This window comes from Pseudomonas sp. FG36 (assembly GCF_057809275.1).
Genome location: NZ_JBMDJQ010000007.1, coordinates 56095 through 169457, shown reverse-complemented (window position 1 = coordinate 169457; position 113363 = coordinate 56095). Strand labels below are relative to the sequence as shown.

The 113363-nt window shown below is 62.8% G+C and carries 104 protein-coding genes (2 of these 104 only partly in view); 72 read left to right on the top strand and 32 right to left on the bottom strand.

Annotated features, from left to right (window positions below; genetic code table 11):
• The 4 genes in view from ACODS9_RS08415 to ACODS9_RS08400 are tightly spaced (at most 10 nt apart) and all read left to right on the top strand, a layout consistent with a single transcriptional unit that may run on beyond the window.
• Nucleotides 1-1022, top strand: the 3' portion of a protein-coding gene (locus tag ACODS9_RS08415) for an MFS transporter (RefSeq protein ID WP_038705611.1). Its footprint begins 265 nt before the window's first position; only the last 1022 of its 1287 coding nucleotides appear in the window; its start codon lies beyond the left edge, outside the window; its stop codon occupies nucleotides 1020-1022.
• A gap of 10 nt (nucleotides 1023-1032) precedes the next feature.
• Nucleotides 1033-1812 carry a 5-oxoprolinase subunit PxpA gene (locus tag ACODS9_RS08410; protein ID WP_401104144.1) on the top strand — a complete coding sequence of 260 codons (780 nt, stop codon included), beginning with the start codon at nucleotides 1033-1035 and terminating at the stop codon, nucleotides 1810-1812.
• Complete coding sequence (gene pxpB, locus ACODS9_RS08405; protein WP_046856675.1) at nucleotides 1809-2504, top strand: 5-oxoprolinase subunit PxpB; 696 nt, start codon at nucleotides 1809-1811, stop codon at nucleotides 2502-2504. Before ACODS9_RS08410 ends, pxpB begins: the two co-directional genes overlap by 4 nt.
• Nucleotides 2501-3439, top strand: coding sequence for a 5-oxoprolinase subunit C family protein (locus tag ACODS9_RS08400; RefSeq protein WP_489093687.1), 939 nt, complete (start codon nucleotides 2501-2503; stop codon nucleotides 3437-3439). The genes pxpB and ACODS9_RS08400 overlap by 4 nt, the downstream gene beginning before the upstream one ends.
• Nucleotides 3440-3491: 52 nt before the next feature.
• On the opposite strand, the gene ACODS9_RS08395 is transcribed toward ACODS9_RS08400, so the two are convergent.
• The 5 genes from ACODS9_RS08395 to ACODS9_RS08375 all read right to left on the bottom strand — a co-directional run bounded on the left by ACODS9_RS08395 (nucleotide 3492) and on the right by ACODS9_RS08375 (nucleotide 8997).
• Complete coding sequence (locus tag ACODS9_RS08395; protein WP_110697957.1) at nucleotides 3492-4670, bottom strand: vWA domain-containing protein; 1179 nt, start codon at nucleotides 4668-4670, stop codon at nucleotides 3492-3494.
• 13 nt (nucleotides 4671-4683) lie between these two features.
• A complete protein-coding gene (locus ACODS9_RS08390; RefSeq protein WP_023629931.1) occupies nucleotides 4684-5529 on the bottom strand; it encodes an AAA family ATPase in 846 nt (281 codons plus the stop codon).
• A 323-nt stretch (nucleotides 5530-5852) separates the two neighbouring features.
• Nucleotides 5853-6542, bottom strand: a complete 690-nt coding sequence (locus tag ACODS9_RS08385) for a tetratricopeptide repeat protein (protein ID WP_489093686.1) — start codon at nucleotides 6540-6542, stop codon at nucleotides 5853-5855.
• On the bottom strand, nucleotides 6539-7660 hold the full coding sequence (locus tag ACODS9_RS08380) for a hypothetical protein (RefSeq protein WP_489093685.1): 1122 nt from the start codon (nucleotides 7658-7660) through the stop codon (nucleotides 6539-6541). Before ACODS9_RS08380 ends, ACODS9_RS08385 begins: the two co-directional genes overlap by 4 nt.
• A 263-nt stretch (nucleotides 7661-7923) precedes the next feature.
• Nucleotides 7924-8997, bottom strand: coding sequence for a DUF748 domain-containing protein (locus tag ACODS9_RS08375; protein WP_489093684.1), 1074 nt, complete (start codon nucleotides 8995-8997; stop codon nucleotides 7924-7926).
• Nucleotides 8998-9132: 135 nt separating this feature from the next.
• On the opposite strand from ACODS9_RS08375, the gene cysK reads away from it, so the two are divergent.
• The 3 genes from cysK (at nucleotide 9133) to ACODS9_RS08360 (ending at nucleotide 12463) form a co-directional block, all read left to right on the top strand.
• Nucleotides 9133-10107, top strand: a complete 975-nt coding sequence (gene cysK, locus ACODS9_RS08370; protein ID WP_046856671.1) for a cysteine synthase A — start codon at nucleotides 9133-9135, stop codon at nucleotides 10105-10107.
• A 156-nt stretch (nucleotides 10108-10263) separates the two neighbouring features.
• Nucleotides 10264-11199, top strand: a complete 936-nt coding sequence (locus tag ACODS9_RS08365; protein WP_046856670.1) for an aspartyl/asparaginyl beta-hydroxylase domain-containing protein — start codon at nucleotides 10264-10266, stop codon at nucleotides 11197-11199.
• Nucleotides 11200-11581: 382 nt separating this feature from the next.
• The gene (locus ACODS9_RS08360) at nucleotides 11582-12463 is read left to right on the top strand and encodes a DMT family transporter (protein WP_489093683.1); all 882 of its coding nucleotides are present in this window, start codon (nucleotides 11582-11584) and stop codon (nucleotides 12461-12463) included.
• Nucleotides 12464-12505: 42 nt separating this feature from the next.
• On the opposite strand, the gene ACODS9_RS08355 is transcribed toward ACODS9_RS08360, so the two are convergent.
• Nucleotides 12506-13381 (bottom strand): DMT family transporter, encoded by an 876-nt coding sequence (locus ACODS9_RS08355; protein WP_367856823.1) that lies wholly within the window; start codon nucleotides 13379-13381, stop codon nucleotides 12506-12508.
• A gap of 178 nt (nucleotides 13382-13559) precedes the next feature.
• Between ACODS9_RS08355 and aceK the strand changes: the two genes are divergently transcribed.
• Nucleotides 13560-15275: a bifunctional isocitrate dehydrogenase kinase/phosphatase gene (gene aceK, locus ACODS9_RS08350; protein WP_046856668.1), complete on the top strand. Its 1716-nt coding sequence runs from the start codon at nucleotides 13560-13562 to the stop codon at nucleotides 15273-15275.
• An 11-nt stretch (nucleotides 15276-15286) separates the two neighbouring features.
• On the opposite strand, the gene ACODS9_RS08345 is transcribed toward aceK, so the two are convergent.
• Nucleotides 15287-16147: a DUF6279 family lipoprotein gene (locus ACODS9_RS08345; protein ID WP_489093682.1), complete on the bottom strand. Its 861-nt coding sequence runs from the start codon at nucleotides 16145-16147 to the stop codon at nucleotides 15287-15289.
• Between the two features lie 129 nt (nucleotides 16148-16276).
• Here ACODS9_RS08345 and ACODS9_RS08340 point away from each other — a divergent pair, with 129 nt between their 5' ends.
• The gene (locus ACODS9_RS08340) at nucleotides 16277-17113 is read left to right on the top strand and encodes a CvfB family protein (protein ID WP_023629535.1); all 837 of its coding nucleotides are present in this window, start codon (nucleotides 16277-16279) and stop codon (nucleotides 17111-17113) included.
• On the opposite strand, the gene ACODS9_RS08335 is transcribed toward ACODS9_RS08340, so the two are convergent.
• Nucleotides 17114-17494 (bottom strand): hypothetical protein, encoded by a 381-nt coding sequence (locus ACODS9_RS08335; protein WP_023629534.1) that lies wholly within the window; start codon nucleotides 17492-17494, stop codon nucleotides 17114-17116.
• Between the two features lie 230 nt (nucleotides 17495-17724).
• Here ACODS9_RS08335 and ACODS9_RS08330 point away from each other — a divergent pair, with 230 nt between their 5' ends.
• From ACODS9_RS08330 to def, 3 genes are all read left to right on the top strand, one after another.
• The gene (locus ACODS9_RS08330) at nucleotides 17725-17904 is read left to right on the top strand and encodes a CsbD family protein (protein WP_023629533.1); all 180 of its coding nucleotides are present in this window, start codon (nucleotides 17725-17727) and stop codon (nucleotides 17902-17904) included.
• 166 nt (nucleotides 17905-18070) lie between these two features.
• A complete protein-coding gene (locus ACODS9_RS08325) occupies nucleotides 18071-19027 on the top strand; it encodes a YihY/virulence factor BrkB family protein (protein ID WP_046856666.1) in 957 nt (318 codons plus the stop codon).
• Nucleotides 19027-19563 carry a peptide deformylase gene (def, locus tag ACODS9_RS08320; protein WP_031314713.1) on the top strand — a complete coding sequence of 179 codons (537 nt, stop codon included), beginning with the start codon at nucleotides 19027-19029 and terminating at the stop codon, nucleotides 19561-19563. Before ACODS9_RS08325 ends, def begins: the two co-directional genes overlap by 1 nt.
• Here def and ACODS9_RS08315 read toward each other — a convergent pair.
• On the bottom strand, nucleotides 19518-19967 hold the full coding sequence (locus tag ACODS9_RS08315; protein WP_489093681.1) for a GNAT family N-acetyltransferase: 450 nt from the start codon (nucleotides 19965-19967) through the stop codon (nucleotides 19518-19520). The genes def and ACODS9_RS08315 overlap by 46 nt on opposite strands.
• A gap of 263 nt (nucleotides 19968-20230) precedes the next feature.
• Between ACODS9_RS08315 and ACODS9_RS08310 the strand changes: the two genes are divergently transcribed.
• Nucleotides 20231-20488, top strand: a complete 258-nt coding sequence (locus ACODS9_RS08310; protein WP_023629531.1) for a DUF2790 domain-containing protein — start codon at nucleotides 20231-20233, stop codon at nucleotides 20486-20488.
• Nucleotides 20489-20533: 45 nt separating this feature from the next.
• On the opposite strand, the gene ACODS9_RS08305 is transcribed toward ACODS9_RS08310, so the two are convergent.
• The gene (locus ACODS9_RS08305) at nucleotides 20534-21901 is read right to left on the bottom strand and encodes an aminotransferase-like domain-containing protein (protein WP_489093680.1); all 1368 of its coding nucleotides are present in this window, start codon (nucleotides 21899-21901) and stop codon (nucleotides 20534-20536) included.
• 76 nt (nucleotides 21902-21977) lie between these two features.
• Here ACODS9_RS08305 and ACODS9_RS08300 point away from each other — a divergent pair, with 76 nt between their 5' ends.
• The 5 genes from ACODS9_RS08300 to ACODS9_RS08280 all read left to right on the top strand — a co-directional run bounded on the left by ACODS9_RS08300 (nucleotide 21978) and on the right by ACODS9_RS08280 (nucleotide 25917).
• Nucleotides 21978-22946 carry a threonine dehydratase gene (locus ACODS9_RS08300; RefSeq protein ID WP_489093679.1) on the top strand — a complete coding sequence of 323 codons (969 nt, stop codon included), beginning with the start codon at nucleotides 21978-21980 and terminating at the stop codon, nucleotides 22944-22946.
• Nucleotides 22947-23038: 92 nt separating this feature from the next.
• Nucleotides 23039-23680 (top strand): LysE family translocator, encoded by a 642-nt coding sequence (locus tag ACODS9_RS08295; RefSeq protein ID WP_046856663.1) that lies wholly within the window; start codon nucleotides 23039-23041, stop codon nucleotides 23678-23680.
• A gap of 135 nt (nucleotides 23681-23815) precedes the next feature.
• On the top strand, nucleotides 23816-24241 hold the full coding sequence (locus ACODS9_RS08290) for a YybH family protein (RefSeq protein ID WP_023631071.1): 426 nt from the start codon (nucleotides 23816-23818) through the stop codon (nucleotides 24239-24241).
• A gap of 46 nt (nucleotides 24242-24287) precedes the next feature.
• Nucleotides 24288-24632, top strand: a complete 345-nt coding sequence (locus ACODS9_RS08285; protein WP_023631072.1) for a YciI family protein — start codon at nucleotides 24288-24290, stop codon at nucleotides 24630-24632.
• 46 nt (nucleotides 24633-24678) lie between these two features.
• Nucleotides 24679-25917, top strand: coding sequence for an RNA polymerase sigma factor (locus ACODS9_RS08280; RefSeq protein ID WP_489093678.1), 1239 nt, complete (start codon nucleotides 24679-24681; stop codon nucleotides 25915-25917).
• Nucleotides 25918-25955: 38 nt separating this feature from the next.
• Here the strand turns inward: ACODS9_RS08280 and ACODS9_RS08275 are convergent, their stop codons facing one another.
• Together ACODS9_RS08275 and ACODS9_RS08270 are read right to left on the bottom strand one after the other, a co-directional pair.
• Nucleotides 25956-26426, bottom strand: a complete 471-nt coding sequence (locus ACODS9_RS08275; RefSeq protein ID WP_023631542.1) for a MaoC family dehydratase — start codon at nucleotides 26424-26426, stop codon at nucleotides 25956-25958.
• Between the two features lie 34 nt (nucleotides 26427-26460).
• Entirely contained in the window at nucleotides 26461-27405 is a 945-nt protein-coding gene (locus tag ACODS9_RS08270) for an alpha/beta hydrolase (protein WP_489093677.1), read from the bottom strand.
• 201 nt (nucleotides 27406-27606) lie between these two features.
• On the opposite strand from ACODS9_RS08270, the gene fadD2 reads away from it, so the two are divergent.
• Nucleotides 27607-29295 carry a long-chain-fatty-acid--CoA ligase FadD2 gene (fadD2, locus tag ACODS9_RS08265; protein WP_489093676.1) on the top strand — a complete coding sequence of 563 codons (1689 nt, stop codon included), beginning with the start codon at nucleotides 27607-27609 and terminating at the stop codon, nucleotides 29293-29295.
• A gap of 363 nt (nucleotides 29296-29658) precedes the next feature.
• Nucleotides 29659-31356 (top strand): long-chain-fatty-acid--CoA ligase FadD1, encoded by a 1698-nt coding sequence (gene fadD1, locus ACODS9_RS08260; RefSeq protein WP_401104100.1) that lies wholly within the window; start codon nucleotides 29659-29661, stop codon nucleotides 31354-31356.
• Nucleotides 31357-31514: 158 nt separating this feature from the next.
• Here fadD1 and ACODS9_RS08255 read toward each other — a convergent pair whose 3' ends face one another.
• A complete protein-coding gene (locus ACODS9_RS08255; protein WP_489093675.1) occupies nucleotides 31515-32822 on the bottom strand; it encodes an NAD(P)/FAD-dependent oxidoreductase in 1308 nt (435 codons plus the stop codon).
• A 26-nt stretch (nucleotides 32823-32848) separates the two neighbouring features.
• On the bottom strand, nucleotides 32849-34213 hold the full coding sequence (locus ACODS9_RS08250) for a glutamine synthetase family protein (RefSeq protein ID WP_489093674.1): 1365 nt from the start codon (nucleotides 34211-34213) through the stop codon (nucleotides 32849-32851).
• An 856-nt stretch (nucleotides 34214-35069) separates the two neighbouring features.
• Here ACODS9_RS08250 and ACODS9_RS08245 point away from each other — a divergent pair.
• The 3 genes from ACODS9_RS08245 (at nucleotide 35070) to ACODS9_RS08235 (ending at nucleotide 40672) form a co-directional block, all read left to right on the top strand.
• A complete protein-coding gene (locus ACODS9_RS08245; protein WP_401104093.1) occupies nucleotides 35070-35321 on the top strand; it encodes a hypothetical protein in 252 nt (83 codons plus the stop codon).
• A 105-nt stretch (nucleotides 35322-35426) separates the two neighbouring features.
• Nucleotides 35427-39332, top strand: a complete 3906-nt coding sequence (gene hrpA, locus ACODS9_RS08240; RefSeq protein ID WP_489093673.1) for an ATP-dependent RNA helicase HrpA — start codon at nucleotides 35427-35429, stop codon at nucleotides 39330-39332.
• A 218-nt stretch (nucleotides 39333-39550) separates the two neighbouring features.
• On the top strand, nucleotides 39551-40672 hold the full coding sequence (locus ACODS9_RS08235) for a beta-ketoacyl-ACP synthase III (RefSeq protein ID WP_046856652.1): 1122 nt from the start codon (nucleotides 39551-39553) through the stop codon (nucleotides 40670-40672).
• Between the two features lie 186 nt (nucleotides 40673-40858).
• On the opposite strand, the gene ACODS9_RS08230 is transcribed toward ACODS9_RS08235, so the two are convergent.
• Nucleotides 40859-42103 carry a putative porin gene (locus ACODS9_RS08230; RefSeq protein WP_046856651.1) on the bottom strand — a complete coding sequence of 415 codons (1245 nt, stop codon included), beginning with the start codon at nucleotides 42101-42103 and terminating at the stop codon, nucleotides 40859-40861.
• 239 nt (nucleotides 42104-42342) lie between these two features.
• Here ACODS9_RS08230 and ACODS9_RS08225 point away from each other — a divergent pair, with 239 nt between their 5' ends.
• Nucleotides 42343-43470, top strand: coding sequence for a GNAT family N-acetyltransferase (locus tag ACODS9_RS08225; RefSeq protein ID WP_489093672.1), 1128 nt, complete (start codon nucleotides 42343-42345; stop codon nucleotides 43468-43470).
• A gap of 66 nt (nucleotides 43471-43536) precedes the next feature.
• Here ACODS9_RS08225 and ACODS9_RS08220 read toward each other — a convergent pair whose 3' ends face one another.
• From ACODS9_RS08220 to ACODS9_RS08205, 4 genes are read right to left on the bottom strand one after another with little or no spacing between them, the layout of a single operon-like run.
• Complete coding sequence (locus tag ACODS9_RS08220) at nucleotides 43537-45369, bottom strand: ABC transporter ATP-binding protein (protein WP_489093671.1); 1833 nt, start codon at nucleotides 45367-45369, stop codon at nucleotides 43537-43539.
• A 51-nt stretch (nucleotides 45370-45420) separates the two neighbouring features.
• A complete protein-coding gene (locus tag ACODS9_RS08215) occupies nucleotides 45421-45978 on the bottom strand; it encodes a peptidylprolyl isomerase (protein WP_050706800.1) in 558 nt (185 codons plus the stop codon).
• Complete coding sequence (locus ACODS9_RS08210) at nucleotides 45972-46784, bottom strand: alpha/beta fold hydrolase (RefSeq protein ID WP_489093670.1); 813 nt, start codon at nucleotides 46782-46784, stop codon at nucleotides 45972-45974. Before ACODS9_RS08210 ends, ACODS9_RS08215 begins: the two co-directional genes overlap by 7 nt.
• A gap of 13 nt (nucleotides 46785-46797) precedes the next feature.
• Nucleotides 46798-47721, bottom strand: coding sequence for a LysR family transcriptional regulator (locus tag ACODS9_RS08205; protein ID WP_028693074.1), 924 nt, complete (start codon nucleotides 47719-47721; stop codon nucleotides 46798-46800).
• Nucleotides 47722-47771: 50 nt separating this feature from the next.
• On the opposite strand from ACODS9_RS08205, the gene ACODS9_RS08200 reads away from it, so the two are divergent.
• The 3 genes from ACODS9_RS08200 (at nucleotide 47772) to ACODS9_RS08190 (ending at nucleotide 49872) form a co-directional block, all read left to right on the top strand.
• Nucleotides 47772-48086: a hypothetical protein gene (locus ACODS9_RS08200; RefSeq protein ID WP_023629501.1), complete on the top strand. Its 315-nt coding sequence runs from the start codon at nucleotides 47772-47774 to the stop codon at nucleotides 48084-48086.
• Nucleotides 48087-48196: 110 nt separating this feature from the next.
• Entirely contained in the window at nucleotides 48197-48796 is a 600-nt protein-coding gene (locus ACODS9_RS08195; RefSeq protein ID WP_023629502.1) for an FMN-dependent NADH-azoreductase, read from the top strand.
• A gap of 203 nt (nucleotides 48797-48999) precedes the next feature.
• Complete coding sequence (locus ACODS9_RS08190; RefSeq protein WP_367856804.1) at nucleotides 49000-49872, top strand: carboxylate/amino acid/amine transporter; 873 nt, start codon at nucleotides 49000-49002, stop codon at nucleotides 49870-49872.
• Between the two features lie 3 nt (nucleotides 49873-49875).
• Here ACODS9_RS08190 and ACODS9_RS08185 read toward each other — a convergent pair whose 3' ends face one another.
• Together ACODS9_RS08185 and ACODS9_RS08180 are read right to left on the bottom strand one after the other, a co-directional pair.
• Nucleotides 49876-51078: an MFS transporter gene (locus ACODS9_RS08185; RefSeq protein WP_489093669.1), complete on the bottom strand. Its 1203-nt coding sequence runs from the start codon at nucleotides 51076-51078 to the stop codon at nucleotides 49876-49878.
• A gap of 164 nt (nucleotides 51079-51242) precedes the next feature.
• Nucleotides 51243-52544 (bottom strand): mechanosensitive ion channel family protein, encoded by a 1302-nt coding sequence (locus ACODS9_RS08180; protein ID WP_046856644.1) that lies wholly within the window; start codon nucleotides 52542-52544, stop codon nucleotides 51243-51245.
• 142 nt (nucleotides 52545-52686) lie between these two features.
• Here ACODS9_RS08180 and ACODS9_RS08175 point away from each other — a divergent pair, with 142 nt between their 5' ends.
• From ACODS9_RS08175 to ACODS9_RS08165, 3 genes are all read left to right on the top strand, one after another.
• The gene (locus tag ACODS9_RS08175; RefSeq protein WP_401104071.1) at nucleotides 52687-54012 is read left to right on the top strand and encodes a DEAD/DEAH box helicase; all 1326 of its coding nucleotides are present in this window, start codon (nucleotides 52687-52689) and stop codon (nucleotides 54010-54012) included.
• A gap of 185 nt (nucleotides 54013-54197) precedes the next feature.
• A complete protein-coding gene (locus ACODS9_RS08170; protein WP_031315381.1) occupies nucleotides 54198-54479 on the top strand; it encodes a BrnT family toxin in 282 nt (93 codons plus the stop codon).
• Nucleotides 54454-54690 (top strand): BrnA antitoxin family protein, encoded by a 237-nt coding sequence (locus ACODS9_RS08165; RefSeq protein ID WP_094010018.1) that lies wholly within the window; start codon nucleotides 54454-54456, stop codon nucleotides 54688-54690. Before ACODS9_RS08170 ends, ACODS9_RS08165 begins: the two co-directional genes overlap by 26 nt.
• 11 nt (nucleotides 54691-54701) lie before the next feature.
• On the opposite strand, the gene ACODS9_RS08160 is transcribed toward ACODS9_RS08165, so the two are convergent.
• A complete protein-coding gene (locus ACODS9_RS08160) occupies nucleotides 54702-54971 on the bottom strand; it encodes a hypothetical protein (RefSeq protein ID WP_094010017.1) in 270 nt (89 codons plus the stop codon).
• A gap of 256 nt (nucleotides 54972-55227) precedes the next feature.
• Between ACODS9_RS08160 and ACODS9_RS08155 the strand changes: the two genes are divergently transcribed.
• Together ACODS9_RS08155 and ACODS9_RS08150 are read left to right on the top strand one after the other, a co-directional pair.
• Complete coding sequence (locus ACODS9_RS08155) at nucleotides 55228-55632, top strand: transcriptional regulator (protein ID WP_102684355.1); 405 nt, start codon at nucleotides 55228-55230, stop codon at nucleotides 55630-55632.
• Between the two features lie 91 nt (nucleotides 55633-55723).
• Nucleotides 55724-56650, top strand: coding sequence for a DMT family transporter (locus ACODS9_RS08150; RefSeq protein ID WP_110698017.1), 927 nt, complete (start codon nucleotides 55724-55726; stop codon nucleotides 56648-56650).
• 64 nt (nucleotides 56651-56714) lie between these two features.
• Here the strand turns inward: ACODS9_RS08150 and ACODS9_RS08145 are convergent, their stop codons facing one another.
• From ACODS9_RS08145 to ACODS9_RS08135, 3 genes are all read right to left on the bottom strand, one after another.
• Nucleotides 56715-57020, bottom strand: a complete 306-nt coding sequence (locus ACODS9_RS08145) for an addiction module antidote protein (RefSeq protein WP_110698019.1) — start codon at nucleotides 57018-57020, stop codon at nucleotides 56715-56717.
• Nucleotides 57013-57315 carry a type II toxin-antitoxin system RelE/ParE family toxin gene (locus ACODS9_RS08140; protein ID WP_489093668.1) on the bottom strand — a complete coding sequence of 101 codons (303 nt, stop codon included), beginning with the start codon at nucleotides 57313-57315 and terminating at the stop codon, nucleotides 57013-57015. Before ACODS9_RS08140 ends, ACODS9_RS08145 begins: the two co-directional genes overlap by 8 nt.
• Nucleotides 57316-57391: 76 nt before the next feature.
• A complete protein-coding gene (locus ACODS9_RS08135) occupies nucleotides 57392-58555 on the bottom strand; it encodes an MFS transporter (RefSeq protein WP_489093667.1) in 1164 nt (387 codons plus the stop codon).
• 105 nt (nucleotides 58556-58660) lie between these two features.
• Here ACODS9_RS08135 and ptrR point away from each other — a divergent pair, with 105 nt between their 5' ends.
• Both ptrR and ACODS9_RS08125 read left to right on the top strand, forming a co-directional pair.
• Entirely contained in the window at nucleotides 58661-59554 is an 894-nt protein-coding gene (gene ptrR / locus ACODS9_RS08130) for a putrescine utilization regulator PtrR (RefSeq protein WP_046856637.1), read from the top strand.
• A 124-nt stretch (nucleotides 59555-59678) separates the two neighbouring features.
• Complete coding sequence (locus tag ACODS9_RS08125) at nucleotides 59679-59807, top strand: PA1414 family protein (RefSeq protein WP_256206021.1); 129 nt, start codon at nucleotides 59679-59681, stop codon at nucleotides 59805-59807.
• 92 nt (nucleotides 59808-59899) lie between these two features.
• On the opposite strand, the gene mnmC is transcribed toward ACODS9_RS08125, so the two are convergent.
• Nucleotides 59900-61870: a bifunctional tRNA (5-methylaminomethyl-2-thiouridine)(34)-methyltransferase MnmC2/FAD-dependent 5-carboxymethylaminomethyl-2-thiouridine(34) oxidoreductase MnmC1 gene (gene mnmC / locus ACODS9_RS08120; RefSeq protein ID WP_489093666.1), complete on the bottom strand. Its 1971-nt coding sequence runs from the start codon at nucleotides 61868-61870 to the stop codon at nucleotides 59900-59902.
• A gap of 153 nt (nucleotides 61871-62023) precedes the next feature.
• Here mnmC and pap point away from each other — a divergent pair, with 153 nt between their 5' ends.
• Complete coding sequence (pap, locus tag ACODS9_RS08115) at nucleotides 62024-63517, top strand: polyphosphate:AMP phosphotransferase (RefSeq protein WP_401104054.1); 1494 nt, start codon at nucleotides 62024-62026, stop codon at nucleotides 63515-63517.
• Between the two features lie 195 nt (nucleotides 63518-63712).
• The gene (locus tag ACODS9_RS08110) at nucleotides 63713-64666 is read left to right on the top strand and encodes a DMT family transporter (protein WP_489093665.1); all 954 of its coding nucleotides are present in this window, start codon (nucleotides 63713-63715) and stop codon (nucleotides 64664-64666) included.
• A gap of 44 nt (nucleotides 64667-64710) precedes the next feature.
• Here the strand turns inward: ACODS9_RS08110 and ACODS9_RS08105 are convergent, their stop codons facing one another.
• The gene (locus tag ACODS9_RS08105; RefSeq protein ID WP_401104048.1) at nucleotides 64711-66105 is read right to left on the bottom strand and encodes a class II fumarate hydratase; all 1395 of its coding nucleotides are present in this window, start codon (nucleotides 66103-66105) and stop codon (nucleotides 64711-64713) included.
• 153 nt (nucleotides 66106-66258) lie between these two features.
• On the opposite strand from ACODS9_RS08105, the gene ACODS9_RS08100 reads away from it, so the two are divergent.
• The 7 genes from ACODS9_RS08100 to ACODS9_RS08070 all read left to right on the top strand — a co-directional run bounded on the left by ACODS9_RS08100 (nucleotide 66259) and on the right by ACODS9_RS08070 (nucleotide 74113).
• On the top strand, nucleotides 66259-66777 hold the full coding sequence (locus ACODS9_RS08100; RefSeq protein ID WP_023631438.1) for a DUF2059 domain-containing protein: 519 nt from the start codon (nucleotides 66259-66261) through the stop codon (nucleotides 66775-66777).
• 10 nt (nucleotides 66778-66787) lie between these two features.
• Nucleotides 66788-67087 carry a BolA family protein gene (locus ACODS9_RS08095; RefSeq protein ID WP_046856632.1) on the top strand — a complete coding sequence of 100 codons (300 nt, stop codon included), beginning with the start codon at nucleotides 66788-66790 and terminating at the stop codon, nucleotides 67085-67087.
• 192 nt (nucleotides 67088-67279) lie between these two features.
• Entirely contained in the window at nucleotides 67280-68212 is a 933-nt protein-coding gene (gene trhO / locus ACODS9_RS08090; RefSeq protein WP_046856631.1) for an oxygen-dependent tRNA uridine(34) hydroxylase TrhO, read from the top strand.
• 3 nt (nucleotides 68213-68215) lie between these two features.
• Nucleotides 68216-68848, top strand: a complete 633-nt coding sequence (locus ACODS9_RS08085) for a DsbA family protein (protein WP_489093664.1) — start codon at nucleotides 68216-68218, stop codon at nucleotides 68846-68848.
• A complete protein-coding gene (locus tag ACODS9_RS08080) occupies nucleotides 68841-70673 on the top strand; it encodes an ABC transporter ATP-binding protein (RefSeq protein ID WP_367856782.1) in 1833 nt (610 codons plus the stop codon). The genes ACODS9_RS08085 and ACODS9_RS08080 overlap by 8 nt, the downstream gene beginning before the upstream one ends.
• A 159-nt stretch (nucleotides 70674-70832) precedes the next feature.
• A complete protein-coding gene (locus ACODS9_RS08075; RefSeq protein ID WP_489093663.1) occupies nucleotides 70833-73289 on the top strand; it encodes an EAL domain-containing protein in 2457 nt (818 codons plus the stop codon).
• Nucleotides 73290-73327: 38 nt separating this feature from the next.
• Entirely contained in the window at nucleotides 73328-74113 is a 786-nt protein-coding gene (locus ACODS9_RS08070) for an iron-containing redox enzyme family protein (RefSeq protein ID WP_046856627.1), read from the top strand.
• 59 nt (nucleotides 74114-74172) lie between these two features.
• On the opposite strand, the gene ACODS9_RS08065 is transcribed toward ACODS9_RS08070, so the two are convergent.
• The 4 genes from ACODS9_RS08065 to ACODS9_RS08050 form a co-directional block, all read right to left on the bottom strand.
• Nucleotides 74173-74913 carry a YciK family oxidoreductase gene (locus ACODS9_RS08065; protein WP_489093662.1) on the bottom strand — a complete coding sequence of 247 codons (741 nt, stop codon included), beginning with the start codon at nucleotides 74911-74913 and terminating at the stop codon, nucleotides 74173-74175.
• 115 nt (nucleotides 74914-75028) lie between these two features.
• On the bottom strand, nucleotides 75029-75700 hold the full coding sequence (mupP, locus tag ACODS9_RS08060) for an N-acetylmuramic acid 6-phosphate phosphatase MupP (RefSeq protein WP_102684341.1): 672 nt from the start codon (nucleotides 75698-75700) through the stop codon (nucleotides 75029-75031).
• A 2-nt stretch (nucleotides 75701-75702) separates the two neighbouring features.
• The gene (ubiG, locus tag ACODS9_RS08055) at nucleotides 75703-76401 is read right to left on the bottom strand and encodes a bifunctional 2-polyprenyl-6-hydroxyphenol methylase/3-demethylubiquinol 3-O-methyltransferase UbiG (RefSeq protein WP_023630595.1); all 699 of its coding nucleotides are present in this window, start codon (nucleotides 76399-76401) and stop codon (nucleotides 75703-75705) included.
• A 64-nt stretch (nucleotides 76402-76465) separates the two neighbouring features.
• The gene (locus ACODS9_RS08050) at nucleotides 76466-77791 is read right to left on the bottom strand and encodes a TRZ/ATZ family hydrolase (protein ID WP_489093661.1); all 1326 of its coding nucleotides are present in this window, start codon (nucleotides 77789-77791) and stop codon (nucleotides 76466-76468) included.
• A 111-nt stretch (nucleotides 77792-77902) separates the two neighbouring features.
• On the opposite strand from ACODS9_RS08050, the gene mtnA reads away from it, so the two are divergent.
• The 28 genes from mtnA to ACODS9_RS07910 all read left to right on the top strand — a co-directional run bounded on the left by mtnA (nucleotide 77903) and on the right by ACODS9_RS07910 (nucleotide 111517).
• Nucleotides 77903-78979: an S-methyl-5-thioribose-1-phosphate isomerase gene (gene mtnA, locus ACODS9_RS08045; protein ID WP_489093660.1), complete on the top strand. Its 1077-nt coding sequence runs from the start codon at nucleotides 77903-77905 to the stop codon at nucleotides 78977-78979.
• Between the two features lie 248 nt (nucleotides 78980-79227).
• The gene (gene gyrA, locus ACODS9_RS08040; RefSeq protein ID WP_046856622.1) at nucleotides 79228-81990 is read left to right on the top strand and encodes a DNA gyrase subunit A; all 2763 of its coding nucleotides are present in this window, start codon (nucleotides 79228-79230) and stop codon (nucleotides 81988-81990) included.
• A gap of 157 nt (nucleotides 81991-82147) precedes the next feature.
• Nucleotides 82148-83233, top strand: a complete 1086-nt coding sequence (gene serC / locus ACODS9_RS08035; RefSeq protein WP_094010761.1) for a 3-phosphoserine/phosphohydroxythreonine transaminase — start codon at nucleotides 82148-82150, stop codon at nucleotides 83231-83233.
• On the top strand, nucleotides 83233-84327 hold the full coding sequence (pheA, locus tag ACODS9_RS08030; protein ID WP_046856621.1) for a prephenate dehydratase: 1095 nt from the start codon (nucleotides 83233-83235) through the stop codon (nucleotides 84325-84327). Before serC ends, pheA begins: the two co-directional genes overlap by 1 nt.
• Nucleotides 84328-84523: 196 nt before the next feature.
• Nucleotides 84524-86731 carry a bifunctional prephenate dehydrogenase/3-phosphoshikimate 1-carboxyvinyltransferase gene (locus tag ACODS9_RS08025; protein ID WP_489093695.1) on the top strand — a complete coding sequence of 736 codons (2208 nt, stop codon included), beginning with the start codon at nucleotides 84524-84526 and terminating at the stop codon, nucleotides 86729-86731.
• A complete protein-coding gene (cmk, locus tag ACODS9_RS08020; protein ID WP_046856620.1) occupies nucleotides 86728-87414 on the top strand; it encodes a (d)CMP kinase in 687 nt (228 codons plus the stop codon). The genes ACODS9_RS08025 and cmk overlap by 4 nt, the downstream gene beginning before the upstream one ends.
• Before the next feature lie 123 nt (nucleotides 87415-87537).
• Entirely contained in the window at nucleotides 87538-89214 is a 1677-nt protein-coding gene (rpsA, locus tag ACODS9_RS08015; RefSeq protein WP_046856619.1) for a 30S ribosomal protein S1, read from the top strand.
• A gap of 239 nt (nucleotides 89215-89453) precedes the next feature.
• On the top strand, nucleotides 89454-89750 hold the full coding sequence (ihfB, locus tag ACODS9_RS08010; protein ID WP_023629327.1) for an integration host factor subunit beta: 297 nt from the start codon (nucleotides 89454-89456) through the stop codon (nucleotides 89748-89750).
• A gap of 16 nt (nucleotides 89751-89766) precedes the next feature.
• Complete coding sequence (locus tag ACODS9_RS08005) at nucleotides 89767-90030, top strand: lipopolysaccharide assembly protein LapA domain-containing protein (RefSeq protein WP_111531825.1); 264 nt, start codon at nucleotides 89767-89769, stop codon at nucleotides 90028-90030.
• Nucleotides 90031-90510: 480 nt separating this feature from the next.
• On the top strand, nucleotides 90511-91203 hold the full coding sequence (locus ACODS9_RS08000) for an acylneuraminate cytidylyltransferase family protein (RefSeq protein ID WP_111531826.1): 693 nt from the start codon (nucleotides 90511-90513) through the stop codon (nucleotides 91201-91203).
• Between the two features lie 144 nt (nucleotides 91204-91347).
• Complete coding sequence (locus ACODS9_RS07995; protein ID WP_111531827.1) at nucleotides 91348-92328, top strand: NAD-dependent 4,6-dehydratase LegB; 981 nt, start codon at nucleotides 91348-91350, stop codon at nucleotides 92326-92328.
• A gap of 8 nt (nucleotides 92329-92336) precedes the next feature.
• Nucleotides 92337-93488, top strand: a complete 1152-nt coding sequence (locus tag ACODS9_RS07990) for a LegC family aminotransferase (protein ID WP_401110228.1) — start codon at nucleotides 92337-92339, stop codon at nucleotides 93486-93488.
• Between the two features lie 14 nt (nucleotides 93489-93502).
• Nucleotides 93503-94639, top strand: coding sequence for a UDP-N-acetylglucosamine 2-epimerase (gene neuC, locus ACODS9_RS07985; protein WP_489093659.1), 1137 nt, complete (start codon nucleotides 93503-93505; stop codon nucleotides 94637-94639).
• Nucleotides 94640-94644: 5 nt separating this feature from the next.
• Nucleotides 94645-95733 (top strand): N-acetylneuraminate synthase, encoded by a 1089-nt coding sequence (gene neuB, locus ACODS9_RS07980; RefSeq protein ID WP_489093658.1) that lies wholly within the window; start codon nucleotides 94645-94647, stop codon nucleotides 95731-95733.
• Complete coding sequence (locus ACODS9_RS07975) at nucleotides 95726-96412, top strand: acetyltransferase (protein WP_489093657.1); 687 nt, start codon at nucleotides 95726-95728, stop codon at nucleotides 96410-96412. The genes neuB and ACODS9_RS07975 overlap by 8 nt, the downstream gene beginning before the upstream one ends.
• A complete protein-coding gene (locus tag ACODS9_RS07970; protein WP_401110217.1) occupies nucleotides 96409-97455 on the top strand; it encodes a nucleotidyltransferase family protein in 1047 nt (348 codons plus the stop codon). Before ACODS9_RS07975 ends, ACODS9_RS07970 begins: the two co-directional genes overlap by 4 nt.
• A gap of 111 nt (nucleotides 97456-97566) precedes the next feature.
• Nucleotides 97567-98859, top strand: coding sequence for a lipopolysaccharide biosynthesis protein (locus tag ACODS9_RS07965; protein WP_489093656.1), 1293 nt, complete (start codon nucleotides 97567-97569; stop codon nucleotides 98857-98859).
• A gap of 133 nt (nucleotides 98860-98992) precedes the next feature.
• Nucleotides 98993-100285, top strand: coding sequence for a hypothetical protein (locus ACODS9_RS07960; protein WP_489093655.1), 1293 nt, complete (start codon nucleotides 98993-98995; stop codon nucleotides 100283-100285).
• 29 nt (nucleotides 100286-100314) lie between these two features.
• Nucleotides 100315-101457, top strand: a complete 1143-nt coding sequence (locus tag ACODS9_RS07955) for an N-acetyl sugar amidotransferase (protein ID WP_489093654.1) — start codon at nucleotides 100315-100317, stop codon at nucleotides 101455-101457.
• Nucleotides 101454-102068 (top strand): imidazole glycerol phosphate synthase subunit HisH, encoded by a 615-nt coding sequence (hisH, locus tag ACODS9_RS07950; protein WP_489093653.1) that lies wholly within the window; start codon nucleotides 101454-101456, stop codon nucleotides 102066-102068. The genes ACODS9_RS07955 and hisH overlap by 4 nt, the downstream gene beginning before the upstream one ends.
• Before the next feature lies 1 nt (nucleotide 102069).
• Nucleotides 102070-102858 (top strand): AglZ/HisF2 family acetamidino modification protein, encoded by a 789-nt coding sequence (locus ACODS9_RS07945; protein ID WP_330104112.1) that lies wholly within the window; start codon nucleotides 102070-102072, stop codon nucleotides 102856-102858.
• Between the two features lie 20 nt (nucleotides 102859-102878).
• Nucleotides 102879-103913: a polysaccharide biosynthesis protein gene (locus ACODS9_RS07940; RefSeq protein WP_489093652.1), complete on the top strand. Its 1035-nt coding sequence runs from the start codon at nucleotides 102879-102881 to the stop codon at nucleotides 103911-103913.
• A 3-nt stretch (nucleotides 103914-103916) separates the two neighbouring features.
• A complete protein-coding gene (gene wbjC / locus ACODS9_RS07935) occupies nucleotides 103917-105035 on the top strand; it encodes a UDP-2-acetamido-2,6-beta-L-arabino-hexul-4-ose reductase (RefSeq protein WP_489093651.1) in 1119 nt (372 codons plus the stop codon).
• Between the two features lie 24 nt (nucleotides 105036-105059).
• Entirely contained in the window at nucleotides 105060-106190 is a 1131-nt protein-coding gene (gene wecB, locus ACODS9_RS07930) for a non-hydrolyzing UDP-N-acetylglucosamine 2-epimerase (protein WP_489093650.1), read from the top strand.
• A gap of 20 nt (nucleotides 106191-106210) precedes the next feature.
• Entirely contained in the window at nucleotides 106211-107464 is a 1254-nt protein-coding gene (locus tag ACODS9_RS07925) for a glycosyltransferase family 4 protein (protein ID WP_401110196.1), read from the top strand.
• Nucleotides 107464-108426: a UDP-glucose 4-epimerase family protein gene (locus tag ACODS9_RS07920; protein WP_401110194.1), complete on the top strand. Its 963-nt coding sequence runs from the start codon at nucleotides 107464-107466 to the stop codon at nucleotides 108424-108426. Before ACODS9_RS07925 ends, ACODS9_RS07920 begins: the two co-directional genes overlap by 1 nt.
• Nucleotides 108423-109436: an MraY family glycosyltransferase gene (locus ACODS9_RS07915; protein ID WP_489093649.1), complete on the top strand. Its 1014-nt coding sequence runs from the start codon at nucleotides 108423-108425 to the stop codon at nucleotides 109434-109436. The genes ACODS9_RS07920 and ACODS9_RS07915 overlap by 4 nt, the downstream gene beginning before the upstream one ends.
• A 95-nt stretch (nucleotides 109437-109531) precedes the next feature.
• Entirely contained in the window at nucleotides 109532-111517 is a 1986-nt protein-coding gene (locus ACODS9_RS07910; RefSeq protein ID WP_111531844.1) for a polysaccharide biosynthesis protein, read from the top strand.
• A 3-nt stretch (nucleotides 111518-111520) separates the two neighbouring features.
• Here the strand turns inward: ACODS9_RS07910 and ACODS9_RS07905 are convergent, their stop codons facing one another.
• Nucleotides 111521-112192, bottom strand: coding sequence for a metallophosphoesterase (locus ACODS9_RS07905; protein WP_489093648.1), 672 nt, complete (start codon nucleotides 112190-112192; stop codon nucleotides 111521-111523).
• Nucleotides 112193-112690: 498 nt separating this feature from the next.
• Here ACODS9_RS07905 and ACODS9_RS07900 point away from each other — a divergent pair, with 498 nt between their 5' ends.
• On the top strand, nucleotides 112691-113363 hold the start of the coding sequence (locus ACODS9_RS07900) for a mannose-1-phosphate guanylyltransferase/mannose-6-phosphate isomerase (RefSeq protein WP_489093647.1). 773 nt of this gene lie beyond the right edge of the window; the window shows 673 of its 1446 coding nt (coding positions 1-673); its start codon is at nucleotides 112691-112693; its stop codon lies beyond the right edge, outside the window.

Genomic DNA, 113363 nt, shown 5'->3' with positions numbered 1-113363 from the left:
TCTCCGACCGTATCGGGCGGGTGCGTACCCTGCAACTGACGGTGCTGTGGTTCGCATTTTTCACCTTCCTCTGCGGTTTCGCCCAGAGCTATGAGCAGCTGTTGATCGCCCGTACCCTGATGGGCTTCGGTTTCGGTGGCGAATGGACCGCCGGCGCGGTGCTGATCGGCGAGGTGATCCGTGCCCAGGACCGCGGCAAGGCGGTGGGCATGGTGCAGTCGGGCTGGGCCATCGGCTGGGGCCTGACCGCCATCCTCTACGCGCTGCTGTTCTCCTGGCTGCCGGCCGAGCAGGCCTGGCGCGCGCTGTTCCTGCTCGGGTTGCTGCCGGCGATCTTCGTGATCTTCGTGCGGCGCCTGGTCAAGGATCCGGAGGTCTACCGCGAGGCCAAGGCCGCCGAGACGGTCGCGGCGCCTTCGCACTTCTACGAGATCTTCGCCCCCGGCATGCTGTGGACCACGATCCGCGCCTCACTGCTGACTACTGGTGCCCTGGGCGGCTACTACGCCATCACCTCGTGGCTGCCGACCTTCCTCAAGAACGAGCGCGGGCTGAGCGTGCTGGGCACCGGCGGCTACCTGGCGATGGTCATCGTCGGCTCCTATATCGGCTATGTGGTCAGTGCCTACCTCTGCGACCTGCTGGGGCGCCGGAAGAACTTCATCCTGTTCGCCGTAGGCTCGTTCGTCATCGTCCTGCTCTACACACAGCTGCCGGTCAGCGACAATGTGATGCTGTGGCTGGGCTTCCCGTTGGGCTTCTTCGCCTCGGGCATCTTCAGCGGCATGGGTTCGTTCCTCACCGAGCTGTTCCCCACCCGCATCCGTGGCTCGGGGCAGGGCTTCTGCTACAACATCGGCAAGGTCATCGCGGCCATGTTCCCGCTGCTGATCGGCCTGCTCGGCGAGAAAGTGCCGTTGGGCCTGGGGATTGGCGCCTTCGCCGCGGTGTCCTACGGTGTGGTGATCCTGGCCGCGCTGAGCCTGCCGGAAACCCGCGGCAAAGCGCTCCAGGCGCGCTAAGGTAGGCACCATGAACATTGATACGGAGGTCCGCCAGGTGAAACGCCTGCTACTCAATTGCGACATGGGCGAGAGCTTCGGCAACTGGCGCATGGGCCAGGATGCCAAGGTCATGCCGTTCATCGACTGCGCCAACATCGCCTGCGGCTACCATGCCGGCGACCCTGGCACCATGCGCCGCACCGTGGCTCTGGCGCTGGAGCACCGGGTGGCCATCGGCGCGCACCCGGCCTACCCGGACCTGGCAGGCTTCGGCCGCCGCTCCATGGCCTGCAGCAGCGACGAGATCCGCGACCTGCTGCACTACCAGATCGGTGCCCTGGACGGCATCTGCAAAGTGCTCGGTGGCCGGGTGGCCTACGTCAAGCCCCATGGCGCGCTGTACAACGACATGATGGCCAACCCGGCCATCCTGCGCACCGTGCTCGAGGCCGTGGCGGCATTCGACAGCGGCCTGCCGCTGATGCTCATGGCCACCGCCGACGACAGCGCCGCCCAGGCGCTGGGCGATGAGATCGGCGTGCCGTTGTGGTTCGAAGCCTTCGCCGACCGTGGCTACACCGCCAGCGGGCACCTGATGTCGCGGCGCCTGCCGGACGCAGTGCACCATGACCCGGCGCTGGTGGTCGAGCAGGCCTTGCGCCTGGCCAAGGGCGAGGCCCTGGTGGCCGACGATGGCAGCGAGGTACGGTTGAACGCCAGCACCCTGTGCGTGCATGGCGACAACGATGGTTCCGTGGCCGCGGTACGCCAGATCCGCCAGGCACTCGACGCGCTGGAGCAGGCATGACCCCACGTATCGAAGTGGTGGCCGTCGACAGCCTGATGGTGCGGCTGTTCGATGCCATCGATGAAGGCAACATGCCGTGGATCCTCGCCGCCAGCCAGCGCTTGCGGGACGTCTTTGGCCAACAGTTGATCGACCTGGTGCCGTCCTACACCACGCTGATGGTGCAGTTCGACCTGGCGCCGGGCGAAGCGCGCCGGCGCATCCTGCACGCACTGGAGGGCCTGCGGCCGGATGACGGAAAGGCCGGGCGCAGGCACGAGATCCCGGTTTGGTACCACGCCAGCGTCGGCCCCGAGTTGCCGGTACTGGCTGCGCGAAGCGGGCTGAGCGAAGCGGAAGTGATCGACGTGCACTGTGGCCGTGATTACCCGGTGTTCGCGCTGGGGTTCGCCCCGGGTTTCGGCTTCATGGGGCTGGTCGACGAGCGCCTGGCCACACCGCGCCTGAGCACCCCGCGCAAGCGTGTGGCAGCGGGCAGTGTCGGCATTGCCGAACGCCAGACTGCCGCGTATCCGGCGGTGTCGCCGGGCGGCTGGAACCTGATCGGACGGACGCCGGTGCACCTGTTCGACCGCGAGCGCGAGGGCTATAGCCTGCTGCAACCGGGCGACCGGGTACGTTTCGTGGCCGTCGGGCACGCCGAGTTCATCAACCTGGGCGGTGATGACAGCCCGCTGGAGGCCCAGGCATGAGCCAGTTGAGGATCGAGGCCAGCACCGCGCTGTGCCAATTGCAGGATGGTGGGCGCTTCGGCGTGCGGCATCTGGGGGTGACCCAGGGCGGCGCGCTGGATTGGGTGGCGATGCGCTGGGCCAACTGGTTGCTGGGCAATACCCTGGACAGCGCCGTGGTGGAAATCGCCCTCGGCGGGTTCAGTGTGGTTGCCGAGGAAGATTGCATGCTGGCGTTGGCCGGGGCCGACCTGGATGCGCAGGTCGACGGGCAGGCCGTGGCGCCCTGGACCAGCTTCAACCTCGGCAAGGGCCAGCAGCTGACGCTGCGTCAGCCTCGCCAAGGGGTACGTGCTTATCTGGCGGTGCCTGGCGGGTTCGTGGGCGAGTCGGTGCTGGGGAGTTGTGCCACGGTGGTTCGGGAAGAGCTGGGCGGGGTTGACGGCCAGGGCCGGGCGTTGGTGAAAGGGGAGGTACTGCATGCTGCCGGAGCCATCGCGGGGCAAGTCGGGGCGCCGAACCGCCGCTCCCACGTTCCCGAAACGTTGCGGCCGGTATATGCGGACAAGCCTGTGCTGGACCTGGTGATGGGGGCGCAGATAGGCAATTTCAGCGGCACCAGCCTGTTCGAGGCGTTCAACCGTGACTGGACGCTGGACAGCCGTGCCGACCGCATGGGCATTCGCCTGCTCGGGCCGCAACTGGTCTACCAGGGCGCGCCGATGATCTCCGAGGGAATTCCGCTAGGCGCCGTGCAGGTGCCGCCGGACGGGCAGCCGATCGTACTGCTCAATGACCGGCAGACCATCGGAGGGTATCCACGGTTGGGGGCGTTGACGCCGCTGGCGCTGGCGCAACTGGCGCAGTGCATGCCGGGGGCGGCGGTACGCTTCAGTGCGGTGGTGCAGGACGAGGCGTGGCGCGAGCAGCAGGCTTACCTGAGCCGTTGGGTATGAATGGAGCAGCCCTATCGCGGGCTTGCCCCGCGATAGGTGGGTTTGAAAAGCACTACTTGGACAGGTAACGCATCCCGTCTTCCAACCCCTGCAACGTCAACGGATACATCTTGTCCTCGATCAGGTCCCGCACCAGATGGGTCGAGGCGGTGTAGTCCCAGGCCTGCTTCGGATAAGGGTTGATCCAGATGATCTTCCTGAACTTCTCCATGAAGCGCTGCATCCACACGTACCCGGCCTCTTCGTTCCAGTGCTCGACGCTGCCGCCGGGCTGGGTGATCTCGTAGGGTGCCATGGCCGCGTCGCCGACGAAGATCACTTTGTAGTCGTCGCCGTACTTGTGCAGCAGGTCGAAGGTGGAGAAGCGCTCCGAGGTGCGGCGCAGGTTGTTCTTCCACACCGACTCGTAGACGAAGTTGTGGAAGTAGTAGTACTCCAGGTGCTTGAACTCGGTCTTGCAGGCCGAGAACAGTTCCTCGCAGACCTTGACGTGAGCGTCCATCGAGCCGCCGATGTCGAACAGCAACAGCAGCTTCACCGTGTTGCGCCGTTCGGGGCGCATCTGGATGTTCAGCAGGCCGGCGTCACGGGCGGTGTGATCGATGGTGCCGTCGATGTCCAGCTCCTCGGCGGCGCCTTCGCGTGCGAACTTGCGCAGCCGGCGCAGGGCCAGCTTGATGTTGCGCGTGCCCAGCTCGACCTGGTCGTCGAGATTCTTGTACTCGCGTTGGTCCCAGACCTTCACCGCCTTGCCCTGGCGCTTGCCGGCCTCGCCGACGCGGATGCCCTCGGGGTTGAATCCGCCCGAACCGAACGGGCTGGTGCCACCGGTGCCGATCCATTTGTTGCCGCCGGCATGGCGTTCCTTCTGTTCCTCGAGTCGCTTCTTGAACTCTTCGATTAGCTTGTCCAGCCCGCCCAGGGACTGGATCTGCGCGCGTTCCTCGTCGGTGAGCGAGCGCTCGAACTCCTTGCGCAGCCACTCGTCGGGGATCAACGCCTCGATATGCCGGTCGAGGTTTTCCAGGCCCTTGAAGTAGGCGGCGAAGGCACGGTCGAATTTGTCGAAGTGCCGTTCGTCCTTTACCAGGATGGCGCGGGCCAGATAGTAGAAGGCGTCCATGTCGGCGAACACCACACCTTTTTGCAAGGCATGGTGCAGGTCGAGCAACTCGCGCACCGACACCGGCACCTTGGCCGCGCGCATTTCATTGAACAGGTTGAGCAGCATGGCCCGGCTCCCGTCAGCGGTTGCCGCGCCGGCTCATGAAGGCCAGGCGCTCGAGCAGCGTCACGTCCTGTTCGTTCTTCACCAGGGCCCCGGCCAACGGCGGGATGGCCTTGGTCGGGTCGCGCTCGCGCAGTACCGCCTCGCCAATGTTGTCGGCCATCAGCAGCTTGAGCCAGTCGACCAACTCGGAAGTGGAGGGCTTTTTCTTCAGGCCCGGCACCTTGCGCACGTCGAAGAACACGTCCAGTGCCTCGCTGACCAGCGACTGGCTGATGTTGGGGTAGTGCACATCGACGATCTGCTGCAGGGTGGCGCGGTCGGGGAAGGCAATGTAGTGGAAGAAGCAGCGGCGCAGGAAGGCGTCAGGCAGCTCTTTTTCGTTGTTGGAGGTGATGATGATGATCGGGCGCTGCTTGGCCTTGATGGTCTCGTCGATTTCGTAGACGTAGAACTCCATCTTGTCGAGTTCCTGCAACAGGTCGTTGGGGAACTCGATATCTGCCTTGTCGATTTCGTCGATCAGCAGGATTACCCGTTCGTCGGCCTCGAAGGCCTCCCACAGCTTGCCTTTTTTCAGGTAGTTGCGCACATCGTGGACCTTGTCCACGCCCAGCTGCGAATCGCGCAGGCGGCTGACCGCGTCGTATTCATACAGGCCCTGGTGGGCCTTGGTGGTCGACTTGATGTGCCAGGTGATCAGGCGTGCGCCGAAGGAGGCGGCCAGCTGTTCGGCGAGCATGGTCTTGCCGGTGCCCGGTTCGCCCTTGACCAGCAACGGGCGCTCCAGGGTGATGGCCGCGTTGACCGCCAGCTTGAGGTCATCTGTGGCGACGTAGTCGCGGGTGCCTTCGAACTTCATTAACCGATCCTCTGGGGTGGCTGGCTGGCGTCATTGCGGGCAGACCCGCTCCCTGTGGGAGCCGGCTTGCCGGCGATAGGGCCGGCCCAGGCAATACATGTTTATTGATGTGCCAACGACTATAACGCCACGCCCGACGCGTGAAAACGCAGACCGGGTATTCAGTCCCTGAATGGCGCGTCACCACGCCCGGCTGGATTTGGCGCAGGTACGATCACAACGCGATAGGCATCGTTGAACGGGCTGCGTTGGCCCGGCTACTTGCGCGCATCGATTCGAGCGGCTTGCCCCAGAAGTACACCTTCGGTCGGCTGGGGCATGAGCTACTTTCCAGCGTCCTTTTTTTGCAGTTCAAGGTTTTTATATTTTTCAACGATCTCACTGATTTTCTTGCTGTCCGTGGTAGAGGATATTTCCACGTAGTAATCCCAATGCTGCAGTATCTCGAAGCTTTCAGCATGGCCGAGATGGGCGGCATACTCGGCGTACATCCTGGCTTTTTTGAAATCCTGCGGTACCACTTCACCGACGGCATACAACGTGCTCAGGTTGTTGTAGGCCACCGCTGACCCGGACTCGCCCGCTCTTTCATACAGCGCCACTGCTTTTTTGATGTCTACAGGTGTGCCTAGGCCAGCACGGTACAGGAACGCCAGGCGCGCAAGCGCCGGCGCGTGGCGGCTGTATAGGTTTATGGCTTTTTCGTAATAGGCCACGCTCGCCTTATAGTTTCTCTCGGTATCCGGCAGCCTTTGGTCGCTGTAAATCAGGCCGAGTACGTAGTTGGCGTGCGCGTTGCCGTTTTTGGCGAGCTCGATCAGATGTTCAAACTCCTCACTGTCGCGGGGGTAGGTAGTGGTTTGAGGCTCCGGCGGCGCCGCCAGTTTCATGGCAATCGCTGGGGGTAATGCTGTGCGCGTGTTCATATGATCACTCGACAGGGCTGGCATTGACAGAAGCATTAGCGAAACGGCCAGGCAGCAGCCCAGCCGCTTTCGTCCAGATGTTTTCATGCAATAACCTCTTCAATCATGTCTTTTGAACCGATGGGCTCGGTCGGGAAATAGCCAGCTGTTGGGTTGAAGAAATCATTGCTGATCTTGTGATCGGCTGTTTTGAACAGCACGTCCACTATGTCGCTGACTTGGCCATCCTGCCACATGACAAATGAATGGAGGGCATGGATATTGCCGTTTACATCGGTGATCGGGTTTTTCACGAATGACAAATCGATACTTTTCAAGCCGATATCGATCACTGAATGCAGTTCGGCCGCTTCAGACGCTCCATTACTGTTGATGTCTTGCCAGATTTTCAGGTCGCCCCAGACTGGGTCGTTCATGTCGATAAGCCCATCCAGGTTGCTGTCCAGAGCGGCGAGCGCAACGGCACCGTCCTCAGCTAGGCCTCCGGCGGGTAGCGGGGTGCGATCACCAAAGAGCTCTGAAGCATCATTTATCACGCCATCGTTGTTTCTATCGAGCACCAGAAATCCGCTGCTTTTTCCAGCCCATCCGGTAAGGATTGGATCGGCGTCTCCATCGTAGTCAAATTCAATACCCTGCTCGAGTGGCAGGGTGGTGATGCCGTGCCCCTCAAGGTCAATGAGCAAGGGGGTTTTGAACTGCTCGGCAACTACTTTAATATCCTTTGCGACCTCGTTTGGCGTCTTGGCAAGTTTTATTTCTTTGCCGGCTTTGGCAAACATTTTTGTAACAAAAGTAATGCAGTTGTTGAAGAGGAGGTCGTAGTTTTCGGGCTGTGTTGTTCCGTTCTTGTACCCCTCGACTTGCAGGACCAAGTTGTCCAGCATGTTTACGAATCTGGGGTCGTGGGATTCTACCCGGTGCGAGGACGTGTCTTTATAGATGAGGTGATCATTGAATGAAATGTTGTCGGCTGAGGTGCCCAGATCGCTCCCAGGGCTGAAGCCGATCGAGCCTTTGTATCTTGGCGTGTTTAGCTCAAGGAATACGTGCCCAGTGCTGGACTCATTCCCGCCTTCCATTGCAGATCCAGACTTTGCAGCATGGATGGTAAATGAAGGTCTTCCCGATGACATGAATCCGGGGTTGTAGTTCGGGACCGTCACAGACTCCTCGGCCCGGGTGGTAATGAAGTGCTCTGCCATTGTGTGCTCCTGTCTGTCGACGCGTTTATCCATGTTGCAACGCTGTAGTGCTCTGGCTTGAGGCGCCAGAGGGCCGCGCTTTGAATGGGGACGGATAAAGGACGAGCAAGGAGGTTGAAGGCAGTAGGGATGCCTTGTGCGGAGTGTTGCAAGATATTTCATTGGGGCTCAAAGGGGGGAGGCGTACCTGGCGCGTCACGAATCCAATCGAGCAATACGCATTGAAGTGGGCCTCTGAGTGTTGCCAAGGTGCCCTCAAGTCCTTAGTCCGCTTTTGGTGGCGGCTGCTCGTAGCGTGCGTTGAACGCCTGGATGAAGCCGTTGCGCAGGATCTGCAGGAACGCCTCGAAGGCACTGATGTCCTGCTGGTGCACGCTGCCGCTGAGTTCCACGCGGGTGGCGAACTGGTTTTTCGGCTGGTTCTTGAGCACGGTCTCGGTGGCGCCCACGACGGCTTCCCATATCGAGCGCAAGAAGCCCTTGTCCTTGTCTTCCACGTCCTGCTGCCAATTGAACACATCGACATCGCGCAACAGCGGCTTGATGTAGCCCTTGATCCGGCCGTTCTCGGCCTCGGCCTCGATCACCACATCGCCATGCCCGGCGTTGAAGTCGAACTTGCCGTAGGCACTGGCGAAGTCGTTCAGCCGGCGCAGTTCGATGCCGGTGGCGCGCAGGCGAAACTGGAAGTCGTCGAAGTCGCTGAAGGGGTCGAAGGTGGCGCGGCTTTCCACCTTGGCATCGCCCAGCAGCAGCGCCGTCCCTTCGAAGCTGGCGTCGCGTCGGCCCTTTTCGTCGCGCACGTTGGTCAGGTTGCGGATGCTGGCGTCCAGCCGGGTGGCCTTGAGGTCCACCGGCGGTCTGGAATTGAAGTTGCGGAAGGTGAGTATGCCTTGTTCGATGCGTACGTCGTTAAGGGTGATCGGCAGCAGTTTTTCCAGTTGCTGGCGCCAGTCGGTGCCCTGGCCGGTCTGAGAGTTCTGTTTGTTGCCGCCGTCGACGAAATTGAGTTCGGGGCGTACGAAGGTCACTTCGGCAACCACGGCGCGGTCGTACCACAGCGAGTGCCAACTCACCGACAGCTCGATCAGCGGCGCTTCGAGCAGCGGCACCGGCACCTTGCCGCTGACCTTGACGATCTTCAGGCCATTGATCTGGTAGGCACCACGCCACCACGCCAGGTCGACGTCGCGGACCTGGCCGCGGTAGTCGCCCATGTCGGCCAGCTTGTCGTTGAGGTAGTCACGCACCAGGTAAGGCAAGGCCAGGTGCAGGGCCACCAGCAGTGCGACCAGGCTGGCGAAGCCGACCAGTGGCCAGCGGTAGCGCGCTTTCATCGGGTTTCTCCACGGGAGCATGTGCGGTTGACCGCAGGCCGTTTCGTCGAGTTCGAACGGGCTTTACGCTCACCGATTGCAGGCTTACCCTCAGGGTTTTCCCTGCACTTTTTTTCCTGTTCAAGGACCGCCGCCATGAGCCGTATCTACGCCGACAACGCCCATTCCATCGGCAACACGCCGCTGGTGCAGATCAACCGCATCGCCCCGCGCGGCGTGACCATCCTGGCCAAGACCGAAGGGCGCAACCCTGGCTACTCGGTGAAGTGCCGGATCGGCGCGAACATGATCTGGGACGCCGAGAGCAGCGGCAAGCTCAAGCCAGGCATGACCATCGTCGAGCCCACCTCGGGCAACACCGGCATCGGCCTGGCCTTCGTCGCCGCCGCCCGTGGCTACAAGCTGGTGCTGACCATGCCCGACTCGATGAGCCTGGAGCGGCGCAAGGTACTCAAAGCGCTGGGCGCCGAGCTGGTGCTGACCGACAAGGCCAAGGGCATGAAGGGCGCCATCGAGAAGGCCAATGAGATCGTCGCCTCCGACCCTGCGCAGCACTTCCTGCCGGGCCAGTTCGACAACCCGGCCAACCCGGCCATCCACGAGAAGACCACCGGCCCGGAAATCTGGAACGACACCGATGGCGCGGTCGACGTGCTGGTTGCCGGCGTCGGCACCGGTGGCACCATTACCGGCGTGTCGCGCTACATCAAGCACACCCAGGGCAAGGCGATCCTGTCGGTGGCGGTGGAACCGGTGAACTCGCCGCTGATCAGCCAGACCCTGGCCGGCGAGGAGCTCAAGCCCACCCCGCACAAGATCCAGGGCATCGGTGCCGGCTTCGTGCCGAAGAACCTCGACCTGTCGATCGTCGACCAGGTCGAGACGGTGACCGAGGAAGAGTCCAAGGCCATGGCCATCCGCCTGATGCAGGAGGAGGGTATCCTCTGCGGCATCTCTTGCGGCGCCGCGATGGCAGCGGCGGTGCGCCTGGCCGAGAAACCGGAGATGCAGGGCAAGACCATCGTGGTGATCCTGCCGGACTCGGGCGAGCGTTACCTGTCGAGCATGCTGTTCAGCGATCTGTTCACCGAGCAGGAAAACCAGCAGTAAGCGACACGCTGCAAGCCGCAAGTCGAAGGCATGGCCGCATTGACGCGGATCAGCTTGAGCTTGCCGCTTGCAGCTTCTGGCTTGCAGCTGCTCCTGATGGGTTTATGATGTCCGGCTATCTGGGGATGGCCTGATTTCCCCTCCAAGGAGTGTTGCATGACCTTTTCCTTCGTCGCCAAGGCCGGTGTCCTGCTGGTGTTCTTCGGCAGTGTGCTGTTCGTGCACCTGCGCGGCAAGGCACGCCTGCCGGTGCTGCGCCAGTTCGTCAACCATTCGGCGCTGTTCGCCCCCTACAACAGCCTGATGTACCTGTTTTCCGGCGTACCTTCCAAGCCGTACCTGGACCGCCAGCGCTTCCCCGAGCTGGATGTGCTCAAGGACAACTGGGAGGTGATCCGCGAAGAGGCCATGCGCCTGTTCGACGAGGGTTACATCCGCGCGGCGGAAAAAGACAACGACGCCGGCTTCGGTTCGTTCTTCAAGAAGGGCTGGAAGCGCTTCTACCTGAAGTGGTACGACAAACCGCTGCCTTCGGCCGAAGCGCTGTGCCCCAAGACCGTCGAGCTGGTCAGCAGCATCCCCAACGTCAAGGGCGCGATGTTCGCCCTGTTGCCCGGCGGCAGCCACCTGAACCCGCACCGCGACCCGTTTGCCGGCTCCCTGCGCTATCACCTGGGGTTGTCCACGCCGAACTCCGACAACTGCCGCATCTACGTTGATGGCCAGCCCTACGCCTGGCGCGACGGCGAGGACGTGATGTTCGACGAGACCTTCGTGCACTGGGTCAAGAACGAGACCGAGGTCACCCGCGTGATCCTGTTCTGCGACGTCGAACGCCCGCTCAACAGCCCGCTGATGACCCGCATCAACCGCAAGGTCAGTGCCTTCCTCGGTCGCGCCACCGCGCCGCAGAACACCGATGACGAGCGTGTCGGCGGGATCAACCAGGCCTATGCCTGGAGCAAGCGCTTCAGCAATGTCATCAGCACCCGGGTCAAGCAGTTCAAGCGTGCCAACCCCAAGGCCTACCGCGTGCTGCGGCCGGTGCTGGCGGTTGTCGTCGCCTATGCCCTGTACCACTGGTTGTTCTGATCCGGTTGAGCAGGCCTGCTTTCGCACCTTGTGCAAGCAGGCTTGCCCCGCGATGATTCCCCCGCTATATTCCGAAACACTCTCTTCCCCGAAGACCTGTTCATGCCAGCCATCCCTTCCACCACCGCTTACGTTCTCGCGCCTGTCGCGGGCGTGGTCGTGCGTGGCAGCCAGCAGCCGGCCATGATCAGTCACTATCCACCACCTGTCAGTGGCGTGGTAGGCGGCGTAGCTCCGCCTCCTTGCGCAGTCGTGGTGCTGGGCTGATCGGCCGCTGGCCGCTCCCCACCGCACTCGCAACCTACTGAACACGGTCGGCTATCCCCGCAAGTCGCGATAGGCCCTCCGTACGGCTCATTTGCCCGTATACAGGTGGCAATACATGTATGTCCTCAACAAAGCATCCGTGGCCTCGGCGGCCACGACCAGCCTGTTCGTCCTGCTGTGGAGCAGCGGGGCGATCGTCTCCAAGCTTGGCCTGGCCCAGGCCAGCCCCTTCGCCTTCCTGCTGCTGCGTTCGGCCCTGGCGCTGTTCGGTCTGCTGTTGATCGGTCCGTTGCTCGGATTACGTTGGCCACGCACCCGGGGCGGCATTGTTCGCGCCCTGGGGACTGGCTGCGTATTGCTCGGTGCCTACCAGATCTTCTACCTGCTCGCGCTGAACACTCACGTTACGCCCGGTGTCATGGCCACGGTCATGGGCGTGCAACCGATCCTGACCGTGGTGCTGATGGAGCGTCAGCGGTCCTGGAGCCGATTGTTCGGCCTGGGGCTTGGCCTGGGCGGCCTGGTGATGGTGGTCTACCAGGGTATCAACCTGGGTGGGGTATCCCTCGCCGGGATGCTGTTCGCCCTGCTGGCGCTGGCCAGCATGACCTTGGGCTCGATCCTGCAGAAACGCATTACCGACAATCCCATGGGCACCTTGCCCCTGCAATACATGGCGGGCTTTGCAATGTGCGCGGTGTTCGCGCCGTTGCAGCCGCTGCATGTCCAATGGAACGCCAGTTTCCTCGGCGCGCTGCTGTGGATGGGGCTGGTGGTCTCGTTGCTGGCCACGCTGCTGCTGTACCGGCTGATCGCAAGGGGCAACCTGGTCAATGTCACCAGCCTGTTCTACCTGGTGCCGGCGGTCACGGCGGTGATGGATTTCATCATCTTCGGCAACCGCCTGGCGCCCCTCAGCCTGCTGGGGATGGGACTGATCGTGATCGGCTTGCTGTTCGTGTTCCGTAAACCTGCGTTGCGCACAGCCGAGGCCTGAGTCAACGAGCGGTGGGAGCGGGGCAAGCCCGCTCCCCTTTTTTCAGTGCCGTGCCGGGCGCAGCACCAACCACAGCGCCGCACCGATCAGCAGGCCGCCATACAGGTGCGCCATCGACAGCGGCTCATCCAGCAGCCATGCGCCCCACAGTACGCCGAACACCGGGATCAGGAAGGTCACGGTGCTGGCCTTTACCGGTCCGATTTCGTTCAGCAGGCGGAAGTACAGGATGTAGGCGAACGCCGTGCACAGTAGCCCCAGGCCCAAGAGCGACAGCCATACCTGCCAGCCGCCCCAGCTGGTCGGCGGCTGGGTCAGCGCGCTCCAGGCGAACAGCGGGCTGAGCAGCAAGGTGGCGCCGAGCATGCTGCCCAGCGCCGAAAGGCGGCTGTCCAGCGTGCCGACCCAGCGCCTTGCCAGGAAGCCCGCGAAGCCGTAGCAGGTGGTGGCGGCCAGGCAGGCCAGTGCGCCTTGCACCAGGGCCATGTCCAGCGCCACCGGGCCGGCACCGCTGAGGATGCCGACACCGAACAGCCCGAGGAAGATCCCGCAGAGCTTGGGCAGGGTCATGGCTTCGCGGAAGAACAAGGCGCCGATCAGCACGCCCATCAGCGGCGTGGTGGCGTTGAAGATCGCCGAATAGCCGGCCGGCAGCACCTGCGCCGCCACGGAATAGAACGTGGCCGGAATGCCCGAGTTGATCATGCCCAGCACCAGGCAGGCGCCCAGCTTGCCCTCGAAGTCCCAGCGCACGCGGGCAGCGGCGAGGATGGCGATCAGTCCCAGGCAGGCGATCGACACGCGGAAGAAGGCGGTCGGCACGGTACCCAGCTCGGGGGCAATGATGCGCATGAACAGGAAGCTGGCGCCCCAGACAGCGGCAAGGGTCAGCAGGCGGGCGAGGGCGATGGGGCTCACGGGGGTCTCCGGCGGTAGGGCAGGGCGCGAGTGTACGTCAGGGCGAGTGGGGGATTCTTGTGCTTTCTTGCTGTGTGAATCCGGGATTGCCTCACGGGCTTCATCGCCGGCAAACCGGCTCCCACGGGGCTCGTATCCGACTAAGCTCTCTCGGTGACCATTGCATAGAGGCAAGCGCATGACCCCAGCCTGGCCCGCCGTCGATATCGCCCGGATGATCCTCGATGGCTTCGACGACTACCGCGAGCACTTTCGCCGTATCACCCTCGGCGCCCGCGAGCGCTTCGAACAGGCACGCTGGCAGGACATCCAGCACGCCGCCGCAGCGCGCATCAACCTGTATGAAGAGAAAGTCGCCGAGGTCAACGGCTGGCTGCGCCAGCGCTTCGACACCGCGGTGCTGCTGGACGTCGAGCAGTGGCCGCTGGTCAAGAACGCCTACATTCGCCTGATCGACCCTAGGCTGGACGACGAGCTGTCCGAGACCTGGTACAACTCGTTGTTCTGCAGCCTGTTCAGCCATGACCTGATCAGCGACGGCTGCATGTTCATCCACACCACCCGGCCGTCGATGCGCGGCCATGAGCGGGCGGCGCAGACGCGCACCTATACGCTGCAGGACGGTCTCAAAGGCTTGTTGCGAGCGATCTTCGCCGATTATGCGTTCGACGTGCCGTATGGCGACCGGGAAGGCGACATCGCGCGCCTGGAGGATCAATTGCGCGAATGCCTGCCCGACTGGGTCTGCAAGGATCCGGCCCTCGCCGTGGAGCTGTTCACCCCGGTGCTCTACCGCAACAAGGGCGCCTACCTGGTCGGTCGGCTGTACACCCCCGACGAGCAGTGGCCACTGGTGATCCCGCTGCTGCACCGCGAGGGGCATGGCATCGAGGCCGATGCGCTGATTACCGACGAGGCGGAGGTGTCGATCATCTTCTCCTTCACCCGTTCGTATTTCATGGTCGATGTGCCGGTGCCGGCGGAGTTCGTCAACTTCCTCAAGCGCATCCTGCCGGGCAAGCACATCGCCGAGCTGTATACCTCGATCGGGTTCTACAAGCATGGCAAGTCGGAGTTCTACCGGGCGCTGATCAACCACCTGGCCAACAGCGACGACCGCTTTGTCATGGCCCCGGGCGTGCGCGGCATGGTCATGAGCGTATTTACCCTGCCGGGCTTCAACACCGTGTTCAAGATCATCAAGGACCGCTTCTCGCCGTCGAAGACCGTCGACCGGGCCACGGTGATCGAGAAATACCGCCTGGTGAAAAGCGTCGACCGCGTCGGGCGCATGGCCGATACCCAGGAGTTCGCCGATTTTCGCTTTCCCCAGGGCAAGTTCGATCCCGACTGCCTGGCGGAACTGCTTGAGGTGGCTCCCTCCACCGTGGCCCTGGAGGGCGACACGGTGCTGATCCGCCACTGCTGGACCGAACGGCGCATGACCCCGCTCAACCTGTACCTCGAACAGGCCAGCGAAGCCCAGGTGCTGGAGGCGCTGGAAGACTATGGGCTGGCGATCAAGCAATTGGCGGCGGCGAACATCTTCCCCGGCGACATGCTGCTGAAGAACTTCGGCGTCACCCGCCATGGCCGGGTGGTGTTCTACGACTACGACGAGATCAGCTACCTCACCGAGGTCAACTTCCGCCATATCCCGCCGCCGCGTTATCCGGAGGACGAGATGTCCGGCGAGCCGTGGTACTCGATCGGGCCGCACGACGTGTTCCCCGAGGAGTTTCCGCCATTCCTGTTCGCCGATATCGGCCAGCGCCGCTTGTTCAGCCGCTTGCATGGCGAACTGTACGACGCCGATTACTGGAAAGGCTTGCAGGAGGCGATCCGGGCGGGGAAGGTGATCGATGTGTTCCCTTATCGGCGCAAAGGGCGTTAGGCCTCAGGTTTTCAGCCTCTGAGGCACTTGAGTTCGCTGAAGTCCGAACGCACCTTGCTCAGCCGCTGCTGCAGGAATTGCCGCTGGGCCGGGCTGCTCTGTTTCAGCAGATCCACCAGCAGGCTGCGTGCCTGGCGCTCGGTGTTCTGGAATGCCTGGCGGTACTCCGGTGTCCACAGGCTTTCCTTGCGCTGCAGCAACTGCGCCAACCTGGGCTCGAAGCTTGGGCTGGCGCGCTGGTCCATCGCCAGCACCAGTTGCTGCTGCCAGTGAGCGCGGTTGGCGATCCACTGGCGATTCTGGTCACCCAGGGCCTGTGACCAGCTCATCACCCGCAGCCGTTGCTGGGCATCGAGCTCGCCCAGCCAGGGCTCGAGGCGCTTGCGCATGCGTGCGGCACGGTTCTCGACCTGCTTGGCCAATGGTGTGTCGACGTACTCCTTCTGGCGTTTGTCGATGTCCTTGCGAAAAGCCTCGCGCATTTCCGCTACCTGGCTGTCATTCATGCCCTTGAGCAGTTCCGCGGCAGAGGGGGTTATTGCTTCGGTGACCCGGCCGATGGCCTGGCGCGCCTCGACCGTGCGTTGGCGCAGGTTTTCATCGGTGACCGCGTCGTTGGCGACCATCAGTTGCACCCGGTCGAGCCAGTCGAGGTAGCCGGGCAGTTGGGTCTTGCAGTGCCAGGCCAGATGCGCCTTGAGCCGTTCGTCGAGCAACTGCTTCTGCTCGCGGTTCATGTCCAGGTAGTCGCCCAGCGACCACGGCACCAGACGATCGAGGTTGCGGTAGGCCAGGTCGATGCGGCTGCAGGCCGTCAGTGCCAGGGCGAAGCCGATGAGCAGGAGCAGGGCTTTGGGCAGGCGAAGGGGCATGAGCGAATCCTTGCTGGGCTGGCCAGGCGGTAGACGCACGGTGGGCCCGACGGTTCCGGCGAATGTGCGCTCGGGCGGCCGGGCGGGTCAGGTGTTAGAATAGCCGCCTTGTCTTGAGGATCTTCGGAAATGGCTCTGCTTGGGCGTTACAACAGTTTGCAAATCGTGAAACACGTGGAGTTCGGCCTGTACCTGGATGGCGGCGCCGATGGCGAAATCCTCCTGCCGCGGCGCTACTTCCCCAAGGATGCCGAGCTGGAGCTGGACGACTGGCTCAATGTGTTCATCTACCTGGACAGCGAAGACCAGCTGATCGCCACCACCGAAAAGCCGAAAATGCAGGTGGGCGAGTTCGCCAGCCTCAAGGTCAAGGACATCAACGGCGCGGGCATCTTCCTCGATTGGGGCCTGTCCAAGGACCTGCTGATGCCCTACTCGGAAGAGTCGCGGCAACTGAAGATCGGCGACTACTGCGTGGTCCATGCCTACCTGGACAAGCGCACCCGGCGTATTACCGCCACCGCCAAGCTGGACCGTTACCTGGACCGCACCCCGGTGGACTACAGCGTCGGCCAGCCGGTCGAGCTACTGGTGGCCGGCGAGACGCCGATGGGCTTCAAGGCGATCATCAACAACCGCCACTGGGGCCTGATCCACAAGAACGAGGTGTTCAAGTTCCTGCGTTCGGGCATGCACGAGAAGGGCTTCATCAAGGAAGTGCGCGCCGACGGCAAGATCGCCCTGAGCCTGCAGCCGGTGGGCCAGGCCTTGGCCGACAGCCTGCACGAACAGATCATGCAGCGCCTGGAGGCCAACGGTGGTGTGCTGCCAGTGTGCGACAAGAGCGACCCTGCGCTGATCAGCCAGATGTTCAACGTGAGCAAGGGCAACTTCAAGAAAGCCATCGGCGCGTTGTTCAAGCAGGGCCGCATCGTCATCCATGACGATCGCATCGAGCGGGCTTGATCAGCCCTGCACGAAGGTACTGAAGTCCAGCTGCTCGCCACCCGGGCGGGTGTCGCGCAGCAGTGAGTCGCGGTCGGCGCTCAGGGCCAGGCTGATGGTCGAACGGCGTTTGCCGGGGTTGCGCACTTCCATCTGCTCCTGATGAGCCTTGAGGAAGTTGGTGGGCACCTTGAGGTGCTGCAGCCCGTCGTTCTCGGGGGTGTGCAGCAGCAGGTTGACCCAGTCAGGCTGGCCCTTGCGCAGCAGTGCAACCGGCACTTCGAACCACCACAGGTTGCGCTTGGTGTCGAGAATGGCGAACAGGGTGTTGGCACTGGTGAGTACCGGTTTGGCCAGCGCCTCGTTACGGCGAGCGATGGCGGTGGGTTTGTCGAGTTTCATGCAGGTTCCTGCGGGTTGACGCGAGTAAGGCCTGCCATTGTGGGGTGGGGCTTATCGCGGGGCAAGCCCGCTTCCCCGAAATCACCGAACCTGGACCGTGCAAGCGTATCGAGCCCAGTCAATTGCCGTTTGGCTGACAGGGTGAAAATGAATTGAAACTCTGGCCAATGGCCTTGGGTCGATCAGATGTCGACACGATTTCCCGTGTCTTTCCCCCGAGGAGACATCCCATGAGTGGCACCAAGGACAAAGCGAAGGGCCTGGCCAACGAGGCCGTGGGCAATATCAAGCAGGGCGTCGGCAAGGTGACCGACAATGACAAGCTGCGCGCCGAGGGCAAGGCCCAGGAACTGAAAGGCGAGGCGCAACAGGCCGTGGGCAAGGTCAAGGATGCCGTGAAGAAACCTTGACCGCCGCAGCCTGGCCGCGGGGCAAGCACGCTCCCGCAAGATGGGGGCGGGCTTGCCCCGCGCTTGCTTTGTACTGTGCGCAAGGTACAAGCGAACAGCACGCCCGCCGCCTGGTCTATTAGACTTGCAGCATTGCCATTCCGATCAAGCGGCGAAAGGAGACGCTATGATTTTCCCCGACCTGCGCGGCCTGCCCCTGCACCGCGTGTTGGTGCGCACCGTCAAGGAGTTCCTCGATGACGAGATGTCCACCTATGCCTCCGCGCTGGCCTACCAGATGCTGTTCTCGCTGTTCCCCTTCCTGCTGTTCCTGATCGCCCTGATCGGTTTCCTGCATCTGCCGGACTTCTTCTCCTGGCTGCGCCTGCAGTCGGAACTGGTGCTGCCGCCCCAGGCCCTGGAGCAGGTCAACCCGGTGATCGACCAGTTGCAGCAGTCCAAGGGCGGGCTGTTGTCGGTGGGTATCGTGATTGCCCTGTGGACCGCCTCGGCGGGCGTGCGCCTGATGATGAGCGCGATGAACGCGGCCTATGACGTGCCCGAGGGGCGGCCGGTGTGGAAGCGCATTCCGCTGTCGGTCATCTATACCGTGGGCATCGCCGGCATGCTCCTGGCAGCGGCGGCGCTGATGGTGCTGGGGCCGCAGGTAATGGAGTGGATCGCTTCCCAGGTCGGGCTGGAGGAGGCGGTCGTCATCGTCTGGACCATCCTGCGCTGGCCGGCGATCATCATTCTGATGATGGTGGCGGTGGCACTGATCTACTACGTGATGCCCGACGTGAAGCAGAAATTCCGTTTCATCACCCCAGGTTCGGTACTGGCGGTGGTGGTGTGGATCGTCGCCTCGCTGGGCTTTGCCTACTACGTGAAGACCTTTGCCGACTACAACGCCATGTATGGCAGTATCGGGGCGATCATCGTGCTGTTGCTGTACTTCTACATCTCCGCCGCAGTGCTGCTGCTGGGCGCCGAGATGAACGCGGTGATCGAGCACATGTCGGCCGAGGGCAAGAACCCCGGCGAAAAGGAATTCGAGCAGGACAACCCGCAACAGAGCATCACCGTGCTCGGCCATGAGCACCCGGTGACACCCGAACCCCAGACCCGCGAGCCGAATACCTGATGATCCGCGACATTCTCAAGATGGGCGATGAACGCCTGCTGCGCATCGCCCCGCCGGTTCCCGAGCACATGATCGGCAGCCCGGAGCTTGCGCAACTGATCGACGACATGTTCGAGACCATGGCCCATGTCGGCGGTGTCGGCCTGGCCGCGCCGCAGATCGGCATCGACCTGCAACTGGTGATCTTCGGTTTCGAGCGCAGCGAGCGTTACCCGGACGCCGAGCCGGTACCACGTACCATCCTGCTCAACCCGGTGATCACCCCGCTGGCCACGGAGGTCGAGGACGGCTGGGAGGGCTGCCTGTCGGTGCCCGGCCTGCGTGGCGTGGTGCCGCGCTACAAGCACATCAGCTATTCGGGCATCGATCCGCAGGGCAACCCGATCAACCGCTTTGCCGACGGCTTCCACGCCCGGGTGGTGCAGCATGAGTGCGACCACCTGATCGGCCGTTTGTATCCTTCGCGCATCCAGGACTTCAGCAAGTTCGGCTATACCGAGGTGCTGTTCCCCGGGCTCGACGTGGCCGACGACTGACCCCGCCTCATCGCCAGCAGGGCCTTGCTGCGCTGGTAGCGGGCCAGGCGTGAGGCCAGGGCCTCGGGCAGGGTGGTTGTCGGTGTGAAGGCCAGGCGCTGGTAGAAAGGCGCCAAATCCGGGTGGCAGAACAGCCAGGTCGCAGCGTTGCTTTCGGCCAGCGCCGCGTCTATCAGCCTGGATGCGATCTGCTGGCCCCGCCACTGCGGGGCGACGAACAGGCCGGTCAGCCAGTGATCGCCACCGATGGGCGTCAGGTTCATCCCACCGATTATTTCTGCGGTACGCGCCACCCATTGCTCGCCTTCACCGGCGGCGCGCATGCGCGAGCCGTGCTGGCGGTAGAAATGGTCCAGCAGGCGCCGCTGGGTTGGGGGAAGGCGAGTGCAGGTCAGGGGGAACATGCTTGGTTCACGCGGTGTGGCTATCTCAGGCAGGTATTCATCGGTGCTTTGTCGCAGATTGTTGCAAATGCGGCAAGGGTGAATGTCCGACTCCGGGGTTCAACTATTTCAGGCGGGGAGTAGACTTTCACTCATCCCCCCGGCAGTACGATAAAGCGGGATCGGTACTTCGTGTCATCTTCGCAGTTGATGACAACTTCTCCGGGCCATTGACGGCGTCAGAAGTCACGCGATCAGCTTGATAGCCATCAAGGTCGACATCCATGAAAGCCTTACTGATTCTTGCATTGGTCGGTATGTCCCCGTTCGCCTTCGCGGACCAGGCCAAGACCGCAGACACCCAGCCCGTGGTCGAGCAGTACGACTATTCCACCAACCTCGACATCAAGCGCGTGATCAGCCTGTCGACGATCCCCAACGTTTGCGAAGTGGTGCCCGCCACCATGACCTACGAGGATCATCAAGGGCAGGTCCACACCCTCCAGTACCGTGCATTGGGTGAGGGTTGCCGGCTGAATTAAGCCGCGAGGGAGCGGGCTTGCCCCGCGATGGCGTTCAGCCGAGTATCACGTGCAATCGCGGGTCAGGCCCGCTCCCACCAGTTCCAGTCCTTGCTTCAATTGCGCCCGGCTGTGCGCCGCCGACAGGCTGATCCGCACGGCCCTGACGCTGTCGGTGCCTACCGCGAACACGCTGGCCGGCACGATCTCCACCCCGTGTTCCCGACACCGCGCAACCAGCGCCTGGGCGTCTCCAGGCGTGGCCAGCCAGATGTGCGGCGACGGCACGCCATCGGCGGGCAGCGCCTCGCCCAGCACCGCCCGCGCCAGGCGCCAGCGTTCGCCCAGTTCTTCCCGTTGCCAGGCCAGCCGCCGGGCGGCAGTGCCATCCGCGATCCATTGGCAGGCGATGCGCAGGTTCAGCGGCGACACCGACCAGTGGGTGGCCTGGGCATAGGGATCGATCTGCTCCAGCAACGCTGGCCGGGCCACGATCCAGCCCAGGCGCAAGCCGGCGGCGACGGTCTTGGACAGGCTGCTGATCAGCACGCCACGGCCTTCGAGCAAGGGGTAGAGTGGTGGCCGGTCGGTCAAGGCGCCATACACGTCATCCTCGATGACCAGCAGTTGGTGGCGCCTGGCGACTTGCGCCAGCGCCAGGCGCCGGGCTTCGCCCATGCACGCCCCGGTCGGGTTGTGCAGGGTAGGGGTGGTGACCAATACCCGCGCGCCGCTCGCGCGGACCACACGGTCCAGTTCGTCCGGGAGCAGGCCTTGCTCATCCAGGGCCACGCCGTGCACGGGCAGGCGCAACTGGCGACAGGCCGCCTTGATGCCCGGGGCGGTCAACGCCTCGACCATCACTGGCTCGCCCGCCTGGCACAACGACTGCAACACCAGGGTCAGCGCCTGCTGGGCGCCCCCGCAAAGCAGCACGTCCTCTGGCGCCAGGTCCAGGCCGCGGTTGCCCAGCCAGCGCGCCCCCTCGATCCGCCCCAGCAGCAACTGCTCGGGCCCCAGGTAATGGTCGAGCAAGGCGGTATCGCCCTGTTCGAGCAGCCTGCGCAGGCTGTGCTCAAGGTCCAGATTGCAGGGATCGGCCACCGGCACATTGGTCGACAGATCGATCACTGGGTGCTGGCGGCTGGGTTGCTTGAGGCGAAACAGCGTCGCTTCCTTGCTGCTGGCCAGCACATAGGTGCCGCGTCCCACCTCCCCGGACACCAGGTGCCGCGCCGCTGCTTCTCGGTAGGCCTGCTGCGTGGTGCTCGGGTTCAGGCCCAGCGCCCAGGCGAGGCGGCGTTGCGGGGGCAGGCGTTCACCGACCTTCAGTTCACCCTGTTCGATGGCGTTGGCGATGGCCTCGACCAGTGCCTGGTAGCGCGGCTGGTCGTTGGCCGGGAGGTTCGGAATCCACACGAAATTGCTGCCCATGCAATATTTATTTGGACCCATACAATGCCCGGCGCTTAGGATCGGTTCAACCCCATACCGATGAAGGACGTTCGCCATGTTCGACTTGCCAGCCCTGCGAGAAGCCGCCGCTTTCGTTCACCAGCACGTGCCGCCGACCCCACAGCACGCCTGGCCGCTGCTGGCCGAGCGGCTGGGTTGCCAGCTGTGGGTCAAGCACGAGAACCATGCGCCCACGGGGGCCTTCAAGGTGCGCGGCGGGCTGGTCTATGTCCGCTCGCTGTTGGCCAGTGGCGCAGTCCCCCGTGGCCTGGTTACCGCCACGCGCGGCAATCACGGCCAGAGCATGGCCCTGGCGGCGCGCCAGGCAGGCTTGCCGCTGGTGATCGTGGTGCCAGAGGGCAATTCGCGGGAGAAGAACGCCGCCATGCGTGCCTTGGGCGCGGAACTGGTGGAGCATGGCGTGGACTTCGATGTGGCCCGGGAAGAGGCGGCGCGCCTGGCCGATGCGCGGGGCTTTGCCATGGTTCCCTCGTTCCATCCGGAGCTGGTGCGTGGCGTGGCCACCTACGCCCTGGAGCTGTTCGAGGCGGTGGCCGACCTGGATTGCGTATACGTGCCGATCGGCATGGGTTCGGGCATCTGTGGGTTGATCCAGGCGCGCAACCTGTTGGGGTTGTCCACCGAGATCGTCGGCGTGGTATCCACTGCGGCAGACGCTTATGCCCAGAGCTTCGAGCTGGGACACATCGTCACCACCGCCAGCGCCGATACCTTCGCCGACGGCATGGCCTGCCGCGTGCCGCATCCCGACGCCTTTGCCCTGGTACGCGAGCATGCTGCACGCATCGTGCGGGTGAGCGACGAGGAAATCGCCGAAGCCATGCGCCTCTACCACGAAACCACCCACAACACCGCCGAAGGTGCCGGCGCCGCCGCCCTGGCTGCACTGATGCAGGAGCGTGGGCGTCAGGCGGGCAAGCGGGTGGCGGTGGTTCTCAGTGGCGCGAACGTGGATCGCGGGCGCTATGCGCAGGTGTTGATGGGGACGAAAGATCCTGTATGAAAGGCTGCGATGGCCTGACCTGCAAAATCCTCCTGTACCGCCAGGGGGCATTCAGGTTCAATCGCTGACTTTCGTCCGCAGTCGAGCCTGCCATGCCCTTTTCCAATGGTTTCCTCCTCAGCCTGTCCCTGTGCCTGGACATCGGCGTGGCCAACATCGCCATGATTACCCTGGCCATGCAGCGGGGGTTTCTTCAGGGTTTCTGGCTTGGGCTGGGGACCTGCGTGGGCGATCTCATCTACGCCATTGCGGCCCTGGCCGGCATGACCGTTTTGCTGCAGTTCGAAAGCGTGCGCTGGACGTTGTGGCTGGGGGGCTCCGCGTTATTGGCATGGTTCGCGGTGAAGATGCTGCTGGCGGCGTGGCGCGGCGGGCACCTGGAGTCGCGTGGCCAGGTAGTGGTCGAATCGGGCTGGCGTGAGTTCCTGCGCGGGATCTTCCTGGCCATGTCATCGCCCAGCGCGATTCTCTGGTTTGCGGCAGTCGGCGGCGTGCTGATCTCCCGCTCCGGCGCCGGCAGCGCGCTGGATGCGGGCCTGTTCCTCGGTGGCTTCTTTGCCGCCGGGCTGCTCTGGTGCGTCTCGTTGTGCGGTATCGCCAGTCATGGCGGGCGGCTGCTTGGCGATCGCCTGCTGACCTGGTCGTACCTGTTGTCGGCGGCGATCTTCTGCTATTTCGCAGGTTACGTGGTGCTCTCCGGTTACCGCGAATTCATCCTGGCAGTACCGGCCTGATCATTCTGGCGGTTCTGTGCCGCTGACTGTTTTTTCTCATCGGGTTGTCGATTCTCCATTTTCCCGTTCGACCATGGGTGAAGGCGCCGGAATGCACCGGCGCCAATCATTGTTGAACGCTGGGAGGAAGCACTGATGAACAGCGCAGCCGAAACTGAACTTCGTCAACTGATCGAACAGTGGATGCAGGCCGTGCGCGAGCGCGACGTGGACCGTATCGTCGCGCCCTATGCCGACGACATTCTCGCCTTCGATGCCATCCAGGCCCTGCAATTCAAGGGCAAGGCCGCCTACCGCGCACACTGGGAAATGTGCATGGGCATGTGCACGGGGCCGATGGTCTTCGAACTGGCAGAGCTGAAGGTATACGCCGACGGCGACCTGGCCCTGGCTCATTGGCTCAACCGCTGTGGCCCGGGCGACGACGAAAGCCAGTGCGGCTTCATGCGCGCCACGGTCGGCTATCGGCGCAGCGGCGGCCAATGGCAAGTGATCCACGAGCATTGGTCGGCGCCGTTCGACATGGAAACGCAAAAAGCCTTGTTCGACCTCAAGCCCTGATACCGCTCATCGCCCACCGCACCGAGCCGACCTGCTGGAGACGATCATGAAATACCTGTGCCTGGTCTATTGTGATGAAGCGCTGTTGCACAGCCTGCCCGACAGCCCCGAAGACGCCGAATGCATGGCCTACGCCGAATCCATCCAGGGCAGCGGGCGCATGCTCGCCGCCGAGGCGCTCAAGCCTGTGCAGACGGCCACCACGGTACGTGTACGCGCCGGGCGCATGAGCCTGACCGATGGCCCGTTCGCCGAAACCAAGGAGCAACTGGCCGGTTTCTACCTGGTCGACGCCCGTGACCTCAACGAGGCGCTGAACATCGCCAAGGGCATCCCGGCAGCCCGGGTGGGCAGCGTCGAGGTTCGGCCGGTGCGTGAATTGCAACCCTGACGCAACGGGAGAAAAGCCGCATGAGTCAGCAGGGAAAGCCCGATTGATGGTGGGGGAAGCGCAAGTCCGCCAGGAGGTGGAGGCTGTCTACCGCCGCGATTCGCGGCGGATCCTGGCGACCCTCATTCGCCTGCTGGGGGACTTCGACCTGGCCGAGGAGGCCATGCACGATGCCTTCTTCATCGCCGTGCAGCGCTGGCAGCGTGATGGTATTCCCGACAACCCGAGGGCCTGGCTGGTGTCTGTCGGCCGCTTCAAGGCCATCGATGCGCTGCGCCGAAGTGCCCGTTTCGACCGCTCCCAGGGCGACCTGATCATGTTGCTCGAACGCGAAGCCGGCGATCCGGGCGAGCAGACGTTGCTGGCCGATGACCGTCTGCGGCTGATCTTTACCTGCTGCCACCCGGCACTGGCCTCTGACGCCCAGGTACCGCTGACCCTGCGCGAGGTGTGTGACCTGACCACCGAGCAGATCGCCCGTGCCTTCCTGCAAAGCCCGGCCACCATCGCCCAGCGCATCGTGCGTGCCAAGGCCAAGATCCGCGATGCGAAGATTCCCTATCAGGTGCCGGAACTGAGCGAGCTGCCCGAGCGCCTGGAAAGCGTGCTGCGGGTCATCTACCTGGTATTCAACGAAGGCTATTCGGCCTCGGCGGGCGAAGATGTCACCACTCGCGAGCTGACCGACGAGGCAATCCGCCTGGGGCGCCTGGTGGCCCAGTTGCTGCCCGATGCCGAAGTGCATGGCCTGCTGGCGCTGATGCTGCTCCAGGCATCGCGGCAGAGGGCGCGCAGCACCGCCGATGGCGAGCTGGTGCTGCTGGATGAGCAGGATCGCAGCCTGTGGGATCGCGGGCAGATCGAAGAGGGCAGCCAGCTGGTCCAGCAGGCATTGCGCAGTCGCGACTTCGGGCCGTATACCGTGCAGGCGGCCATAGCCGCGGTGCATGCCGAAGCACCCAGCGCCGAGGCTACGGATTGGGACGAGATCATCGGCCTGTACGATGTGCTGCAGCGCCACTGGCCATCAGCGGTGGTGGAGCTGAACCGGGCGGCGGCGCTGGCCAGGCGGGACGGCGCCCAGGTGGGGTTGCAGGCGGTGGAGGCAATCCTGCAGCGGGGCGAGCTGGGTGATTACCACCTGGCCCATGCCGCGCGCGCCGAACTGCACCGGCAGCTGGGCAACCTCGATCAGGCCCGGGATGCCTGGAGGCAAGCGCTGACGCTTACCCGCCAGGGGCCGGAACGGCGGCATATCGAACGGCGGTTACGCGAACTGGGCTGAGCTATCGCCAGCGTGCCCGCGATGGCCGGCGTGGTGAATCAGCTGGCGACAAAATTCGGCGGGCTGACCAGCTCGACCGTCTGCTGCTTGCGCGGCGCGAGGATCTCGGCCTCGCCACTGACGACCAGCTCATCGTTCTGGTTGTACACATTGGTGGCGATGCGCACCTTGAACTTGGGCAGCTTCTCGAGAATTTCCAGGCGCACGGTCAGCTCATCGCCGATCTTCACCGGCTTCTGGAAGCTCATCTGCTGGCCCAGGTAGATGGTGCCCGGGCCAGGCAGGGTGCAGGCCACTGCGGCACTGATCAGCGCGCCACTGAACATGCCATGGGCGATGCGCTCGCGGAACATGCTCTTGGCGGCGAATTCGGCGTCCAGGTGCACCGGGTTGTGGTCGCCGGACATGGCGGCGAACAGCTGGATGTCGCGCTCTTCGACAGACTTCTTGTACTCAGCTTTCTGGCCGACTTCGAGGGCTTCGTAAGGGGTGTTGGTGACCTGGGTCATCGAGGCTTCCTTGTAGGGCGGGCGAGGTGGCCGATCATTCACTGCGGGCAGGGCGGCCAAGGGCCAGCGCCTGCTCCAGCCAGCCGATGATCTCGGCGGTGACCTCGTCGCGATGGGTTTCGTTGAGCACTTCGTGGCGTGCGCCGGGGTAGATGCGCAACTGTACATGACGGTTGCCGGTCGCGCGCAGGGCGTCGGCCAGATGGATGAGACGCTTGCCGGCACTCACCGGATCACATTCGCCGCCGATCACCAGGATGGGCAGGTTCGGGTCGATCTGCCCGAGATGCCTGGGCTGGCTGATCTGCGCCAGCCCCTGCAGCAGGTCGAGCCACAGCTGGTTGCTGCAACGGAAGCCGCACAACGGGTCGGCGATGTACTTGTCCACTTCCCCGGCATCGCGGCTGAGCCAGTCGAACGCCGTGCGGTTGGGTTTGAAGGCCTTGTTGAACGAGCCGAACGACAGCCAGTCGATCAGCGCGCTCTTGCCCAGGGGGCCTTGGCGCCAGGCTTCGAAGCGGGCGATCAGGCGCGCGGCCCGGTACAGTGCCACCGGCTGGAAGTTCGAACCGCTGAGGATCGCGCCTTGCAGGCTGGCGCTGTGGTGCAGCAGGTAGGCCTGGGCGATGTAGCTGCCCATGCTGTGGCCGAACAGGAACAGCGGGGTGCCCGGGAACTGCTGGCCGACGTGCTGGGCCAGCAGGCCCAGGTCGTTGACCACGGCATTCCAGCCATTATGGCGGGCGAACAGGCCCAGGCTGCCCTGCTCGGCGGTACGGCCATGGCCGCGCAGGTCGGGGGCGAGCAGCGCGTAGCCTGCAGCGTTGAGGGCATGCCCCAGGCGCTGGTAGCGCCCGGCATGCTCTGCCATGCCGTGGGCCAGCAACACCACGGCCTTGACCGGCGTGGCGGGCAGCCATTGATGAACATGGAGGCTGCAATGCTCGCTGGCGGGGAGCCAGAAGGCGTCATGGGGCATGGCGGATCCTTGCGCGCGGAGGTTCGCCAACAGTGTATGCGCAAAGCGCTCGATTGCAGGAAGGGCAGAAAAGAGATTCACAATGTTAATGGCGGCACTTGGCGTATTTGCCACCCTCGACAGAGCTGCTAACGTCGGCTGAACACCTTTTTGCCATCAGGCGATCAGGTCAGGGACGTCCCGGTAGAGGAACAACAATAAATGCAAGCCGATTTCTGGAACGACAAGCGCCCGGCGGGCGTGCCTTCCACCATTGACATGAATGCCTATACGTCAGTCGTCGACGTTTTCGAACGCTCCTGCAAGCGCTTCGCCGACCGGCCGGCATACAGCAACCTCGGCGTCACCCTGAGCTACGCGGACCTCGACCGTTACTCGGCGGCCTTCGCCGGCTGGTTGCAGCAGCACACCGACCTGGTGCCGGGCGACCGCATCGCGGTGCAGATGCCCAATGTCCTGCAATACCCCATCGCGGTGTTCGGCGCCATGCGTGCCGGCTTGATCGTGGTCAACACCAACCCGCTGTACACCGAGCGCGAGATGCGCCATCAGTTCAAGGACTCCGGCGCCCGCGCGCTGGTGTACCTGAACATGTTCGGCAAGCGCGTGCAGGAGGTGCTGCCCGACACCGGCATCGAGTACCTGATCGAAGCGAAGATGGGCGACTTGCTGCCGGCGGCCAAGGGCTGGCTGATCAATACCGTGGTCGACAAGCTGAAGAAAATGGTACCGGCCTACCAGTTGCCCCAGGCAGTGTCGTTCAAGCAGGTCCTGCGCCAGGGGCAACGCCTCGGTCACCAGGCGGTGGCGCAGACACTCGACGATGTCGCGGTGCTGCAGTACACCGGCGGGACCACGGGCCTGGCCAAAGGAGCCATGCTCACCCACGGCAACCTGGTGGCCAACATGCTTCAGGTCCTGGCCTGTTTCGGCCAGCACGGGCCCGATGGCCAGCCGCTGATCAAGCAAGGGCAGGAGGTGATGATCGCGCCGCTGCCGCTGTACCACATCTATGCCTTTACCGCGAACTGCATGTGCATGATGGTGACCGGCAATCACAACGTGCTGATCACCAACCCCCGCGACATTCCGGGGTTCATCAAGGAATTGGGCAAGTGGCGGTTCTCGGCGCTGGTAGGCCTGAATACCCTGTTCGTCGCGCTGATGGACAACCCGGGGTTCAAGTCGCTGGATTTCTCCGCGTTGAAGATCACCAATTCCGGCGGCACCGCGCTGGTCAAGGCCACCGCCGAGCGCTGGGAGGCGCTCACGGGTTGCCGCATCGTCGAAGGCTACGGCCTGACCGAGACCTCGCCAGCGGCCAGCACCAACCCCTATGGCCAGCTGGCGCGCCTGGGAACGGTGGGGATCCCGGTGCCTGGCACGGGGTTCAAGGTGATCGACGATGACGGTCACGAACAACCGTTGGGCGAGCGCGGCGAGTTGTGCATCAAGGGGCCGCAGGTGATGAAGGGCTATTGGCAGCAGCCGGAGGCTACCGCCCAGGTGCTGGACAGCGAAGGCTGGCTGAAGACCGGCGACATTGCGATCATCGATCCGGATGGTTACACCCGGATCGTCGACCGCAAGAAAGACATGATCATCGTCTCGGGCTTCAACGTGTATCCCAACGAGATCGAGGACGTGGTGATGGGCCATCCGCAAGTGGCCAGCTGCGCGGTGATCGGCGTGCCGGACGAGCGTACCGGCGAAGCGGTGAAGCTGTTCGTGGTGCCGCGTGCTGGCGGGGTGAGCGTCGATGAGCTCAAGGCGTTCTGCAAGAGCAATTTCACCGGTTACAAGGTGCCCAAGCACATCGTGCTGCGCGAGTCGTTGCCGATGACCCCGGTGGGCAAGATCCTGCGTCGGGAATTGCGGGACATCGCCTAAAGGTAGGAGCGGCGGTGCGATTTGTCCCGCGATTGCGTCAGCCTGGGCGACAGTGTTGCCATGAATGACGCCATCGCTGGCCAAGTCGCATCGGCGCACCGCCACTCCCACAGATCCTCTCTAGGCCAGGGCTTTCAGGCGGATTCGCGACATTTTGTATAATTACTCTAAAAATGACCTGTATTGTTCATTGAGTCATTTTTATGACCTGTCGGCCCATTTCGGCCTCTAGGCGACCCCTTGCAAAGCTGTTACTCTCGGCGCGCTTTCAGAGGATCCGGTTTGCAATGAACCGGCGTCTCATATCAATAATAAGCGCATCGACGCATACCGAATTCGCTGTTGCTGAAGGAGCGGGCTTCCATGATCGAACATTTTTGGAAGGATAAGTACCCAGCCGGGGTCACGGCGGACATCAATCCTGACGAATTCCCCAATATCCAGGCGGTACTCAAGCAATCCTGCCAACGCTTTGCCGACAAACCTGCCTTTAGCAACCTGGGCAAGACCATCACCTACGGCGAGCTGTACACCTTGTCCGGCGCCTTCGCCGCCTGGCTGCAGCAGCACACCGACCTGAAGCCGGGTGACCGCATCGCGGTCCAGTTGCCCAACGTCCTGCAGTACCCTGTCGCCGTCTTCGGCGCCATGCGTGCCGGGCTGATCGTGGTCAACACCAACCCGCTGTACACCGCGCGGGAGCTGGAGCATCAGTTCAACGATTCCGGCGCCAAGGCGCTGGTGTGCCTGGCCAACATGGCGCACCTGGCGGAAAAGGTGGTGCCCAAGACCCAGGTCAAACACGTCATTGTCACCGAAGTGGCCGACTTGTTGCCACCACTCAAGCGCCTGCTGATCAACAGCGTCATCAAGTACGTGAAGAAAATGGTGCCGGCCTACCACCTGCCGGGCGCGGTGCGCTTCAACGACGCGCTGGCGCTGGGTAAGGGCGGCGCGGTCACCGAGGCCAACCCGCAGCCCGGCGACGTCGCCGTGCTGCAGTACACCGGCGGCACCACCGGCGTGGCCAAGGGCGCGATGCTCACCCATCGCAACCTGGTGGCCAACATGCTGCAGTGCCGTGCGCTGATGGGCTCGAACCTGCACGAAGGCTGCGAGATCCTCATCACTCCGCTGCCGCTGTATCACATCTACGCCTTCACCTTCCATTGCATGGCCATGATGCTGATCGGCAACCACAACGTGCTGATCAGCAACCCGCGTGACCTGCCTGCGATGGTCAAGGAACTGGGCAAGTGGAAGTTCAGCGGCTTCATCGGCCTCAACACGCTGTTCGTCGCCCTGTGCAACAACGAGACCTTCCGCAACCTCGATTTCTCGGCGCTGAAGATCACCCTGTCCGGCGGCATGGCCCTGCAGCAAAGCGTGGCCGAGCGCTGGAAGGCGGTGACTGGTTGCGCCATCTGCGAAGGCTACGGCATGACCGAGACCAGCCCGGTAGCGGCGGTCAATCCGACCTCGGCCAACCAGTTGGGCACCATCGGCATCCCGGTGCCGTCCACCCTGTGCAAGATCGTCGACGACAACGGCCAGGAACTGCCCCTGGGCGAGGTGGGCGAGCTGTGCATCAAGGGGCCGCAGGTGATGAAGGGCTACTGGCAGCGTGAAGACGCCACCGCCGAGATCATCGACAGCAACGGTTGGCTGAAAACCGGTGACATTGCCGTGATCCAGCCGGACGGTTACATGCGCATTGTCGATCGTAAGAAAGACATGATCCTGGTGTCCGGTTTCAACGTGTACCCCAACGAGCTCGAAGACGTGCTGGCCGCGCTGCCGGGCGTGATGCAGTGCGCCGCCATCGGTATCCCGGACGAGAAATCCGGTGAAGTGATCAAGGTGTTCATCGTGGTCAAACCGGGCATGACCCTGACCAAGGAACAGGTCATGGAGCACATGCGCGCCAACGTCACCGGCTACAAGGTGCCCAAGGCCATCGAGTTCCGCGATGCGCTGCCGACCACCAACGTCGGCAAGATCCTGCGCCGCGAGCTGCGTGACGAAGAGCTGAAGAAGCAGGGCCTGAAAAAGATCGCCTGATCTGCAGCCTGCTTTGGGATTGAAACGTGGGAGCGGCGGTGCGCCGATGCGACTTGCCCCGCGATAGCGTCAGGTCAGGCAACGTTGTTGCCCGAGTCGACGCCATCGCGGGTCAAGTCGCACCGGCGCACCGCCGCTCCCGTTTTGCGTTATGAAGCTCAGCGCAGTTTTTCCAGCATCTGGTAGTACCACATCCCCGCCGCCAGCAGCGGATTGCCCAGCAAGTCGCCCATCGGCACCTTGATGTGCTTGCATGCCGCGAAGGTATCGAATTTCTCCAGCGTCCCGGTCAAGGCCTCGGCCATGATCTCGCCCATGATGTGGCTGGTGGCGATGCCGTGCCCGGAGTACCCCTGGCAGTACCAGACGTTGTCCGACAGCTTGCCCAGTTGCGGGATGCGGTTGACCACGATGCCCATGGCGCAGCTCCACTGGAACTCGATCGGCACGCCCTTCAGCGCCGGGAAGGTGCGCTCGATGCACGGGCGCAGCTCGCCCTCGATGTCTCGCGAATCGCGCCCGGAGTAGTTGGCGCCGCCGCCGAACAGCAGTCGTTTGTCGGCGGTCAGGCGGTAGTAGTCGAGGACGAAGCGGCAGTCGTACACGGCCAGATCCTGCGGGTTGATCTGGTCGGCCAGGTCGCCCAGTGGCGCGGTGGTGACGATGCCGCCCATGGCCGGGAAGATCTTGCCCTTGAGCTGGCGTTTTTCCAGTTTGTGGTAGACGTCGCCGGCCAGCATCACCTGGCGTGCCTCGATGCGCCCGTTGGCGGTAACCACGGCCGGGCGGGGGCCGTGGATGATCTCCAGCACTTCGGAATTCTCGAACACCAGCGCGCCGAGGCCATGGGCGGCGCGGGCCTCGCCCAGGCACAGGTTGAGCGGATGCAGGTGCAGGTTGCGGTGGTTCTTCAACGCGCCGAGGTACAGCGGGCTCTGCAGGTGCTGCTCCATGGCGTCGCGGTCGAGCAATTGCACCAGGTCGCCCATGCCGCGGCGCTGGGCTTCGGCCTCGAAGGCGCGCAGTTCGGTCATGTGCGACGGTTTCATCGCCGCGTGCAGGTGGCCGTGCTTGAGGTCGCACTGGATACCGTAGCGCTCGACCCGCTGTTCTATGATCTGGTGGCCGCGCCAGCGCAGGTGCCAGATGAAGTCGTCCACCTCGGCGCCCAGACGGTCGCGCATCTGCGTGCGCATGGCCTCGTCGCCCGACAGGCTGCCGGTGACCTGGCCACCGTTGCGCCCGCTGGCGCCCCAGCCGATGCGGTTGGTCTCGACGATGGCTACCTTCAGGCCACGTTCGGCCAGCTCCACCGCAGTGGCCACGCCGGTGAAGCCGCCGCCGATGATCGCCACGTCCACCTGCACCGTGCCCTTGAGCGTGGGGTATTCGGTCGTGTCATTGAGGGTGGCGCTGTAGTAGGACGGCGCGCGCTGGGCCGACCCGTTGTTGACTGCTGCGTTCATGGGTGTTCCTTGTTGTAGTTCGTCTGTCAGGCCTGGTGCAGGTACCAGCGCCAGTCTTGTTCGCCGACTTCGGCCATGAACTGGCGGTACTCGGCGCGCTTGACCTTCAGGTACACGCCGAGGAAGGCCTCGCCCAGCGCCTCCCGTGCCCAGGCCGACTGCTCCAGGGCTTCCAGGGCAGTCAGCCAGTCGGTGGGCAGGTACTCGCTGGCCTGGGCATAGCCGTTGCCTTCGACCGGCGCGCCGGGGTCGAGCTGTTCGCGGATGCCCTGGTGCGCGGCAGCAAGTATCGCGGCGGCGGCCAGGTAGGGGTTGGCGTCAGCGCCGCAGATGCGGTGCTCCACATGTCGGCTGTTGGCCGGGCCGCCGGGCACGCGCAGGCTGACGGTGCGGTTGTCCACGCCCCAGGTCGGCGCCAGCGGGGCATAGCTGTTGGCCTGGAAGCGGCGGAACGAGTTGGCGTTGGGGCAGAACAGCAGCAGCGACTCACGCAGGTGGCGCAGCATGCCGGCCACTGCCTGGCGCAACAGTGGGGTGCCGGCCTTGTCTTCGCTGGCGAACAGGTTGTTGCCAGCGGCGTCCGCCAGGCTCAGGTGCATGTGCATGCCGGTGCCGGCCAGTTGCGCGAACGGCTTGGCCATGAAGCACGCCTGCATGCCATGGGCATTGGCAATGCCCTTGACCAGACGCTTGTAGCGCACGGCCTGGTCCATGGCCTGGAGCGCATCGCCGTGCTCCAGGGTAATTTCCACCTGCCCCGGAGCGTACTCGGAGATCGCCGTGCGCACAGGGATGTCCTGGGCCTTGCAGGCAGCATACAGATCGGCAAGGAACGGTTCGATCTGCTCCAGCTCGCGCAAGCCATAGACCTGGGTACCGCGTGGGCGGCCGCCGTCGCTGTCCAGCGCTGGTTGCGGCCGGCCCTGGGCGTCGCGCTGCTGGTCGAGCAGGTAGAACTCCAGCTCGCAGGCCATCACCGGGTGATAACCCTCGGCCTTGAGGGCGTCGATCACCCGCAGCAGCACATGACGCGGATCCGCCACGCTGGCCGGCAGGCCTTCGCTGGGGTGCATGCTGACCTGCACGGCGGCGGTCGGCACCCGGCGCCAGGGCAGGCGCACCAGGCTGCCATCCAGCGGGTAGGCGCGGCAGTCGATGTCGCCGACGTCCCAGACCAGGCCGGAGTTTTCCACGTCGTCGCCATTGAGGGTCAGGCCGAGGATGGTGCTGGGCAGCGGGCGGCCGCTTTCGAACACGGCCAGTAGTTCTTCGCGGTGCAGCAGCTTACCGCGGGGGACGCCGTTGGCGTCGAGGATGAACAGTTCGATCAGGTCGATATCGGGGTTGTCGGCCAGGAAACGCTTGGCTTGCTCTGCGGGGGCAAAGTGCATGGTGGATTCGCTCTGGGGCACACGGGACCGCCGCGCAGGCGAGCGGTCAGGCTGAGTCAATCGGCCAGAGGATGGCCGGGTCGGGTCAGGAGTGCGTGAGCGAAGTGTCCGGTGGGCGCGCGTGACGGCAATGCCACAGCGCCCAGAACGCCAGGATGATATGGACCAACGGGTTTTCACCGGCACGGGCCCGGGCCTTCGGCAACGAAGGGTGGGGCAGCGGGCGGGCGATCATCGGGTCAGGAAGCATCCCTGGATACTCACATGGCCTGTAAGGTTGATTAAAGCAGTGAATGGCGACGTTCATTCCGGTGTGAGCTAAACATTGGCAAGGTTTGCCTACCGCTTCGCAGGAGCTTAGGAAGCTTCCCACAGCTTTATCGGACCCAGGCTAATTTGCAGGGCCAGGGCCAGAGGTGAAAGTCGCTAAGTTCTGCAGGATAGGCAAGCGACAGGGACAGCCATGCAAGCACAAAGGACTTATCAGGATTATCTAAACAAGGAACGGTCATGTCGTGGATTTTCCTCATGCTCATTGCCATTGTCGTCGGACTTTTCGTTGATTGGGCATGTCGCTCAACACGGGTCAGGATTTTTCTGTATGTGGTTTGCATGAGCGCTGGCATGACGAGTTGTACGCAACTGGCTAATCGGCAGTTCTTACTGCTCGATGGACTTGAGTGGATGATACTTTTTGTCTCTGTTGCTACGCCGCTACTCTATAAACGCTCATCTTATTTCGAGCGAGATAGAGATTGATGATGCGTGGGCCTCTCGTGGGTCAAGCCCCCTGCCACAGGCTTTTCGATTTGGCCGTGGGAGCGAGCTGCTCCCGCGACAGGATTGAAGGGTAGCCATGACTGAGATCTTTCTTCTTACCCTTTATGGGCTGGTCGCCGGCCTGTTGCTTGACTGGGTATGTCGCTCACCAACGCTAAGATGCTGCGTCTGCGTGGCTTTGATGGCAACGGGCATAACGGCGTGCACACAACTTGGTGAGCGTGAATTCTTGCGGCTGGATGGGATGTACTGGTGGTTTCTGTGTGATGCAGTTGGAACGCTGCTGCTTTTCAAGCGTTCCCGCTATTTCGAACGTGACCGCGACTGAACGGCGGGCACAGGCAGCATCGATTTCGCAAATCTGCGACAATCGCGCCTCTTACGCCTGCCGATCATGAAAAAGCAGCATTCGCCTGCATCATTAAAAAGCCCCATGACAGACCACGCCATCGACCAACTGCTGAACAACCTCGACCACGCCATGATCGCCGACCGCCATCGGCTGCGTCGGCAATTGCACGAACTGCGCAAGCGCCCCGACGAGGGCAAGCTCGCGCAGTGGGTGGAAAAGGTCCAGGCGTCCTGCGCCCAGGTCACCGCGCGCCAGCAGAGCGTGCCGAGCATTCGCTACGACGACAACCTGCCGATCGCCGCCAAGCGCGACGAGATCAAGAAGGCCCTGGCCGAGCACCAGGTGCTGGTGATCGCCGGCGAGACAGGTTCCGGCAAGACCACCCAGTTGCCGAAGATCTGCCTGGAGCTGGGCCGTGGCAGCCGCGGCCTGATCGCCCACACCCAGCCTCGGCGGATCGCTGCGCGCAGTGTGGCGGCGCGGGTCGCCGAGGAACTGGGCACGCCGTTGGGGGCGCTGGTGGGCTACCAGGTGCGCTTCGAGGACCAGAGCGATTCGAACACCCTGGTCAAGCTGATGACCGACGGTATCCTGCTGGCCGAGACCCAGCACGACCGCTTCCTCGAACGCTACGACACGATCATCGTCGACGAGGCTCACGAGCGCAGCCTGAACATCGACTTCCTGCTCGGCTACCTCAAGACCCTGCTGCATCGCCGTCCGGAACTGAAGCTGATCATCACCTCGGCGACCATCGACCTGGAGCGTTTCTCCAAGCACTTCGACGGCGCGCCGATCATCGAGGTGTCCGGCCGTACCTACCCGGTGGAAACCTGGTACCGCCCGCTGACCAGCGAGCAGGACGAGGAGGGCAACCAGGTCGAGGAAGACCTCTCGGTCGACCAGGCGATCCTCGCCAGCCTCGACGAGATCGCCCAGCACGAGCGCAGCCAGGGCAAGGGCCCGGGCGACGTGCTGGTGTTCCTGCCCGGTGAACGCGAGATCCGCGACGCCGCCGAGATCCTGCGCAAGGCGCAGTTGCGTCACACCGAGATCCTGCCGCTGTATGCGCGGCTGTCGCCGGCCGAGCAGCAGCGGATCTTCCAGTCCCACAGCGGCCGGCGCGTGGTGCTGGCGACCAACGTCGCGGAAACCTCGCTGACGGTGCCGGGCATCCGCTACGTGATCGACAGCGGCACCGCCCGCATCAGCCGCTACAGCTACCGCGCCAAGGTCCAGCGCCTGCCCATCGAGGCCGTTTCGCAGGCCAGCGCCAACCAGCGTAAAGGCCGCTGCGGCCGGGTCGAGCCTGGCATCTGCATCCGCCTGTACAGCGAGGATGACTTCAACGGCCGGCCGGCGTTCACCGATCCGGAGATCCTGCGCACCAACCTGGCGGCGGTGATCCTGCAGATGCTGCACCTGCGCCTGGGCGCCATCGACGCCTTCCCGTTCATCGAGCCGCCGGATGGCAAGGCCATCAGCGACGGCTTCAACCTGTTGCAGGAGCTTTCGGCGGTCAACCGCGAGAACCAGCTGACGCCGCTGGGCCGCCAGCTGGCGCGTCTGCCGATCGACCCTCGTATGGGTCGCATGCTGCTCGAAGGTGCCCGCCAGGGCAGCCTGCAGGAAGTGCTGATCGTCGCCAGCGCACTGTCTGTGCAGGACCCGCGCGAACGCCCACCGGAGCGCCAGCAGGCCGCCGACCAGGCCCATGCCCAGTGGAAGGATGTCGATTCCGACTTCGCCGCGCTGGTCAACCTGTGGCGCGGTTTCGAGGAGCAGCGCCAGGCGCTGACCGCCAACCCGCTGCGCAACTGGTGCCGCAAGAACTTCCTCAACTACTTGCGCTTGCGCGAGTGGCGCGACGCTCACCGCCAGCTGGCGCTGATCTGTCGCGACCTGCAACTGACGATGAACAAGGACGCCTGCGACTACCAGCGCATGCACAAGGCGATTCTCAGCGGCCTGCTCAGCCAGATCGGCCAGAAGACCGAGGAGGGCGACTATCAGGGTGCGCGTCAGCGGCGGTTCTGGATTCACCCGTCGTCGGGCATTGGCCGCAAGCGGCCGCAATGGGTGATGGCTGCCGAACTGGTGGAAACCACCAAGCTGTATGCGCGCATGGTGGCCAAGATCGAGCCAGACTGGATCGAGCCGCTGGCCACCCACCTGATCAAGAAGAACCACTTCGAACCGCACTGGGAGAAGAAGCGCGGCCAGGTGGTGGCTTACGAGCAGATCACCTTGTACGGGTTGATCCTGGTCGGACGTCGCCCGGTGCATTTCGGTCCGATCGACCCCGTCACTTCCCGCGAACTGTTCATCCGCGATGGTTTGGTCGGCGGCGAGATCCAGTCCCGGGCCAAGTGCCTGGCGGCCAACAAGCGCCTGCTGGAGCAGCTCGACGAACTGGAGGCCAAGGCCCGCCGACGCGACATTCTCGCCGACGAAGAAACGCTGTACGCCTTCTACGAAGCGCGCCTGCCCGCAGAGATCCACCAGACCGCGACCTTCGATGCCTGGTACCGGATGACCAGCCAGAAGGACGCCAACCTGCTGATCATGCGCGAGGAGGACGTACTGGCCCGCGAGGCCAGCGAGGTCACCGCAGCGCAGTACCCGGATCACTTGCAGGTGGGCGAACTGCGCCTGTCGCTGAGCTACCATTTCGAACCGAACCATCCACGTGACGGCGTGACCGTGCGGGTGCCGGCGCCGTTGCTGCCCAACCTGCCGGGCGAACGCCTGGAATGGCTGGTGCCGGGCCTGCTCGAGGCCAAGTGCATCGCCCTGGTGCGCAACCTGCCCAAGGCCCTGCGCAAGAACTTCGTGCCGGTGCCGGACTTCGTCAAGGCGGCACTGTCGCGCATGGTCTTCGGCCAGGGCGCGTTGCCCCAGGCACTGGGCCAAGAGCTGCTGCGCATGACCGGGGCGCGGGTGTCCGACGAGGCCTGGGCGGAAGCGACCGGGCTGGTGGAAGGCCATCTGCGCATGAACATCGAAGTGGTCGATGCCCAGGGCAAGTTCCTCGGCGAGGGCCGCGACCTGGCCGAACTGACTGCCCGTTTTGCTGCAGCCAGCCAGGCCGCCCTGGCCTTGCCGCGCAACGACAAGGCCGAACAACCGGTGCAGGCCAAGGTATTCGAGCAGGTGGCGCAGACCGCCCAGCAGAAGATCGCCGGGCTGTCGATGACCGTTTACCCGGCACTGGTCGAGGACAACGGCACGGTGCGCGAGGGGCGGTTCTCGACCCAGGCCGAGGCCGAGTTCCAGCACCGACGTGCCCTGCAGCGCCTGCTGCTGCAACAGCTGGCCGAGCCGGCCAAGTTCCTGCGCGGCAAGCTGCCGGGGCTGACCGAATTGGGCTTGTTGTATCGCGAATTGGGCCGGGTCGAGGCACTGGTGGAGGATATCCTGTTGGCCAGTCTCGACAGTTGCGTGCTCGAAGGCGAAGACCCGCTGCCCCGTGATGGCGCGGCCCTGGCCTCGCTGGCCGAACGCAAGCGTGGCAATTGGAGCGAGCATGCCGAGCGCCTGGCGCGCCTGACCTTGGAGGTGCTCAAGCTGTGGCATGGCTTGCAGAAGCGCTTCAAGGGCAAGATCGACCTAAGCCAGGCGGTGGCGCTCAACGATATCAAGCAGCAACTGGCCAACCTGGTGTATCCGGGCTTCGTGCGCGAGACGCCGGGGGCCTGGCTCAAGGAATTGCCGCGTTATCTCAAGGCGGTGGAACTGCGCCTGGAGAAGCTGGGGTCGCAGGTGCAGAAGGACCGGGTGTGGAGTGGCGAGCTGGCCAATTGCTGGGCGCAATACCAGGCCCGTGCCGACAAGCATGCCCAGGAAGGCAAGCGCGATGAGCAACTGACCCTGTACCGCTGGCTGTTGGAGGAGTACCGGGTTTCGTTGTTTGCCCAGCAGTTGGGGACCAAGGTGCCGGTTTCCGACAAGCGACTGAGCAAGCAGTGGAGTCAGGTGGAAGCCTAACCGTTGCAACTTGTGGCAAACTTGACGGAATTTGGGGCCGCTTTGCGGCCCATCGCTGGCAAGCCAGCTCCCACAGGGTACGCATTGAACTGAGGGGAGCTGGCTTGCCAGCGATCGAGGGCCCAGCCCTCGTCTGTGAATTGGTACCAAGGTGCCATTATGTTGCCCTTTTCCCGGCCTGCGCCGCATGGCGATGGCCTTTGACCAGAGGAACGACCGTGCACAACGTCGTCATCAGCGGCACCGGCCTGTATACCCCGGCCCAGAGCATTTCCAACGAAGAACTGGTGGAGTCCTTCAACACCTGGGCACAGCGTTTCAACCGTGACAATGCCGCCGCCATCGAGCGTGGCGAAGTCGAGGCGGCGCCGCTGTCCGATGCCGCCTTCATCGAAAAGGCCTCGGGCATCAAGAGCCGCTTCGTCATGGACAAGGCCGGCATCCTCGATCCGCAGCGCATGAAACCGCGCCTGCCGGAGCGTTCCAACGACGAACAGTCGATCCTCTGCGAAATGGGCGTTGCCGCTGCGCGTCAGGCGCTGGAACGTGCCGGGCGCACCGCCGCCGATGTCGACGGGGTGATTGTCGCCTGCTCCAACCTGCAGCGCCCGTACCCGGCCATCGCCATCGAAGTGCAGCAGGCGCTCGGTATCGAGGGCTTTGCCTTCGACATGAACGTCGCTTGTTCGTCGGCGACCTTCGGCATCCAGACGGCAGCCAACAGCGTGCAGTTGGGCCAGGCTCGCGCGGTGCTGGTGGTCAGCCCGGAAATCTGCACCGGCCACTTGAACTTCCGTGACCGCGACAGCCACTTCATTTTTGGTGACGCCGCCACCGCGGTACTGATCGAACGTGCCGACCTGGCCACCTCCGCGCACCAGTTCGATATCGTCAGCACCAAGTTGTGGACCGCGTTCTCCAATAACATCCGCAACAACTTCGGCTTCCTCAACCGCGCCGCGGAAGAGGGCATCGGCTCGCGCGACAAGCTGTTCGTGCAGGAAGGCCGCAAGGTATTCAAGGAAGTCTGCCCGAAGGTCGCCGAACTGATCGGCCAGCATCTGGACGAAAACGGCCAGCAGCCGAGCGACGTCCAGCGCTTCTGGCTGCACCAGGCCAACCTGAGCATGAACCACCTGATCGTCAAGAAGCTGCTGGGCCGCGAAGTGGACGAGCAAGAGGCGCCGGTGATTCTCGACCGTTATGCCAACACCAGCTCGGCAGGGTCGGTGATTGCCTTCCACCTGTATCAGGATGACCTGGCCAAGGGGTCGCTGGGTGTGCTGAGCTCGTTTGGCGCGGGTTATTCGATTGGCAGCGTGATCCTGCGCAAGCATTGATGCTTGCCTGACTCGTGGGAGCGGGCTTGCCCCGCGATGGCGACATCAGCCCTTGCACAGCGGTAAGGTTGATGACGCCATCGCGGGGCAAGCCCGCTCCCACGTTCATTGCAGGCAAAAAAAAGCAGGAAATGCTGGATGGGGTCAGCATTTCCCGCTTCAGGGTGGATCAAAGGAGCCTGTTGCTTAGAACTTCGCTTCCAGATCCACCTGCAGGGTGTCTACGTCAGCATCGCTGTTCGGCAGGTTGGAGAAGTCGGTCTTGGCCATCAGGTAGGCCGCGCCCAGCGAGAAGTTCTTGTCGATCTCGTAGCCGACCTTGAACTTGTGGCCACGCGAACCGGTGAAGCCGTTGCCGAAGTCGGAGTCGGTGAAGGCGCTGACCACCGCGTTACGCTGCACGTCGCGGTAGTTGTAGTCCAGGCTCCAGGCACCGACCTTGGTTTTCAGGCCCGCCAGCCAGGCCTTGTCCTTGCCATCGGTGCTTTCGGTGTTCTTGACGAACTGGCCATAGGCCGAGAGCGGGATGGCAAAGCCGGTGAAGTCCACCTGGCCGAAACCTTCCACCAGGTTGAACTCGTTGGTGGTGTTGCCCAAGGCACGCAGGACGGTCGACTCCTTGTCGTTGTCGTAGCCGTAGATGCTGCCGCCCACGGTGAACTTGAGGGTGTCGGCCGCGTTGAACTTGGCACCCAGCTGGCCGTGGTACAGCTGCGCGTCGTGCTTGAACTGCACGCCGTCGCCGTCGACGTTGTCCTTGAGGGTGTAGTGGCCGGCACTGCCGAACAGTTCGGTGGCGCCCAGGTTGGTCTTGTAGGTGACCGCCACGCCTTCGGGGTTGATGTCGCTGTCCCAGATGATGTCGCCCATGCTCACCCATGGCTGGGCCATCTTGCCGCCGATCAGGTGCAGGTTGGGGATGGCGGTCGGGTGCCAGTCGAGGTAGGCCAGGTCGACCCACAGCGATTTCTTCTCGAAGTAGTTGTCCAGGCTCTGGTTGGTCGAGCGGGCATCGGCGCTGCTGCCGGTGGCCACACGCACGCCGGCGTCCACTTGCGGGTTGATCTCGCTGTAGAAGCCGACACGGGCGCGGACGCGCTCACGGTCCTGGTTGCCACTGCGCGAGATCGGGTTGTCGACGTTGACGTCTTCGTAACGCAGGCGCACATCACCCTTGATCTGGGTCTTGGCGGCCCACGCCACTTTCTGTTCGAACGAGCTCATGCGCTCGGACTGGGCTTTCTGATCAGCCTTTTCCTTGGTTTCCTTTGCCAGGTCGCCCTGCAGTTCGTTGTACTGCGCCTGGTTGATCGAGCCATTGGCGCGGAGCATTTCGAGCAGCTTGGCGTCGACAGCAGCACTGGCCGGAGTACTCAGAGCCAGCATCATGCCGGTGAGGCTCACTCCGGTAAGTGTAGAAACAAGACGCATAAGGTTCTCCCTGTTGGAAAAAGTGGGGAGGCTCAAGCGCCCGCCCCCAAGTTGGCATGTCTTCGGAAAGGGCCTGACTAGACAGGTTCTGGGGTTCCGGAAAACAGGCGCAAGTATTGCGGGGGCGAATGACAGAATAATGTCTAAACAGTGGCACTGTTGTTAAGTAAAGCGGCCGTCATTTGAGTGTCACGGTCGACTTGGCAATACTGGCACTCTCTTTTCAGCGAGTTGGAAACGTGATCAGCCTTCACAGCCTTGCCCATCTGCGCGACCTGCCGGCGACCACCTGGGACGCGCTGGTGCCCGACGCCCAGCCGTTCCTGCGCCATGCCTTCCTCACGGCCATGGAGGACAGTGGCAGCGTGGTGCCTGACACTGGTTGGGCCGCCGAACACCTGGTGCTGGAGCGCGACGGTGAGGTGCGGGCGCTGCTGCCTGCGTACCGCAAATGGCATTCGTTCGGCGAGTACGTGTTCGACCACGGCTGGGCCGATGCCTGCGAGCGCGCAGGTATCGCCTACTACCCCAAGCTGCTGGGTGCGGTGCCGTTCAGCCCGGTGAGCGGCCCACGCCTGTTGGCCGCCGACCCGAGCGATGGCCTGTTGCTGTTGCAGGCCATCCCCGAGTACCTGGGCAAGGGCGGGCTGTCGGGCGCGCATATCAACTTCACCGACACTGCGCTGGATGAGGCCCTCGCTGGTCTGCCAGGCTGGATGGAACGCCTGGGTTGCCAGTTCCATTGGCGCAATCGGGGCTATCGGGACTTCCAGGACTTTCTCGACACCCTCAGCTCACGCAAGCGCAAGCAGATGCGCAAGGAGCGCGAACAGGTGGCGGGGCAGGGGATCGACTTCGCCTGGTATCGGGGCGACGAGCTGAGCGAGGCGCAGTGGGATTTTGTCTACCTATGTTACGCCAACACCTACGCCGTGCGCCGGCGCGCGCCCTACCTTACCCGTGAATTCTTCAGCCTGATCGCCGAGCGCATGCCCGAGGCCATCCGGGTGGTCATCGCCCGCCAGCAGGGGCGCGAGGTAGCCATGGCGCTCAGCCTGATCGGCGGTGACAGCCTGTATGGACGGTACTGGGGGTGCCTGGATGAGTTCGACCGTCTGCATTTCGAGACCTGTTTCTACCAGGGCATGGATTTCGCCATTGGCGAAGGGTTGCAGCGTTTCGATGCCGGGGCCCAGGGTGAGCACAAGCTGATTCGCGGCTTCGAGCCGGTGATCACGCGGTCGTGGCATTACCTGCTGCATCCGGGATTGCGCCGGGCGGTGGAGGATTTTCTCGGACAGGAGCGGGTCGGGGTGCGGGCTTATGCCGAGGAGGCGCGGGGGATGTTGCCGTATCGCCAGGCATGAAGATCAAGGGGCAGGTGGGAGCGGGCAAGCCGCTCCCACGCCGATTTTCCCATGCCGTTTTCTGTATCAATCCACCCCGACGAACCCACCCGTCTGGTGATGCCACAGCCGCGCATACAGGCCACGCTGCGCCAATAGCTCGGTGTGGCTGCCACTCTCGACGATATGCCCCTTGTCCAGCACGATCAGCCGGTCCATGCGGGCGATGGTCGACAAGCGGTGGGCGATGGCGATAACCGTCTTGCCCTGCATCAGCGTCTCCAGGCTCTCCTGGATCGCCGCCTCGACCTCCGAGTCCAGCGCCGAGGTGGCCTCGTCCATGATCAGGATCGGCGCGTTCTTCAGCAGCACCCGGGCAATGGCGATGCGCTGGCGCTGGCCGCCGGAGAGCTTCACGCCGCGCTCGCCGACATGGGCATCGAAGCCTGTACGGCCCTGGGCATCGGACAACTGCGGGATGAACTCGTCGGCCCTTGCCCGGCGTACAGCCTCCCAGACTTCCTCGTCACTGGCATCCGGCCGGCCGTACAGCAGGTTGTCGCGGATCGAGCGGTGTAGCAGCGAGGTGTCCTGGGTGATCATGCCGATCTGCGCGCGCAGGCTGGCCTGGTTGACCTCGGCGATATCCTGGCCATCGATGAGGATGCGCCCGCTGTCGATGTCGTACAGGCGCAGCAGCAGGTTGACCAGGGTCGACTTGCCGGCGCCGGACGGGCCGATCAGGCCGATCTTCTCGCCGGGGCGGATATCCAGGTTCAAGGCATCGATCACCTTGCCGCCCTTGCCGTAGTGGAAGTCGACATGGTCGAAGCGCACCGCGCCGCGGCTGACCTTGAGTGCCGGCGCGTGGGGCTTGTCGCTGACGGTGACCGGCTGGGCTATGGTCTGCAGGCCGTCCTGGACCATGCCGATGTTCTCGAAGATGCCGTTGACCACCCACATGATCCAGCCGGACATGTTGACGATGCGGATCACCAGGCCGGTGGCCAGGGCGATGGCACCGACGCTGATCAGCGACTGGCTCCACAGCCACAGGGCAAGGCCCGTGGTTGCGACCACCAGCAGGCCGTTCAGCGAAGTGATGACCACGTCCATGCTGGTGATCACCCGCGAGGCCAGCTGGGTCTTCTCGGTCTGTTCGCTGATCGCCTCGCGGGCGTATTGCTGCTCGTAGTCGGTGTGGGCGAACAGCTTGAGCGTGGCGATGTTGGTGTAGCCATCGACGATGCGCCCCATCAGCTTGGAGCGGGCATCGGAGGAGATCACCGAGCGTTCCTTCACCCGTGGCACGAAGTAGTACAGCGCGCCGATATAGCAGGCGATCCACACCAGCAGCGGCAGCATCAGCCGCCAGTCGGCCTCGGCGAACAGCACCAGTGCGCTGATGGCATAGATCAGCACGTGCCACAGCGCGTCCACCGCCTGCACCGCCGAATCGCGCAGGGAGTTGCCGGTCTGCATGATGCGCTGGGCGATGCGCCCGGCGAAGTCGCTCTGGAAGAAGTTCAGGCTCTGCTTGAGCACATAGGTGTGGTTCTGCCAGCGGATCAGGCTGGTCATGCCCGGGCTGATGGTCTGGTGCACCAGCAGGTCGTGCAGGCCAAAGAACACCGGCCGTAGCACCAGCACCACCACCAGCATCCAGATCAGCTCGCCACTGTGCTCGCTGAAGAAGTTGGCGTTGGGCGTGCCCTGGGCCAGGTCGATGATCCGGCTCAGGTAGCTGAACAGCGCCACCTCGATCAGCGAGGCGATCAGCCCGACGATCAGCAAGGCAACGAAGCTCGGCCAGACCTGGCACAAATAATAGAGATAGAAGGGCCAGACCTTGCCGGGAGGCGCCTCGCTGGGCGCCTCGCGGAAGATGTCGATCAACTGCTCGAAACGACGGTACAGCATGGGTGACGACACTCCTGTTCGACCCGACTCACGTCCCTGTGCGGCGCGGGATCAATCGATGCGTTTGGCCGACTTGATGTAGACCGGATCCGCCGGCACATCGCGCATGCCTTTCTTGACGGTGGTCGGCGAGTTGACGATCTGGTCGACCACCTCCATGCCCTTGGTGACCTTGCCGAACACCGCGTAGCCACGGTCGCGGCCCGGGTTGAGGAAGTCGTTGTCGGCGACGTTGATGAAGAACTGGCTGGTGGCCGAGTTCGGGTCGGAGGTACGCGCCATGGACAGGGTGCCACGGGTGTTCTGCAGGCCGTTGCTCGCCTCGTTGCGGATCGGGTCCTGGGTGCTCTTCTGTACCATCTGGTCGGTGAAGCCACCGCCCTGGACCATGAAGCCCGGGATCACACGGTGGAAGATGGTGTTGTTGTAGAAACCGCTGTCGACGTACTGGAGGAAGTTCTTGGTACTGATCGGCGCTTTTTCTGCGTTCAGTTCGATCTCGATCTTGCCGAAGCTGGTGACCAGCTCAACGTGCGGGGTCTTGTCGGAGGCCATGACGCTGGTGGCGAAGGCGACCGAGCAGGCGGTGAGCAGAAGTTTTTTCAGCATGGGCTCAATGATCCTTGAGAGGTGGAAGCGGCTGCGAGGAACTGCAGCAGGGTCTGGTTGAAGACCTCAGGTTGGTCCAGGGGCGTAGCGTGCCGCGAATCGTCGATGACCGCCAGTCTGGCGTTGGGCATCAGCGCGACGTAACGCTCCTTCAGTTGTATCGGTGTGTAATCGTGGTCGGCGGCGATCACCAGGGTGGGACAGCGGATCTGGCCGATGCGTTCCTGTACGCCCCAGTCGACGATGGCGTCGAAGCTTTTCAGGTACGCATGCTTGTCGTTGCGTGCCCAGCGCTCTGCCATCTTGCGCCGCAGCTCGGCCTGCCCCGGCTTGGGAAACAGCCGTTCGGCCAGGCCCTTGCCGACGGTCTCGACGCTGAGCAGGCGCGCCAGGCTCCAGCGCTTGAGCCACCAGATCCAGTCGCTGCGGGTGCGGCGCTTGACCTCCGGGGCGCTGTTGACGATGCACAGGCTGCGCAGCCACTCGGGGTGGTCGACGGCGAACTGGAAGCCGAGCATGCCGCCCATGGACAGACCGACGAAGTGCACCGGGCCGGTGTCCAGATGACGGAGCAGGGCCAGGAGATCCTCGCTGAAGGTCTTTATCTGGTAGCCCGAGCGAGGCTTGGACGATTGCCCGTGGCCGCGGATGTCCATGAGGATCACCCGGTACTGGCGGGCGAGCTCGGGCACCTGCAGTTCCCAGTCCTGGCTGCTCGAACCTAGCCCGTGCAGCAGCACCAGGGGCTCGCCCTGACCGTGTTCCTCGTAATGCAACTGGCATCCTTGGTGTTCGAAAACGGCCATGGGCGCGGTCCTCTCAGGCTTGCGGGGGGGCTGCGAAGGGCACGTCCAGCGGCGCGGTGTCGAAGTTGCGCAGCAGTTCGATAAGGATCTGCGTGGCCGGGCCCAAGGTCTTTTCCTTGCTGGAGTAAAGGTAGAACAGTGGATGGCGGCTGCCACCCTGATCCAGCGGCAAGGGCTTGAGCACGCCTTCGCGCAACTCGCGCTCGATCATGTGCCGGGGCAGCCAGGCAAAGCCCAGGCCGCTGCCGACGAAGGTTGCTGCGGTGCCCAGGCTGCCCACCGTCCAGCGCTGCTCGGCGCCTAGCCAGCCGACATCACGCGGTTGGGCCCGACCGGAGTCGCGGATCACCACCTGCAACTGGCTTTCCAGGTCCTGGAAGGTGATTTCGCGGCCCATGCGGTGCAGGGCATGCTCGGGGTGGGCGACGGCGATGAACTCCACCGGGCTCAGTTCGGTGCCCAGGTAACCGCCGATGTTGAAGCTGCTGATGGCAAGGTCGGCGATGCCTTCGTGCAGCACTTCTTCGACGCCGGACAGCACCTCTTCGCGCAGGCGCACCCGGCAGCCGCGGCTCTGCGGCATGAACGCTGCCAGGGCGCGCACCAGGCGGGCGCTGGGGTAGGCGGCGTCGACCACCAGGCGCACTTCGGCTTCCCAACCCTGCTCCATGTGGTGGGCCAGGTCTTCCAGCTGGCTGGCCTGCTTGACCAGTTGCCGCGAACGGCGCAGCAGCACGCTGCCGGCCTCGGTCAGCACCGCCTTGCGCCCATCGATGCGCAGCAACGGCACGCCCAGCTGCTCCTGCATGCGCGCCACGGTGTAGCTCACCGACGATTGCGAGCGGTGCAGGGCCTCGGCGGCCTGGGCGAACCCGCCGTGGTCGACCACCGCCTGCAGGGTCCGCCACTGATCCAGGGTAACGCGCGGTGCTTTCATCCAGGGCTCCTGTTGTCCTAAGCTGCGCTCTTCCCAAGGAGAGCGCCCGTATGAAGAAATGTTGTGCGGCTTTGCTGTTGTGCCTGCCCCTCGGGGCCATGGCTTACCCGATCGACGTGGAGAAGGAACTGACCGGGGTCAAGGTCGACTACACCGCCTACGACACGGCCTATGACATCGGCTCGATCAGCCTCAACAACTATGGGCAGGTTCCGGCGGCGTGCAAGGTCACCTTCCGCAACGGCCCCGAGGCGCCGAGGGTGCGCCGGGTCAACGTGCCGGCGGGCAGGAGCGTGGATGTCACTGCCAAGTTCAACCGGCAGATCATCAAGCTGCGCATCGTGCTCGACTGCAAAGCGGAATAAAACAGGTTAATCGATAGGTTGATCCCACTTTTTACGCTTTTTTATCGATAGGTCAACCTCTAATCTCACCTCCATCGAATCGCCACCCCTTACCGCCGATGGAGGCACCCATGTCCCGCGTACTGATCATCGAAAGCAGCGCCCGCCAGCAGGATTCCGTTTCCCGCCAACTGACCCTGGACTTCATCCAGCAATGGCAAGCGGCGCATCCGGCCGACGAGATCACGGTGCGCGACCTGGCGGTGAACCCCGTGCCGCACCTGGACGCCAACCTGCTCGGCGGTTGGATGAAGCCCGAGGAACAGCGCAGCGCCACCGAGCGTGAGGCACTGGAGCGCTCCAATGCGCTGACCGACGAACTGTTGGCCGCCGACGTGCTGGTGATGGCCGCGCCGATGTACAACTTCACCATCCCCAGCACCCTGAAAGCCTGGCTGGACCACGTGCTGCGCGCCGGCATCACCTTCAAGTACACCCCGACCGGGCCACAGGGGCTGCTCAACGGCAAGCGCGCCATCGTCCTGACCGCTCGCGGCGGCATCCATGCCGGTGCCAGCAGCGATCACCAGGAACCGTACCTGCGCCAGGTGATGGCCTTCATCGGTATCCATGATGTGGACTTCATCCATGCCGAAGGCCTGAACATGAGCGGCGAATTTCACGAGAAGGGCCTGAACCAGGCCAAGGCCAGACTGGCCGCGGTGGCCTGAGCCGCGACGAATTCCCAACCCTGACACCTTGTTGCTCCTTTGGGTGTGCCTGCCCGGCCATAGAGATGGCCGGGCTTTTTTTGCTCGCAGAAAGTGCGCATCCTGTGCCGGCGATGGGCTGCGCAGCAGCCCCACAATCCCTATGGTTGAACTGCCCAGGCCCAACCCGCTAAGGTCCCCGCCTTGATCCACGAGGGCCAACCATGGGCTACCTGATAATCGTCGCGCTGATCCAGGCGTACTCTTTCAACCTGATCGGCGAATACCTGGCCGGCCATGTCGACAGCTACTTCGCCGTGCTGGTGCGGGTGTTGCTGGCCGGGTTGGTGTTCCTGCCACTGACCCGCTGGCGTCAGGTCGAACCACGCTTCATGCGCTCGATGCTGCTGATCGGCGCGCTGCAGTACGGCATCACCTATGTCTGCCTGTACCTCAGCTTCCGCGTGCTGACGGTGCCGGAGGTACTGCTGTTCACCATCCTCACCCCGTTGCATGTGACCTTGATCGAGGATGCCCTGAATCGGCGCTTCAACCCCTGGGCGCTGCTTGCCGCCCTGGTGGCAGTGGCCGGCGCGGCGGTGATCCGCTTCGACACGGTCACCGGCGAGTTCTTCATCGGCTTCCTGCTGCTGCAACTGGCCAACTTCACCTACGCCGCCGGGCAGGTGCTGTACCGCCATCTGGTGGCCCGCCACCCCAGCGACCTGCCGCACTACCGCCGGTTCGGCTATTTCTACCTGGGCGCGTTGCTGGTGGTATTGCCGGCCTTCCTGCTGTTCGGCAATGCCCAGCACCTGCCGAGCACCGACACCCAGTGGCTGGTGCTGCTGTTCCTCGGCCTGTGTCCGACTGCATTGGGGTTGTACTGGTGGAACAAGGGTGCCTGCCTGGTCTCCGGCGGTACCCTGGCGGTGATGAACAACCTGCATGTGCCGGTGGGCTTGTTGCTCAACCTGCTGATCTGGAACCAGGACGAGCCGCTGGGGCGCCTGGCCATTGGCGGTACGGTGATCCTGGCGTCGGTCTGGTTGAGTCGTTTGGGCGGCCAGCGCGCGAGGCTGCCGGGAGCGGCCTGAGGATCATTGCCGGCGCGGCAGGCCAGTGTGCACGATCAGGCACAACGGCAGGGTCAGCAGCAGTGTGCCTGCCAGCGCCATCAATCCCTGTTCCACCCCAGTGTGGTCGGATATCGCGCCGATCAGCACCGGTGCCAGCGCGCCGCCGCCGACGGTGCCGGTATAGAAACAGGCGAACACCCGCTCGCGCTGCTCGCTGCCGGCGAAGTCCGGCACCAGCCCGGTCAGCACCGACGAGGTGCCGTTGAGTGCCACGCCGATCAGAGGCATCACCAGCATCAACGGCAGGTAGGGCAACAGCAGTGCTACCAGGATCAGCCCGGCGGTCAGCAGCTCGGTGCAGATCACGGTGCGCACCGGCCCCAGCCGGGCGCCCAGGTAGCCGCAGAACAGCTTGCCGAAGGCGCCGCCAATGAACAGCAATGTCAGGGCCAGGCCTATTTGCGCGGTCGTCGCGCCCTTGCTCTGCAGCAGGAACGGCAGGAAGGTCAGAAAACCCATGCGCACGCCACTGTCGAGGGTGCCGGTGGCGATCAGCGCCGCAAGCCCTGACCTTGAGCCAACTCGATCTTGGGCCACGGCCTTGCGCGTTGATCGCCCTGCGAGTGGCGCCTGACGCAATAGCCACCACAGTGCCGCTGCCGCCCCCAGGCCTAGCAGTCCAAGCGCGGTGGCGTTAGCCTGCCATGACACATATACCAGCACCAGGCCGACCAGGCCCGGGATCAGCGCCTTGCCGATATCTCCGGCGAAATTGTACTGGGCCAGGGCCTGCTTCACCTTGCCGCTGCCTTCGTAGGCATCAGCGACCAGCGCGCTGGCCAGCGGGTGCTGGGTACTGGCGCCGAGGCCGGCGAGCATCAGGGCGATCAGCAGAAGGCTCAAGTCGCTCGCCTGGGCGGCCATCAGGTAGGCCAGCCCGGCCAGCGCCGTGCCCCGGACCAACAGGGCCTCGCGGCCCCAGTGTCGGGCACCTTTGCTGGCCAACAACTGAAAACCCGCCATCATGCCGGCGTAGGCGCCGCGCAGCAGCCCGACCTGGGCGTAGCTGAGGCCGAAAGCGACCTGCCAGAGTGGCAGCAACACGTAGATGACATCGGTCAGGCCATCATGCACGCCATGGGCGAGGCTGGCGGCGGCGAGGGTCTTGCGCCGAGACGATGGCGGGGTGTCGTGCAGTGAAGTGCTGGCAATGTCCTGAGGCATGGCTCGCTCACGAAGGTTGTGGCAGGCGTCTGTCGAGCGTCAGGGATAGGCGTGGCGAGTGGGCCGTCGATCTTCCGTGATGACGTCGTCCTGGATGGCTCCAGGGTAGTGCGCCTTGGGGGCGCAATGCAAAGGGCGCCCGCTCGGGCGCCCCGATGGGACGGTCAGGCCTCGCTCAATACGTCCAGGCTGCGTGGCTGGGTCTGAGGCTGCGGCCTGGCCGCCAGCCCTGCACGCATGTCATTACCACTGGGCTGCTGATAAAGGCTCAGCCCGAACTCCGGCAGCACGGCCAACAGGTAGTCGAAGATATCGCCCTGGATGCGCTCGTATTCGGCCCACACCGTGGTGGTGGTGAAGCAGTAGATCTCCAGCGGTACGCCTTCGGCGGTGGTCTGCATCTGGCGGACCATGCAGGTCATGTTCGGGTGCACGTTGGGGTGGCTCTTCAGGTACGCCAGGGCGAAGGCGCGGAAGGTACCGATATTGGTCAACTGTCGGCGGTTGGCCGACAGCCCGGCATTGTGGCCCTGGGCCTCGTTCCATTCGCGCAGCTCCTGGCGCTTGCCGGCCAGGTAGTCGCCGAGCAGACGCACCTGGCCCAGGCGCTGTTCTTCTTCCTGGGTAAGGAAGCGTACGCCTGCGGCATCGATAAACAAGCTGCGCTTGATCCGCCGCCCGCCGGACTGCTGCATGCCGCGGTAGTTGCGGAATGACTCGCTCATCAGGCGCCAGGTGGGGATGGAGACGATGGTCTTGTCGAAGTTCTGCACCTTGACCGTGTGCAGGGTGATGTCGACCACGTCGCCGTCGGCGCCGGCCTGGGGCATCTCGATCCAGTCGCCGACATGCAGCATGTCGTTGCTGGTCAGTTGCACGCTGGCGACGAACGACAACAGGGTGTCCTTGTACACCAACAGCAGCACCGCCGACATGGCGCCCAGACCGGACAGCAACAACAGTGGCGAGCGGTCGATCAGGGTGGCGACGATGACGATGGCGGCAAAGATCCACAGCATCATCTTGGCCAGTTGCATGTAGCCCTTGATCGAGCGGGTGCGGGCATGTTCGGTGCGGGCGTAGATGTCCAGCAGCGCGTCGAGCAGGCAGGACAGGGCGCGGGTCATGAACAGCAGCGTCACGGCCAGGGCAACGTTGCCGAGGAAATGCTGGGCGGCGGCCGACAGCTCCGGTACCAGCTTCAGGCCGAACTGCACCACCAGTGACGGGGTGGTCTGGGCCAGACGATGGAGCACCTTGTTGTGGCGCAGGTCGTCGAGCCACCTGAGCGCCTGTTGGCGCCCCAGCAGGCGGCTGGAGTGCAGCACCAGGAAGCGGGCCAGGCGGCCGATCAGCAGCGAGACGAGCAGCAGCACGGCCAGGCCGAGGGCGGCGTGCAGCAGCGGGTGTTGGTCGAGCGTGCCCCAGAGGTCGAGGGCGTCACGCCAGAAGCGTTGGATGTCCATGGGCTTGGAAACGGTCTGTGTTGCGGTACGAAGCGTTATTAGAGCGTGGATCGGCGCAAAGTTGCCAAAAGAAATTCGGTTCTGGCCACGGAAAACGTTACCCTATGCAACTGAATTTTTCGCACTTGCCCGAGGTTACCCCGTGTTTTCCCAATTCGCCCTGCACGAACGCCTGCTCAAAGCCGTGGCCGAGCTGAAATTTGTCGAGCCGACCCCGGTGCAGGCGGCGGCCATTCCCCTGGCCCTGCAAGGGCGTGACCTGCGGGTGACGGCGCAGACCGGCAGCGGCAAGACTGCCGCCTTCGTGCTGCCACTGCTCAACCGCCTGGTCGACCGCAGCGGCCCGAGCGTTGAAATCCGTGCGCTGATCCTGCTGCCGACCCGCGAACTGGCCCAGCAGACCCTCAAGCAGGTGCAGCTGTTCTCCCAGTTCACCTACATCAAGTCGGGGCTGGTCACCGGCGGTGAAGACTTCAAGGAACAGGCGGCGATGCTGCGCAAGGTGCCGGACGTGCTGATCGGCACCCCGGGCCGACTGCTCGAGCAGCTCAATGCCGGCAACCTCGACCTGTCCCACGTTGACGTGCTGATCCTCGACGAAGCCGACCGCATGCTCGACATGGGCTTCGCCGAAGACATGGAACGCCTGTGCAAAGAGTGCGAAAACCGCAAGCAGACCCTGCTGTTCTCGGCCACCACTGGCGGCGCTGCCCTGCGCGACATCATCGGCAAAGTGCTCAAAGACCCTGAGCACCTGATGCTCAACAGCGTTTCGCAGCTCGCCGAAGGCACCCGCCAGCAGATCATTACCGCTGACCACGACCAGCACAAAGAGCAGATCGTGCAGTGGCTGCTGGCCAACGAGACCTACAAGAAGGCAATCATCTTCACCAACACCCGCGCCCTGGCCGACCGTATCTACGGCCACCTGGTGGCCAAGGAGGTCAAGGCGTTCGTCCTGCACGGCGAGAAGGACCAGAAGGACCGCAAGCTGGCCATCGACCGCTTCAAGGACGGCGGCTCCAAGGTGCTGGTGGCCACTGACGTCGCGGCCCGCGGCCTGGATATCGACGGCCTCGACCTGGTGATCAACTTCGACATGCCACGCAGCGGCGACGAGTACGTGCACCGTATCGGTCGCACCGGCCGTGCCGGCGGCGAAGGCCTGGCGATCTCGCTGATCACCCACAACGACTGGAACCTGATGTCGAGCATCGAACGCTACCTCAAGCAGCAGTTCGAGCGCCGCGTCATCAAGGAAGTCAAGGGTACCTACAACGGTCCGAAGAAGGTCAAGGCGTCGGGCAAGGCTGCCGGCACCAAGAAGAAAAAGACCGAGAAGAAGGCGGGCGCCGACAAGAAAGGCGCCGTCAAGCGCAAGCCGTCCGCCAAGCCGAAGGCCAACGCGCCGCTGGCCAGCGCCGATGGCCTGGCACCGCTGAAAAAGCGCAAGCCGGCAGCTGAGTAAGCCCCTCCGGCAATGAGCCCGCCACTGCAACGGTGGCGGGTTGCTTCACCTCTTTCCCCAGGGCGCGTAGCCCATTTCCCAAACCCTCTTCCAGCCCGGGCATTTTGTCGCCCGAGCGCCACACTCCTCTGGCATGTGCAGCCAAGGAGGAGTAGCGTATGTACAGCTGTAAATACGATTGTCCCGTGCGATTTGAATGGGACGAGGAAAAGAACCAGCTCAACATCCGCAAGCACGGTATCGACTTCAACGATGTGCCCGAGATGTTCCGCCAGCCGATGCTGGCGCTGCGTGATGAGCGATTCGAGTACCCGGAGGCACGCTGGATCGGTATGGGCTGGATCAATGCCTGGGTCAGCGTGGTCGCCTACACCGAACGGCAGGGTGATGTGATCCGCATCATTTCCGCCAGAAGAGCCACTCGACGTGAGGTAACGCGCTATGTCGAAACCGTCCAGAAGCTGTGAGCAAGACCAAGCCCCGGTCGATACCTCGGACATCCCCGAACTCGACGATGACTTCTTCCGCCGCGCCGAGCTGCGGGTGCCGGCCAAGCAGACAGTGACCATCCGCCTGGATGCCGATGTACTGACCTGGTTCAAGGAGCAGGGCGCCGGCTACCAGACCCGCATCAACCAGTTGCTTCGTCAGTACATGCAGGCCCAGCAGCGGCGTTGATCCGGGCGCGGTCAGGTTTTCCTTTCCGCTTCCTTCAGCTCCTGGATGCGCTTGTCGATCAACTGGCACTTGTCCGGCAGGTCCTTGCTGGCGGTGCCGAGGTCCATGTGCTGGAGCTCGTCGTTGATCTCCTTGGCCTTTTGAGCGTTCTGCTCGGTCAGCTGGCTCACCAAGCCTGCCAGTTGCTCTCTTTTCTGCGTGGCCTCTTCCGGTGTGCAGGCCCAGATGGGCTGCGCGCAGAGCAGGGCTGTCGCGCAGAGGATGCAGGGTAGCGGTTTCATCCTTTGGTTCCCTTGTCAGTCGATTCCTGCGGTGGAGGTCGTTGGCGGATCAGAAGTTCAGCGTGAGCGACTGGCGGAACAAGTGTCGCTCAGTCTTGTATTCGGCCCAGCATTGGCCAGGAAGAAGCAGACCCTGGTTCGCTCATGAGGGAGCTTGTTGAGGGTGAGGCGACCCTCCTGGTTTTGATTGAACACCTGGCAACCTCTGTCAGTCCCACGCTGTGTACCTACTTGTCCACAGCAGGAGGCTTACCCCATGAGCACATACGACTGGGACCTGATCGAACGCTTGCTGCACGAAGTGCAGAACGGCGCCGGTCACAGTTTCACGCCGCGCCCCTATGCCGAGCAGCATGCCGCCGCGCTGGCCGCCGATGGTGAGGCGCCGGGTGATCTGAACCAGCTCAAGGCCCAGGCCTGCAAGTACGAAAAGATCCTCTTCGAACGCGGTTTCATCGAGAGCCGGCCTGAAGCGGAAGGCGGCAACGGCGAGAATTTCGTCCTCAGCCCACGCGGCTCGCGCCTGCTCAGCCTGATCGACAGCAGCATTCCGGGCTTCGAACATCCACGCCAGGTGCTCGATGAACAGCCCGATGCCCTGGATGAAGCCACCTTCGAGCACGTCTCGGCCAAGGCGCAGATCGCTGGCGGGTCAATTTAGACTGGCATCGGCAAGGCCGGTCCCCCGATAATCGGGATCCATTCTCACTGCCGAGCCTTGCCATGTCGTTCAATCCGCAGAGGGGCCGCCCATGACCGCGGTCCGCAAGAACCCCGACGCTTTTGCTTTCCAGGTCATGCTGGGGCTGTGCCTGATCTGGGGCTGCCAGCAGGTGCTGATCAAATCCGCCGCGGTGGATATCGCACCGGTCATGCAAGCGGCGTTTCGTAATGGCATCGCGGCGGTACTGGTCGGCTTGCTGGTGTGCTTCCGGGGTGGTTGGAACCAGGTCGGCAGCACCTGGCGTGCCGGGCTGCTGGCCGGCGCGCTGTTCGGCCTGGAGTTCCTGTTCATCGCCGAGGGACTGAAGCTGACCTCGGCGGCGCATATGTCGGTGTTCCTCTACACCGCGCCGATCTTCACCGCCCTGGGGCTGCATTTCATGATGCCCAGCGAGCGGCTGCGGCTGTTGCAGTGGCTGGGCATTCTGCTGGCGTTTGCAGGGATTGCCCTGGCCTTCGCGGGTAGTGTTTCCCTGGAGCACCTCGATGGGCGCATGCTGCTTGGCGACGCGCTGGCGATCCTCGCGGGCCTGGCGTGGGGCGCGACCACGGTGGTGGTGCGCGGCTCGCGGTTGTCCGAGGCGCCAGCGACCCTGACCCTGTTCTACCAGCTGGCCGTGGGGTTTGTCGGGCTGGTGCTGATCGCCTTGGTGAGTGGACAGATCGCTGACTTCTCGCTGACCCCGCTGGCGGTGGGCAGCGTGCTGTTCCAGGGGATCGTGGTGTCGTTCGTGAGCTATCTGACCTGGTTCTGGTTGCTACGCAAGTACCTGGCGTCGAACCTGGCGGTGTTTTCCTTCATTACGCCGCTGTTCGGGGTGACCTTCGGTGTGCTGCTGCTGGACGAGCCGCTGAGCCTGAACTTCGTGATCGGCGCGGTGATGGTGCTGCTCGGGGTGATCATGGTCAGCGCCGAGGCGTGGGTGCGGCAGCAGTTGCGCAAACTGGTGGGATGACAGGGCGCAAGCAAGTGCCGGTCCTTGAGGTATTAGATGCCACAGGACCGGCAAGGCATTTCGCCTAGCCTACACCTTGCTGGGATAAGTGGGGTCTGGCAGCCATGTCTATTCCCAACGCTTTCATTACAGTCAGGAACGATTTGAGCGTTGGGTTGCCGTGTTCACTGAACGAGCGGTAAAGCTGCTCGCGAGACAGGCCTGTTTCCTTTGCCAGTTCACTCATGCCCCTGGCGCGAGCCACCACGCCCACGGCTTTTGCTACGTAGGCTGCATCCCCTGTCTCCAATGCATCGGTCATGAACTGCGCGATGGTTTCCGGGGAAGTCAGATAGGCGGCGGCGTCGAATTCATGGAACGTTTCAGTCATTTTGCATCCTCCACGACTGCAGGATCTGCCGGGCTGCCTTGATGTCCCGTTGCTGGCTGCTTTTGTCGCCGCCGCAAAGCAGGATGATCAAGGTATCGCCGTATTGGTGAAAATACACCCGATAGCCTGGGCCGTAATGGACTCTCAGCTCACTCATGCCATGGCCGACCGGTGAAACGTCACCCGCTAGCCCTTCCTTGAGTCGGTTGACACGAGCGACGATTCTGGCCCTTACCGTGGCATCCCGAAGCCCGATCAGCCAATGCCTGAAACTGCTGGATTCGATGGTTTTCATCGAGTGAATGTAGTTTATAAAATACAATGGCAAAGGCTGCAAATGGTTTCGACCTTTTGCAGCCGGGTTTTCCCTGTCAGGCCATTCGGGTTCTTGATGGGCAGCCCTGCAAACTGCGGTTTCCCCTGATGACCAGCACGCCAGCCATGGCTAGCCCTGTCGCTGCCAGCACCAAGGCAGGCTGCAGGCTGGCACTGTAGTGGCTGCTCAACGCCGCCAGCAGCGGCCCACTCAATTGCCCAAGGGCGAAACAAGCGGTCAACATCCCGGCATTGCGCTGTGTGCCATGGGGCGCCAGCTCCCGCGAGCGCTGCATCACCAGTTGCATGCAGGCCAGGAACGGCCCGCCGCACAGCAGCACGCCCAATGCCAGGCCGACGCCGCCGCCCAGCAGGCAGGCCAGTACACCCAGCCCTTGCAACCACAAGGTGATGCTCAGCCAGGTCGAGGTGCGGCCCGGGCGAAGCAGGCTGACGATCATCACACCCAGCGCCGAGGCCAGGCCGAACGCCGGCCAGAACAGGTCGGCCAGCCATTGCCCATGGAACTGCTGGCTGGCCATCTGCGACAGGAAGGTCGCCGGCAGGATGTAGCCGATCCCGTAGAGCGCGTAGACCAGGCCCAGGCGGCCGATGCCATTGTTGGGGCCGCGGTCGTTGCCAAGGGGCAAGGTGACGGGTTCGAGCGCTCGTGGTAGCCACGGCAGCACCGCGAGCAGCATGACCAGTGCGGCGACCCCATAAATCAGCCACAGGGCCGCCGAATCCAGCCCCAGCAGGTGCGCGGCCAAGGCCAGCAAGCCTGTCACCGCAATCCCGACACCGGGTCCGGCGAACACCAGTGCGCCGAGGCGCTGGCGGCCATGGGCACTGGCCAGTTGCTGGCTGAGGCTGGCAATCATCACCAGCACCCAGGCGCTGGCCACGCCGGTGCCGAAGCGCAGCAGCAAATGGCTCCAGAACCCGTCGGCCGCCCACGATGCCAGGGTCAGCAATACGCACAACCACAGCCCGCCATGCAGGCGCAGGCGTACCTGGCGTGGCTGGCGGGCGAACATGCCGTCCACCGCGCCAAGAAAGTAGCCCAGGTAGTTGGCGGCGGCGACCAGGCCGCCAGCGGTCAGGTCGAACTGGCCCTCGGCGATCAGCCGGGGCAGTTGTGGGGTCAGGGCGAAGCGGCCGATGCCCATGGCCATCATCAGCGCCACGGCGCTGGCCAGCAGTTGTACGAAGGGCGACATGGAAGTCTCCTGCACGAAGGGATGCGATGGATGGCAGGGTAGGGCGCATTGACTTTCAATAAAATTGAATAATGATGATGAAGTTGTTCTGTTTTGGAGAATTTCATGGAGTTCAGCCAACTGCGCATCTTCCAGGCCGTGGCCGAGGAGGGTTCGGTTACCCGCGCCGCCGAGCGCTTGCACCGAGTGCCGTCGAACCTGTCGACGCGCCTGCGTCAGCTCGAGGAGCAGCTGGGGGTGGAGTTGTTCCTGCGCGAGCGCCAGCGCTTGCAGCTGTCGCCAGCCGGCAAGGTGCTGCTCGACTACGCCAACCGCCTTTCCAACCTGCGCGACGAAGCGCTCGCGGCGGTGCAGGGGGGCCAGCCAGCGGGGGATTTCGTGCTGGGCACCATGTACAGCACCGCGGCCATTCATTTGCCAGCGCTACTGGCGCGTTATCACCAGGCTTATCCAGCCGTGAACCTGCAGGTCCAGGCGGCGCCTAGTGCGGAACTACTCGAAGGCGTGCTCAGCCATCGGCTGGACGCGGCGTTGGTCGACGGCCCGCTCAACCTGGCCGGGCTGGATGGCGTGCCACTGTGCGAGGAAACGCTGGTACTGATCACCAGCCCCGAACACCCGGTGGTGCACAGCGCCAGTGACGTTGCCGGCAAGGCGGTGTTCACCTTCCGCCAGGGCTGCTCGTACCGCATGCGCCTGGAAGCCTGGTATGCCCATGCCCACACGCCCATGGGCCGGGTGATGGAGATCGAGTCCTACCAGAGCATGCTGGCCTGCGTGATCGCCGGGGCCGGGGTGGCACTCATGGCGCAATCGATGCTCGACAGCCTGCCGGGGCGCGACCAGGTGCGTGCCCACCGCTTGCAGGCACCGTTCGATCATGCGATGACCTGGTTGATGTGGCGCCAGGGCAAACGCGGGGCCAATCTGCAGGCCTGGATCGATTTGCAACAAAGCGAAACGATTGACCGACCGTCGGAAGCTGCCATCTGCGCTTGATCCGGGTCAGAATCGCCCATATCTGTAAGAACAGAGGCATGCGCAATACAAGACATCGGACTATGATCTGTATGACGCATCGCAAGATTGATTGACCGTGAGGCTGACCCGTCAAGGGGGCAATATGAACGAACGCATGTACAACTGGCTCCATGACCTCGCCGTCGCCCTGGGCCTGCTCCCGCCACCGTTGCAGCCGGTGCCGATCCCGACCGACGAAGAACAGCGCAAGCGCCAGCCGCGTCGGCGCTGACCACAAGGTAAAAGGCCGCCGCATCCAATCGATGCGGCGGCCTTTTGCGTTCAAGGGGCGCGCTTTCGGGAGCGCAGCGCCCAATTCCGGTGCTACTTGCCGCGGATAAGCCGACGCAGCGCGAAGCGGTTGGGATGGCACGCCTCGGCCACCGCCCTGGGCACCGGCAGCGGCTCACCGCTGACCCAAGCTGCAATCAGTTCGCCAGACAGCGGCGCGGTGATCAGGCCCCGTGAGCCGTGCCCACTGTTCACATACAGCCCCTTCAGCCACGGGCAGGCGACATCTGGTACCTGCCGCGCATCCTTGCCCAACATGGCGTAGGCCTCGTTGAATGCCTCGACATCGGCCATCGGCCCGACGATGGGCAGGTAATCCGGGCTGGTGCAGCGAAACGCCGCCCGGCCCTGCAACTGCGCCGGGTCCAGCTCTGCGGTGCGCAGGCGGGCGGCGAGGTCTGTGGAGATGTCATCGAGCAGCGCCAGGTTACCCTGATGCTCGGCCACGGTTGGTGTCAGGTCTTCGCTGTTGAAGTCGAAGCTGGCGCCAAGGGTGTGCTCGTCCCCGCGCGGGGGCGCTACGTAGCCGTCGGCACAGACCACGGTGCGCAGCGCACGGCTGCTTTCGGTCACGGGCAGGCGGGTGATCTGCCCACGAATGCGCTTGAGCGGCAGCCCGGCGCACGCCGGGAAACGGCGGATATCGGCGGCGCCGGCCAGCACCACCAGCGGTGCGCTGGCCAGCAGCCGCTCACCCTCCCAGGCCTGCCACAGCCCATCGGTACGGCGCAGCTCGAGCACATCGGCGTGGGTAAGCAGGCGGATACGCGGGTGGTCCAGCTGGGCCTGGCACAGCGCAGGCGGGTGCACCCAGCCACCTTCGGGGTAGTACAGGCCACCGCTGGGCAACGCGACCCCGGCGATGGCTTCGGCCTGGGCGCGCTCCAGGCGCTGCAGCAGGCTGTTGTCAAAGGCCGCTGCCAGCTTGGCCTGGCGCGCATTTTCCTGATCATCGAAAGCCAGTTGCAATACGCCGCAGGCATTCCAGTCCTGGCCACGCTGCAGGTGCTCGAGCCAGCGGCGGGTGTAGCCGAAGCCGGTGAGGATCATCTGCGAAAGGGCGGTGCCGTGGGCGGAAAGCTTGAGGTACAGCACACCTTGTGGATTGCCCGAGGCCTCCCGGGCCGGGCCGTCGTGGCGCTCCAGCACGCAGACCTGCCAGCCTCGTGCTGCCAGGCTCCGGGCCGTGGCGCTGCCGGCCAGGCCGGCGCCGATCACCAGCGCTTCGCGCGGCCCCGATACGGGTGCCGGGTGTGCGTACCAGGGCGCTGCGCGAGCGACGGGCGCACCGCTGTAGACCCCGTGCATCACTTCCCACTTCTTGCCGATGCCCGGCACTTTCTTCATGGTGAAGCCGGCCTCGATCAGCGAGCGACGCACCCAGCCGGTGGTGGTGAAGGTACCCAGGGTGGTGCCGGGGTGCGACAGCCGCGCCAGTTGGGCGAACAGTTCCGGCGTCCACATGTCGGGGTTCTTCGCCGGGGCGAAGCCATCGAGGAACCAGGCATCGATGCGGGCGTCGAGCTGAGGCAACTGTTCCAGGGCGTCGCCGATCATCAGCGTCAGGGTGACGCGGCCACCGTCGAGGCTGAATTGCTGGAAGCCCGGGTGGATCGCCACGTACTGCTCCAGCAACGGCTGGGTGAAAGTGGCCAGTTCCGGCCACAGCCGCATGGCGCGGGCCAGGTCGTCGCGGGCCAGTGGGTACTTTTCGACGCTGACGAAATGCAGGCGTGCGTCGGCGGGCGCAAGCTCCGCGAACAGTTGCCAGGCACAGAAGAAGTTCATGCCGGTGCCAAAGCCCGTTTCACCGATCACCAGGCAGGCATGCGGCTGCAGCTCGGCGAAGCGCTGGCGCAGGTGATTCTGCTCGATGAACACATGCAGGGTCTCGTCGATGCCTTCGTTGATGGCGAAGTAGACATCGTCGTATTGCCGGGAGTGGGGGCGGCCCTGGTCATCCCAGTCGATCTGGGCCTGTGTAGGGAGGAGGGTGTCGGACATGGTCGGCTCGGTTGCAGCAAAGGGTGGATCTTAAGCTATCTGCAGACGCTTGCGTCGTTCGTGGCAGCGGCCTGGTGTCGCGATGCTGAGCGCAGAGGGCGCAAAAATCCTGCTCGATCCGCTAATCTTGCTTATCCATTGAAGGAGCCCTCCATGTTCGAATCCGCCGAAATCGGTCACAGCATCGACAAGGAAACCTACGAGGCCGAAGTGCCCGCCCTGCGCGAGGCCTTGCTCGAAGCCCAGTACGAACTCAAGCAGCAGGCGCGCTTTCCGGTGATCGTGCTGATCAACGGCATCGAGGGCGCCGGTAAAGGCGAGACGGTCAAGCTGCTCAACGAGTGGATGGACCCGCGGCTGATCGAGGTACGCACGTTCGACCAGCAGACCGACGAAGAGCTGGCCCGCCCGCCGGCCTGGCGCTACTGGCGGGCGCTGCCACCGAAGGGGCGCATGGGCGTGTTCTTCGGCAACTGGTACAGCCAGATGCTCGAGGGGCGGGTGCACGGCCAGTTCAAGGACGCCGTGCTCGACCAGGCCATCGCCGGAGCAGAGCGCCTGGAGCAGATGCTGTGCGACGAGGGCGCGCTGATCATCAAGTTCTGGTTCCACCTGTCCAAGAAGCAGATGAAGGCGCGGCTCAAGGCGCTCAAGGAAGACCCGCTGCACAACTGGCGCATCAGCCCGCTGGACTGGCAGCAGTCGGAAACCTACGACCGCTTCGTGCGCTTCGGCGAGCGGGTGCTGCGCCGTACCAGCCGCGACTATGCGCCCTGGCATGTGGTCGAGGGCGTCGACCCGCATTACCGCAGCCTGGCGGTGGGGCGCATCCTGCTCGAAAGCCTGCAGGCCGCGCTGGCCAACAATCCCAAGGGCAAGCACCAGGGCAATGTCGCGCCCCTGGGGCGCAGCATCGACCAGAAGAGCCTGCTCGGTGCCCTGGACATGACCCTGCGCCTGGACAAGCACGACTACCAGGAACAGCTGGTCACCGAACAGGCACGCCTGGCCGGCCTGCTGCGCGACAAGCGCATGCGCCGTCACGCCCTGGTGGCGGTGTTCGAAGGCAATGATGCGGCCGGCAAGGGCGGGGCCATCCGTCGGGTGGCGGCGGCGCTGGACCCGCGCCAGTACCGCATCGTACCGATTGCCGCGCCCACCGAGGAAGAACGTGCCCAGCCGTACCTGTGGCGCTTCTGGCGCCATATCCCGGCCCGCGGCAAGTTCACCATCTTCGACCGCTCCTGGTATGGCCGCGTGCTGGTGGAGCGTGTCGAGGGCTTCTGCAGCCCGGCGGACTGGATGCGCGCCTACGGCGAGATCAACGACTTCGAGGAGCAACTGAGCAACGCCGGGGTGGTGGTGGTCAAGTTCTGGCTGGCCATCGACCAGCAGACCCAGCTGGAGCGTTTCGAGGAGCGTGAGCAGATCCCGTTCAAGCGCTACAAGATCACCGAGGAAGACTGGCGCAACCGCGACAAGTGGGATGTCTATTCCGAAGCGGTGGGCGACATGGTCGACCGCACCAGCACCGAGATCGCGCCGTGGACCCTGGTGGAGGCTAACGACAAGCGCTGGGCGCGGGTGAAGGTGCTGCGCACGATCAACCAGGCACTGGAGGCGGCGTTCGCCAAGGACAAGAAGTAGGTGAATCGTGCATGGGTGTTGGCTTGGCCCTTTCGCGGGGCAAGTCGCATCGGCGCACCGCCGCTCCCACGAAAGCCCGCCCACGCATTGAGCATGCATCCAGGGAATGACCTGATGAAATCTTTTCCCACCACATCCTTCCCGGCAAGCCTTTAGACTGCAGCTTCCCCCGCCAAGGCCTGATTCGAGGACACCATGCACATTACTTCCGGACGCTGGGTCCAGGGCCTGCTGCTGGCGCTGCTGACCGCGTTTCTCTGGGGCATCCTGCCGATCAAGCTCAAGCAAGTGCTGCAGGTGATGGACCCGGTGACCGTCACCTGGTACCGCCTGAGCGTTTCCGGCGGCCTGCTGTTCGCCTGGCTGGCGGCCAATCGGCGGCTGCCGTCTTTCAGCGGTCTCGGTGTCAAGGGCAAGGGCCTGGTGGCCGTCGCGGTGGCGGGGCTGGTTGGCAACTACGTGCTGTACCTGGTCGGGCTCAACCTGCTCAGTCCCGGTACCGCGCAACTGGTGGTGCAACTGGGGCCGGTGTTGTTGCTGGTGGCCAGCGTCTTCGTCTTCAAGGAGCGCTTCAGCCTGGGGCAGGGCCTCGGGCTGCTGGTGCTGCTGGTGGGGTTCGCGTTGTTCTTCAACCAGCGTCTGGAAGAACTGCTCACGTCACTCGGCGCCTACACCACCGGTGTGCTGACGATCATCCTGGCGACCAGCATCTGGGTGTTCTATGCCCTGAGCCAGAAGCAATTGCTGACGGTGTGGAACTCGCAGCAGGTGATGATGGTGATCTACGTCTGCTGCGCGCTGCTGCTGACGCCTTGGGTGCATCCGCTGGAGGCGTTGCAGCTCAGCCCGTTGCAGGGCTGGCTGTTGCTGGCCTGCTGCCTGAACACACTGGTGGCCTATGGCGCGTTCGCCGAGGCACTGGCGCATTGGGAGGCCTCGCGGGTGAGCGCGACCCTAGCGCTGACGCCGCTGGTGACGTTCGTTGCGGTCGCGCTGGCGGCCTGGCTCTGGCCGGACTACGTGCATGCCGAGCAGATCAATGGCCTGGGGTATGTCGGGGCGGTGACCGTGGTACTGGGCTCGGCACTGGTGGCGCTGGGGCCATCGCTGGTGGCTGGCTGGAAAGCGCGTCGGGTGCAGGTTGATTGATGGCCTCATCGCGGTGCAAGTCGCATCGCGATGAGGCCGCCGGATCAGCCCTTGCCGCCGGGCGCCAGCATGTTCTCTGGCCGCACCCACTGGTCGAACTGCTCGTTGGTCAGGTACTTGAGCTCCAGCGCCGCCTCGCGCAGGGTCTTGCCCTCTGCGTAGGCTTTCTTGGCGATTTCCGCCGCCTTGTCGTAGCCAATGTGCGGGTTCAGCGCGGTTACCAGCATCAACCCACGCTCCAGGTGCGCCGCCATCTGCTCGGCGTCCGGCTCGATGCCGGCCACGCAGTGCTGCTGGAAGTTGCTGCAACCATCGGCCAGCAGTTCGATCGACTGCAGCAGGTTGTGGATGATTACCGGTTTGAACACGTTCAGTTGCAGGTGGCCCTGGCTTGCGGCAAAGCCGATCGCCGTATCGTTGCCCAGCACCTGGCAGGCCAGCATCGACAGTGCCTCGCATTGGGTCGGGTTGACCTTGCCGGGCATGATCGAGCTGCCCGGCTCGTTGGCTGGCAGGCGTACCTCGGCAATCCCCGCGCGCGGGCCGGAACCCAGCAGGCGCAGGTCGTTGGCGATCTTCATCAGGGCCACGGCCAGGGTCTTCAGCGCGCCGGCCAGGCTGGTCAGCGGCTCATGGCCGGCCAGGGCGGCGAACTTGTTCGGCGCGGTGACGAACGGCAGGCCGGACAAGGCCGCCAGCTCAGCGGCGATGGCTTCGGCGAAACCGTGCGGGGCATTGAGCCCGGTGCCCACGGCGGTGCCGCCCTGGGCCAGTTCGCAAACTGCTGGCAAGGTTGCGCGGATGGCGCGCTGGGCGTAGTCGAGCTGGGCGACGAAGGCCGAGACCTCCTGGCCGAAGGTGATCGGCGTTGCGTCCATCATATGCGTGCGCCCGGTCTTGACCAGGTGCGTGTGGCGCGCCGACAGCTCGGCCAGCCCGGCCGACAGTTCGGCGATCGCCGGCAGCAGTTTGTCATGCACGGCCTGGGCCGCGGCGATGTGCATGGCGGTGGGGAAGCAGTCGTTGGAACTCTGCGAGCGGTTGACGTGATCGTTGGGATGCACTGGCACCTTGCCGCCACGGCCCTTGCCGGCCAGCTCGTTGGCGCGCCCGGCGATCACCTCGTTGACGTTCATGTTGCTCTGGGTGCCGCTGCCGGTCTGCCACACCACCAGCGGAAACTGGTCGTCGTGCTCGCCGTCGAGCACTTCGTCGGCGGCCTGCTCGATCAGGCGGGCGATATCGGCGGGCAGGTCGCCGTTGCGGTCGTTGACCCGGGCAGCGGCTTTCTTGACCAGCGCCAGGGCGTGCAGTACCGCGAGCGGCATGCGCTCCTTGCCGATGGCGAAGTTGATCAGCGAACGCTGGGTCTGCGCACCCCAGTAGGCGTCCTCCGGAACTTCGACCGGGCCCAGGCTGTCTGTCTCGATACGGCTCATGCTGCGCTCACTCCTTTGTGGTTCGAAATCGCAGTTTAGGCCCTGATTCGACAGAGCGGTTCCGTCGCTCGTCGTGCCACTTGAGCACTTCGCCATCACAGCGCAGAATGCTCTACTCTGAGGTACTCGCCTCCCTTTCTTGAAGGAAATGCAATGACCCGTCTCCGTGTCCTCTGTGCCGCCGTTGCCCTGGTTTGCGCCAGCGGCCAGGTACTCGCTGCCACTCCAGCGCACAACGCTGCCGCCGAGAAATTCCTGACCCTGGCCAATGCCGACAAGCTGGGCACCCCGGTGTACATGCAGGTCCAGCAGATGTTCGCCCAGCGCTTCGAGCAGACCAAGGCGCCGGCCTCCAAGAAAACCGTGCTCGACAGCTACCAGGCCAAGGCCAACGCCGCCCTGGACAACGCCATCGGCTGGAAGAAGCTCAAGCCGAAGATGGTCGACCTGTACACCGCGACCTTCACCGAGGCCGAGCTGAACGATCTGGTCAAGTTCTACGAATCGCCCCTGGGCAAGAAAGTCCTGCGTGAAATGCCCAAGGTCACCCAGCAGTCGGCCCAGCTGACCCAGCAGAGCCTGGAGCCGGCGGTACCTGTGGTCAACAAGCTGCTCGACGACATGACCAAGGAACTCGACCCAAGCGCCGGCAAGGCCCCGGCGAAGAAGTGAGCGTGACGCGATGAGCATGCAGCAACGCATTGAACAGCAGCTGGCGCCGCTGGGCACGCAACACCTCGAAGTGCACAACGAAAGCCACATGCACAGCCGTGGCCAGGAAACGCACTACAAGGCGGTGCTGGTCAGCGAGCAGTTCGCCGGGCTGAACAGCGTCAAGCGCCACCAGAAGGTCTACGCCACCATGGGTGAGCTGATGGGCCAGATCCACGCCCTGGCGATTCACACCTACACGCCCGAGGAATGGGCCGTGGTCGGTGTGGCGCCGGCCTCGCCGGTGTGCGCCGGCGGCGGCAAGCACTGAATCCTTTCCGGGATTCTGGTAGACTGCACGCCTCACAGACATCCTGTCGACGCCATCGCGGGGCAAGCCCGCTCCCACGCCAGCCACTGAACGCTGCGTGGGAGCGGGCTTGCCCCGCGATGGCGTCGCCATGATTGCATTTGTCATTCCGGTCCGCCCCTTACGAGGGCAACCACCTGGAGATTCAACGCAATGACCCAACCGATCGTCGTGGCGGCGCTGTACAAGTTCGTCACCCTCGAAGACTACGTCGAACTGCGCGAGCCGCTGCTCAAGGCCATGCTCGACAACGGCGTAAAAGGCACCCTGCTGCTGGCCAACGAAGGTATCAACGGCACCGTCTCGGCCACCCGCGAAGGCATCGACGCGCTGCTGGCCTGGCTGCGCAACGACCCACGCCTGGTGGACGTCGACCATAAAGAGTCGTACTGCGACGAGCAGCCGTTCTACCGCACCAAGGTCAAGCTCAAGAAAGAGATCGTCACCCTCGGCGTGCCGGGCGTGGACCCGAACAAGGCGGTCGGCACCTACGTCGATCCGAAAGACTGGAACGCCCTGATCAGCGACCCGGAAGTGCTGCTGATCGATACCCGCAACGACTATGAAGTGGCCATCGGCACCTTCAAGGGCGCCATTGACCCGAAGACCGAGACCTTCCGCGAGTTCCCCGACTACATCAAGGCCCACTTCGACCCGAGCAAGCACAAGAAGGTCGCCATGTTCTGCACCGGTGGCATCCGCTGCGAGAAGGCCTCCAGCTACATGCTCGGTGAGGGCTACGAAGCGGTCTATCATCTTAAGGGCGGCATCCTGAAATACTTCGAGGAAGTAGCCCAGGAAGAAAGCCTCTGGGACGGCGACTGCTTCGTCTTCGACAACCGGGTCACGGTGCGCCACGACCTGACCGAGGGCGAGTACGACCAGTGCCATGCCTGCCGCCACCCGATCGACGTGAAGGACCGGGAGTCGGAGCACTATTCGCCAGGCGTGAGCTGCCCGCACTGCTGGGACAGCCTGAGCGAGAAGACCCGGCGCAGCGCAATCGACCGCCAGAAGCAGATCGAGCTGGCCAAGGCGCGCAACCAGCCGCACCCGATCGGTTTCAACTACAAAGCCGAGGCCTGATGCATGTCCGCACGCCTGCTCTATGTGATGGACCCGATGTGCTCCTGGTGCTGGGGCTTTGCCCCGGTGGCCGAGGCGCTGATCGCCCAGGCCCGTGAGGCGGGTGTCGAGACCCGCCTGGTGCCGGGCGGCCTGCGTACCGGTGGCAGCGCCCTGGACGCCTCGACCCGCAAGTACATCCTCGAGCACTGGCAGGCGGTGCATGACGCCACCGGGCAGCCGTTCCGTTTCGACGGCGCGATGCCCGACGGTTTCGTCTACGACACGGAGCCGGCGTGCCGCGCCCTGGTGACGGCACGCGAGCTGGACGACAAGCGGGCCTGGCGCCTGCTGCAACTGATCCAGGCATCGTTCTACCAGCAGGGCGTGGATGTCACCCGCGCCCCGCAACTGGTGGAGCTGGCCGAGCAGGCCGGCTTCGACCGCGAGCGGTTCTCCCAGCGCTTCACTCTCCCTGACACCCGAGTCGCCACCAGTGCCGATTTCGCCTGGGTGCAGGACCTGGGCATCGCTGGCTTCCCCACGCTGCTGGCCGAGCGCAATGGCCAGCTGGCCCTGCTGACCAATGGCTACCAGCCGCTGGAAAGCCTGCAACCCTTGCTCGGCCGCTGGCTGCAGCAGGCCGCCTGTGCTTGACCTGCCAGGGTCGCCAGACCCTGTGCCAGGGAAGTCCCCCGCTGTGCCCGATCGCCTGAGCTGGGCGGAGATCCGCCGCCTGGCCCTGCACCACAAACAAGCCCTGTGGACCGCCAACCTGGTGGCCGTGCTCGCCGCCCTGTGCAGCGTACCGATTCCCTTGCTGCTGCCATTGCTGGTGGACGAAGTGCTGCTGGGGCATGGCGACGCGGCGCTGAAGTGGATGAACAATTTCCTGCCCGCGGGCTGGCAGGTGGCCGCCGGTTACATCGGGCTGATGCTGTGCGCCACCCTCGGCCTGCGCCTGGCGGCGCTGGCGTTCAACGTGGTCCAGGCCAAGCTGTTCGCCGGCCTGGCCAAGGATATCGTCTACCGCCTGCGCATCCGCCTGATCGAGCGACTCAAGCGCATTTCGCTCAAGGAATACGAAAGCCTGGGCAGCGGCACGGTGACCACCCACCTGGTCACCGACCTGGACACCCTCGACAAGTTCGTCGGCGAAACCCTGAGCCGCTTCCTGGTGGCCGTGCTCACGCTGACCGGCACCGCGGCCATCCTGATCTGGATGCACTGGCAACTGGCGCTGCTGATCCTGCTGTTCAATCCGCTGGTGATCTATTTCACCGTGCAGCTGGGCAAGCGCGTCAAGCACCTGAAGAAGCTCGAGAACGACAGCACCGCACGTTTCACCCAGGCATTGACCGAGACTCTCGACGCGATTCAGGAGATCCGCGCCGGCAACCGCCAGGGCTACTTCCTCGGCCGCTTGGGGCTGCGCGCCCGCGAGGTGCGCGACTACGCGGTGGCTTCGCAGTGGAAGAGCGACGCCAGCGGCCGCGCCAGTGGCCTGTTGTTCCAGTTCGGCATCGATATCTTCCGTGCCGCTGCCATGCTCACGGTGCTGTTCTCCGACCTGTCGATCGGCCAGATGCTGGCGGTGTTCAGCTACCTGTGGTTCATGATCGGGCCGGTGGAACAGTTGCTGAACCTGCAATATGCCTACTATGCCGCCGGCGGCGCACTGAGCCGCTTGAACGAGCTGCTGGCGCGGGCCGACGAGCCGCAGTACCCGGCGGCCGCCGACCCGTTCGCCGGGCGCGACACGGTCGGTATCGAGGTGCGCGACCTGCGCTTCGCCTATGCCGACGAGCCGGTGCTCGACCAGCTCAACCTGACCATCGCCCCGGGCGAGAAGGTCGCCATCGTTGGCGCCAGCGGCGGCGGCAAGAGTACCCTGGTGCAGTTGCTGCTTGGGCTGTACAGCGCCCAGGCCGGGACCATCCGCTTCGGAGGCGCCAGCCTGCAGGAGATCGGCCTGGAGACCCTGCGCGAAAATGTCGCGGTGGTGCTGCAGCACCCGTCACTGTTCAACGACAGTGTGCGCGCCAACCTGACCATGGGTCGTGACTGCAGCGACGACGCCTGCTGGCAGGCGCTGCGCATCGCCCAGCTGGACGCCACCATCGCCGCGCTGCCCCAGGGCCTGGACAGCATCGTCGGGCGCTCCGGCGTGCGCCTGTCCGGTGGCCAGCGCCAGCGCCTGGCGATCGCCCGAATGGTGTTGGCCGAACCCAAGGTGGTCATCCTCGACGAGGCCACCTCCGCGCTGGACGCGGCCACCGAATACAACCTGCACCTGGCTCTGGCGCGCTTCCTCAGCGGGCGCACCACGCTGATCATCGCCCACCGCCTGTCGGCGGTGAAGCAGGCAGACCGGGTGCTGGTGTTCGATGGCGGTCATGTCGCCGAAGATGGCGACCACCAGCAGTTGATTGCCGAAGGTGGCCTGTACGCCAAGCTCTACGGCCACCTGCAGCAAACCTGAAAACAGCCTCAAGGTTCGAGCTGCAAGCGGCAAGTTGGGGTCAGCGCACTTTTTCTTGCCGCTTGGCGCTTGTAGCTTGTCGCTCCTTCATGGCAAATGGCCTACGCTGTGCTTGTCTAGGTCGATTCGTGCCTTATCTGCCGCCATGACAGGGATTACATGAAGGGAAATCGGACTCTCGAAGCGCCAAGGCTGCTGGGCATCATCTGGCCCTTCGTCGCCGTTGTGGTTTTCCAGGTACTGCTGGGCAGTCTGAGTCTTTATGCATTGTCCGCCGTGCGCGCCTATGTGGCGGGCGAGAGCCTGTGGTCCAAGGCGCAGAAGGACGCCATCTACTACCTCAACCTCTATGCCGATGATCGCGATCCGCTGACCTATGCCCGCTATCGCCGGGCCATCCTGGTGCCCCAGGGCGATCACAACCTGCGCCTGGCCCTGGATCGGCCCGAGCCGGACCTGGAGGCGGCGCGCCAAGGCGTGCTGCAGGGCGGCAACCATCCCGAGGACGTCGCCCGGATCATCTGGTTCTACCGCAATTTTCGCCATATCAGCTACATGGAAACCGCCATCGATTACTGGGACATCGGTGACGACTACCTGCGCCAGCTCGACGTGCTGGCCCAGCAGATGCGCGAAGGGTTTGCCGGCGGCAAGGCCGACGCCCACCAGGTGGCCAACTGGAAGGCACGCATCGTCGCCATCAACGATGGCGTGACCCCTGCCGCCAAGGCATTCAGCGATGCCCTGGGCGAAGGTTCGCGAATGCTGCTCAAGGTGCTGATGCTCACCAACCTGGCCACCGCGCTGTTCCTTATCGCCATGGCCTGGCGGCGCTCGAGCAAGCTGCTGGCCCAGCGCCAGGCGTTCGCCAGTGCGTTGCAGGAGGAGAAGGAGCGGGCGCAGATCACCTTGGAGTCGATCGGCGATGCGGTGATCACCGCCGATGTCGACGGTTGCATCAGCTACATGAACCCGGCTGCCGAGCAATTGACTCACTGGCAGGCGGTGCAGGCCCAGGGTCTGCCGCTGGCGGCGCTGTTCAGCCTGCTCGACGAGAATGCCGAAGGTGACAGCCGGACGTTGGTCGAGCAGGTGCTCAGCGGCAGCCTCAAGGGCGGCGCCGAGCACGCCCGGCTGATCCAGCGCCTGGACGGCAGTACGGTGTCGGTCAACCTGGTGGGCTCGCCCATCCTCACCGAAGGGCAGGTCAGTGGCATCGTGGTGGTGCTGCATGACATGACCCAGGAGCGCCAGTACATCGCCAACCTGTCGTGGCAGGCCACTCACGACGCCCTGACCGGGCTGGCCAACCGCCGCGAGTTCGAGTACCGCCTGGAGCAGGCGCTCAATGGCCTGGCGCGCCAGGCCGGGCGGCATTCGCTGATGTTCCTCGACCTGGACCAGTTCAAGCTGGTCAACGACACCTGCGGGCATGCCGCTGGCGACGAGCTGTTGCGGCATATCTGCGCGGTGCTGCAGTCGGGCCTGCGCGAGGGCGACACCCTGGCGCGCCTGGGCGGTGACGAGTTCGGCGTGCTGCTCGAGAACTGCCCCCCGGAGCAGGGCGAGCGCATCGCCGAGCAATTGCGCCAAGCCGTGCAGAGCCTGCATTTCGTGTGGAAGGGCAGGCCCTTCGTCACCACGGTCAGCATCGGCCTGGTGCATATCGCCCAGGTGCCCAGCACCCTGGAGGCGTCGTTGCGCGCTGCGGACATGGCCTGCTACATGGCCAAGGAGAAAGGGCGCAACCGGGTGCAGGTCTATCACGCCGACGACAGCGAGCTGTCCATGCGCTTCGGTGAAATGGCCTGGATCCAGCGCCTGCACGTGGCGCTGGAGGAGAATCGCTTCTGCCTCTACGCCCAGGAAATCGCCCCCTTGCATCCCCACGAGGGGCCGGGGCATATCGAAATCCTTCTGCGCCTGCATGATGAAAGCGGACGCACCATCCTGCCCGACAGCTTCATTCCCGCAGCCGAGCGCTACGGCTTGATGACCGCGCTTGATCGCTGGGTGGTGCGCAGTGTGTTCCAGGTGATTCGCCAGTGCCTGGACGAGGGGCGGGAGGGGCCGTTGGCAATGTGTGCCATCAACCTTTCGGGCTCGAGCATCGGCGACGACAAGTTCCTCGAGTACCTGCAGCGCCTGTTTGGCGAGTTCGACATCCCGCCACGGTTGATCTGTTTTGAAATTACCGAAACCAGCGCCATCGCCAATCTGGGCAGCGCAATCCGGTTCATCAATGAATTGAAAGGATTGGGCTGCAAATTCTCGCTGGACGACTTCTGCGCCGGAATGTCGTCATTCGCCTATTTGAAGCATTTGCCTGTAGACTTCCTGAAGATCGACGGAAGTTTCGTCAAGGACATGCTCGATGACCCGATCAACCGGGCGATGGTCGAAGTGATCAATCACATTGGCCACGTCATGGGTAAGCGGACCATCGCCGAGTTCGTCGAGACGCCACTGATCGAGCAGGCTTTGCAGGAGATCGGCGTGGACTACGCCCAGGGATATCTCATCGAACGCCCGCAGGTGTTCACCTGCGACAGCCTGCAGCGCCAACGGATTGCCGCGAGGCCCCTTCTGCACCGGGCGCCGGGGACCTTTCGCTGAACAACGCCCGGAAATCACAGGGAATCAAGGAGCTGACAGTGATCGACGCGTTCGTAAGGATCGGACCATTGATGGATCCGGCCAGTTATCCGCAGTGGGCCCAACAACTGATAGAGGATTGCCGCGAAAGCAAGCGAAGGGTGGTGGAGCATGAGTTCTACCAACGCCTGCGCGATGGCCAGCTCAAGCAGTCGACCATCCGCCAGTACCTGATCGGTGGCTGGCCGGTGGTCGAGCAGTTCTCCCTCTACATGGCCCACAACCTCACCAAGACCCGTTACGCCCGGCACCCCGGCGAGGACATGGCGCGCCGCTGGCTGATGCGCAACATCCGCGTCGAGCTCAACCATGCCGACTACTGGGTGCACTGGTGCCAGGCTCATGGCATCCACCTGCATGAACTGCAGTCCCAGGAAGTGCCGCCCGAGCTCAATGGCTTGAACGACTGGTGTTGGCGGGTATGCGCCACCGAGTCGCTGGCCATCGCCATGGCGGCCACCAACTACGCCATCGAAGGTGCCACCGGTGAATGGTCGGCGGTGGTCTGCGCCGAAGATACCTACGCCCAGGGCTTCCCCGAAGACACCCGCAAGCGCGCCATGAAATGGTTGAAGATGCATGCGCAGTATGATGACGCGCACCCTTGGGAAGCGCTGGAAATCATCTGCACCCTGGCGGGCGAGAGCCCGACCCTGGGGCTGCGCACCGAGCTGCGCCGGGCGATCTGCAAGAGCTACGACTGCATGTTCCTGTTCCTGGAGCGTTGCATGCAGCTCGAAGGGCGTCAGCAAGGGCGTCTGCGCCCGGCCTTGGCGGCGGGCTGAAACCATAGCGGGGCAGGCTCGCTCCCACGCAGCAAGGCGTAGGGGCGGGCTTGTCGGTTTTACTGCGCGTTCAGCGCCTGCCCGTTCACATTCTTGCTGTCCGGCCCCATCAGGTACAGGTACACCGGCATGATGTCCTCGGGCAGCGGGTTGTTCTGCGGGTTCTCGCTCGGATAGGCCTGGGCGCGCATCGCCGTGCGCGTGGCGCCCGGGTTGATGCTGTTGGAGCGCACCGGCGCTACGCCTTCCAGTTCATCCGCCAGGGTCTGCATCAGGCCCTCGGTGGCGAATTTAGACACCCCGTAGGCACCCCAGTAAGCGCGGCCCTTGCGCCCGACGCTGCTGGAAGTGAACACCACCGAGGCGTCCTCCGACAGCTTCAGCAGCGGCAGCAAGGTGCTGGTCAGCATGAAGGTGGCGTTGACGTTGATGTGCATCACGCGCATGAAGTTGTCGCCCGACAGCTGCTCCAACGGCGTGCGCGGACCAATGATCGAGGCGTTGTTGAGCAGGCCGTCGAGGCGGCCGAACTGGTCCTCGATCATCACCGCCAGTTCGTCGTACTGGTGGGGCAGGGCGGTTTCCAAGTTGAACGGGATCACCACCGGCTGCGGGTGGCCCGCGCCTTCGATCTGGTCGTAGACCTCGTTCAGGTTGGCTTCGGTCTTGCCCAGCAGCAGCACGGTGGCGCCCAGGGCGGCATAGGCCTTGGCGGCGGCGGCGCCGATGCCGCGACCGGCGCCGGTGACCAGAATGATCCGGCCCTTGAGCAGGTCGGGGCGGGCGGTGTAGTCGAACATAGGTCTGTCCTTGAATATGAGCTGCAAGCTCTAAGCGGCAAGCTACAAGAGAAAGCAGATCAGTGTTGGAGCTGCTCTTTCCTGAGGCTTGAAGCTTAACGCTTGCGACTTGAAATCAGCAGCCGCACAGCGCGCTGTCGATCACCTTGCGCAGTTCTAGCGGGTGGTCCACCACCACGTCGGCGCCCCAGTTGTTAGGGTTGTCCTCTGGATGAATATAGCCATAGCGCACCGCTGCGGTGCGGGTGCCGGCGTCGCGGCCGGACTCGATGTCGCGCAGGTCGTCGCCGACGAACAGGACGCTGGCCGGGTCCAGGTCAAGCGTCTTGCACGCCAGGATCAGCGGCTCGGGGTCGGGCTTGCTGTTCTTCACGTGGTCCGGGCAGATCAGCAGCGCCGAGCGCTCGGCCAGGCCCAGGCGTTGCATGATCGGTTCGGCGAAGCGCACTGGTTTGTTGGTGACCACGCCCCACAGCAGGTTGCCTTTCTCGATGTCGGCCAGCAGCTCCGGCATGCCGTCGAACAGCTTGCTGTGCACCGCGCAATCGCGCTGGTAGCGTTCGAGGAACTCCAGGCGCAGGGCTTCGAAGCCGTCGGCCTCGGGGTCCATGGCAAAGGTCGCGGCGACCATGGCGCGGGCACCGCCGGAAATCACCTCGCGGATGCGTGCGTCGTCGATGGCCGGTAGGCCGCGATCGGCGAGCATCGCCTGGCAGATGGCGATGAAGTCCGGCGCCGTGTCCAGCAGGGTGCCGTCCATGTCGAAGAGTACTGCTCGCAGGCGCATGCTCATTCCTCGCGCAGGGTCTGGATCATGTAGTTGACGTCGACGTCGTTGCACAGCTTGTAGTGCTTGGTCAGCGGGTTGTAGGTCAGGCCGATGATGTCCTTGACCTCCAGGCCTGCGGCACGGCTCCAGGCGCCCAGCTCGGAGGGGCGGATGAACTTCTTGAAGTCGTGGGTGCCGCGCGGCAGCATCTTCAGCACGTATTCGGCGCCGATGATCGCCAGCAGGTAGGCCTTGGGGTTGCGGTTGATGGTCGAGAAGAACACCTGGCCGCCGGGCTTGACCATGCGGTAGCAGGCGCGAATCACCGAGGAAGGGTCGGGTACGTGCTCGAGCATTTCCAGGCAGGTGACCACGTCGAACTGGCCGGGCATCTCTTCGGCCAGGGCTTCGGCGGTGATCTGCCGGTACTCCACCGCAACGCCCGACTCCAGCTGGTGCAGCTGGGCCACCGCCAGCGGTGCTTCGCCCATGTCGATGCCGGTGACGGTGGCGCCACGCTGGGCCATCGCCTCGCTGAGGATGCCGCCGCCGCAGCCGACGTCCAGCACCTTCTTGCCGGCCAGGCCGACACGCTCGTCGATCCAGTTGACCCGCAGCGGGTTGATGTCGTGCAGCGGTTTGAACTCGCTCTCGCGGTCCCACCAGCGGTGGGCCAGGGCTTCGAACTTGGCGATTTCGGCGTGGTCGACGTTGCTCATGGGAACAGTCCTCTGAATCTTCGATAAATAGTGTCGCGGGCCGGCAGCCGCGGCTGCCGGCCGTTCATTCGTTGCGCCCGGCGATGCGGGCTCCCCAGGCGCGGGCATTGGCGGCCAGCGCGGCTTCGTCCATCTGGCTCAGGCGGCGGTCCTCGACCAGTTGCTGCCCGGCGACCCAGACATCCTTCACGCAGTCGCGACCGGTGGCGTAGATCAGTTGCGAGACCGGGTCATGCACCGGTTGCTGCGCCAGCCCCGACAGGTCGAAGACGGCCAGGTCGGCGGACTTGCCCACTTCGAGCGAGCCAGTGATCGCCTCCAGTCCGAGGGCCCGGGCGCCATTGAGCGTGGCCATGCGCAGCGCCCGGTGGGCGTCCAGGGCGGTGGCCGAGCCGGCGACGGCCTTGGCCAGCAGCGCGGCGGTGCGGGTTTCACCGAGCAGGTCGAGGTCATTGTTGCTGGCGGCGCCATCGGTGCCGACGGCCACGTTCACCCCAGCCTGCCACAAGCGCTCCACCGGGCAGAAACCGCTGGCCAGCTTGAGGTTGGATTCGGGGCAGTGAACCACGCTGGTGTTGCTTTCTACCAGCAGCGCCAGGTCTTCGTCGCTGATCTGGGTCATGTGCACCGCTTGCAGGTTCGGGCCCAGCAGGCCCAGGCGCGCGAGGCGCGCCAGTGGCCGCTCGCCGTTGTCCTTGAGCGCCTGCTCGACTTCGCTGGCGGTCTCGTGGATGTGCATGTGCAGCGGTGCGTCCAGCTGGTCGGCGATCACCCGGATCTTCTCCAGGTTCTCGTCGCTCACCGTGTAGGGGGCGTGCGGGCCCAAGGCAATGGTGATGCGCGGGTGGTGGCGCAGCTCGCCGAACAGTTCGATGGCCAGGTGCAGGGCCTCATCCGGGGTGCGTGCGCCGGGGATGGGGAAATCCAGCAGCGGCACGGCGATCTGCGCGCGGATACCGCTGCGGTGCACGCGGTCGCAGGCCTCGCGGGGATAGAAATACATGTCGGCGAAGCAGGTGATGCCGCCCTTGAGCTGTTCAGCAATGGCCAGGTCGGTGCCGTCGGCCACGAAGGCCTCGTTCACCCAGCGACCCTCGGCGGGCCAGATGTGCTCCTGTAGCCAGGTCATCAGCGGCAGGTCGTCGGCCAGGCCGCGGAACAGGGTCATGGCGGCGTGGCCGTGGGCGTTGACCAGCCCGGGCGTCAGCAGGCAGTCGGGCAGCGTCCGCACTTCCCGCGCTTGTGGCGCCCGCTCGCGTGGGCCGAGCCAGGCGATCTGGCCGTCGCGGATGCCCAGCGCATGGCCCTCCAGCACGACACCGGCTGGCTCGACGGGGACCAGCCAGTCCGGCACAAGCAGCAGGTCGAGGAGGGGAGTGGCGATGGGCATGCGCGATATATACCTGGATCGGTTCGGCTAAACGCGCAGTATACCCGAGCGTCCGCGACGCAGGCTCGCTATAATCGCCGGCTTTTGATGCCAGGGCGACGGGGAGAGGCGATGCGCGAGCAACTGATGGCGGCGGAGACGGTGACGGGCATCGAGTGGCGCGACGGCGTGCTGCACCTGCTCGACCAGCGCCTGCTGCCGCTTGAGCAGTGCTGGCTGGCCTGCACCGAGGCGGCAGAGGTGGCTGAGGCAATCAGCGACATGGCCGTGCGTGGCGCTCCGGCGATCGGCATCTGCGCCGCCTACGGCTTGGTGCTGGCGCTGCGCCGTCGCCTGGCCGAAGGCGAGATCTGGGAAGAGAGTCTTGAGGAAGACTTCATGATGCTCGGCGAGGCGCGGCCTACTCCGGCCAACCTGTTCTGGGCGCTCAACCGCATGCGTGAGCGCCTGCAGCGCCTGCGCCCGGATGAAGACGTGCTGAAGGTGATGGAGGCCGAGGCGGTGGCGATTCACCAAAGCGATCGTGAAGCCAACCTGACCATGGCCCAGTTCGGTGTCGAGCAGATCCGCAGGCACCAGGGCAGCGAGCAGGCCCTGCTTACCCACGGCAATGCCGGGGCCCTGGCCACCGGCGGCTTCGGTACCGCCCTGGGGGTGATCCGCGCCGCCACCCTGGAGGGCATGGTCGAGCAGGTCTATGCCTGCGAGTCGCGGCCGTGGCTGCAGGGTTCGCGCCTGACCGCCTGGGAGCTGGCCGCCGACGGTGTGCCGGTGACCGTGGTTGCCGACGCGGCGGCCGGGCACCTGATGAAGACCAAGGGCATCACCTGGGTGGTGGTCGGCGCCGACTGCATTGCCGCCAATGGCGATGTGGCGGCGAAGATCGGCACCTACCAGATGGCGGTGGCGGCCATGCATCACGGGCTGCGCTTCATGGTGGTGGCGCCGAGCACCAGCATCGATCTGAACCTGCCCACCGGTGAGGATATCCCGCTGGAGACCCGCGGCGAGGAAGAGCTGCTGGAGGTTTCCGGGATCCAGGTAACCGCTGATGTCGAGGCCTACAACCCGGTGGTCGATGTCACCCCGGCCGACCTGATCGACGTGATCGTCACCGAGAAGGGCGTGGTCGAGCGCCCGGATACCGCAAAAATCGCCCAGTTGATGTGCCGCAAACGCCTCCACTGAGGCGTTTTTCCATCCGTGCGGATGGTGCAGTACGGCAACCTGCCATATCTCCCATGCGCGCAGCGTTTGTGATACCATCCGGCAGTTTCCAAGGCCGCTCTTTACCGCGGCCTTCATTGCGCAGATCCATGGCACAACTCATTGATTTGTCGTAAGTCGTCGCACCCCAATTGCGCTGCGGCGGCGAGCTTCGTTCGTCCTTCGAGGGATCAGGCGAAGTTTCACCAGAAAAAGGAATCAGGCTTCTCATGGGCGAACTGGCCAAAGAAATCCTCCCGGTCAATATCGAAGACGAACTGAGACAGTCTTACCTCGACTACGCGATGAGCGTTATTGTCGGGCGAGCGCTGCCCGATGCGCGTGACGGCTTGAAGCCCGTGCATCGTCGCGTTCTGTATGCGATGAGCGAACTGGGCAACGACTGGAACAAGCCGTACAAGAAATCCGCCCGTGTGGTCGGTGACGTGATCGGTAAGTACCACCCGCACGGCGACACCGCCGTGTACGACACCATCGTGCGCATGGCCCAGCCATTCTCGCTGCGCTACCTGCTGGTCGATGGCCAGGGCAACTTCGGTTCGGTGGACGGCGACAACGCCGCGGCCATGCGATACACCGAAGTGCGCATGTCCAAGCTGGCCCATGAGCTGTTGGCCGACCTGCACAAAGAGACCGTCGACTGGGTACCGAACTACGACGGTACCGAGCAGATCCCGGCGGTCATGCCGACCAAGATCCCCAACCTGCTGGTCAACGGCTCCAGCGGTATTGCCGTGGGCATGGCGACGAACATTCCGCCGCACAACCTCGGCGAAGTGATCGACGGCTGCCTGGCGCTGATCGACAACTCCGACATCACGGTCGATGAGCTGATGCAGTTCATCCCGGGGCCGGACTTCCCGACAGCGGGCCTGATCAATGGTCGCCAGGGCATCATCGAGGCCTATCGCACCGGCCGTGGCCGCATCTATATGCGTGCCCGCTCCGAGATCGAGGATATCGACAAGGTCGGTGGCCGCCAGCAGATCGTGGTCACCGAGCTGCCGTACCAGCTGAACAAGGCGCGCCTGATCGAGAAGATCGCCGAGCTGGTCAAAGAGAAGAAGATCGAAGGCATCACCGAGCTGCGCGACGAGTCCGACAAGGATGGCATGCGCATCGTCATCGAGCTGCGTCGCGGCGAGGTGCCGGAGGTGGTGCTCAACAACCTCTACCAGCAGACCCAGCTGCAGAGCGTGTTCGGCATCAACATCGTTGCCCTGATCGACGGTCGCCCGCGCCTGCTGAACCTCAAGGACCTGCTCGAGGCGTTCGTTCGCCACCGTCGCGAGGTGGTCACCCGCCGCACCGTGTTCGAGCTGCGCAAGGCCCGCGAGCGTGGCCATATCCTTGAAGGCCAGGCGGTCGCGCTATCCAACATCGACCCGGTCATCGCCCTGATCAAGGCCTCGCCGACACCGTCCGAAGCCAAGGAAGCGCTGATCAGCACGGCCTGGGAGTCCAGTGCGGTACAGGTCATGGTCGAGCGTGCCGGTGCCGAGTCGTGCCGTCCGGAAGACCTGCCGGAGCAGTACGGCCTGCGCGAAGGCAAGTACTACCTGTCGCCGGAACAGGCCCAGGCGATCCTGGAACTGCGCCTGCACCGCCTGACCGGCCTGGAGCACGAGAAGCTGCTGGCCGAGTACCAGGAGATCCTCGAGCAGATCGGCGAGCTGATTCGCATCCTCAGCAGCGCCGAGCGCCTGATGGAAGTGATCCGCGAAGAACTCGAAGCGATCCGCGCCGAGTACGGCGATGCCCGTCGCACCGAAATCCTCAATGCCAGCCACGACCTCAACTACGGCGACATGATCCCCGAAGAAGAGCGTGTGGTGACCATCTCCCACGGTGGCTACGCCAAGACCCAGCCATTGTCCGCGTACCAGGCCCAGCGCCGTGGCGGCAAGGGCAAGTCGGCCACAGGCGTCAAGGACGAGGACTACATCGAGCACCTGCTGGTCGCCAACAGCCACGCCACCCTGCTGCTGTTCTCCAGCAAGGGCAAGGTGTACTGGAAGAAGACCTACGAAATTCCCGAGGCCTCCCGCGCCGCCCGCGGCCGCCCGCTGGTCAACCTGCTGCCGCTGGAAGAAGGTGAGCGCATCACCGCCATGCTGCAGATCGATCTGGAGGCGCTGCAGCAGCACGCAGATCCAGAGGAAGAACTGGAAGACAGCGACGACAGCGTGATCGAAGGCGAGCTGGTGGAAGCCGAGGAGATCGACGAGGAAGACGGCGACACCCCTGAGTGGGCCGCCGAGGCGACCGGCGCCTACATCTTCATGGCCACTGCTTCCGGTACCGTCAAGAAGACTCCGCTGGTGCAGTTCGCCCGTCCGCGTTCCAACGGCCTGATTGCCCTGAAGCTCAAGGAAGGTGACACCCTGATCGCCGCCGCCATCACCGATGGCGCCAAGGAAGTCATGATGTTCTCCGACGCCGGCAAGGTGATCCGCTTTGCCGAGAGCGTGGTGCGCGAGATGGGCCGTACCGCCCGTGGCGTGCGCGGCATGAAGCTGGGCAAGGGTCAGCAGATCATTTCCATGCTGATTCCGGAGTCCGGCGCGCAGATCCTCACCGCTTCCGAGCGTGGTTTTGGCAAGCGCACCCCGCTGTCCAAGTTCCCGCGTCGCGGCCGTGGCGGTCAGGGTGTGATCGCCATGGGCACCAAGGGGCGCAACGGCCTGCTGATCGGCGCTATCCAGGTGCAGGAAGGCGAGGAAATCATGCTGATCTCCGACCAGGGCACGCTGGTGCGTACCCGGGTCGGCGAGGTGTCCAGCCTGGGCCGTAACACCCAGGGTGTCACGCTGATCAAGCTGGCCACCGACGAAACGCTGGTGGGGCTTGAGCGCGTCCAGGAACCCTCCGAGGAAGAGCTCGATGAACTGATCGAGACGGACGAGGAGGGCGCCCCGCTCGATGCGGTGGGCGACGACGATGCCGGCACCGAAGAGGCGCCTCAGGAATAATCGATGCAACAACCCGAGCGGGGCGACCAAGGTCGCCCCGTTTGACTGATGAAGGTGGGGCATTGGCGCTGCAAGGCAGCCCCGGTGCCGGCGACACAGTCTTGACTGGTCGGCAGCGAATTACGATTTTGTTCTATTTGGCAGAGCGAGAGTGGATGTGAGCAAACGAGCCTTTAACTTCTGCGCAGGCCCTGCCGCGCTTCCTGATGCCGTGCTGCAGCGCGCCCAGGCCGAGATGCTGGACTGGCGCGGCAAGGGTCTGTCGGTGATGGAGATGAGCCATCGCAGCGACGACTATGTGGCTATCGCCGAAAAGGCCGAGCAGGACCTGCGCGACCTGCTGTCCGTCCCCTCCAACTACAAGGTGCTGTTCCTGCAGGGCGGCGCCAGCCAGCAGTTCGCCGAGATTCCGCTGAACCTGCTGCCGGAAAATGGCACCGCCGACTACGTCGAGACCGGTATCTGGTCGAAGAAGGCCATCGAGGAAGCGCGCCGCTTCGGCACTGTCAACGTTGCTGCCAGCGCCAAGCCCTACGACTACCTGGCCATTCCGGGCCAGAACGAGTGGCAGCTGACCCGTAACGCCGCCTACGTACACTATGCGTCCAACGAGACTATTGGTGGCCTGCAGTTCGACTGGGTGCCCGAAACTGGTGACGTCCCGCTGGTGGTCGACATGTCTTCGGACATCCTGTCGCGCCCGATCGACGTGTCGCAGTACGGCCTGATCTATGCCGGCGCGCAGAAGAACATCGGCCCGAGCGGTCTGGTTGTGGTGATCGTGCGCGAAGACCTGCTAGGTCGTGCCCGCAGCAGCTGCCCGACCATGCTCGACTACAAAGTGTCGGCCGACAACGGCTCGATGTACAACACTCCGGCCACCTATTCCTGGTACCTCTCGGGTCTGGTGTTCGAGTGGCTCAAGGAGCAGGGTGGCGTCGAGGCCATGGAGCAGCGCAACCGCGCCAAGAAAGAGCGCCTTTACGGCTTCATCGATGCCAGCGAGTTCTACACCAACCCGATCAGCGTCAACGCCCGTTCGTGGATGAACGTGCCGTTCCGCCTGGCCGATGAACGTCTGGACAAAGCCTTCCTGGCTGGCGCTGATGCCCGTGGCCTGCTCAACCTCAAGGGCCATCGTTCGGTCGGTGGCATGCGTGCCTCGATCTACAACGCCCTGGGCCTGGAGGCTGTCGAGGCGTTGGTGCAGTACATGGGTGAATTCGAGAAGGAGCACGGCTGATGTCCGATCAGGAGCTCAAGGCCCTGCGTGTGCGCATCGACAGCCTCGACGAGAAGATCCTCGAGCTGATCAGCGAGCGCGCCCGTTGCGCCCAGGAAGTGGCCAAGGTCAAGACCGCATCGTTGCCTGAAGGCGAGGCGCCGGTGTTCTACCGTCCCGAGCGCGAGGCCGCGGTGCTCAAGCGCGTCATGGAGCGTAACCAGGGGCCGCTGGACAACGAAGAGATGGCGCGGCTGTTCCGCGAGATCATGTCCTCCTGCCTGGCGCTCGAAGAGCCGCTGAAGGTGGCCTACCTCGGCCCTGAAGGGACCTTCACCCAGGCCGCGGCCATGAAGCACTTCGGTCATGCCGTGGTCAGTCGCCCGATGGCGGCCATCGACGAGGTGTTCCGCGAAGTGGCGGCGGGTGCGGTCAATTTCGGCGTGGTGCCGGTGGAGAACTCCACCGAGGGCGCCGTCAGTCACACGCTGGACAGCTTCCTCGAGCATGACATGGTGATCTGCGGCGAGGTCGAGCTGCGTATCCACCATCACCTGCTGGTAGGCGAGAACACCAAGACCGACAGCATCACCCGCATCTACTCCCATGCCCAGTCGCTAGCCCAGTGCCGCAAGTGGCTGGACGCCCATTACCCGAACGTCGAGCGCGTGGCCGTGTCGAGCAACGCCGAGGCGGCCAAGCGGGTCAAGGGCGAGTGGAATTCGGCGGCGATCGCCGGTGACATGGCGGCCAACTTGTATGGTCTGACCCGTCTGGCCGAAAAGATCGAGGACCGCCCGGACAACTCCACGCGCTTCCTGATGATCGGTAACCAGGAAGTACCGCCGACCGGCGACGACAAGACTTCGATCATCGTCTCCATGAGCAACAAGCCGGGTGCTCTGCACGAGCTGCTGGTGCCGTTCCACGAAAACGGCATCGACCTCACGCGCATCGAGACCCGTCCGTCGCGCAGCGGCAAGTGGACCTACGTGTTCTTCATCGACTTTGTCGGCCATCATCGTGATCCGCTGATCAAGGCGGTGCTCGAGCAGATCAGCCAAGAGGCTGTGGCGCTGAAGGTGTTGGGCTCTTATCCGAAAGCGGTGCTTTGATCGATTTTGTTGGGGCCGCTTTGCGGCCCATCGCCGGCAAGCCGGCTCCCACAGGGAGTGGCGTGTTGCTGGCCCATGTGGGAGCTGGCTTGCCAGCGATGGGCTGCGCAGCAGCCCCCTGCGGTCTCAATGACTGGCATGTTTTTGAACAGGGTTTGCACTCGTGGTTGATGCTGTAACAAACAAATCCGCACCGATTGTCGGTCGCTTGGTCGTGGTCGGCCTCGGTCTGATCGGCGGCTCCTTCGCCAAGGGCCTGCGCGAAAGCGGCCTGTGCCGCGAAGTGGTCGGCGTCGACCTCGACGCCGAGTCGCGCAAGCAGGCCGTGGCGCTGGGCGTGGTCGATCGCTGCGAGGCAGACCTTGCGGTCGCTTGTGTCGGCGCCGACGTTATCCAGTTGGCTGTGCCGATCCTGGCCATGGAGAAAGTCCTGGCTCGTCTGGCCCAGCTCGACCTGGGTAATGCGGTGATCACCGATGTGGGCAGCGCCAAGGGCAATGTGGTGCGTGCCGCGCGCGAGGCGTTTGCCGAGCGCCTGCCGCGTTTCGTGCCGGGGCACCCGATCGCCGGATCGGAGCAGAGCGGGGTGGAGGCCTCCAATGCGGCGCTGTTCCGTCGGCACAAGGTGATCCTCACTCCGCTGGCGGAAACCGAGCCGGGCGCGCTCGCCCTGGTCGATCGCCTATGGCGAGCGCTGGATGCCGATGTCGAGCACATGTCGGTGGAGCGCCATGACGAAGTGCTGGCCGCCACCAGTCATCTGCCGCACCTGCTGGCCTTCGGCCTGGTCGACTCGCTGGCCAAGCGCAATGAAAACCTGGAAATCTTCCGGTACGCTGCGGGAGGCTTCCGCGATTTCACGAGAATCGCCGGCAGCGACCCGATCATGTGGCACGACATCTTCCTCGCCAACCGCGAGGCGGTCCTGCGCACTCTCGATACATTTCGCAGCGACCTCGACGCCCTGCGCGACGCGGTCGATGCTGGGGACGGGCACCAACTGTTGGGCGTGTTCACCCGCGCCCGGGTTGCCCGCGAGCATTTCAGTAAAATCCTTGCCCGTCGGGCCTATGTGGACGCTATGAACGCCAACGATCTGATTTTCCTGGCCCAACCGGGTGGCCGCGTGTCCGGACGGATCCGCGTACCTGGCGACAAATCGATTTCCCATCGCTCGATCATGCTCGGCTCGCTGGCCGAGGGCACGACCGAAGTCGAAGGTTTCCTCGAGGGTGAAGACGCCCTGGCGACCTTGCAGGCCTTCCGTGACATGGGCGTGGTCATCGAAGGGCCGCACCATGGTCGCGTGACCATTCACGGTGTTGGCCTGCACGGCCTGAAGCCGCCGCCCGGCCCGCTGTACGTGGGTAACTCCGGCACCTCGATGCGCCTGCTGTCCGGCCTGCTGGCAGCGCAGTCGTTCGACACCACCATGACCGGCGACGCTTCGCTGTCCAAGCGCCCGATGAATCGCGTGGCCAATCCGCTGCGTGAAATGGGTGCTGTGGTCGAGACCGGCCCCGAAGGTCGCCCGCCGCTGACCATCCGTGGTGGGCACAAGCTCAAGGCGCTGAACTACACGCTGCCGATGGCCAGTGCCCAGGTCAAGTCGTGCCTGCTGCTGGCCGGCCTGTACGCCGAAGGCACCACCACTGTCACCGAGCCTGCGCCTACCCGTGACCACACCGAGCGCATGCTGCGCGGCTTCGGCTACGCGGTCGAGTCGAACGGTCCGGTAGCCTCCCTGCAGTCCGGTGGCAAGCTCACCGCTACCCGCATTGAGGTGCCGGCGGACATTTCCTCCTCGGCGTTCTTCCTGGTGGCGGCGTCCATCGCCGAGGGTTCCGAGCTGGTCCTGGAGCACGTTGGCATCAACCCGACCCGCACTGGCGTTATCGACATCCTGCGCCTGATGGGCGGCGACATCACCCTGGAAAACCAGCGTGAAGTCGGCGGCGAGCCGGTGGCCGACCTGCGCGTGCGTGGCGCCAGGCTCAAGGGTATCGACATCCCGGAAGAACTGGTGCCGCTGGCCATCGACGAGTTCCCGGTACTGTTTGTCGCCGCCGCCTGCGCCGAAGGGCGTACCGTGCTGCGTGGCGCCGAAGAGCTGCGGGTCAAGGAGTCGGACCGCATCCAGGTGATGGCCGACGGCCTGATCGCCCTGGGCGTGAAGTGCGAGCCGACCCCGGACGGCATCATCATCGACGGCGGCCAGATCGGCGGCGGCGAAGTGCACGGCCACGGCGACCATCGCATCGCCATGGCCTTCAGCATCGCCTCGTTGCGCGCAAGCGCGCCGATCGTGATCCATGACTGCGCCAACGTCGCCACGTCGTTCCCTAACTTCCTGGCGCTGTGCAAGGAAGTCGGCATCCGCGTCGCCGAAGAGGGCAAGTCGTGAATTCGCAAGCACCGGTCATCACCATCGACGGGCCGAGCGGCTCGGGCAAGGGCACCGTGGCGGGTCTGCTGGCCCGCGAGCTGGGCTGGCGCCTGCTCGATTCCGGCGCCCTGTACCGCCTGCTGGCGTTCAACGCCAACAACCATGGCGTCGACCTGACCAACGAAGAGCTGCTCAAGGCGCTGGCTGCGCATCTGGACGTACAGTTCGTCGCGGCGGAGCCGGGCAAGCTGCAGCAGATCATTCTCGAAGGTGAGGATGTCAGTAATGCCATCCGCACCGAGACAGTCGGTGCCGGAGCCTCGATGGTCGCCTCGCTGCCCGCGGTGCGCGAGGCGCTGTTGCAGCGCCAGCGTGCTTTCCGTGAAGCCCCCGGGTTGATTGCCGACGGTCGCGACATGGGCACCGTGGTGTTCCCGGACGCGCCGCTGAAGGTGTTCCTTACCGCCAGTGCCGAGGAACGTGCTCGTCGCCGTTACCTGCAGTTGAAGGGCAAGGGCGAAGATGTTAGTCTGTCGAGTCTGCTAGATGAGATCCGTGCGCGTGATGAACGCGACACCCAGCGTGCAGTGGCCCCGCTCAAGCCGGCGGCCGATGCAATTCAGCTGGATTCCACGGAGTTGTCCATCGAGCAGGTGCTGCAACGCATCAGAAGCGAGCTCGCCCTGCGCGACCTGGCCTGATGGAGAGGAGAGCCGGCAGGGGCACCAGTCAACGTCCTGCCAGCGCTTCTTAACTTAACGAAACCCACATTGTCTGGAATGTGGCTATGGGCGTCTTTTTCGCCCGAATCTACAGGAATTAAAATGAGCGAAAGCTTTGCAGAACTCTTTGAAGAAAGCCTGAAAACCCTCAATCTTCAGCCGGGTGCAATCATCACCGGTATCGTTGTCGACATCGACGGCGACTGGGTTACCGTACACGCTGGCCTGAAGTCCGAGGGTGTCATCCCGCTCGAGCAGTTCTACAACGAAACTGGCGAACTGACCATCAAGGTCGGTGACGAAGTTCACGTTGCGCTGGACGCGGTCGAAGACGGCTTCGGCGAAACCAAGCTGTCCCGTGAAAAAGCCAAGCGCGCCGAGTGCTGGATTGTTCTGGAAGCTGCTTTCGCTGCTGAAGAAGTGGTCAAGGGCGTTATCAACGGTAAGGTTAAAGGCGGCTTCACTGTCGACGTTAACGGCATCCGTGCGTTCCTGCCGGGCTCCCTGGTTGATGTCCGCCCAGTGCGCGACACCACCCACCTCGAAGGCAAAGAGCTGGAATTCAAGGTCATCAAGCTGGACCAGAAGCGCAACAACGTTGTCGTTTCCCGTCGCAGCGTCCTGGAAGCCGAAAACAGCGCCGAGCGCGAAGCTCTGCTGGAATCGCTGCAGGAAGGCCAGCAGGTCAAAGGTATCGTCAAGAACCTCACCGACTACGGTGCGTTCGTTGACCTGGGCGGCGTCGATGGTCTGCTGCACATCACCGACATGGCCTGGAAGCGTATCAAGCACCCGTCCGAGATCGTCAACGTTGGTGACGAGATCGACGTCAAGGTCCTGAAGTACGATCGTGAGCGCAACCGCGTTTCGCTGGGCCTGAAGCAACTGGGTGAAGACCCATGGGTTGCTATCAAAGCCCGTTACCCAGAGAGCACTCGCGTGACTGCTCGCGTTACCAACCTGACCGACTACGGCTGCTTCGCTGAGCTGGAAGAAGGCGTTGAAGGTCTGGTACACGTTTCCGAAATGGACTGGACCAACAAGAACATCCACCCGTCGAAAGTCGTTCAGGTTGGCGACGAAGTGGAAGTCATGGTTCTGGACATCGACGAAGAGCGTCGTCGTATCTCCCTGGGCATCAAACAGTGCAAATCGAACCCATGGGAAGACTTCTCCGGCCAGTTCAACAAGGGTGACAAGATCACCGGTACCATCAAGTCGATCACCGACTTCGGTATCTTCATCGGTCTGGACGGCGGCATCGACGGTCTGGTTCACCTGTCCGACATCTCCTGGAACGAAGCTGGCGAAGAAGCCGTGCGTCGCTTCAAGAAGGGCGACGAGCTGGAAACCGTCATCCTGTCGGTTGACCCAGAGCGCGAGCGCATCTCCCTGGGCATCAAGCAGCTGGAAGACGATCCGTTCTCCAACTTCGTTGCTGTCAACGACAAGGGCGCTATCGTCAAGGGTATCGTCAAGGAAGTTGACGCCAAGGGCGCTATCGTGACCCTGGCCGACGACATCGAAGCTACTCTGAAAGCTTCCGAAATCAGCCGTGACCGCGTTGAAGACGCCCGTAACGTGCTGAAGGAAGGCGAAGAGATCGAAGCCAAGATCATCAGCGTCGACCGCAAGTCCCGCGTCATCAGCCTGTCCATCAAGTCGAAGGACGATGCTGAAGAGCGCGAAGCCATCCAGAGCCTGAAAAACGCTCCGGAAGCGGCTGCCGACACCACCATGGCCGCGCTGCTGCGCGAAGCTATGGCCAAGCAGAACTGAGTTCTGTTTGATCGGTAAAAAGGGCGACCCTCGGGTCGCCCTTTTTTGTGCTTGTGATTTCTCGGCAGGGGTGGAGCCTCAGGTGCCCTGGCCCGATTCCTGGCGGCTTGTCACGACTGTGAACAAATCCTTACCTTGAATTTTTTTGTTTAGTCAAGAACCGGCCTGTTCAAATCGCTCGGAGCGTGCTACAAACTGATTAAGCAATGATCTAGCTGCTTGATAACGAAGGGAAAAATATGACGAAGTCGGAGCTGATCGAACGTATTGTCACCCATCAGGGGCTACTCTCGTCCAAGGACGTCGAGTTGGCCATCAAGACCATGCTTGAGCAGATGTCGCAGTGCCTGGCGACCGGGGATCGTATCGAGATCCGTGGCTTCGGCAGCTTTTCCCTGCACTACCGCGCGCCCCGCGTAGGCCGCAACCCCAAGACCGGTCAGTCGGTCAGCCTGGACGGCAAGTACGTCCCGCACTTCAAGCCCGGCAAGGAGCTGCGTGATCGGGTCAATGAAGACGAGCACGAGCACACTTGAGTGAAGGAGTAATCTGATGCGTAATCTCAAGCGCGCTTTGGCGGCGTTGTTCGTACTGCTGCTGGCGGCTGTGGTGCTGTTCTTTGTGCTGGAGAATCAGCAGGCTGTGTCGTTGGTAATGTTCGGTTGGTCCGCGCCTGCGGTGCCGGTAGCGGTGCTGGTGTTGGCAGCGTTGATCGTCGGATTGGCGATCGGGCCGTTGTTAGGGGCTTATGGCTTGATGCGTGGAAAGCGAAAGATTCGTGCCTCTGTTCGCCAAGCGGTGTTATCTGACGGCTAGGGATTTCCGCTTTGGTTTTTTGCGGTTGCTGACTGGGCGGGCGCTTGAAGCCAGGCATGAATTTTCAGGCGTTTATGCTGATTGTGATCTCTTCTCCTTTTGCGTCGATTTCCAATGGGTCGGCGGTCTCTTGCGCCTTTCGGGGGGCGCTGCTATCTGCTCTGTTTTCTGTCGCAAGTCTTCGGGCTGGTCTAGGCTGTCCGAGAAATCCTAGGTGTGCTTCGTTTCAATGCTTTCTGGCAGGCATGCGAATAGGATTGGGTCGAGTTCTGTTGAACCAATGCGGTATCGGTCGCTCACAGTGTCGCGTATTCCTGCGCCACTTGATGAGGCCGATGGTGCGCGGGTTTCAGAGGGGGCGCCAGGTCGCTGATTTTGAGCCCCTTGTGGAAATCGCGTAACATAGTAGATTGCCTAGCTGCTTTCTGTCGGGGACCGCCGGATGTCGGATGTTCTCTGGTCGATGTTTAAGGTCTACAGATGAAAATCATTGCAGTGATCCCGGCGCGGGCAGGCTCGAAGCGATTGCCCGGCAAGAATGTGAAGATGTTGGGCGAGCATCCGCTGATCGCGTGGACCATCAGGGCAGCGCTCCAGAGTTCGGGAGTCAGCGATGTGGTTGTGACCACTGATGATCCGCAGGCTGCCGAGATTGCGCAGCGTTATGGTGCCACGGTGCCTGGCATGCGACCTGGGCACCTTTCCACTGATACTGCGACCAGTGTGGATGTGGTCAGGTATGTGGTGGATCAGTACGAGGCGAGCAATGGCCCCGTTCAGGGCGTATTGCTATTGCAGCCGACTTCGCCTTTTCGCACGGTCGAGTCGATTGACAAGGCCATCGAGCTGTTTGCCGCGAGCCCTGTGCGTCCGATTGTCAGTGTCAGTCCAGCCAGTGCTCATCCTGCCTGGTGTTTCAAGGTCGAAGCTGGCTCGATGCAGCCCTTCATGGGGTGGGAGCAGGTAGCCAGGCGTTCACAGGATCTCGAGCCTGCCTATACACTCAATGGCGCTATTTATCTGATTGCTCCCGATGTGCTTCGCAGGCATGACGGCTTTGTGTTCGAAGGGGCAGTGCCGTTGGTGATGGACCAGAGCGAGGAGTCGCTCGACATCGACACGGTCGATGACTGGAATGAGGCGCAGCGGGTGCTCGAATCCTTGAAACGATAGGGCCGGGCATCACAGCAAGTGACACAATTATCATGTTTTGCACAGCAGGCGGGCGGTACAGGGCTCGGCTGACAGGGCCAGCATTAACCATTCATTTTGTATCGCCGCAACCCCGCTGGTAGGGGATAGGTTAAGGATCAAGCGATGACGACAGTTTTAGTGACGGGAGCCGATGGCTTCATTGGTTCGCATTTGACCGAATTGTTGGTGCGCGAAGGCTATAAGGTCAAGGCGCTGTCTCAATACAATTCCTTCAATTACTGGGGTTGGCTCGAGGATGTCGACTGCCTGTCGCAAATAGAAGTACTGAATGGCGATGTGCGCGATCCTCATTATTGCAAGCACATCACCAAAGGCGTGGATATCGTCTTTCACCTGGCAGCATTGATTGCCATTCCCTATTCCTACGTTGCACCTGACAGTTATGTCGACACCAATGTCAAAGGTACGTTGAATATTTGCCAGGCGGCCCTGGAAAACGGTGTCAAACGGGTCATCCACACCTCGACCAGCGAGGTCTACGGTACCGCACTTTATGTGCCGATTGACGAGAAACACCCGTTGCAGGCCCAGTCACCCTACAGTGCCTCGAAGATCGGTGCCGATGCCATGGCGCTCAGTTTCTTCAATGCCTTCGATCTGCCGCTGACCATTGCCCGTCCGTTCAACACCTATGGTCCGCGTCAATCGGCGCGTGCGGTCATCCCGACCATCATTGCGCAGATTGCCAGCGGGCAAAAGCAGATCAAGCTCGGCGATGTCACGCCAACCCGTGATTTCAACTATGTGGCTGATACCTGCCGTGGTTTCCTGGAATTGGCGCGCTGCGATCAGGCCATTGGCGAAACCGTAAACATCGGCTCCAACTATGAAATTTCGGTAGGCGACACGCTTGAGCTGATTCGTAAACTGATGGGCAGTGACGTCGAGTTCCTGGTGGATGACCAGCGGATGCGTCCTGGCAAGTCCGAGGTCTTCCGCCTGTGGTGCGACAACTCGAAAATCAACGCACTGACTGGTTTCAAGCCCGCCTACGACATAGAGCAAGGCTTGCAACAGACCATCGACTGGTTCACGCGCCCGGAAAATCTGGCGAAGTATAAAGCCGATATCTACAACGTCTGAGGTGGCTTATGTTCGAGTCTCTGGTTGCATTCGTTCGCGAGCAGTACGCTACTGACGATTTCATTCCACTGCACGCGCCTGTGTTCGAAGGCAACGAGCAGGCTTATGTCGCGCAGACTGTCGAGTCCACATTCGTCTCCAGTGTTGGCAAGTTCGTTGATCGCTTCGAGCAGGACATGCAGGCCTACACGGGCAGCCCCAAGGCAGTAGCGACCGTCAACGGCACCGCTGCGCTGCACGTGGCCCTGCTACTGGCAGGGGTGAAGCCGGGTGAGCGCGTCATTACTCAATCGCTCACCTTCGTTGCGACCTGCAATGCCATTGCCTATTGCGGTGCTGAGCCAGTCTTCGTCGATGTTGACCGGGATACGCTCGGGATGTCCGCCAGCAAGCTTGAGGCGTGGCTCGATGAGGCCGCGTACCGTGATGACGATGGCGTCTGTCGCCTGAAAAACGGCAACCAGGTGCTGCGGGCCTGCCTACCCATGCATACGTTCGGACATCCAGTGGATCTGGATGGCCTGGTCGACGTCTGTGCGCGTTGGGGGTTGGTGCTCGTAGAGGATGCCGCAGAGTCTCTGGGCAGTTTGTACAAGGGGCGCCATACCGGTACCTTCGGGGCGTTGGGTACCTTGAGCTTCAATGGCAACAAAATCATCACCACGGGTGGTGGCGGCATGGTCCTGGCGGGCGAGGCCCTGGGTGTTCGCGCCAAGCACCTGACCACAACGGCCAAGCAGCCTCACCCCTACGAGTATGTGCACGACGAGGTTGGCTACAACTACCGTCTGCCCAACCTCAATGCGGCGTTGGGCTGTGCGCAGCTGGAGAAGCTGGAGGACTTCATTGCTTCCAAGCGTGAGCTGGCTTCGCGCTACGCTGCCATGCTCGAGGGCAGCGAGCTTGCCTTCGTCGGTGAGCCTGCGGGCTGTCGCTCGAATTTCTGGTTGAACGCCGTGATTTGCGACAGTCGCGAGCGTCGTGATGCGTTGCTGGAGTTCACCAACAAGCGTGAGGTGATGACGCGGCCCATCTGGCGTTTGATGAATCATCTACCGGCTTACGCCCATTGCCTCAGTGGTGACCTGAGCAACGCCGAGTGGCTGGAGTCCCGTGTGGTCAATTTGCCTAGCAGCGTGTTGCCGCGCAAAGCACTGTGAAAAAGAGCATTGCAGTGTTTACCGGTACCCGAGCCGAATACGGCCTGCTGTACTGGCTCATGAAGGATATTCAGTCCAGTGACGCGCTCACCCTGCAGGTTGTGGTGAGCGGTATGCACTTGTCGCCGGAGTTTGGTGAAACGTGGCGCCAGATCGAGGCGGACGGGTTCGCTATCGACGCCAAGGTGGAAATGCTGCTTTCCTCCGACACCGATGTCGGTGTGGTCAAGTCGATGGGCCTGGGTACCCTCGGATTTGCCGATGCGCTTGACCGGCTCAGGCCGGATTGCCTGGTGGTGCTCGGTGATCGCTTCGAGGCATTGGCTATTGTGCAGGCTGCGCTGATCATGAAGATTCCCGTGGCGCACCTTCATGGTGGCGAAATCACCGAAGGGGCGTATGACGACGCCATTCGTCATGCCATCACCAAGATGGCTGACCTGCATTTCGTGGCCGCTGAACCCTATCGTGCGCGTGTCATACAGATGGGCGAATCGCCGGAGCGAGTCTTCAATGTTGGCGCCATCGGGCTCGACCACATCCAGCGCACACCGCGGATGAGCCTCGAGGAGTTGCGCGAGAGCCTCTCTTTCGAGCTGAAGCTCCCATTCATGCTGGTCACCTATCACCCCGTCACCCTTGCTGATGAGGAGCCGGTGGAAAGCTTTACGGCATTGCTCGAGGCGCTGGACAGCTACCCGGATCATCAGGTCATTTTGACTTACCCTAATGCTGATAACGGCGGGCGGGCGATCATTCCATTGCTGGAGGCCTATGCCCGGCGCCAGCCAGCGCGCGTAATGGCCATTGCATCGTTGGGGTTCCGGCGTTACCTGAGTGTCGTGGCCCAGGCTTGTGTCGTGGTCGGAAACTCGTCCAGTGGCATCATTGAAGTGCCTGCGTTCGGTGTCCCCACCGTGGATATCGGGGCACGCCAAAAAGGGCGCCTGGCGGCGGATTCGGTCGTGCATTGCGAGGCGAGCCGCAGCGGGATCGAAGCGGCTTTGCGCCAAGCCCTGGACCCGGAGTTTGCCCAGCGCTGCAAGCGTGTCAGCAACCCGTATGGACAAGGCGATGCGGCACGGCAGATCGTCAACGTCCTGCGCTGCGTTGATGCTTCCCAACAGACCCCTTTTCACGACATAACCTGACTATCATGAATCTGCCCAAGAAAAACGCGGTTTACATCATTGCCGAAGCCGGCGTGAACCATAACGGGGAGCAGGACTTGGCGTTCGCGCTAATCGACGCGGCGGCTGCCGCGGGAGCGGATGCGGTCAAGTTCCAGACGTTCGACGCGACGTTGCTCGCGGCAGGTTCCGCGCCCAAGGCGGCCTATCAGAAGAAGAGCACGGCGGCGGAAGAAAGCCAGTTGGCCATGCTGAAGAAGCTCGAGCTGCCTCGGGAATGGCATGTGTCGTTGCAGACCTATGCACGAGACAAGGGGCTCGAGTTCCTCTCCACGGCCTTCGACGTCGGTAGCCTGGACTTCCTCTGCGAACTGGACATGCCGTTCTTCAAGGTGCCTTCCGGTGAGTTGACCAATGCGCCATTGCTCTGGCGATTTGCGCGTACGGGCAAGCCGCTTGTCCTGTCCACGGGAATGGCGACCTTGAGTGAGGTCGAGCAGGCATTGGCCGTTGTCGCTCATGGGCTGGCGCATGAGGTGGAGCCGCAGGATATGGATGACGTGTGGCAGTACTGGGGTCATGCGCAGAGTCGGGAGCGGTTGCAGGGGCACGTTGCCCTCCTGCACTGCACATCCCAGTACCCGACGCCTTGGCATGAGGTGAACCTTCGCGCCATGGATACCCTGGCCGACGCCTTCGGCCTGGAGGTGGGGTATTCCGATCATACGCAAGGCTGCCTGATACCTGTAGCGGCCGTGGCGCGTGGCGCGACGATCATCGAGAAGCATTTCACGCTGGACCGCTCGATGCCTGGGCCTGATCACAAGGCTTCGCTGGAGCCGGACGAGTTGAAGCGCATGGTCAGCGAGATTCGTGCTCTGGAAGTGGCGTTGGGGGAGCGGAGCAAGGCTCCGCAACCCAGTGAGTGGGATACCCGCCGTGCTGCGCGTCAGCAGGTGGTTGCGGCCCGTGCGATGGTGCCTGGGCAGATCATCGAACGAGCGGACCTGACCACTGCGCGTAGTGGCGCCGGGCTTCCTGCGGCACGTCTGTGGGGGTTGGTCGGACGTCCGGCGAAGCGTGGTTATACGCCAGGCGAATCAATCGATGAGTGATGAGGTCGCTCGCCCGTTGCCGTTGGTGATACTCGGTGCTGGCGGTCACGCCAAGGTTCTGGTGTCTGTGGCGCGTGCACTGCACCTGGATATCCAGGGCGTGTGTGATCCGCATTTGCATCGCTCGGGCCAGAGCCAGTGGCGCGGGCTGCCGGTGCTGGGGGACGATGTCGCTTTGAGCCTGATCGCGCCGGCCAGCATCTTGCTGGTCAACGGTATTGGCCAGACCGTCGGCGGTGTTGCCAGACGCAAAGTGTACGAGCAGTTCAGTGGCCAGGGGTATCGGTTCGCGACCCTGGTCCACCCGTCGGCCTGGGTGGACCCTGACGTGGTTCTGGGAGAGGGTGTCCAGGTCATGGCCGGTGCCATAGTGCAGGCAGATAGCCATATAGGCTGCAATACAATCATCAACACCCGAGCTGCGATCGACCATGATTGCCGTGTCGGCCAGCATGCGCACATTGCCCCTGGCGCGACGGTGTGCGGTGGCGTATCAGTCGCCGACCGTTGCTTTGTCGGCAGCGGCGCCACGATCATCCAGGGCATCGAAATCGGTGAGGATGCAGTGGTGGGCGCAGGTGCGGTGGTGGTACGGCATCTGCCAGCCAATCAGCGGGTGCTGGGTTCCAAGGGGCGGATCGCAAACGTACCCGATAGTCATCAGGAAGGTAGTGAATGAAACAATGGGAAATGACGTGTGTCGCGCCGGATTGCTCGATGGAAGAGGCGATCGCCACGCTCGACCGGGTTGCGGTGCGCATCGTCCTGGTGGTTGATGCCAAGCGGCAGTTGCTGGGCACCGTTACCGACGGAGATGTCCGTCGAGCACTGCTCAAGCGTCGCCCATTGGAGACCGCGGTCAAGGAGATCATGTGCAGTTCGCCGAAGACGGCGGGCAAGGACTGGACGCGCGAGCGAATCCTGTCGGTGATGGAGGCCTATCAGCTGCTGCAGATGCCAGTGGTTGACGAGGCGGGTATCGTGATTGGCCTGGAAACCCTGCATGGCCTTCTGAACAGGCCGCAGCGCGACAATCCGGTGTTCCTCATGGCCGGCGGGTTTGGTACTCGCTTGCGACCGCTGACCCACAACTGCCCCAAGCCATTGCTCAAGGTAGGCGACAAGCCAATTTTGGAGCTGATTCTGGAGCGTTTCATCGCGGCGGGTTTTCATCGCTTCTTCATCTCCACCCACTACATGCCGGAGATGATTCGGCAGCATTTTGGTGATGGAAGCCGCTGGGGCGTATCGATCGCCTACGTTCATGAGGACGAGCCGCTGGGGACTGGCGGTGCGCTGGGTTTGCTGCCGCACGAGCAGATCGATCTTCCGCTGTTCCTGATGAATGGAGACCTGCTCACCACCCTGAACTTCCTGAACGTGCTGGAGTTTCATGAAAGTCACGGCGGCGCAGCTACCATGTGCGTGCGTGAATACGAATACTGCGTGCCCTATGGCGTGATCCAGAGCGAGGGCCACCGGATCCGTTCGATGGTGGAAAAACCGGTGCAGAAGTTCTTCATCAACGCAGGTATCTACCTGTTGTCGCCAGCCTTGGTTAAAAGCGTCCAGCCGGGTACCCGGATTGACATGCCTACGTTGCTGGAGCGGGAGATTGCAGCTGGTCGTGACGTCAATATGTTCCCGGTGCACGAGTACTGGTTGGACATCGGCCGGATGGAGGACTTCCAGCGTGCGCAGCACGAGTTTGCCAGCCTCTGAGCAGGGCCTTGTATTTCCATGCGTGGGTGATTCCAAGTTGGGAATCACATGCTGTAGTTGAGTGGGAACCGGAAGCCGGTTGTTCAGTGTGTGGAGTGACGGAGTTCCGGAATGAGCGTGTCGAGTATCCTGTTTTCCAGTAAGGTCGTGCGCCTGTTCAATATTGCGCTGCGTGGCCTTACGCTGTTGAGCAAGTTCGCCCTCATTTTTTTCCTGGCGAGATTTCTCGAGGTGACCGAGGTCGGTGTTTACGGCCTTTTTGCGGCGGCGATCGGTTACGCGTTGTATGTTGTGGGTTTTGAGTTTTACAACTTTTCGACACGTGAAATCATTGGTCAGCCGCCTTCCCGCTGGTTGGCCATGGTGCGTGATCAATTCGCACTGTATAGCCTTCTCTATGCCGTTTTCCTGCCCATTGCCTTGTACCTGTTTCATGCGGGGGTATTGCCCTGGCATTACATCGTCTGGTTCTTCCTGTTGACGGTGCTGGAGCACGTCGCGCAGGAGATGAACCGGCTGCTGGTTGCGATTTCCGAGCCTGTTCTGGCGAGTGTCGTGCTGTTCGTGCGAAGCGGTGCCTGGTGCCTGGTGGTGGTCGGCTGGATGTGGTGGTCGCCTGGCTCGCGTACCTTGGAGTTCGTTTTTGCCGCGTGGTTGGCAGGCTGTTTCCTGGCCTGTGCCTTGGCGGGTCTCAGGCTGATGAGGCTCGACCGCAGCGCGCTGGCGCAGGCTGTCGATTGGGCCTGGGTGCGCAAGGGTGTCCGCGTGGCGATTCCGCTGCTGGTGGCTACGCTGGCCGTACGTGGCATTTTCACGCTGGACAGGTATTTCGTGGAGGCGCTGGCGAACCTGTCGACAGTGGGCGCGTATGTGCTCTATGTGAGCATGGCGACTGCGGTGATGTCTTTCCTCGATGCGGGGGTCATTGTGTTCCTGTTCCCGCGGTTGGTCGCGCTGGCCAAGCAGGGCGACCAGCCTGGTTTTTCCAAGGCCATGCGTGAGCTGACGATCAACGTGATTGTTGTAACGGGTGTCCTGGTCGTTGCGTGTTCGCTGTTTGCGCGTCCGGTCGTCGAGTATCTGGGCAGTCCAGCCTACATGGATCACCTGGCGATGCTCGATTGGTTGCTGCTTGCCATCGCGCTCTACTGCCTGAGCATGATTCCGCATCTGGGTCTTTATGCTCATGGACGCGACCAACACCTTCTGTGGAGTCAGCTGGCGGGCTTTGTACTGTTCATCCTGCTTGCCTGGTTGTGGGGTGGGCATGCAGGTGCGCGCGCAATTCCTTGGGCAATGTGTATTGCGTTCGGTGTTGTATGGGTATGGAAGATGGTCGCTTACCATCTGCTTTGTGGTAGCGGTGCAGCCGGTAAAGGGCCTGGCGTGGAGCAAGTGCAGTGAACGAGCTGCCTGCTCGGGATGGCGATGCGTGCCATTCGCTTCCGGCAACTCCATGTACGGGAATTTCTATGGCCTGCATGTCGACAGGTGTCTGTTTTGTGGCAAGAAAGAATCTTGGTTCGGGAGTGGCAGGATGAAGAGGCGTGACCTTGAATGCATGGTCGGCTATGTGAAATCTGTCGAGAACGAGATCTGCATCGATCAGGGCATTTATGCATTGTGCGGCCTGTCGCCCAAGGAGCTTGGCTATCTGCCGCGCCCCGCCAAGCTGCTCAATCGGTTGGCTGGGCGGCGGACGCTCGTCCGGGCGGTGGCCAGTGCTGTGCGGATGCTTTGGCGATATGGCGGGGCAGTACTGTTCTTCGTTCGCGAGTGGCGGGTACTTGCCGCGCACCTGCGCCGAGCGCCAGCGGGAGCCGGCGGAGAGTTTGCTGAGGTGGCCTTTTGCTCCGGCAATCGTTCCGTGGAAGTCATTCGGGCCGCGCTGCCTGGGCACCCTCTGGGGTGGCTTACCCTCCCTTGGGCACCCGTGGACACAGGCAAGGTGAGCGGGCCGATCATCGATGTGTTTTCGCTACTGGACAAAAATGACCTGCGCCGTGCCTTCTGGTTGTCGGTACGCGCCGTGGCTGTACTGTCACGCCGCCCTCGTCTGCGTGACTGGGTATTGCAGAGTTATACGGCCATGCGTTGGTTCTGTGTCTATCTGGCTCTGGAGAAGGCCGGGTTCGAGCATTTGGTGACCGCGGATCACTTCGACCGATGGGCCCTGCTGGTCGATGGGCTGATGTCGCGCAAACGTGTCCGGGCGCGCGGCGTCAAGTCATCAGCTATGCAGTTGACGCTGGTTCAGCATGGTGATGTGCGGGCGCTTGACCAGCCCGCTTCATCAGAGAGCCGGCTGCCTTTCGTCTTGCGTTACAAGTTGAATGCGGTCACCCGGTTGTACGTGTTCGATGAGCATTCACGCCTGGTTTTCGAAAATGATATTCTGTCCAGTCGTTGTCGCGCGCGGGGAGTCGAGGTCCAACGGTATGCGCCGTTGATAGATCTCGTTTCCTTGCCGGCGGAGCACAAGGTCAAGGTGCTGTTTGTAGGGCATCCAATTTGTGAGTCGATACAAATTGAAGTATTCAAGTGCATGGTTGAAGCTTTTAAAGTTTCCGTGTATTACAAGCCGCACCCAACAGCCGGTATGAGTGCGTTGGCGAGGAGTCAAGGTTGGACTGTTATTGAGGATAAAAGGATATTTCCTACAGTAGACTTGATAGTTTCCTACCCTTCCACGCTGGTTCAGGAGTATGCCGGGCAAGGGGTCGGCGCGGTGATGCATCCGCTTCATGGTGAAGAGGGGGCGGGCGCTGGTATTTTTGCCGACCTCCAGTCAAAATTGACCCTTTTGGGTTGCGAAAGAATTCAGCCTTGAGCTATCGGCTACCAGAATCAGGAGAGTGTATGAGGGGTAGCGCCTATAAAATTTGCTCGCGTTGCATCATGGATACGAGTGACCCGCTGATCCAGTTCGATGCCGAGGGTGTGTGCGAGCACTGCCGGAATTTTGACCAGCAGATCAGCCCTAACTGGCACACGGATCAACGTGGCGAAGCAGAGCTGATGCGGCTTGGCGACAAGATCAAAAAGGACGGTCAAGGCCGTGACTTCGATTGCATCATTGGTTTGAGTGGTGGCCTCGACAGCTCCTATGTCAGCTACATCGCCAAGGAGAAGATGGGCCTGCGTCCGCTGCTGTTCCATGTCGATGCGGGTTGGAACACCGACCAGGCGGTGGGCAATATTGAGAAACTCGTCGACGGTCTTGGCCTGGACCTGTACACGGAAGTCATCAACTGGGAAGAAATGAAAGATCTGCAGGTGGCCTTCCTCAAGGCGCAGATTTCTGATCAGGACTTGCCGCAGGATATTGCGTTCTTTTCCGGTTTGTACAAGTTTGCCCGCGCCAACAAGATCAAGTATGTCCTGACGGGCGGAAACTTCTCGACCGAGTGTTGCCGTGAGCCCGAAGCGTGGGGGGGATACCCTGGGATCGACAAACGTTTGATGATGGATATTCACAAACAGTTTGGCAAACGACCGCTGAAGTCATTCCCGGTGGTCGATATCCTGATGTATAAGCTCTACTACCGTTACATTCTGGGAATGGAAGTCGTCAAGCCGCTGAACCTGATTCCTTATGTGAAAAAGGATGCAGAAGAGACGTTACATCGGCTGTTTGGCTGGAAGGCTTTCCAGCACAAGCATCATGAATCGCGCTTCACCCGTTTCTATGAAGATTACTGGATGCCGCGAAAGTTTGGCTACGAGAAGCGCCGGGCGCACTTCTCGAGTCTGATCATGACCGGGCAGATGACCCGCGAGGCGGCGCTGGAGCGTATCGCCCAACCTGAGCTGGAAGAGAAGTTCCTGATCTCCGAGTTCGAGTTCGTCGCCAACAAGCTGGACCTCACGGTCGATGAATTGCGTGCCATTTTTGACGGGCAGAACAAGACCTGTGCCGACTACAAGAACAAGCGCTTCCTCATCGGTATCGGCGCACGCGTGATGAGCGCGTTGGGTCTGGAGAGAAGGCTGTTCAGATGATTACGATTATCGATTATGGCCTGGGTAATATTCAGGCCTTCGTGAATGTCTACAAGCGGCTGCATATTCCCGTCCAGGTAGCGCGTTGCGCCGAGGAACTGGCGGGCGCGCAGAAGTTGATCCTGCCAGGTGTCGGCGCGTTCGATCATGCCATGGAGCGTCTCGAGGCTTCGGGCATGCGTGCCACGCTCGACCGGCTGGTGCGTCAGGACAAGGTGCCGGTGCTGGGCATCTGTGTGGGTATGCAGATGCTCGCCGACTCCAGCGACGAAGGGCGCTTGCCTGGCCTTGGTTGGGTCCCGGGGCGGGTGGTTTCGTTCCGCTCCAACCCAGGCCTGGAAGCCATCGCCCTGCCGCACATGGGCTGGAACGATGTCCAGGCGGTCAATGGCAATCCATTGCTCAAGGGGTTCGAGGACGAAGCGCGGTTCTACTTCCTGCATTCCTTCTACTTCGAATGCACGCATGCCGAACATGCCAGTGCGCGCTCCAGCTATGGCCTGGATTTCAGTTGCGCCGTGGCGTCCGATAACGTCTATGGCGTTCAGTTCCACCCAGAGAAGAGCCATCACTTTGGTGTCGGACTTCTGAAAAACTTCGCGGAACTTTGAAATGCTTAGACCTCGAATCATTCCCTGCCTGTTGATTCACGACGGTGGCCTGGTCAAGACCGTTGGTTTCAAGGATGCCAAGTATGTCGGTGACCCGATCAACGCGGTGAAGATCTTCAACGAGAAGGAAGCGGACGAGCTGATCGTTGTCGACATCGACGCTACGGTCAATGGCCGCGAACCCGACTACAAGCGTATCGCCAACCTGGCCGCCGAGTGTCGCATGCCCCTGTGCTATGGCGGCGGCGTGCGCACGCCCGAGCAGGCTAGGGCAATCATTGCGCTTGGCGTGGAGAAGGTCGCAATCAGTGCCGCGGCATTGGAAGATCCGACACTGGTCACCCGTATTGCCGAGGAAATCGGCCGCCAGAGCGTTGTGGTGGTGCTTGATCACAAACCGCGTACGCTCAGCCTCAGTAAGCAACAGGATGTCTGGACTCACAACGGCACCCGTAACACCAAGCGCAACGTCATCGATGTGGCGAAGGAAATGGAAGCGGCGGGTGCAGGTGAAATTGTCATCAACTCGATCGCCAACGACGGTCGGATGAAAGGCTACGATATAGCGCTGGCGAGCAAGGTGCGTGAGGCCGTCAATATTCCGGTCACCATCCTGGGAGGAGGCGGTTCCCTGGAGGATATGCATCAAGTGGTCGCGGCCTGTGGGGTGGTGGGGGTTGCCGCTGGCAGCTTCTTCGTCTTCAAAGGTACCTACCGCGCCGTCTTGATCAGTTATCCGAGCGCGCAGCAAAAGGACGAAAAAGTCTTTTCTGCGTTGCAGGCCCGCTAGTCGCCTATTCAGGAATCATTATGTTCAGTGGAAAAAAACTTCTCATCTCGGGCGGTACGGGCTCTTTCGGCAATGCCGTACTGAAGCGCTTCCTCGACACGAATATCGCGGAGATCCGCATCTTCAGTCGTGATGAGAAGAAGCAGGACGACATGCGCAAGCGTTACGGCAGCAGCAAGCTCAAGTTCTACATCGGTGATGTCAGGGACTACCAGAGCGTGCTCAATGCGACGCGTGGCGTCGATTACATTTTTCACGCCGCCGCGCTGAAGCAGGTGCCGTCCTGTGAGTTTCACCCGATGGAAGCGGTCAAGACCAATGTCCTGGGCACGGAGAATCTGCTTGAGGCGGCGATCCAGAACGAAGTGCGTCGCGTCGTCTGCCTGAGCACTGACAAAGCGGTCTATCCGATCAATGCCATGGGTATTTCCAAGGCGATGATGGAAAAGGTCATGGTTGCCAAGTCGCGCAATGTCGATGACAAGAAGACCGTCATCTGCGGTACGCGCTATGGCAATGTCATGGCGTCACGGGGATCGGTAATCCCGTTGTTCGTCGATCAGATTCGCGCAGGCAAGGCACTGACGCTGACCGACCCGAACATGACCCGTTTCATGATGACCCTGGCCGATGCCGTCGATCTCGTGCTCTATGCGTTCAAGCATGGCAACAACGGCGACCTGTTCGTACAGAAGGCGCCAGCCGCGACGGTGGAGACCTTGGCCAAGGCCCTGACTGCCCTGGTGGGCAAGCCCGAGCATCCGATTCAGGTGATCGGCACGCGCCATGGTGAAAAACTCTACGAAGCACTGCTGAGTCGTGAAGAGATGGCCTGTGCCGAAGACATGGGGGAGTACTTCCGTATTCCGCCTGATCTGCGCGATCTCAATTACGCCAAGTACGTCGAGCAGGGTGAAACCAAGATCTCCCGTACCGAAGACTACAACTCGCACAACACCGAGCGTCTGGATGTCGAGGGTATGCAGCGCCTGCTGCTGAAGCTGGACTTCATGCGCGCGATCCAGCGTGGCGAAAACGCTACGCCCGAGGAGTAAGGCATGAAAGTCCTGATTACCGGTGCCAATGGTTTTGTCGGCCAGAATCTCATTGTTCACCTGAGTGAGCTGCCTGATGTGCAGGTGTTGCGCTTCACTCGCGACGATGGGCTCGATAGCCTGCCGGCGCTGGTGAGCCAGGTGGACTTCGTGTTTCACCTGGCGGGTGTCAACCGCCCACAGGACCCGCTGGAGTTTCAAAGCGGTAACGCCGACCTGACGCGCGCCTTGTGCGATGCCATTGTAGCCGGTGGCCGTCCGGTCCCGGTGCTGTACACCTCGTCCATCCAGGCCGGTCTGGACAACCCCTACGGTCTGAGCAAGCGTGCCGCCGAGGATGAGTTGATCCAGCTCGCGGCCAACCATGGCGTGCCGGTGCATCTGTTCCGCCTGCCCAATGTGTTCGGCAAGTGGGCCAGGCCGAACTACAACTCGGCAGTGGCGACGTTCTGCCACAACATTGCCCGTGACCTGGCGATCAACATTAATGACCCCGATGCCCAGATCAACCTGGTGTATGTAGACGATGTCATTGCGCAGTTCATTGCGGTCATGCGAGGGGCTGTAGCCGGCTCGCCTTTCGTCAGTGTCGAGCCTCAGTATCGGATCACGGTCGGTGAGCTGGCGGAGCAGTTGCGGGCATTTCGTGACAGCCGCCAGTCGATGGTTACCGAAGCCGTCGGCACGGGGCTGGTGCGAGCGCTTTACTCGACCTACCTGAGCTATGTGCCACCGGAACGTTTCACCTATGACGTACCCCGTCATGGCGACCCGCGCGGGGTATTCGTTGAGATGCTCAAGACCCGTGACAGCGGTCAGTTCTCCTACTTCACCGCGCACCCGGGAATCACCCGTGGTGGGCATTATCATCACTCGAAAACCGAGAAGTTCCTGGTCATCAAGGGCAAGGCACGCTTCCGCTTCCGTCATGTCGTCACTGGAGAGTTTCATGAACTTTTCACTGACGGTGAGCAAGCTCGCGTTGTCGAAACCGTTCCGGGGTGGACCCACGACATTACCAATGTCGGCGAGGACGAGATGATCGTCATGCTCTGGGCCAATGAAATCTTCGACCGTGAACACCCAGACACCTACGCCCGCCCCGTCGGTATCCAAGCCTGAGCCGTCGTACACAGGACCATTGACATGAAAAAGCTCAAAGTTGTGACCGTGGTGGGGACCCGCCCGGAAATCATTCGTCTGTCGCGGGTCATGGCCGCTCTCGACCAGCACTGCGATCACGTGTTGGTGCATACCGGCCAGAACTACGACTATGAACTGAACGAGATCTTTTTCCAGGATCTGGGGATTCGCAAGCCGGACCATTTCCTCAATGCGGCAGGCGCCACAGGTGCCGAGACCATTGGCAATGTGATCATTGCGGTCGATCGCGTACTGGCCGAGATCAAGCCAGAGGCTTTGCTGGTGCTTGGCGATACCAACAGCTGCATGGCCGTTCTGCCGGCCAAGCGTCGCAAGATCCCGACGTTCCACATGGAAGCAGGAAACCGCTGCTTCGACATGCGCGTGCCTGAAGAGATCAATCGGCGCATCGTCGATCACACGGCTGACATAAACCTCACCTACAGCACCATCGCACGGGATTACCTGCTGCGTGAAGGTCTGCCCGCGGACCGTGTGATCAAGACTGGCAGTCCGATGTTCGAAGTGTTGACCTACTACCGCAGCGGTATCGACGCTTCGGACGTGTTGTCGCGTCTTGGCCTGGAGGCTGGCAAGTTTTTCGTGGTCAGTGCCCACCGTGAAGAGAACATCGACTCGGACGCACACTTCCTCAAGTTGGTGGACGTGCTCAATACCGTGGCGGCGCAGTTCGGGCTGCCGGTAATCGTCTCCACGCACCCACGGACACAGAAGCGCGTCACCGCCATGGGCGTGACATTTCATGAAAATGTGCGCCTGCTCAAACCGCTGGGCTTCAAGGATTACAACAAGCTTCAGCTCGAAGCCAAGGCGGTCCTGTCCGACAGCGGAACCATCAGCGAAGAGGCGTCGATCCTGAACTTCCCGGCGTTGAACATTCGTGAGGCCCACGAACGCCCGGAAGGGATGGAAGAGACCGCCGCAATGATGGTCGGCCTGGAGGTCGAGCGCGTCCTGCAGGGCTTGAGCATCCTCGAGAGCCAGGCCCGGGGCGATTCGCGTAGCGTGCGTCTGGTCGAGGACTACAGCATGCCGAATGTCGCGGACAAGGTAGTTCGGATTCTGCACAGCTACACCGACTACGTGAATCGTGTCGTCTGGAAGCAGTACTGAGATTGGGCCGGATACCAAACATGGCTGAAGCCCCGCTGAAGGTTCTCATTGTTACCCAGTACTTCTGGCCAGAGAACATGCGCATCAATGACCTTGTCCGTGACCTGACGTCCAAGGGGCATGAGGTTACCGTGCTGACGGGCCGGCCGAACTACCCGGAAGGTCGTGTGTTCGAGCGCTACCGTGAAGCCCCTGAAGCATTTCGATGCTACGAAGGGGCCGAGGTGGTTCGTGTACCGCTGATCGCGCGGGGAAAGCGCAGTGTCACGCTGATGCTGAACTACCTGTCGTTCTTCGTCTGTGCCTCCGTACTGGGGGCGTTCAAACTGCGCAAGCGGCGTTTCGATGCAGTTTTCGTCTATGCGGTCTCGCCGATCATGGCAGCCATTCCTGCTGTGGTTATCGGGCGGCTGAAGCGTGCGCCGGTATTCGTGTGGGTGCTGGACCTGTGGCCGGAAACCTTGCGCGCGGTGGGCGTCGTCAAGCATCCGCGCTTGTTGGCACTGGTCGGCAAGATGGTCTCGTGGATCTATGACCGCACCGACTATCTGCTGCTGCAGTCACATGGTTTCCTCGACAGCGTGCGCCAGTATTGCAACCGACCGATCGCGGCGGAGCGCCTGGTGTATTTCCCGAGTTGGGCAGAGGACGATTTTTCCTCTCCTGAGGCTGCCGGCCCTGGCTTGATCTCCCGGGAGCCGGGCGTGTTCACCGTGGTCTTTGCTGGCAACCTGGGGGAAGCGCAGGATTTTCCGGCGGTGCTCGATGCCGCGCAGGCGTTGCGCGACGAGGTTGCCGTACGGTGGGTGATCGTTGGGGACGGGCGCATGAGCGAATGGCTGGCTGAGCAGGTTGCCACTCGCAAGCTGGATAACGTGCATCTGTTGGGGCGTCATCCGCTGGAGGCCATGCCGGGCCTGTTCGCCCAGGCCGATGCGCTGCTGGTATCACTCAAGACCAATGATGTGTTCGAGAAGACCATCCCGGGCAAGGTCCAGGCGTATCTTGCCTCCGGCCGTCCGCTGCTGGGAATGATCAACGGTGAGGCGGCGCGTGTCATCGTCGAGTCTGGCTCGGGCCTGGCCTGCCATTCGGGGGATGCCCGGGGCTTGGCCGACATCACGCGTGCGCTGGCCGAGGTTGATGAGTCTGCGCGCTTGGACATGGGCCGGGCAGGGCGGTTGTACTACGAACAGCATTACGCCAAGGACAAACTGATGGCGCGCCTGGAAGAGCTATTCCGGGCCGCCACGCTGCGCAGGACGAACAGCTGATGACATCAACAGTGCTGGTAACCGGGGCTACCGGTTTTGTCGGTAGGGCCGTGCTGTCTAGCCTCGCCGCTCGCGGTGACCGATTGCGGGCCGCCGTGCGTTCCAGTTCGGCTCTCGATGCCCAGGTCGAAACATTCCAGATCGATGCGCTGGATGGCGATACCCAATGGCAGCAGGGGCTTGAGGATGTGGACGTAATCATCCACTCGGCCGCTCGCGTGCATGTGATGAATGATACCGAGGCCGACCCGCTCTCGGCATTTCGCAGAGTCAACGTCGAAGGGACCCTCAACCTGGCGCGCCAGGCAGTCGCGGCGGGGGTGCGGCGGTTCATCTTCATCAGTTCGATCAAGGTCAATGGCGAGGGCACCGATACTGGCCGCCCCTATCACGCCGACGATGTTCCGGCGCCTGCGGATCCCTACGGCGTATCGAAGATGGAGGCTGAGCAGGGTTTGCGCGCTCTGGCCGCGCAGACAGGATTGGAGGTGGTGATCATTCGTCCGGTGCTGGTATATGGCCCGGGCGTCAAAGCGAACTTCCTGGCCATGATGCGCTGGCTGCAAAAAGGCGTGCCTCTGCCCTTCGGCGCCATCGATAACCGTCGCAGCCTGGTGGCGCTGGATAACCTGGTCGACCTGGTGCTGACCTGCATGGTGCATCCCGCCGCGGCCAACCAGACGTTCCTGGTCAGCGATGGCGAGGATCTTTCCACCACCGATCTGCTCAGGCGCATGGCCAGGGCGCTTGGCGCGCCAGCGCGGCTGTTGCCGGTGCCGGCGATACTGCTGAGGCTGGGAGCGACCCTGCTGGGCAAGCGCGCGCTGTCGCAGCGACTGTGTGGTTCGCTGCAGGTGGATATCGAAAAGACTCGCACGCTGCTGGGCTGGGCTCCGCCCCTCGGCGTGGACCGGGCATTGGCGCAGGCCGCACGGCATTATCAGGAAAACATGAACAAATGACTCAATGGTGGCTGGTGCCTTTGGTGGCGCTGATTTCCCTTCTGATGACTGCGGGTTTGCGTCGTTACGCATTGGCCAGAAGCATCATCGATATTCCCAATGCCCGCAGTTCGCACGTGGTGCCAACGCCGCGAGGCGGGGGCGTGGCGATCGTCGTCTCGTTCCTGTTGGTTGTGGTGGCGCTCGGAGTCGCCGATCAACTGGCCTCCAGCCAGTTGATCGGGTTGGCGGGGGCGGGTGGGCTGATCGCGCTAATCGGCTTTCTGGATGACCATGGGCATATTGCCGCACGCTGGCGTTTGCTGGGCCATTTCATTGCGGCGGCCTGGGGCCTCTACTGGCTCGGCGGCATGCCACCGCTGCAGCTATTCGGGATGGTCGTCGACCTTGGGTGGCTGGGGGCGGTGTTCGCGGCGTTCTACCTGGTGTGGTTGCTCAACCTCTACAACTTCATGGACGGTATCGATGGCATTGCCAGTGTCGAGGCCATCTGTGTCTGCGCGGGGGCTTGCCTGCTTTACTGGTTGGGTGGTTTCGAGCAACTGATCGCGCTGCCGTTGATCCTGATCATGTCGGTGAGTGGCTTCCTGTACTGGAATTTTCCACCGGCGAAGATTTTCATGGGCGATGCAGGTAGCGGCTTCCTCGGCATCGTTCTGGGTCTGCTGTCGCTTCAGGCAGCCTGGGTATCCGCGCAGCTGTTCTGGTGCTGGCTGATTCTGCTTGGGGTGTTCGTGGTTGATGCTACCTTCACCCTGATCCGAAGGTTGGTGCGTGGTGAGAAGGTCTACGAGGCCCATCGCAGCCATGCCTACCAGTTCGCTTCGCGCCGGGTGGGTGGCCACTTGCCGGTGACGCTGGCGGTGGCGCTGATCAACCTGTGCTGGCTGCTGCCGGTCGCGCTTGGCGTCCTGCTGTTCGATCTCGACGGATTCCTGGCGCTCCTGGTCGCCTACCTGCCCCTGGTGGGGTTGGCCGTCACCTATCATGCAGGTGCTGCCGAGCGTTGACCGGCTCGGCAGAAAGTTGATGGGCCTGGATTTCAGAAGAAGAATTAGCTTTGCTGATGAGGAGCGGTACCGTGGTAGGAAGGGGATGGGAAAGAATGCGGACGTCGCTGCTGGGGTTGCCGCGAGCGAAGAAGCGGCTGGTGCAGGTGTTGGCCGATGTCGTGCTCGTGTGGGTAGCCCTGTGGCTTGCGTTTGTCGTTCGCCTGGGGATCGACGAGTACGCTGCGCCATTTCGTGATCACGTGTGGCTGTTCGTCTGCGTGCCACTGGTATCGATTCCATTGTTCATCCGCTTCGGCATGTATCGCGCGGTGATGCGCTATTTCGGCAATGACGCGTTGATCGTCATCATCAAGGCCGTGACGCTCTCGTCGCTGATCCTGGGAGTCATCGTGTACTGGTCCGCCAACCATCAGTACCTGGTGCCGCGCTCCATCATCTTCAACTACTGGTGGTTGAGCCTGGTGCTGGTGGGCGGGTTGCGCCTGGCCATGCGTCAGTACTTCATGGGGGACTGGTTCTTCGCCTCGCAGCACATGCCCTTCAGCAATCGTGATGATGGTTTGCCCAAAGTGGCCATCTATGGCGCCGGCAGCGCAGGCAATCAGCTGGTTGCGGCGCTGCGCATGGGCAAGGTGATGCGACCTGTGGCGTTCATCGATGATGACAGCAGCATCGCCGATCGGGTGATCGCGGGCTTGCATGTCTATCGTCCCGAGCAGATCCAGCGCATGATCGATGTCACTGGGGCCCAGGAATTGTTGCTGGCCATACCTTCGGTCAATCGCATGCGCCGGCGCGAGATTCTTGGACTGCTCGAAGGCTATCCGCTGCACGTGCGCAGCGTGCCGGGGTTCATGGACCTGGCCAGTGGCCGGGTCAAGGTCGACGACCTGCAGGAAGTGGATATCGCCGACCTGTTGGGCCGAGACGCTGTCCCGGCACAGGCCGACCTGCTCGAGCACTGCGTGAAAGGCAAGGTGGTTCTGGTCACGGGGGCCGGTGGTTCGATCGGTTCGGAACTGTGCCGGCAGATCCTGAGGCTTCAGCCCAGTACCTTGTTGTTGCTCGAGCACAGTGAGTTCAATCTCTACAGCATTCTCAGCGAGCTTGAGAAAAGCATCCGCCGCGGCTCGTTGCCGACTCGGGTCCTGCCGATCCTGGGCTCCGTGCGCAATGCCGCGCAGCTGCTGGACGTGATGTCCACCTGGCGCGTCGAGACCGTCTACCATGCGGCAGCCTACAAGCATGTGCCGATGGTCGAGCACAATATTGCCGAGGGTGTCCTGAACAACGTGATCGGCACGCTGAATACCGCACAGGCTGCCTTGCAATCCGGTGTGGCCAACTTTGTGCTGATTTCCACCGACAAGGCGGTTCGGCCGACCAACGTCATGGGCAGTACCAAGCGCCTGGCCGAGATGGTGCTGCAGGCGTTGAGTCGTGAGCTGGCGCCGGTGCTGTTCAATGACCCAGGCAACGTTTCCAGGGTCAACAAGACCCGGTTCACCATGGTGCGCTTCGGCAATGTGCTTGGCTCGTCGGGCTCGGTCATTCCCTTGTTCCATCAGCAGATCAAGGCGGGCGGTCCACTCACGGTGACCCACCCGAAAATAACGCGTTACTTCATGACCATACCCGAGGCTGCGCAGCTGGTGATTCAGGCTGGGTCCATGGGGCAGGGCGGCGATGTGTTCGTGCTCGACATGGGCGAGCCGGTGAAGATCGTCGAACTCGCGGAGAAGATGATTCATCTGTCTGGTCTGAGCGTGCGCTCCGAAGCCAACCCACACGGCGATATTCCAATAGAGTTCACTGGTTTGCGACCAGGCGAAAAGCTCTATGAAGAATTGCTGATCGGTGACGATGTGGTTTCCACCCGTCACCCGATGATCATGAGCGCTCAGGAAGACTATCTGGACTGGGAGTCACTCAAGTCGCGAATGGCGGTCTTGCTCGATGCGATTTCGTCCGATGACTACGCGATGGTCAGGCAGCAGTTGCGGGAGATGGTCAGCGGCTACAATCCCGATGGCGAGATCGTCGACTGGATCTACTTGCAACGCCGTCGGGAGCCTTGAGCTTTAAAGGTCGCTGAGGCGGCAGGTGGTAATCCGCTCTTGCCCCAGCTCGATGAGTGTCAGCGCGCCATCGGAAAATGAGCAGCCCGTGTCGATGTAGACCACATTTCCCAGGCGTAGTACCTGCGGCACCGTCGAATGGCCGACGTACAGGCGGTCTACCCCGTGAACGCGGCGGGTGTCCAGCGCTGTGATGCGATTCCTGGCATAGAGCGCCTGGGTCTGGGCGTTTCGACGTGCCTGCAGGTCGTTGCTGTTCAAGAGTGCGAGGGAGGTTTTCCAGTCGGCACACGATCCGGCTTCCGGCAACTCGGCATGGATGATGCCGATGGCCTGGCCGTCCCTGAGTTTTACTTCGATTGCCAGGGGTAGTGTACTGAAAGCCTTCGCCTGGCTTTGCTGTTCCTGTAGCGAAAGCTGATGAAACCACGTCCCCCCATTGCGCGCATGTCGTCCCGGGTCTCCGACACCGGCGGCACAGTCGATGGCCATCTGTTCATGATTGCCACGTACTGCATGGAACCAGGGGTGCGCCATCCAGCTCTGCGCCTGTTCGGAAAAAGGTCCCCGATCGACAAGGTCACCAGTGGAAAACAGTCGGTCAGTGCTCGTATCGAAATCGACTTCGGCCAGCAATCTCTCCAAAAGCTCGAAGTGACCGTGGATATCACCCACGACAAAATCCCGTCCATGGAGATTCGCGGCAATAGATTTGATTGCGGGAGGCGGGTCTGGGAAGCGCACGTCAATGCTCGGTGGGGAAAACGGTCAAGAGGTATCAGGCGCGAGCTTATCAGGAGCGCCAGGGTTGTGGAGGCTTTTTGAGGGGGGATGAGCTGTCGCTGGGGGCTGCAGCGGCTAGAAAATTGGAGAGCAGGTAGGGAAGTGTTCGTATCGCTCAGGATTTGTAGAGTTCATCATCCACAAGCTGAGCGTTCTACATGGAGTCATGTCGGCAGAGGTCAAGGCGGCGCGTCAAAATCTCCGTGTTGCTCAGAGGGCGCATGTTTGCCGGGCATGCACGAGTAATGTTACAGTCCATGAGTTAACTTTTTACCTTGAAATGTCCTGAAACATCTGTTGCTGGGTTTGGATTTTGTGGATGACGGAGGATGTTGGCCACGTCCCGGCCAACAACATGGTCTTCAGGCGGAATTAAAGGATTATCCCCGCGTGAAAGTCGTCCCTGTCATTATCTGTGGTGGCTCAGGCGCTCGTCTGTGGCCAGTATCGCGTGCAGCCCATCCCAAGCCATTCATCCCCCTTCCTGACGGAAGCAACCTGATCCGCAAAACCTTCATTCGTGCGGCAGGGCTTCCGGGCGTTGACAGTGTTCTGACGGTCACCAATCGCGATCTCTACTTCAAAACCACTGATGAGTACAACCACGTCAGTGCTGAGGGCACCACATTAGGTTATGTGCTTGAGCCATTTGGGCGCAATACGGCTGCTGCGGTGGTTACTGCAGCTTACGAGCTGGCGGAGGCCCACGGCTCGCAAACTTTGATGTTGGTGATGCCGGCCGACCACCTGATCGAAAAGCAGAGCGAGTTCGCCGCAGCGGTGGATCGTGCTTTGAAACTTGCAGCCGAGGGCTGGTTGGTCACCTTCGGAATTGCGCCGGAGTATCCGGAAACCGGTTATGGCTACATACACCTGGACAGTAGCCAGCCACTGGAAGGCGGGGCGATGGTAAAGCGCTTCGTGGAAAAGCCGGATCTCGATACCGCGCAGAACTATGTGGCGTCTGGCGAGTATCTCTGGAACTCGGGCATTTTCTGCTTCAGCGCGGGAACTCTGATCAACGAAATGGAATGTCACGCCCCCGACGTCACGGCCGCGGTAA

Bases quoted from the DNA above. Each gene is read 5' to 3' on its own strand.
- ACODS9_RS08410 (WP_401104144.1), top strand. From the start codon at position 1,033: ATGAACATTGATACGGAGGTCCGCCAGGTGAAACGCCTGCTACTCAAT.
- pxpB (WP_046856675.1), top strand. From the start codon at position 1,809: ATGACCCCACGTATCGAAGTGGTGGCCGTCGACAGCCTGATGGTGCGG.
- ACODS9_RS08400 (WP_489093687.1), top strand. From the start codon at position 2,501: ATGAGCCAGTTGAGGATCGAGGCCAGCACCGCGCTGTGCCAATTGCAG.
- ACODS9_RS08395 (WP_110697957.1), bottom strand. From the start codon at position 4,670: ATGCTGCTCAACCTGTTCAATGAAATGCGCGCGGCCAAGGTGCCGGTG.
- ACODS9_RS08390 (WP_023629931.1), bottom strand. From the start codon at position 5,529: ATGAAGTTCGAAGGCACCCGCGACTACGTCGCCACAGATGACCTCAAG.
- ACODS9_RS08385 (WP_489093686.1), bottom strand. From the start codon at position 6,542: ATGAAAACATCTGGACGAAAGCGGCTGGGCTGCTGCCTGGCCGTTTCG.
- ACODS9_RS08380 (WP_489093685.1), bottom strand. From the start codon at position 7,660: ATGGCAGAGCACTTCATTACCACCCGGGCCGAGGAGTCTGTGACGGTC.
- ACODS9_RS08375 (WP_489093684.1), bottom strand. From the start codon at position 8,997: ATGAAAGCGCGCTACCGCTGGCCACTGGTCGGCTTCGCCAGCCTGGTC.
- cysK (WP_046856671.1), top strand. From the start codon at position 9,133: ATGAGCCGTATCTACGCCGACAACGCCCATTCCATCGGCAACACGCCG.
- ACODS9_RS08365 (WP_046856670.1), top strand. From the start codon at position 10,264: ATGACCTTTTCCTTCGTCGCCAAGGCCGGTGTCCTGCTGGTGTTCTTC.
- ACODS9_RS08360 (WP_489093683.1), top strand. From the start codon at position 11,582: ATGTATGTCCTCAACAAAGCATCCGTGGCCTCGGCGGCCACGACCAGC.
- aceK (WP_046856668.1), top strand. From the start codon at position 13,560: ATGACCCCAGCCTGGCCCGCCGTCGATATCGCCCGGATGATCCTCGAT.
- ACODS9_RS08345 (WP_489093682.1), bottom strand. From the start codon at position 16,147: ATGCCCCTTCGCCTGCCCAAAGCCCTGCTCCTGCTCATCGGCTTCGCC.
- ACODS9_RS08340 (WP_023629535.1), top strand. From the start codon at position 16,277: ATGGCTCTGCTTGGGCGTTACAACAGTTTGCAAATCGTGAAACACGTG.
- ACODS9_RS08335 (WP_023629534.1), bottom strand. From the start codon at position 17,494: ATGAAACTCGACAAACCCACCGCCATCGCTCGCCGTAACGAGGCGCTG.
- ACODS9_RS08330 (WP_023629533.1), top strand. From the start codon at position 17,725: ATGAGTGGCACCAAGGACAAAGCGAAGGGCCTGGCCAACGAGGCCGTG.
- ACODS9_RS08325 (WP_046856666.1), top strand. From the start codon at position 18,071: ATGATTTTCCCCGACCTGCGCGGCCTGCCCCTGCACCGCGTGTTGGTG.
- def (WP_031314713.1), top strand. From the start codon at position 19,027: ATGATCCGCGACATTCTCAAGATGGGCGATGAACGCCTGCTGCGCATC.
- ACODS9_RS08315 (WP_489093681.1), bottom strand. From the start codon at position 19,967: ATGTTCCCCCTGACCTGCACTCGCCTTCCCCCAACCCAGCGGCGCCTG.
- ACODS9_RS08310 (WP_023629531.1), top strand. From the start codon at position 20,231: ATGAAAGCCTTACTGATTCTTGCATTGGTCGGTATGTCCCCGTTCGCC.
- ACODS9_RS08305 (WP_489093680.1), bottom strand. From the start codon at position 21,901: ATGGGCAGCAATTTCGTGTGGATTCCGAACCTCCCGGCCAACGACCAG.
- ACODS9_RS08300 (WP_489093679.1), top strand. From the start codon at position 21,978: ATGTTCGACTTGCCAGCCCTGCGAGAAGCCGCCGCTTTCGTTCACCAG.
- ACODS9_RS08295 (WP_046856663.1), top strand. From the start codon at position 23,039: ATGCCCTTTTCCAATGGTTTCCTCCTCAGCCTGTCCCTGTGCCTGGAC.
- ACODS9_RS08290 (WP_023631071.1), top strand. From the start codon at position 23,816: ATGAACAGCGCAGCCGAAACTGAACTTCGTCAACTGATCGAACAGTGG.
- ACODS9_RS08285 (WP_023631072.1), top strand. From the start codon at position 24,288: ATGAAATACCTGTGCCTGGTCTATTGTGATGAAGCGCTGTTGCACAGC.
- ACODS9_RS08280 (WP_489093678.1), top strand. From the start codon at position 24,679: ATGGTGGGGGAAGCGCAAGTCCGCCAGGAGGTGGAGGCTGTCTACCGC.
- ACODS9_RS08275 (WP_023631542.1), bottom strand. From the start codon at position 26,426: ATGACCCAGGTCACCAACACCCCTTACGAAGCCCTCGAAGTCGGCCAG.
- ACODS9_RS08270 (WP_489093677.1), bottom strand. From the start codon at position 27,405: ATGCCCCATGACGCCTTCTGGCTCCCCGCCAGCGAGCATTGCAGCCTC.
- fadD2 (WP_489093676.1), top strand. From the start codon at position 27,607: ATGCAAGCCGATTTCTGGAACGACAAGCGCCCGGCGGGCGTGCCTTCC.
- fadD1 (WP_401104100.1), top strand. From the start codon at position 29,659: ATGATCGAACATTTTTGGAAGGATAAGTACCCAGCCGGGGTCACGGCG.
- ACODS9_RS08255 (WP_489093675.1), bottom strand. From the start codon at position 32,822: ATGAACGCAGCAGTCAACAACGGGTCGGCCCAGCGCGCGCCGTCCTAC.
- ACODS9_RS08250 (WP_489093674.1), bottom strand. From the start codon at position 34,213: ATGCACTTTGCCCCCGCAGAGCAAGCCAAGCGTTTCCTGGCCGACAAC.
- ACODS9_RS08245 (WP_401104093.1), top strand. From the start codon at position 35,070: ATGACTGAGATCTTTCTTCTTACCCTTTATGGGCTGGTCGCCGGCCTG.
- hrpA (WP_489093673.1), top strand. From the start codon at position 35,427: ATGACAGACCACGCCATCGACCAACTGCTGAACAACCTCGACCACGCC.
- ACODS9_RS08230 (WP_046856651.1), bottom strand. From the start codon at position 42,103: ATGCGTCTTGTTTCTACACTTACCGGAGTGAGCCTCACCGGCATGATG.
- ACODS9_RS08220 (WP_489093671.1), bottom strand. From the start codon at position 45,369: ATGCTGTACCGTCGTTTCGAGCAGTTGATCGACATCTTCCGCGAGGCG.
- ACODS9_RS08215 (WP_050706800.1), bottom strand. From the start codon at position 45,978: ATGCTGAAAAAACTTCTGCTCACCGCCTGCTCGGTCGCCTTCGCCACC.
- ACODS9_RS08210 (WP_489093670.1), bottom strand. From the start codon at position 46,784: ATGGCCGTTTTCGAACACCAAGGATGCCAGTTGCATTACGAGGAACAC.
- ACODS9_RS08205 (WP_028693074.1), bottom strand. From the start codon at position 47,721: ATGAAAGCACCGCGCGTTACCCTGGATCAGTGGCGGACCCTGCAGGCG.
- ACODS9_RS08200 (WP_023629501.1), top strand. From the start codon at position 47,772: ATGAAGAAATGTTGTGCGGCTTTGCTGTTGTGCCTGCCCCTCGGGGCC.
- ACODS9_RS08195 (WP_023629502.1), top strand. From the start codon at position 48,197: ATGTCCCGCGTACTGATCATCGAAAGCAGCGCCCGCCAGCAGGATTCC.
- ACODS9_RS08190 (WP_367856804.1), top strand. From the start codon at position 49,000: ATGGGCTACCTGATAATCGTCGCGCTGATCCAGGCGTACTCTTTCAAC.
- ACODS9_RS08185 (WP_489093669.1), bottom strand. From the start codon at position 51,078: ATGCCTCAGGACATTGCCAGCACTTCACTGCACGACACCCCGCCATCG.
- ACODS9_RS08180 (WP_046856644.1), bottom strand. From the start codon at position 52,544: ATGGACATCCAACGCTTCTGGCGTGACGCCCTCGACCTCTGGGGCACG.
- ACODS9_RS08165 (WP_094010018.1), top strand. From the start codon at position 54,454: ATGTCGAAACCGTCCAGAAGCTGTGAGCAAGACCAAGCCCCGGTCGAT.
- ACODS9_RS08160 (WP_094010017.1), bottom strand. From the start codon at position 54,971: ATGAAACCGCTACCCTGCATCCTCTGCGCGACAGCCCTGCTCTGCGCG.
- ACODS9_RS08155 (WP_102684355.1), top strand. From the start codon at position 55,228: ATGAGCACATACGACTGGGACCTGATCGAACGCTTGCTGCACGAAGTG.
- ACODS9_RS08150 (WP_110698017.1), top strand. From the start codon at position 55,724: ATGACCGCGGTCCGCAAGAACCCCGACGCTTTTGCTTTCCAGGTCATG.
- ACODS9_RS08145 (WP_110698019.1), bottom strand. From the start codon at position 57,020: ATGACTGAAACGTTCCATGAATTCGACGCCGCCGCCTATCTGACTTCC.
- ACODS9_RS08140 (WP_489093668.1), bottom strand. From the start codon at position 57,315: ATGAAAACCATCGAATCCAGCAGTTTCAGGCATTGGCTGATCGGGCTT.
- ACODS9_RS08135 (WP_489093667.1), bottom strand. From the start codon at position 58,555: ATGTCGCCCTTCGTACAACTGCTGGCCAGCGCCGTGGCGCTGATGATG.
- ptrR (WP_046856637.1), top strand. From the start codon at position 58,661: ATGGAGTTCAGCCAACTGCGCATCTTCCAGGCCGTGGCCGAGGAGGGT.
- ACODS9_RS08125 (WP_256206021.1), top strand. From the start codon at position 59,679: ATGAACGAACGCATGTACAACTGGCTCCATGACCTCGCCGTCGCCCTG.
- mnmC (WP_489093666.1), bottom strand. From the start codon at position 61,870: ATGTCCGACACCCTCCTCCCTACACAGGCCCAGATCGACTGGGATGAC.
- pap (WP_401104054.1), top strand. From the start codon at position 62,024: ATGTTCGAATCCGCCGAAATCGGTCACAGCATCGACAAGGAAACCTAC.
- ACODS9_RS08110 (WP_489093665.1), top strand. From the start codon at position 63,713: ATGCACATTACTTCCGGACGCTGGGTCCAGGGCCTGCTGCTGGCGCTG.
- ACODS9_RS08105 (WP_401104048.1), bottom strand. From the start codon at position 66,105: ATGAGCCGTATCGAGACAGACAGCCTGGGCCCGGTCGAAGTTCCGGAG.
- ACODS9_RS08100 (WP_023631438.1), top strand. From the start codon at position 66,259: ATGACCCGTCTCCGTGTCCTCTGTGCCGCCGTTGCCCTGGTTTGCGCC.
- ACODS9_RS08095 (WP_046856632.1), top strand. From the start codon at position 66,788: ATGAGCATGCAGCAACGCATTGAACAGCAGCTGGCGCCGCTGGGCACG.
- trhO (WP_046856631.1), top strand. From the start codon at position 67,280: ATGACCCAACCGATCGTCGTGGCGGCGCTGTACAAGTTCGTCACCCTC.
- ACODS9_RS08085 (WP_489093664.1), top strand. From the start codon at position 68,216: ATGTCCGCACGCCTGCTCTATGTGATGGACCCGATGTGCTCCTGGTGC.
- ACODS9_RS08075 (WP_489093663.1), top strand. From the start codon at position 70,833: ATGAAGGGAAATCGGACTCTCGAAGCGCCAAGGCTGCTGGGCATCATC.
- ACODS9_RS08065 (WP_489093662.1), bottom strand. From the start codon at position 74,913: ATGTTCGACTACACCGCCCGCCCCGACCTGCTCAAGGGCCGGATCATT.
- mupP (WP_102684341.1), bottom strand. From the start codon at position 75,700: ATGCGCCTGCGAGCAGTACTCTTCGACATGGACGGCACCCTGCTGGAC.
- ubiG (WP_023630595.1), bottom strand. From the start codon at position 76,401: ATGAGCAACGTCGACCACGCCGAAATCGCCAAGTTCGAAGCCCTGGCC.
- ACODS9_RS08050 (WP_489093661.1), bottom strand. From the start codon at position 77,791: ATGCCCATCGCCACTCCCCTCCTCGACCTGCTGCTTGTGCCGGACTGG.
- mtnA (WP_489093660.1), top strand. From the start codon at position 77,903: ATGCGCGAGCAACTGATGGCGGCGGAGACGGTGACGGGCATCGAGTGG.
- gyrA (WP_046856622.1), top strand. From the start codon at position 79,228: ATGGGCGAACTGGCCAAAGAAATCCTCCCGGTCAATATCGAAGACGAA.
- pheA (WP_046856621.1), top strand. From the start codon at position 83,233: ATGTCCGATCAGGAGCTCAAGGCCCTGCGTGTGCGCATCGACAGCCTC.
- rpsA (WP_046856619.1), top strand. From the start codon at position 87,538: ATGAGCGAAAGCTTTGCAGAACTCTTTGAAGAAAGCCTGAAAACCCTC.
- ihfB (WP_023629327.1), top strand. From the start codon at position 89,454: ATGACGAAGTCGGAGCTGATCGAACGTATTGTCACCCATCAGGGGCTA.
- ACODS9_RS08005 (WP_111531825.1), top strand. From the start codon at position 89,767: ATGCGTAATCTCAAGCGCGCTTTGGCGGCGTTGTTCGTACTGCTGCTG.
- ACODS9_RS08000 (WP_111531826.1), top strand. From the start codon at position 90,511: ATGAAAATCATTGCAGTGATCCCGGCGCGGGCAGGCTCGAAGCGATTG.
- ACODS9_RS07995 (WP_111531827.1), top strand. From the start codon at position 91,348: ATGACGACAGTTTTAGTGACGGGAGCCGATGGCTTCATTGGTTCGCAT.
- ACODS9_RS07990 (WP_401110228.1), top strand. From the start codon at position 92,337: ATGTTCGAGTCTCTGGTTGCATTCGTTCGCGAGCAGTACGCTACTGAC.
- neuB (WP_489093658.1), top strand. From the start codon at position 94,645: ATGAATCTGCCCAAGAAAAACGCGGTTTACATCATTGCCGAAGCCGGC.
- ACODS9_RS07975 (WP_489093657.1), top strand. From the start codon at position 95,726: ATGAGTGATGAGGTCGCTCGCCCGTTGCCGTTGGTGATACTCGGTGCT.
- ACODS9_RS07970 (WP_401110217.1), top strand. From the start codon at position 96,409: ATGAAACAATGGGAAATGACGTGTGTCGCGCCGGATTGCTCGATGGAA.
- ACODS9_RS07965 (WP_489093656.1), top strand. From the start codon at position 97,567: ATGAGCGTGTCGAGTATCCTGTTTTCCAGTAAGGTCGTGCGCCTGTTC.
- ACODS9_RS07960 (WP_489093655.1), top strand. From the start codon at position 98,993: ATGAAGAGGCGTGACCTTGAATGCATGGTCGGCTATGTGAAATCTGTC.
- ACODS9_RS07955 (WP_489093654.1), top strand. From the start codon at position 100,315: ATGAGGGGTAGCGCCTATAAAATTTGCTCGCGTTGCATCATGGATACG.
- hisH (WP_489093653.1), top strand. From the start codon at position 101,454: ATGATTACGATTATCGATTATGGCCTGGGTAATATTCAGGCCTTCGTG.
- ACODS9_RS07945 (WP_330104112.1), top strand. From the start codon at position 102,070: ATGCTTAGACCTCGAATCATTCCCTGCCTGTTGATTCACGACGGTGGC.
- ACODS9_RS07940 (WP_489093652.1), top strand. From the start codon at position 102,879: ATGTTCAGTGGAAAAAAACTTCTCATCTCGGGCGGTACGGGCTCTTTC.
- wbjC (WP_489093651.1), top strand. From the start codon at position 103,917: ATGAAAGTCCTGATTACCGGTGCCAATGGTTTTGTCGGCCAGAATCTC.
- wecB (WP_489093650.1), top strand. From the start codon at position 105,060: ATGAAAAAGCTCAAAGTTGTGACCGTGGTGGGGACCCGCCCGGAAATC.
- ACODS9_RS07925 (WP_401110196.1), top strand. From the start codon at position 106,211: ATGGCTGAAGCCCCGCTGAAGGTTCTCATTGTTACCCAGTACTTCTGG.
- ACODS9_RS07920 (WP_401110194.1), top strand. From the start codon at position 107,464: ATGACATCAACAGTGCTGGTAACCGGGGCTACCGGTTTTGTCGGTAGG.
- ACODS9_RS07915 (WP_489093649.1), top strand. From the start codon at position 108,423: ATGACTCAATGGTGGCTGGTGCCTTTGGTGGCGCTGATTTCCCTTCTG.
- ACODS9_RS07910 (WP_111531844.1), top strand. From the start codon at position 109,532: ATGCGGACGTCGCTGCTGGGGTTGCCGCGAGCGAAGAAGCGGCTGGTG.